Below are 112,852 nucleotides of genomic sequence, written 5' to 3'. Positions count from 1 at the left end.
CGGGGCCATCTCTTCGAACAGGCGCGCGGCCTCTTTCGGCTTCATGTTTTCATAGACGGATGTGAGCTTGGCAATGTCCTTTTCCGCCGCCTCCTCGGCCACCGAGATTGTGGCGCGAAGCTTCATTTCCGCCTGCTCAAGGACTGCAATGCGCTTTTCTACATCAGCTGCAATAAGATCCAGCGTGCGGGCGCGTTCATTCAAATCGGCCTCGCGCGCATCAAGGATCAATTCACGCGACTGCAAACGTTCCAACAGGGGCGCAACACCGTCTTCCAGTGTGCAGGCACCGGTGCGGTGAACCGTCTGAACCTTGGGTTGACCCACCAGGTCACCCAGCGCTTCAACCTCGCGTGCAAGGGCTTGGCCCGTCCCGTTGCCCAGCCGCATTCCGCCTGACAGAGCAAGCAACACAGCCACCGCAACCAATGCGCCACGGCTTCCTCGTTTTGTAAGCTTTGCGCGCTTTGTCATGGCTGCCCTCTTTCGCCGTTCCGAAGGATCAGGGGATCGGCTGCGCGCGAGCGCAAGAAGGCGGCGGGCGGGTCTTCCTTGGGCGGTTTACCCTTTGGCGTTTCCTTCTTTGCAGGTGTCTGAGGTTTTTCGATTGGCAGGTCGTGCAACGACGCCACCAACAATTCCAACCTTTGAGACACGCTCTCGGCTCGTTCGGTCATGGCAATCAATGACGAAGAGCTGTCCGACGCGGTGCTTCGGGCCCCCTCAAGCGCGCGGGTCATGTCGTCTACCTGCGCCGACAAAGTTGCGATGGCCCCACCCATTCCTTTTTCGAGGCTGTTGAATCGGCGCAATCGACGCGACAGGACCATGCAGTAGAACGCCGCGCCCAAGGCACCGGCAACCATCAGAATATCGGCGATCAATTCCATCTTTTGCCTCAGTTCAACACAAATTCAGTAATCAGAAGGTCCCGTACGTTACCGTGCCCGGCAACAACCTGAACGCGGCGCAACATCTGGGCCCGAAGGCGAATCAAGGCGCTGGGATTTTCCAGATCCGTTGCGTCCAAAGCGCGCAAATAACCGTTCAAAACGTCCAGGAATCGCGGGTTAAGCTTGGCCACCTTCGCCTCGTTTTCTGGCAAAACCTCAAGCTGCGCAGCAAACCGCAGATGCCGGTTTGCTCCATTGCTGCCCAGCGAGATGATCAGTGGATCCAAGGCAACAAAGGCCACGTCCTGCACCGGGCTGCTGACGTCATTTTTGGCCTGAACGGCATTGGATTGCCGATCCAGCAGACCGGAATACATCGCGTAGAATCCGCCACCCCCAAGCATGACAGCCAATGCAAGCCCAACAAGGATTGGCTTAACAAGCGACGACTTTTTCGCCGGTTTTTGCTCCGCTTCTTCTTCCGCCATTTTCACGTTCCGTTCTTTGAGCGCAATTCGGGTATATGCCGTTTCTGGCTAACCGATTGTTAATGCGCGGCGAGGATTGTGGCGGAACGGACAGAGGCAGAAGCCTTGGATACAGGAGAGATTCGTGCAGCAATTGCTTGCCGTGTGGAACCAGCTGGACGCCCGCAAAAGGGTGATCGTCGGAATCGCAACTTTGGCCATGTTTGCCTTGGTGTTGGCGATGTCCCGGATCGCAACAAAACCTCAGCTGTCCCTGTTGTATTCAGGGTTGGAATCTGCTGCCGCAGGTGAGGTTGTCACTGCCCTTGAACAGCGCGGAATCACCTATGAGGTGCGTGGCGCGTCCATATTCGTCGAAACCGCGCGGCGCGACCAATTGCGGATGATGCTGGCTGGCGAAGGTTTGCCCGCGAACGGCACAGCCGGTTATGAGTTGCTGGACGGGCTCTCCGGTTTCGGCACGACGTCGCAAATGTTTGATGCAGCCTATTGGCGTGCCCGCGAGGGAGAGCTGGCACGCACGATTTCCTCAAGCCCCAACATCCGATCGTCCCGTGTTCATATTGCAAGTCCAAGCAATCAGACCTTTCAGCAAGGTCAGGCGCTGACAGCGTCGGTAACCGTGTTCCCCGCGCGTGGTTCGTTGCCACAAACACACGCCAACGCGCTGCGCTATCTTGTGGCCTCTTCCGTGCAAAACCTGACGCCCGAGAATGTGTCCGTCATTAATGGCGACACCGGAACAGTACTGTCCGGTGACCTGCAGCAATCGGCCCTGGCTGGCGCGGCAAACGAACGTTCCGAGGCCTTGCGTGCCAATGTCGAACGGTTGCTGAATGCGCGCATGGGCCCCGGCAAGGCCGTTGTTGAGGTCACGGTTGAAACAGTCACGGACCGCGAATCGATCGTTGAACGCAGGTTTGATCCGGAAGGGCGTGTGGCCATCTCCACCGAAACTCAAGAGCGTAGCGTGGATGCCAATGACCAAGGCGCTCTGAACGTCACCGTGGCCAGCAACCTGCCCGATGGCGGTAACTCCAACAACCGCAGTTCGACCAGTTCGAATACCGAAACCCGAGAACGGATCAACTATGAGGTTTCGGAAACCCAGCGCGAAGTTGTTCGCGGACCCGGTGCAATTCGCCGGATCAGCGTCGCGGTACTGCTGGATGGCGTGCGCAGCATTGGGTCGGACGGCAGCGAGGTGTGGGAACCTCTGCCAGAGGAGGAAATCGAAGCACTGCGTGACCTTGTGGCGTCAGCGGTGGGGTTCAATGCGGAACGGGGCGATGTCATTACGCTGAAATCCATGCCATTTGAACCTTTGACCGCTTCATCGGCGCCAGAGCCACAAGGGGCTTTGGCAACATTGCCGTTCAGCCTCGCCACCATGGCACCACTCTTAGTGCTTGCCGTTGTTGCCCTGATCCTTGGGCTGTTCGTTGTCCGTCCTGTCTTGACCGCACGTGGCGCGCCGCAACCGTTGCCCGAGCCTGAACAGGCACCTTTGCTGCCCAACAGTTTGGACGGTGAAATAACCGACGATGCACCCGATCTGGCCGCCGTGAACCAGGATGCTGATGACGGCCAACTACCGGCACTCGCAGACACCCCGGCCGACCCGGTTTCGCGACTTCGCGTTCTGATCGACGACCGCCGTGCGGAAACCATCGAGATTCTGCGTGACTGGATGGAAGATGACACGGAGGAGCCTGCCTGATGGTCACACGCCTGAACCTTGAAGATTTCACGTCTCCTCAAGACGCGCCGATCGTCGAACCTGTTGATCCGGCAGCGGTGGAAGGGTCAGAGGTTTTCGAAAAAGGCTATAAGGCCGGCTGGGACGACGCGGTTAACGCGGAACACAATGTGCGTCTGCGCGTGGCTGCGGATTTGGAGAAATCTCTGCGTGACGCGATGTTCACCTTTCATGAAGCCCGGGCAGACATGCTGACATCGCTGGCGCCCCTTCTTGATGTGATGGTCGACAAACTGCTTCCAGAAAAAGCACAAGAGAGTTTTGCCCAGTTATTGCTCGAGGCGGTACGTCGCCGCGCGGATGGCCTGCAGGTGGAACTGCAGGTCAGCCCCGAAAACGTCAAAGCTGTGCAATCGCTGTTTGGTGACGAGGTTGACCCGCCGGATGCGGCCATCGTGGGACAGCGTCACCTCGCGCCGGGACAGGCCATTTTACGTGTTGGGCACAGCGAAGAGATGATTGATCAGGCCGCGATGCTGGCAGAGATCAAGGCGCTTTTTGCCGGCGCGCTCAACACCCATGCATCTCAAACCCAAGAGGAGAACGGCCATGCCGACCCATCACACCTTGCCGGCTGACACAGGTGCAACGCTGACCCGTGTGCCATTGGAAGTCACCGTTTCAGTCGGGAGGGCCCGGCCCCTGATCCGAGATCTTCTAAACATGGAGGACGGCGCAGTGTTGCCGTTGGACCGACGTTTTGACGACCCAGTGGAATTGTTCGTGGGTGACAAATTGATCGCGCGCGGCGAACTTGTGGAACTGGAAGGTGACAAAGCCGGGCAGATCGCAGTTCGCCTGACCGAAGTCCCTGATCTGGGCGAGCAAGTGTGAAACGCTTCGCGTTCGCTGTGGCGCTTGCTCTGCTGCCGACCGCTGTAGGAGCGCAGGAGTTGAGCCTTTCCTTTGGCGATGAGGGGTCTTTGACCGGTCGATCGGTGCAGCTTATTGCGCTGATCACGGTTCTTAGCATCGTACCGGGGCTGGCGGTGATGCTGACCTGCTTTCCCTTTATTGTGACGGTGTTGTCCATTCTCAGGCAAGCCATTGGCCTGCAGCAATCTCCGCCCAATATGCTGATCGTCAGTTTGGCACTGTTCTTGACGTATTTCGTGATGGAGCCGACGTTCACCGCAGCATGGCAACTGGGTGTCGCGCCTTTGGTTGAGAACCAAATCGAAATTGACGAAGCTTTTCGCCTGGGTCTTGATCCTTTCCGCAGTTTTATGGCCTCTCGCGTCGACCCCGATACTTTCGCCGCGTTGGCCGAATTGCGTCGCGAAGATCTGGGTCAGGAAACGCGGAATGCGCCTATGTCGCTGCTGATCCCTTCTTTTCTTTTGTCCGAGATTTCCCGGGCATTCGAAATCGGGTTTCTCATCTACCTGCCCTTCCTGATCATCGATCTTGTCGTGGCGGCGGTATTGATGTCGATGGGCATGATGATGGTGCCACCTGCAGTGGTCTCTATGCCGTTCAAACTGGCCTTTTTTGTCGTTGCCGATGGATGGACCCTGATTTCGGGCGCGTTGGTCCGTGGGTATTTTCCCACTTAGCGGACAACGAATTCCGCATGCAAGGCACCGGCAGCCTTGATGCTTTTGAGAATGTCGATCATGTCGCGCGGCGACACGCCCAGCGCGTTCAACCCGGCAATTACTTCGGATAGGGATGTCCCACCCGAAACCTCGGCCAGGCCCGTACCAATATCCTCGCGAATCTGAGCATCCGTTCGCGGCACCACTACGGTTTCACCACCAGCAAACGGGTTGGGTTGCACCACGGCGGGTGCTTCTGAGATCCGCAAAGTCAGGTTTCCTTGCGACACCGCAACGCGGGAAATACGGACATCCTCGCCCATGACGATGGTGCCTGAACGTTGATCCACCACCACGCGCGCTTTGCGCTGCGGCTCTACAAGGACATTTTCCAACCGTCCCAAGGCATGCGCGGGTGATCGCGCGCGCGTTGCTTCAATGTTCAGCTCGACGGTGCCCGCATCCAGCATCAGGGCAACCGGACGCCCAAATTCGGCGTTCACCGCTGCCTCGATCCGGCCAGCCGTTGTGAAATCAGGCGTGCGCAGAGCCAATCGCAGGCGCGAAAGACCACTGAAATCGAAAGCAATTTCACGCTCGACCCGAGCACCGGCCGGAATGACGCCTGCGGTTGGCACACCTTCAATCACGGTCTCGGCTTCTCCTTCGGCCGATGCTCCACCCGAGATCACCGATCCCTGGGCCACCGCGTAGATCTGCCCATCTGCGGCATTCATCGGCGTCATGATCAACGTGCCCCCCAGCAGGCTTTTGGCATCACCAATTGCCGAAACCGTCACGTCGATCTGCGACCCGGCGCGCGCGAATGGCGGCAGTTCGGCCGTGACAAAAACGGCGGCCACGTTCTTGGGCCGGAATTCCTCACCGGTCACGTTTACGCCCAGACGCTCAAGAAGATTGGCCAGTATCTCTTCGGTAAAAGGCGCATTGCGGATGCCATCGCCGGTGCCGTTCAGACCAACAACAAGGCCGTATCCGACCAGATCGTTGCCGCGGACACCGTCAAATTCAACGAGGTCCTTTATCCGAACCGGTCCGGCCTCAACCGAGGACCACAGGACAAGCGAGAAGATCGAGCTTAGAAAGGCAATCAGATATTTCATCTCAGGAAATCCGCTAGGTTAAGCCGCGAGACGCGGGAAGTGACAGTGTACAGCGTTTCAATCTGCGTCTGCAGCGCCTCAAGGCGTGTGGCTGCTTCGTAAGGGTCGACCCCGATCAGGTCAGCACGGGCGATTTCCAACGCTGTGACAGCGGTGGCATTCTGAACTTCGATGTCCTCGATCCGTTCCTGTTTCGCGCCCAGGTCGGCACGCAGGCTGGCAATGGTATCCTCTGCGCTCAGCAAAGCTTCGGCAGAATGTTTGGCCAGCGCTGAACGTTGGGTGGGATCCCCTTCCAACAAGTCGTCGTCGGCGAGAAGGGCGGCGGTTGCAAGGCCGGCCAGCACATCGCGAATACCACTGCTTTCGGCAGTAATGTCCAACGTAAGGATCTGATCGTCCGCCAGTCGCATTGGACCAGCTGCATGCGCCGCACCTTGGTAGGCAACGGTTTCAAATCCACCGCCCGCATCATGGAACCACGCGTTCACGGCATCCGCGACACCGTCGGCGGTGGCCTGTGCACCAATCAAGGCGCGCAGATGGGCAAGAATAGTCTCTGAATCTACCAACGCCGCGGTATCAGTGGCCGACCCTGCGAACAGGCTGCGACCCGCGACCGAGCTGTTCAATGTTGAAACCGCCTGCGCGAACTTTTGCTGCGCATCAATGCCCGCGGTGCGGATCAGCGTTGCCTGCGGCTCGGACCCCGCTAGCAAGAGCGGTTCTTGCAGGCCGCGCATATTGTCGGTGACGTTGCCAAGTGCAACTTGCATCGCATCGGCCGTCAGGCGCGCTTCGGTCGTGGCAACGCTGTAGGACTGGATCGTTGCAAGGCTGCGCTCCATTGCCGAAAGCGGGCCAAAATCGCCCGAAAGTCGCGCACCAAGATCGGCGCTGACCCCGGTGGTCAACTCTTGCGTTGATGTCTGTAAACCCTGTTTCAGCGTCGTGTTTTGCCGCGACAGGGCAAACTGGTAGGCCATATCGCCAAGGGAGACGAGGGCCATCGTCAGATCCGCAACAATGTGTCGAGCAATTCGTCCATGGTCTGAACGACGCGCGCGTTTGCGGCATAGGCACGCTCTACCTGTAAAAGCATCTGCATCTCCTGATCAATGTCCACGCCGCCTTCCAACTCGGCCTGGCGAAGGGTTGCGCCCTTGGCGTTGGCAAAGCTTTCCGCAGAGCGCGCCGATTGCAGTTCCGAGGCCGCAAAAGACAGCACCTCTGCACCCAAACCGGACATGGAACGTGTCCCGCCGGCAAACCGTCCAGATGCTGTAGAGCGCGTATCCGTGAGCGCATCCGACAAGGTCATCAATAGGGTGGAATCCCCCACAGAACCCGGCGCGGATGCCCCCAACCCGTCCCGTAGACGCCACAACGCGCCTCCTTGGTCGGGATCGATCAACGCGTTAACCTGCAACCGCGCTGCCAGCCCGACCTCGTTGACCGGATCGAAAACACCACCATTGTCGGTGATCAGCCCTGCATCGCCGACAATGCGCGTTGGATCAATCGCAGGATCCTGAAAACGCTCTATCAGGTCGCGGGCAACTGCATCCAATTCGCGCTGTGCCTCGACAGCCAAGCCATCGCGCAGGTCGAACAATGCAGCCAGCCCACCCCCGGCGAGCGGCGCATATTCACCGGAGGTTGAAAGGGGTTGCCCGTTCAATGTAAGCCCGCTGAGTGCACCTGATGTGAGGGTCATTTCCGGGACAATCTGCCCAACGGGGGTAAAGCCAAACTCGGCCGCTGTGCCGTTCACCAGACCTGCACCGTTGGTCGAGAATACGGCAACCTGGCCGAACTCTTGTTCGACCAGGCGAACCGGCACGATCTCGGCCACCTTGTCGATCAAAACCGCCCTTTGATCCATCAAACCGGATGCATCGCGACCGCTGGCTGCCAACAAACGGATTTGACCATTCAGATCTGCGATGTTTGCAAGGTTCGAATTCAGAGTTTCGACGTTTTGCGCGATCCTTTGATCCGCACGGCTGCGAGACAATTGAATGGCATCCGTGACCGATGCCAGCTTGCCCACCAGGTCTTTGGCGGCCGTCACAACCTCGGCCAATCGCATGTCGCTGTCAGGGCGGCTGGTTGCCTCAATCAGGCTCGATTCCAGCTTGGAAACGCGGCTGACAAAGGAATCACCAGCATCCGGCAATCCCATTGCGGCCTGAAGATCATTGTAAAAGTCTGCGGTCACCTGGGCCGCCGCAACACCGGAATCTGCCAGCCGCCGGTCAGCGACAATTTGTGGGTCGACGTCGCGGCGCACGCCGACAATCTCCACCCCCGCCCCGCGACCACCAACGGTGGCCGAGGATGTCTCCAAAACGCGGCGGCCATAGCCGTCGGTCGTGGCGTTCGACACGTTCGACGACACGATCTCGGCTGCGCGCGCGGCCGCCGTCAGCCCGGACAGGGCATTGGACAAGGAGTTGGAGATGGACATGTGCGAAGAGCCTCAGCGATCAGCGCTTGATATTGGTGGTTTCCTGCAACATCTCGTCCACGGTCTGAATGATCTTGGCGTTCGAGGAATACGCTCTTTGTGTCTGGATCAGTTCGGTCAGTTCCGCTGCGACGTCGGTGGCAGATTCCTCGCGCGCATATCCCAACAACGACCCTGTTGGCCCATCCCCGGCATCCCACAAAAAGAACGATCCGCTGTCGGGCGAGATTTGATAAGCTTGGTTGTCCAAAGGCGTCAGGCCGTTGGGATTGGGCACATCCACAAGCGGGATTTGGTAAATCGTGCGGGTAAAGCCAATATCGTAGACCGCGTGCACGAACCCGTCAGAGTCAATCTCGACCCCGACAAGGTTTCCGACCGGTGACCCATCCTTGGTAATGGCTGTTGGCGCAAAACTGTTGGACAATTGTGTAAGCCCCCCCGGGTCGCCGGGCGCCCCGATGGTGATGTCGATCGGACCGCCGGCTGTTGTCACGCTCAACGCACCCGTGGCCGGATCATAAGCGCCGCCAGATACCGTGGTTACGGCCTGCAACGTTCCACCATTTGCCCGGGAGTCGTCAAAGGTCAGGGTGTATTCGCCAACGACAGCCCCACCAGAAGCCGAGTCTGTCAGAACCATTGTCCACTCGTTGGACGAACCGGTCGCCGGAACGGTCGGTGTAAATGTCGCAGTCAGGGTTTCCGACGTACCAAGGTTACCGAAATATTCCACCGAAATATCCAGCGGGCCGCCGGTGCTGCCGGCCTCGGTCTCGGTCGCAGGCAGGTTCACACCAAGCTCCATCCGCGTTGTCGGGTCACCTTCAAACTGGTTGATGCCCACCTGAACAGGCTGCAAACCGGCAACCGTATCGCGCGGATATGGTGGAATAGTGCCATCCGGGTTCGCAGGCCATCCCATCAGGACCATACCGGTTTCCGTGGTCAAAACCCCGTTTTCATCTGGCCGGAAGGACCCGGTGGTCATCAGGAACATCGGCAGGTCGGCACCATTATCCAGCGCCACAGCCTCGGTCACGGGCACCATGCCGCGACCCGTCACCGCAATGTCCGTCGAGTTCCCGGTGGTCACCAGCGGCCCACGTTCGTCGATATAGCGCGTGGTTGTCGTGCGCACACCGCCGGCCGCGTATCCCGCTGATCCGTTGATAACCAGCGAATGAAACTCGGCGTCGGCGCGTTTGTAACCATAGGTCGACGAGTTCGAGATGTTGTCGGAAATGGTTGCCAGACGCGTTGCGTTCGCATTCAAACCGGCCACACCGGCATTGAGAGAGGAGGAAATCGTCATAATAGCGCCTTTCTGCTGCTTCGACTCCTGATCGTCGAACAGGGTTACAGGCGCCGCTTTAACGGCGGGCTAATAGATAAAATTCAACCTTCTTTCGCAGGTGGTTCTACTCATCGTCCCGCAACAGAATCAGCTCAAGTCGGTTGTTCCGTGCAGCCATTGGATTGCGCGCCGCAGGCTCGCGGTCTGCATGACCGGTCACACGCTGTATCCGTTTCGTTTGTATACCTGCGCTTTCCAGCAAGGTGCGCACCGCCTGTGCGCGCGCCGTTGACAGGGCCCAAGCCGGATCTTCGCGTAACACCATGGGATGTGCATGGGTGTGAGCCTCGACCGCCACTTCGTTCGTGACCAAACCAAACACTTCTGCAACCACGGGGATCAATGCGCGCAGCTGCGGCGAGGGTTCCTGCCCGTTTGTAGAAAACAGCGGAGCCCCCTCGCGGTCGAAGAGTTCGACAATCAGGCCCTCGTCGGTGACGCGGGTGACAATATGTTTCAGCAACTGGTCGGAGACCATGCTTTCGCCACCACGGGCCATCAGCAGGTCTTCGAGCTCCTGCATCTTGGCGGTCGATGCACCGTTGCCCTGTACCCCCTGCTCGGCCAGTCCGCTTTGTCCGCGGGCTTGGTTCTGTTTGGTTGCATGCTTGTTTGATGCCCCCATTCCGGCCTGGGCCAGCGTCTGTTCGGAAAACACACTGGTCCCGCCAAACGAACCTTCGCCACCGCCCGAGATCCGGTTCACCGGGATCGTCGGGTTAAAATAGTCCGCAATACCTTTGCGCTGTTTCTCTGTCGTCGCATTCAGCAGCCACATCAGCATGAAAAAGGCCATCATCGCGGTCACGAAGTCAGCATACGCCACCTTCCATGCACCGCCGTGGTGGCCCCCACCAGCCACGACCTTTTTACGCTTGATGATGACTGGCGCCACATTCGTGCCGCTCATTTCACCACCTCTCATTCACCCACTGGCAAGGGTTACCCACAGGCTGTGAACATCGGCTTAACTGCTAAAATGCGACATATAGATGTATTGTGCGTATACGAACCAAATCGGTTGGAATTCTATGAATTACCAAATCTACGCACAATTCGTAGGTTGGCTGCAACACGTAATCAACGGAGCGAACCATGACCAATCACATCCAAGGCTTGCATCACGTCACCTCGTTGGCCAGTGGCGCCGTCGCCAATAACGACTTTTTCACCAAAGTGCTGGGACTGCGCCGCGTGAAGAAAACCGTGAACTTTGATGCCCCACATGTGTACCACCTGTACTACGGAAACGAGCGGGGCGACCAGGGCTCGGTCATGACGTATTTCCCATTCGAGGGATCCAAGCGTGGCAGCCACGGAACAGGCGAAGTCGGCCAGACCAACTTTTCTGTCCCCGTTGGCACTTTGGACGCCTGGGCAGAGAGGTTGGCGACGCACAAGGTTGCAGATGTAGAGCGCGACGAGTTGTTTGGCGCGAAAAGGCTTAGCTTCTCCGGCCCAGACGGCGACGGTTTCGCCTTGATCGAAGCCGAGGATTCGCGCCCGCATTGGGGTGGTGCCGATGTGTCTGACCAGATGGCGATCCGGGGATTCCACGGCGCCTCGATCCGGCTGAACGACACCGGCGCCATGTCTGAGCTGTTGCAATTCATGGGGTATGAAACGGTGGAAACCCGCGACGGCATCACGCGGCTGGCGGTTGAAAACGGCAATGGCGCAAATGTGATCGACCTGCAAAACGTCGCCGCGGACCCGGCACAGCAAGGCGCGGGTTCGGTGCACCACATCGCCTTCTCCGTAAAAGACCGCGCGGCGCAGCTGAATATCCGACAGGCCTTGGTGGAAACGGGTTATAACGTCACGCCCGTGATTGACCGCAACTATTTCTGGGCCATCTATTTCCGCACGCCGGGGGGTGTTCTGTTCGAGATTGCAACCGACGAGCCGGGCTTTGACCACGACGAAAGTCTAACCGAGCTTGGCAAGGCCTTGAAACTGCCGCCACAGCACGCACATCTGAGAGAGGAATTAGAGGCGAAGTACCTTGCTCCAATCTCTGACTGACTTGATGATGGTTGACTATATCAGCCGAAAAACACTCGGGCCGGCAACCGGCCCGCTTGTTTTCACGTTTCATGGCACCGGCGGTGACGAGAACCAGTTTCACGGTTTCACCGAACAGGTTCTGCCTCAGGCCACGATTGTCTCACCCCGCGGCGACGTGTCGGAAAACGGCGCAGCGCGCTATTTTCGGCGCACCGGCGAGGGGGTATATGACATGGCCGATCTGGGCATGCGGACCGAACAGATGGCCACGTTTCTGGCCGACACGAAAGCGCGATATGCGCGCCCAAGAACGATCGGGCTGGGCTATTCAAACGGGGCGAATATCCTTGCCTCGGTGATGACCCGCTATCCTGACATTTTTGATGCCGTTGTGCTGTTGCACCCCCTGATCCCGTGGGAACCCGACCCCCACCCGGTTCTGGCCGGCAAGCGCGTGCTGATCACCGCCGGTCGCAAGGATCCGATTTGCCCGGCCCCAATGACCGATCGATTGCACAGGTATTTCGAGCGTCAGGATGCCCGGACACAGTTGCATTGGCACCCCGGCGGCCACGAGATTGACAATTCCGAGTTGATCGCCCTGCGGCATTTCCTGACAGAATAGTCTCGGTTTCTGCTCAATTCGACGGTTCGAACGGGGTCTCTAGCCACGTTTTGGCCATATCGCTCCAGCCGCGTGGCAGCCCGTGGCCGCCATCGTGGATGCACAGCCGGGCCGCGCCCCCGCCGCACGAGGCCGACCAGTCGCGGCAACGGAACCGGTCACCGATGGTGATCTCGTCGGGGTTGGTGCGGCATTGATTGGTGTTTCGCAGCAGGTTCATCGATTCGAACACGTCGCCTTGGTGCCAATTGCCAATGGCGCGCCCTTCGATCGGCACCTGGCCATCGGCAAAACCGTGGATCTGCAACAGGCGTACCGGGCCCGCCGGGCAGGTTTCAGCCGGCACCGGGCGGCGCAGGGCCCCGGCAACCGAGACAAACCCGGCGTAATTTGCCCCGTCGTAACACGCCACCATCCACGCCATCGACCCGCCGGCCGAAAACCCGGTGACAAAGACGCGGTCACGCTGTACCGGCAGACGTGCGGCGACATCGTCCACCACCGCGCGGGTAAAGGCCACGTCGTCGCGGAACCCCTCGTTATTGGGGCGCGCCGGCCAGAACCGCGTGTTACTGCCCGGTCGCAGCGACCCGTTGGGGCCGACTACAATGTAGCCATTGTTCAAAAACGTCGATTTCAGGCTGCCAGCGTTAAAAATCGTGCGGCCCGACGAGCCAAAGCCGTGAAAGAAGACCAATACCGGCAAAGGTGTCTGCCCGTCCCAGTCAGGTGGAGCCATCAGATGATAGCTGCCTTCGTCAATTTTACATGCGTCGTCGGCCGAACACGGTCCCGTCTGTGCCACTGCGCCGCCGACAAATCCCATCATGAACAAAACCGCCAACCATACTCGTGCCATGCTGTTCCTCGTATCCAAGCCCTAGCAACGCCTTACCATATCCAAAGCTGCCTTTGTGCAGCTCCACGGCAATGTGAAGACGGTGCCCCGGCTTGTGAAGGCGCGGCAATGGGGTTACCTAGTCTGCACCCCACGCCGCGGTTCGGAGACATTAATGGCGCACAAAGTTTACAAGGGCGACCTGCCCGATGGTCTGGACCTTGGCCCGGTTGTGGCCATCGATTGCGAGACCATGGGCCTGAACCCGCATCGCGACCGTTTATGCGTGGTGCAACTGTCAGGGGGCGACGGCAAGGCGCATCTGGTGCAGGTGGCAAAAGGCCAGACCGCCGCGCCGAACCTTTGCGCGCTGCTGGAAAACCCCGATGTGCTGAAACTGTTCCATTTCGGCCGCTTTGACATTGCCGCGATGTATCACGCCTTTGGCGCGCTGACCGCGCCGGTTTACTGCACCAAGATCGCGTCGAAACTGATCCGCACCTATACCGACCGGCACGGGCTGAAGAACCTGCTGCAAGAGCTGCTGGAGGTCGACATCTCGAAACAGCAGCAAAGCAGCGACTGGGGCGCCGAAACGCTGACCGATGCGCAAGTGGCTTATGCCGCGTCCGACGTGCTGTACCTGCACCGGCTGCGCGACGAACTGAACAAACGCCTGACCCGCGAGGGCCGCGCCGAGATGGCGCAGGCCTGTTTTGACTTTCTGCCCACCCGCGCCAAGCTGGACCTTGCCGGGTGGCCCGAATTCGACATCTTTGCGCATTAACCGCATGGCGAACGCATTTGTCTCCACCGCCCAGCGGGTTTTGCGGCAAGAGGCCGAGGCGCTGCAACTGTTGTCGGACACGCTGGATGGCGGGTTCACGCAGGCCATCGACCTGATCCTGGCGACCAAGGGCCGGGTGATCGTATCGGGCATGGGCAAATCGGGCCATGTGGGCCGCAAGATCGCCGCCACCCTGGCCAGCACCGGCACGCCGGCCTATTTCGTGCACCCGGCCGAAGCCAGCCACGGCGATCTGGGCATGCTGACACCAGGCGACGTGGCGCTGGTCCTGTCGAACTCGGGCGAAACGGCCGAACTGGCCGATATCATCGCCTATACGCGTCGCTTTTCGATCCCGATGATCGGCGTGGCCAGCAAAGCCGACAGCACCCTGATCCGCCAGTCCGACGTGGCGCTGATCCTGCCGCCCGCGCCCGAGGCCTGTACCATCGGCATGGCGCCCACCACGTCGACCACGATGACCATCGCACTGGGCGACGCACTGGCCGTGGCACTGATGGAGCATCGGCAGTTCTCGACCGACCGCTATCGCGACTATCACCCCGGCGGCAAGCTGGGCGCGCGGCTGACGCGCGTGCGCGACATTATGCATACTGGCGACGAGATGCCCCTGATCAGTGCAGGCACCCCCATGACCGAGGCCCTGCCTGCTATGAGCGAAAAAGGGTTTGGCGTAGTTGGCGTCACCGACAGCAGAGGCGCGTTGATTGGCATTATCACCGACGGCGACCTGCGCCGCAAAATGGGCACGTTGCTGAAAGAAACTGCGCAAGCCGTGATGACACAAAGCCCGCGCACCATTGCACCCGGCGCTTTGGCGGAAGAAGCGCTGGCACAGATGACGGGGCAGTCGCCCAAAATCACCTGCCTGTTTGTTGTTGACGATGACGCCAACGCGCCGGTCGGCATTCTGAATATCCACGACTGTCTGCGCGCCGGAGTGGCCTGAGCCGATGGTGGCCGACAACGCCTATTCCCGCTTTGTCGCGATTTTGCGCATTGTTTTGCCTTTGGTGGCAATTGGCCTGCTTTCAACACTTTTCCTATTCTCGCGTAAAGTCGACCCAGAGCGGGCGATCCCATTCGCCGAAGTAGATGTAGAGGCCATTTTGCGGGAAGAACGGGTCAACCAACCCACCTACACCTCGGTCACACAGAAAGGCACGGCTGTCTCGGTTTCCGCCAAATCCGTGCTGACGGACGTTGGCAACGCGGACAACGCAAACGCGGACGAGATCGTGGCGCGCTTGGACTTTCCATCGGGAACGCGCGCACTGATCAGCTCGGCCAAAGGGAATTTGGACAGCCCGTCATCCATTCTGAACCTCGAGGGCGGCGTTGTCATTTTGACGTCAGATGGGCTGCGCATCGAGACTGCCGCACTTACAACCAGCTTGGTCAATACCGATATAAGGACCCAAGGTACGGTTACCGCAGAGGGCTCTCTTGGCACCCTGACAGCCGGTCAGATGCACCTGACCGAAACAGGCGGTGAAAATGGCAGCTACGTGGCTGTTTTCAACAAGGGGGTTAAGCTGGTATATCGACCAGGCGATACGGGGGATGAACGGTGATCCGAGTTCTATTTTGCATACTTCTTGCTTTGTCCGGGCTGACAGCGGGCGCAGCGCTTGCGCAAGGCGCTCAGGTGGCGTTTGGAGGTCTAAAACAGGATGCGTCGCTTCCGGTTGAAGTCACCGCAGATTCTTTGGAAGTGAACCAGGCCGACGGGTCGGCAGTTTTTACTGGCAACGTTTTGATTGGCCAGGGCGAGATGCGTCTGTCTGCGGACAAGGTACGGGTCGAGTACAACACGTCCGGCGGAATCGACAAGATGCACGCCATGGGCAAGGTCCTCTTGGTCAGTGGTGGTGAAGCCGCCGAAGCGAACGAAGCGGTTTACACGATCGAAACAGCCTCCATCGTTATGACGGGCAGCGTGATCCTGACCCAGGGTGACAATGCGTTGTCTGGCCAGACCCTTACGGTTGATCTTGCGTCGGGCACGGGCCGAATGGAAGGCCGCGTTTCAACGGTCTTTAATCCAAGCAGCGCCAAGGAATGAGCGCAGACCTGAAAATTGCCGAAGGCGATGGCGGCCTGGTGGTCACTGGGCTGCGCAAAAGCTATCGCCGCCGCCCGGTGATCCGGGATGTCAGCCTGAAATTGGAACGGGGCGAGGTTGTGGCCCTGCTGGGCCCAAACGGGTCAGGCAAAACCACCTGCTTTTACAATATCGCCGGGCTTATCACACCCGAAGGCGGGTCCATTGTCATCGACGGTCGCGATGTGACCAACCTGCCGATGTATCGCCGCGCCAAGATGGGTATCGGCTATTTGCCGCAAGAGGTCTCGATCTTTCGCGGGCTCAGTGTCGAAGACAACATCCTGTCGATCCTCGAAATCTCGGAAACAGACCCGCACCGCCGCCGTGAGCGTCTTGAGGAATTGCTGACCGAGTTTTCGATCAGCCACCTGCGCCGCGCCCCGGCGCTGTCGTTGTCGGGCGGTGAACGTCGCCGGGTCGAGATTGCCCGTTGCCTGGCGGCCAATCCGAAATACCTTCTGTTGGACGAACCCTTTGCCGGTGTTGATCCCATCGCCGTTGGAGATATTCGTACCCTTGTTGCGCAGCTGAAAGACCGGGGAATCGGCGTTCTGATCACCGATCACAACGTGCGCGAAACACTGGAAATCGTAGACCGGGCCTATATCCTGCACGATGGAACCGTTTTGATGAGCGGCACAACAGAGGAAGTGGTGCGCGACGAGAATGTGCGCCGTGTCTATTTGGGGCAGAACTTCCGGATCAGCTGACGAGAGGCCATGGCGCTTAAGCCCGGACTTCAGCCAAAACTGACACAACGCCTGGCGCTGACGCCGGGCATAGCCACGTCGCTGCGCGTGTTACGCTTGTCGTCAGTAGAGCTGGCGGAAGAAACACGCAGACTGACAGAAGAAAACCCGTTTCTCACACGAATAGATTTGCCGAATGCCAACGTCTTTGATGCGCAGACGGTCAGCTATGAAGAAACGTTGGTGCAAAGCCTTATACGCCAAATTGGAATGATGTCCCTGCCGCCGGACGTCCGCTTGGTGGCCGAGTTCCTGACAGGGGATTTGGATGACCGGGGGTATCTGACCAGCAGCGTGGGCGAACTGTGCGCATTGCTTGGCATTTCGAACACTTTGCTTACGGCGGCAATTGATGCGCTTCAGTCTTGCGAACCTACCGGAATTGGTGCGCGAAACATGGCTGAATGCCTTCGTCTGCAACTTGAAGAACGCAGCGTGCCGCCAGACGAAGCTGCCGCGTTTTGTGGCGTTCTGGATGCCGTGTTCGACGATCGTTGGACCGAAGCGCTGCAGCAATCTGGATTGACCCGATCCCGACTGGACGCATTGGCCGCCACCACTCGGAACCTGTCTGCTTACCCTGCCAATCACTTCGCCAGGTCGACCGAACCTTTGATCCCCGAAGTGGAAATTGTCGAAGACCCCTCTGGAGCCTTAACGGCCATTCGCCATGCGCGCCGCCCGGGGCAAGTGCAATTCGATAACGCCTTGGCAGAAGGTATCGGCAAAGGGCAGTCGCTATTGCATCAACACCGCCAGCACGCGGAAACATGGATGAATGCATTGGCGTTCCGTGGCACAACCTTACAGAGAATCTCGCAATATCTTGCCGATGCTCAGACGCGGTTTTTCCGCGGTGGGATGGCCGAAATGCGCCCTCTGACGCAACGTCACATCGCAGAAAGCCTCTCGTTGCATCCGTCAACCATCAGCCGCGCCATTTCCGGTAAAGCCGTCGAGCACGCCGGCACCGTTTTTCCAATCGCCGCGTTTTTCAGTTCCGCAATCACTACAAAATCCGGCGAACCCCTGTCTTCATTGGCGATTCAACACCGAATCCGTGCGCTGATTGCCGCCGAAGACCCGCAGAATCCGCTGTCAGACGCGGAAATCGTGGGCCAACTTTCGCGCGAAGGCGTTGACATAGCCCGCCGAACTGTCGCCAAATACAGGGGATGCTTACACCTTCCTGCGTCGTTCAAACGAAAGCGCCGACCGTCCATTGGTTAAGGACATGCGGCCTCCTGGCAGCGATCTCGCGCCCGGCTGCATGCACGCGATCTTCAACTTTTGGTGGAAGTGTAGAGCGTCCTAATATGCAATAACGGAGGAAAGAGAATGCGCTATCAGATCAGCGGCAGGCAAATTGATATCGGTGCGGCTCTTCAATCTCATGTTAAGGACGAACTTAACGATGTGGTTGAAAAATATGCTGAACGTCCCACCGAAGCTGTCGTGATCTTCTCGCGAAGTGGGCACGAATATGCCTGCGAAACGACTGTGCATCTTTCCACCGGCCTTACAGCCCAAGCGCGAGCTCATGCAACCGAGATTTATGCCTCGTTCGACGGCTGCCGCGAAAAGATGGAGAAGCAGCTGCGCCGGTATAAGCGCCGGTTGAAGGACCATCACCGCGACCGATCGCAGCCTGTTGAACTTGCCGAAGCTTCCTCGTATATCCTCGCAGCCAACGGTGATGCGGTAGATTCGGAGCCTGAATCGCTTCAGCCCATCATCATTGCCGAGATGGAAACGGCCATTCAGTCGTTGTCGGTCGGCGAAGCGGTTATGCAGATGGAGCTTAAGGGCGAGCCGCTTTTGGTGTTCAGAAATGAAAAGACGGGTGGGATAAACGTCGTTCACCGGCGCGATGATGGAAATGTCGGCTGGATCGATCCGTAAGTAAGTAACCCCGCCCTGCGGCAAAGAAATACAGGACCTATGGAAATTTCGAGTATCCTCAAACCTGAGGCCGTTAAACTTTTTGGATCGCAGTCGTCGAAAAAGCGGCTGTTTCAGGATCTGGGCGAAATCGCGGCCAGCCACTATGGCTTGAATTCTGCGAGTGTCGTTGACGCGCTTCTGGAACGTGAAAGCCTTGGACCCACCGGCGTGGGCCAGGGTGTTGCCCTGCCGCATGCGCGGTTGGACGGGCTGGACAATGTCGTGGGCGCGTTTCTGCGCCTGGAACGTCCGTTGGAGTTCGACGCGGTGGACCGCAAACCGGTCGACCTGATCTTTGCACTGTTTGCTCCGCGCGAGTCGGGCGTTGATCACCTTAAGGCGCTGGCCTCGGTTTCTCGCGTTCTGCGCGACCCGACAATCTGTACCAAACTGCGCGCCAACGATGACGCGGGAACCATGTTCGCCATCCTGACCGAACCGCCCTCGTCCAAGGCAGCCTGATCAGGCGACAAAAGCCCGATAGCCGAATGTCATAAAGTCGCGCTGGTATACATCCCGCGCGGCTTTTTCGATTGCACCGTCGTAGATCTGAATCAGTTGAAACGGCTGCTCGTAGACGGGATCGGACATTGCCGGAATGTCGTCCAAACCGGTCTGGCGCGCGAGAAATGGCAGCGCGTCGGCCATGTCTTCCTCGCGAATTACCATGTCTGGGAAAGTGAACCCAGACATCCCTTCCAGCACCACGTGCTGACTGGCCCATGCTGCATCCACCCGAATCGAGGTCCGGCCGGCAAGATTGTCGCCCAGGAACTTCAGGAACGCCAAGAATGCCTTTCGGTGGTCACGCACCGAATAGCCAGTACCGGGTCCGTCATCCGGCAGTGGCAGGTCATAGACGCGGCGAAGGGTATTGCGTATCTCGGGAAAGTTACCGGGTCCGGTGGGCAGGATCTTCGTACAGAACACCCGATGCGCCCGAAGCAATGGATGCGTGACAACGGCAAAGCTGCGATGCGATGGATTCTGCCGCTTCCACTGGCGCAGGGCTTTCTGATTGAATCCCCGCCGCAAAGGTTCTTCACCCAGCATCGACAGAAAACTTTCCACCTGTTCAACAGGTCCGCCCGGAACCGGCATGTACAATAGCGGAGCGCCTGTCGCGGCCACATAACTTGGCACCATGGCGTGACGCTTTGGCTCCAACTGCGGGACCTCCGACAGGCCCATCAGGTCCATCTCGGCGATGGCGGCGCGCATCTCGGCGAAATTCGCAACCTTGTCTTCCAACGCGGCGGGGTTTTGCTTTTTCAATTTTCCCGACAACGATTCCAGCCGTGTCGAAACCCCCAGATATGTCGCCAACCCGTTCAGTACGTCCAGGTTTCCGATGTCGTCATAGCGCACAAAAAACGCGGCCTGACCGGTGGCTTGCAGCCGCGCCATCGTTTCGCGATGCGTAGTTTGAACCTGATGCAGGTAGGTGGCGAAATCGACGGGATCAAAGGTGATTTTTGCTGCCTTTTTGTGTCGCGCGTCTGTCAGCATCCATTGCCCGGTCTGCCGGGCGATCTGCAGCGACACATAGCTGTCCAACGGGTTGCGGGTCAGAATGATCTTGGCGCAGGTCGGGTCGCTCAGAACCGCTTCTCGGACCCGCGCATCGTGATCAAAGAACAGGCGAAACCCGGATATCCCCTCGGTCTGACCTTTCATAGCCCCCAACAATCGCTCGGGCGCGTCGTTGCGTTCCTTGCGGGTAACACCCAACAAGCGTTCTTTACCTTTGTGGCCAATGAAAAACGGATTGAACGCCTCGCCGTAGCAAGTGATCCCATCAAATGCGTTCAGATTGCTTTCCAAATAGTTTGACCCGGTCCGCATTTCGGCCAGAACAACAAAGCTTTCAAACATCGGTCGATTTCACCAGATATGGCCGCCGGCCAGGTTTCGGACGGCTGCGCGGGTCATCACCCACCGGGAAATCGCCCATCAGATACGGATGCATTCCCTGATTCTTGAGATCCTGCAAAAACTGCCCAAAGCCGGTCAGATCTGCCATTTTTGGGGCCTCGGTCAGCCGATGACGACCGCGCGGCGCAATCTCGTCGATGATGATCTGCAACGGCTCCATCGGGTTCAGGATAAAATCTGCCATGGTCCAGATACGGACACGCGCGTTGGTGTATTGCGACCTTAGAATGTCCAGATGCTGCGCCTCGATCTTTTGCAGGGCTGCAGCTTCGCGCCGGATAAACGAGAAATTGTTCGAAGATTTGAACAACGGCACCGCCCAAGCGCCAGAAATAACCGAGATCTGCGCGTTGCTGTCTGTGGCCATAAACCAACTGACACCCTGTTCGTCGCCCGGCCCAAACTGGAAACACTGCCGTTCGCCTCGTGTGGACCAGACCAGATTGGTCAGGAACGAACTGGGCGCCGCATCGCGCAAGGCGGCACTGTCACTGAGCGCGCCGTTATAGAAGGCTTCCTTGCCCGAAAACTGCACGCCCTTGGGGTGAAACAGATGGCCATGCACGCGCCCCCCGGCAACTTTGAACAGCCATGTCTCGAAATCTTCGAAGAGTTCGGTAAAGCCTTCGAACACCGAATAACCCGCACAGGTTTTGCCGTTCTCGAACCCGTCACGCGGAAAGCGGCTTTGCATATACAGCCCCGACCGACCGCGTACCCGGCGATCAACCGCCTTTGAGAACAGCCGGTCAATCTTGCCCGGATTCGGCTCGGCATTCTTGGTGACCGAAGGATCGTTGGACAGGAAGGAGGAATAAAGCTTGTCCGCTTTGGGCCAGATCTTGCGCGCAACGAAACAGTCCGAGCGCCGCAAAAGCTGCAAGTGGTCGTCATAAAAGATATGCGGTTTACCCTGGAAATCGAACTTGGACAGGGTCAGTGACCGGCTTTCCACGTTTTGGCTGTGCAAACGCGCCAGCGACTGGAAATAGCTTTCATCCGGAATCCAGACCCGTCGGAAATACCGGTCATACATCTGGCGTTCCGGATCTTCGAGAATCGCCTGCAATGTCTCACGTGTCAGGCACCACCACTGCGATCCCAGATGCGGCACCATCCCCGGTGGAACGCGCCGTTTATAGCCAAGGCGACGCTGAAACCGGACGTACCAGTCAAACAGCTTGCGCCGCTTTTTCCACGAAAACGGAAAACGTAGTGTAAACCGTTCCTGATCAAACCCACCGATGGTCCAAGGCACGTCATTTGTCGTAGCCGACTCGATGAAATCCGTTCGTGGACGGCTGGCCAGATAGTCCTGCAATTCGTTCACCGGGCGCAACGGCAGGCACGAGCCCGAGGCAAGATAGACATGCCTGACCAGAGGAAACTCTTTCAACATCATCTCGGCCGCGCTTTGTGTTGCAGCAACCAAGGACCACGTGCCCCATTCCACCTTGTGCCGCTTGCAGAACTTGATGTTCTGGTGGTCTACCAAAGCCTCTTTCAGTTTTTTGACCTGCGCGCGCTTCACCGACTTGTCGATGTGAATCACCACCGGACAACCGCTGGAGGCCCAATGCCTGGCAACTGACGCCGCACGGTCCATCGCTGTGTGAACCAGCATGATGAAACCGACGCCGCTCAAGCCCAGTTGCCTTTCGACATCAAGCCCAGGATCTCCATCTGGCGCCAGTTGATGTATTTCTCGGACCACTTGCACCACAGCGACGTGTCGGCCTGCAACCCATCCCGATACGCCTTGTACTCAAAGCTGTCAGCATAATGCTGACCGCGGTCCATTTCTTCTTCGGACTTGTCAGCAAAGGTGTTCAGGAACTTGGTATGCAGCAAACAACCAGACGCCTTTTCCCCACCCCATTCGTCGTAAACAAGGTTCAGACCACGAGGCACAAGCATGTGGGTAGAACTGGCATAGGCATAGCCGCGCTGCCACTTGACCAAGGGAACCTTGTTCAGCGCCGGGGCCTTGTCGGGCTCGTCATAGAAATACGCACGTGCACGTGGCCCGCCCTGTATCCAGAGGTTCAGGAACTTGTGGTTCTTTCGGATCGTATAATTGCCGCTGTCAAACCACGAGGTGATTTCCAGCGGGTCCTGACCCGAGCGATAGAGCTGTTCTTCAATCGGGCCACGCGGGTACATATCGATCAACATCGCACCAAAGGACCGCACGTCCGAGGAATCCAACCAGTCGGTCAGCGCACCAATAGGTCGTGTGTCACAGAACGGATAGATGAACAGTTCGTCCACATCGACAACAAGGCACCAATGTTCGTGCCCATACCTGCGTTGAAGCCCGTTCAGCCAATCCACTCCAAACCGCGACTTCTTGTAGCTGTGCGTGGTGGTCCACAATGAAACGTCGGGCTGATCAGCAAGGTATTCGCGCGATCCGTCATCCGAACCGTTGTCGACCATGATAAAATGGACGACACCCATTTGACGATAGTACTGCAGGAAATAAGGCAGGCGCACGACTTCGTTCCGAAGCGTGGTAAAGGCCAGAACGTCGCCCTTTTTGATCGCTTTGGTACGGTTCACCACCTCAGTCAGCTCAAACCGCTTGCGGGCCGCACGAATCTGCAGCCGCTTGCGTTCGAGCCGCATGCGATATGAAGAAAGAGCGCCCAACAGTCCCCTCGATATTCCTTGGCTCGACCGCGTGGCTGGCAGTTTAGAAAGGACGCGTAAACCGACCTTTAATCATCCACCTATTGTACCAATGCCGCCTGCACCGCCATTATTGTATCGTTTCCAAAAACAATACGCAGGCTCAAGAATCAAGTAAATCAGTGTTTTCCGGAAGCCAGTGGCCGGAAGACATCAAACTATGGGCTTGCAGCTCGTGCCAGCTGCCCAGTTTTGCCGAACCTTCGAACCACAAAACCGGGTCCGCGGACACGGCATCATAATAGGTGTTGTACAGCTCGGAATTCGCAAAGTGCTCTTTACGCATTTTTTCCTCGCTGGACTTTTCGACAACAACGTTCAGGAACTTCGTGTGCAGCAAGATGCCAGAAGGTATTTTCCCATCCTTCGGGTCGCGGACATTGTTCAGACGACGGGGCAAGACAGAGTGGGTGGAGCTGACATAGGCAAATCGGCGATTCCATTTCACCAACGGCGCCTTCGACAATGTCGGTGCACGTTCAGGCTCGGACGCAAAAAACACCCGCCCGCGCGCGCCACCGCGGATCAGCATGTTGCGCAAAGGGGGCTGATACTTGGTTGGGTAACCGGTGGGATCGTACCATTCCAATTGCTGTGTCGGATCTTCACCAGGCACATAGGGCGCGTCGGACAGCCGGCCCTTGGGATAAAGGTCCAGCATCAGGGCACCAAAAGACCGTTTGCCGTCGCGATCCAGGCGGCGGGTCAGGGCATGCAGGTCTTCGGTCTCGTGATACGGATAGATTAGCAACTCGTCGGCATCGACAGTTAAACACCAATGTCCGTGGCCATGTTTAATCTGTAACCAAGTCACCCAATCCATTCCAAACCGGGACAACCGATAGCTTTGGTCCGTCGTCCAGACCGAGATATCGGCCGCATCCAAAATGTCAGATGTCGCGTCATTGCTGCCGTTGTCGACAAACAGGAAGTGACCAACACCCATCTTGCGGTAATAGTCCAGGAAATAAGGTAAACGCGCCTCTTCATTGCGCACGCAGGCGAACAACAAGATGTCGTTTTTGGCAATTGCCTTGGTGTGATCGCGAAACGTTTTAAGTTGTCTCCGTTTCCGAAGCGCACGAAACAACAGACGCCGGCGCGTCCAGCGCATTCGGTAAGCATCCCAAAGCTCGGATAGTGTTGGCACCCTGCCCTCGCGTCACGGTTTTGGTCTTTATACCGCGCAACGACAAAGAAAAAACCCGCCCGGAAATCCGCGCGGGTTCAAACATGGGGAAGCGTTGGTTATTGCGCGGCGTTACGCACCGAAACCATTTCTTCCAGATAGGTGCCGAATTCGTCGCGGAGATCTTCGCGCGCCAGACCGAAGGCAACAGTCGCCTGCAGGAAGCCAGCCTTGGACCCACAGTCAAAACGCTGACCGCGGAAACGCAGGCCGTATACACCGCCGTCTTCCTTACCGATTTCATCCGCAATTGCGTCGGTCAGCTGAATCTCGCCACCGGCACCCTTTTTCATCGCAGAGATGTTGCGCAGAACTTGGGGTGTCAGGATATAGCGACCGATCACAGCCAGGTTGGACGGAGCCTCTTCCGGGGCGGGCTTTTCAACCATACCTTTGACAGACACCATGTTGCCCATGTCTTCGCTGACATCGAGCACACCGTAAGCCTTTGTTTTTTCAGGGGCCACTTCCATGGCAGCAACCATGTTGCCACCGGTTTCCTGGTAGGCCTCAACCATCTGCTGCAAGCAGGGTGTTTCGGCTGCGATAACGTCATCAGGCAGAATAACGGCAAAAGGCTCGTCCGCGATCAGGCGGCGTGCGCACCAAACAGCATGACCCAGACCCAGCGCCTTCTGCTGACGGATGTATGCGATTGCGCCGCTTTCCATATCCGTGGACTTCAGAACTTCCAGAAGTTCCGTCTTGCCCTTCTTTTGCAGCTCATTCTCCAAAATCGGCGAATGGTCAAAATAGTCTTCCAGCGCACTTTTGCCGCGTGCGGTGACGAAAATGAATTCCTTAATCCCGGCCGCACGTGCTTCGTCGATTGCGTATTGAATCAGCGGGCGATCCACCAGGGTCATAATCTCTTTCGGCACCGACTTGGTGGCCGGCAGAAATCGCGTACCCAGCCCCGCAACAGGGAAGATCGCCTTCGTAACTTTACGCTGCATATTTCACCTCAAATGTCCCTTCGAACAGCACCCGCAAATAGCGCGGGGCATACCTTCGTGTTAGTGCACCAGTAAGCTTAAACTTTTGTTGCAACCGTGAACAAAAATACAATGAACACCGTGAAACATGAACGCTTTCACCAAGATTTCGCGGGTGTGCGTCCTAATGAACTCAGTTTGGCCATTTTGGTACGTGTTTCAATGACAGTCGCCTAAGCAAGCGACATATCGCGCATCATTGCCTCGATTCGCGGCACGTCCTCCGGGTTGTTTAGTTCCCAGAATTGTCGCCCGCGGGCCTCGACCTCGACACACAGTACGGGCCGTTCCCGCTCCATGAAGCGCAATTGCTCTAATCCTTCCAACTGCTCAAGCTGCCCGGTTGGCCACGTAGGGTAGGCCAACAGGGCGCCGGGGCGATAGGCATAAACGCCAACATGGTGAAAGACCGGGGTCGGGTCTTCGTTATCAAACTGTTTGCCCGTAAAAGGAATGACTTCTTTCGAGAAATACATCGCCTTGCTGCCAGCACCGAAAACCGCCGTCGTTCCACCAACGCGGCCTGCGCGTCGGTCGGCAAGAAAGGCGTTCAGCGTCGCACCGTCACAGCGCAAAACCGGCGTGGCAACTTCGGCCGTCGGATCAGCGCGCAGGCCTGCCACCAGATCTTCGACAAACCACGCCGGTGTCAGCGGCGCATCGCCTTGCAAGTTCACGATGACGTCAAAGTCTCGGCCCAACTTCTCGAACGCTTCCGAACAACGCTCTGTTCCGTTCGCACAGTTTTCCGAAGTCATCACAACCTCGGCCCCAAATGCTTCGGACGCCTCGCGAATGCGATCGTCATCCGTCGCGACCACAACGTGATCCACGCCTGAAACGGCCATTGCGGCCTCCCACGAACGTTGGATCAGCGTTTTGGATTCACCACCGGCACCTGTCAAAGGCACCAATGGTTTTCCGGGGTAACGCGTTGACGCATAACGCGCCGGGATAGCAATCAGGACGCTCAATTAGGCCTCTTTCAGAACCACATCAGGCGACGCGACAATAAAGAACGGGTTCTCGTAGATCGGCTTACCGTATGTCAGTGGCGTGTGATCGTCAAAACGCAGAACCTTGCCGCCTGCACCCAGAACCACAGCGTGGCCTGCGGCGGTGTCCCATTCCATCGTGCGACCAAGGCGCGGATAGATGTCAGCTTCGCCTGTTGCGATCAGGCAGAACTTCAGCGACGAACCGGCGCTGGTCATGTCTCTGACGCTGTATTTGGCGATATAATCGTCGGTGGCCTGATCGCGGTGCGATTTCGAAGCCACGACCATCAGCGCGTCATTGTCGGGGTTCGAAACGCTCAGAGCTTTCTGATTACCGACAACGTCCAAAGCCAGATCGCCGGTTTCTTCGACCGAGGCACCATCAGCCTTGGTGTAGAACAGCCGGTCTTTGGCAGGGGCATATACCACACCACGTACAGGTGTTCCGTTCTCGACATACGCGATGTTCACCGTGAACTCGCCACGGCGTTTCACGAATTCTTTCGTGCCGTCCAATGGATCGACAATCAAAAAGCTGTCGGCGGTCTGCGCGTGGCTGTCGGCCTGCTCTTCGGTTACGATCAGAGTATCTGGGAACGCTTCGGCCAGGATTTCACTGATCATGGCGTCCGCGGCTTCGTCAGCCTCGGTCACCGGGCTTTCGTCCGACTTCGATTTTACCTCGAAATCATCGGAGTTGTAGATCTCCATGATCTTCGCACCGGCCAAAAGCGCCGCCTTGCGGCTGATTTGTTCAAATTTTTCAAAATCCAATTTGATCTCCATTGCAGCGTCAATTGCCGCCATCGTTGTAAGATTTCGTCAACGCCCTTATGATCCTGTCAAAACAGATCGGCAAGGCGCCTTTGCGCCGCAATGCGTGACCAAGCAGGCAGGACACTCGATGTTTGTGCAAAAGAAGTACAAATCGCCCGCTAACAGTGCATTTGCACTGATGACGCTGATTTATCATGCGTCCGTCCGGCACGTGCGCCGAACCCACGGCAACCCGCTGCTTGGTTTGATCTCGAACGTTATGCAAACCGTGCTTTTTGTTGCGGTCTTCTATGTGATGTTTGAAATCCTTGGCCTGCGTGGCATGGCGATACGCGGCGACTTTTTGCTGTACTTGATGACGGGGATCTTTCTGTTCATCACGCACAACAAGTCCTTGGGGGCAATTGTCGGGTCCGAAGGACCGACATCGCCAATGATGCAGCACGCTCCGATGAACACGATCGTGGCGATTTCAGCGGCGGCCATCAGCACGCTGTATATTCAGATCCTTTCGGTCTTTGTTATCCTGCTGGTCTATCACGTGGCGTTCACTCCAATCACGATTGAAGAGCCGGTCGGCGCCATGGGCATGGTCATTCTGGCGTGGTTTTCCGGTGTGGCCATTGGCCTGCTCCTTTTGGCGCTCAAGCCCTGGGCGCCCGGTCTCGTCGGAATGATCTCTACCGTGTATCAGCGCGCGAACATGATTTCGTCAGGAAAGATGTTTTTGGCCAACACGCTGCCGGGGTCGATGCTGGCGCTGTTTGACTGGAACCCGCTGTTTCACGCAATCGATCAAGCGCGCGGATTCACGTTCATCAACTATAATCCGCATTTCAGCTCGATCACTTACCCGCTTTACCTGTCCTTGGCGTTGATCATCATCGGGTTGATGGGCGAGTTCTATACGCGGAAACACGCCTCTGCCAGCTGGTTCGCCGGCAAGTGACATTGGATAACATCCAATAGCCACCCAGATTGCATGACCTGAACGGGGCGATTCCGCCCTTCAAGGAGTGCATTATGAAACCTCTCATCCTTTCCGCAGCGATCCTGACCATGTTGGCGGGTTGCGACACGACGGAACAAAGCGCCGCAACCGGCGCGTTGCTGGGTGCTGCTGTGGGGGCAGCCACAGCCGGCCAAAACGAAGGTAAAGGTGCGGCGCTGGGTGCTGCCTTAGGCGCGGTTGCCGGTGTTGCCGCCCATGGCGCCGCGCAAGGACCTGAATGCCGTTATACCTATCCCGATGGCCGGGTTACCTATGCCCCTTGCCCGCAATGATCAGGTCACAACGCGCAAAGTCAGGTTGATCCGCCCACCTTTGGGCAACAAAGTTGACGATCCGGCGCGGATGCGGTCGACCCCGTGATAGGTCAGCCGCGCCGCGCCGCCCATCACCACCACGTCACCCGAGTTCAGCCATATACTTTCGGTTTTGCCACCGCGGGTTTCGTTGCCAATGCGAAAAAGGGCCGAATCACCCAACGAGATCGAGACCACGGGATAACTGAAATCCGCTTCGTCCCGGTCCTGATGCATCCCCATCCGTGCGTTGGAGTCATAGAAGTTCAGCAGACAACAATCCGGTGTGCGTTCAAGTTCGGTCAGATCCCGCCACAGGGTCAAGACCAGTTCGGGAATCGGCGGCCAATCCACACCACTGGGGTGCTTGCCCTCGTATCGATAGCCAGAACGGTCTGAAAACCAGCCAAATTTGCCCATTGAGGTCATCCGGACACGCATCGGTTTGCCGTAAGGTGTCACCGGCGAAAACAACGGCGCGGCCTTGGTAACGCCCCTCAGTTCCTCAACCAAAGCTGCTTGCGCGTCGGCGTTCAGCAAACCGGGATGTATATCAAAGCCACGCAGCCGGATCGCCTCTGCACCACCTGTGGCGAAAACCCCCGATTTGACTCGATTTTCTTGCATATCAGCCCTCTTTTGCTTGGCTTCCGCGACTTGTAGCGCTATGTGGCCGTCCCTATATACGCCCAGTAGCGTGGTGCAGGCAGAGGCTTGGCCACAATGGGATCGGAGGGTGGAGGCCTCGAAGAGGCTCCGCAATCCATAACATCGCCGAAGGAAGAGGTAGAGTAAAATGGCTAAAGTCATCGGGATCGATCTCGGGACAACAAACTCGTGCGTCGCCATCATGGATGGTGCCCAACCCCGCGTTATCGAAAACGCCGAGGGTGCACGGACCACCCCCTCAATTGTAGCATTCACGGATGACGAGCGCCTTGTGGGCCAGCCGGCAAAACGCCAGGCCGTCACCAACCCAGACAATACGATCTTTGCCGTAAAACGCCTGATCGGCCGCCGCGTGGACGACCCGGCAGTTGAAAAGGATAAGGGGCTTGTGCCCTATGCCATCGTGGATGGCGGCAATGGCGACGCCTGGGTCGAAGTGAAGGGTGAAAAATACTCGCCCAGCCAGATCTCGGCCTTCACCCTGCAGAAGATGAAAGAGACCGCTGAAAGCTATCTGGGCGAAGACGTCACCCAGGCCGTGATCACGGTTCCTGCCTATTTCAATGACGCACAGCGCCAAGCCACCAAAGACGCCGGCAAGATCGCCGGTCTGGAAGTGCTGCGTATCATCAACGAGCCGACCGCCGCCGCACTGGCCTATGGTCTGGACAAGAAAGAAACCAAAACCATCGCCGTTTATGACCTTGGCGGTGGTACGTTCGACGTGACGATCCTGGAAATCGATGACGGCTTGTTCGAAGTGAAGTCGACCAACGGCGACACGTTCCTGGGCGGCGAAGATTTCGACATGCGCATCGTGCAGTACCTGTCGGACGAGTTCAAAAAGGAAAACGGTGTCGATCTGTCGAAGGACAAGATGGCCCTGCAGCGCCTGAAAGAGGCCGCAGAGAAAGCCAAGATCGAACTGTCCAGCTCGCAACAGACCGAGATCAACCAACCCTTCATCAGCATGGACCCCAATGGCGGTCAGCCGCTACACATGGTGATGAAGCTGACCCGCGCCAAGCTGGAAAGCCTGGTGGGTGACCTGATCAAAGGCTCGCTGAAGCCTTGTCAGGCTGCGTTGAAAGACGCAGGTCTGTCGACCAGCGACATTGACGAGGTGGTTCTGGTCGGCGGTATGACCCGCATGCCCAAGGTTGTGGACGAAGTGTCCAAGTTCTTTGGCAAAGAGCCGAACAAAGGTGTGAACCCGGACGAGGTTGTGGCCATGGGCGCCGCCATTCAGGCCGGCGTGTTGCAGGGCGACGTGAAGGACGTTGTGCTGCTGGACGTGACACCGCTGTCGCTGGGTATCGAAACGCTGGGTGGCGTGTTCACCCGCCTGATCGACCGCAACACTACGATCCCGACCAAAAAGTCGCAGATCTTCTCGACCGCCGAAGACAACCAGAACGCCGTGACCCTGCGCGTGTTCCAGGGCGAGCGCGAGATGGCGGCCGACAACAAGATGCTGGGCCAGTTCAATCTGGAAGAGATCCCGCCCGCTCCGCGCGGCCTGCCGCAGATCGAAGTGACCTTCGACATTGACGCCAATGGCATCGTGACCGTGAACGCCAAGGACAAAGGCACCGGCAAAGAGCAGGCGATCACGATCCAGGCCTCGGGCGGTCTGTCGGATGACGACATCGAACAGATGGTCAAGGACGCCGAAGCCAACGCAGAGGCCGACAAAGAGCGCAAGGAACTGGTTGAGGCCCGCAACCAGGCCGAAAGCCTGATCCATTCGACCGAGAAGTCGATGGAAGAGCATAACGACAAGGTCGACCCGACCACCATCGAGGCGATCGAACTGGCCATTGCTGCGCTCAAGGATCAGCTGGAAGACGAAGGCGCCAGCGCCGAGAAGATCAAGAGCGGCATCCAGAACGTCACCGAATCGGCCATGAAACTGGGCGAAGCCATCTATAAGGCTCAGCAGGAAGCAGCCGGCGGCGACGACGCCGAGCCCGCCGACATGGACGAGCCCAGCGCCGTTGACGACGATATCGTTGATGCCGATTTCGAGGATCTCGACGACAGCGACAAACGCTGATCGCGGACCGGAACGCTTGTGGCCGGTCCCGAAAGGGGCCGGCCCGCGCACTTCTCGAGCAAGGGAAAGCTAGATGGCAAAGCGCGACTATTACGACGTTCTGGGCGTAGGCAAAGGCGCCTCGGGCGACGAACTGAAGAAAGCCTACCGTCGCAAGGCCAAAGAACTGCACCCCGACCGCAACGCGGACAATCCAGATGCCGAGGCGCAGTTCAAAGAGGTCAACGAGGCCTACGACGCGCTGAAAGACCCCGACAAGAAAGCAGCCTACGATCGGTATGGCCACGCGGCCTTCGAAGGCGGTATGGGTGGCGGACGCGCACAGGGCTTTGGTGGTCAAGGCGACTTTGCAAGCGCGTTCTCGGACGTGTTTGACGACCTGTTTGGCGACATGATGGGTGGCCGCGGCGGAGGCGGCGGACGGCAGCGTGCCGTGCGTGGTTCGGACCTGCGTTATAACCTGCGGATCAGCCTGGAAGAGGCCTATACCGGCCTGCAAAAAGCAATCAACGTGCCGACCTCGGTAACCTGCAGTGCCTGCGACGGCACCGGTGCTGAAGGCGGAGCCGAGCCAACCACCTGCCCCACCTGTTCGGGCATGGGCAAGGTCCGCGCGCAGCAGGGTTTCTTTACGGTTGAGCGCACCTGCCCCACCTGCAACGGCACCGGCCAGATTATCCAGAACCCCTGCAAGGTTTGCCACGGCCACGGACGCGTCGAAAAAGACCGCGCGCTGAACGTGAACATCCCCGCCGGTGTGGATACCGGCACCCGGATCCGCCTGTCGGGCGAGGGCGAGGCCGGCATGCGCGGTGGCCCGCCGGGCGATCTGTATATCTTCATCGAGATCCGCGAACACCAGATCTTTCAGCGCGAAGGGCAGCATTTGTCGTGCCTTGTTCCTGTGTCGATGGCCACGGCCGCGCTGGGTGGCGATATCGAGGTGCCCACCATCGACGGTGGCCGCAGCCGGGTGAAAATCCCCGCCGGCAGCCAGACCGGCAAACAGATGCGCCTGCGTGCCAAGGGGATGCCCGCGCTGCGCGGCGGCCCGTCGGGCGATATGTTCATCGAGATCGCGGTGGAAACTCCGGTCAAGCTGACATCCAAGCAGAAAGAGCTACTGCGCGAGTTCGACCGGCTGAGCGAAGAGAACAATCCCGAAAGCTCGGACTTCTTTGGTCGCGTGAAGAATTTCTGGGACGGGATGAAGAGCTAATCGCGCGTTAACCGTTCATTTAGCTAAAATTGTCACAGTCGGCCCATGACCCGGGCCGACTCGTTCTCTGAACCGCCTCTGCCGCTTTTTGATGAAAGCGCCGCCAGCCCGGTTTTGCCCAAGGGCGGGCGCCTGCCCTCGTATATCAAAGATCACCGCAAACGCCTGCGCAGCCGCTTTATGGAAGGGGGGGCGGGGGCGATGCCCGATTATGAGCTGCTGGAACTTGTCCTGTTCCGCGCCATTCCCCGGCAGGATGTCAAACCGCTGGCCCGTCGCTTGCTGGATCATTTCGGTGACTTCAACCGGGTGCTGTCGGCCCCTATTGCGCGTTTGCAGGATGTCGACGGCGTTGGGCCATCGGTGGTGCAAGAGTTGAAGATTGTCGAGGCCGCCGCCCACCGCCTGGCCCGCGCCCGTGTGATTGACCGGCATGTGCTTTCGGGCTGGGACGCGGTTTTGGACTATTGCCACACCACCATGGCCCACCGCGAGACCGAGCAGTTTCGCGTGCTGTTCCTGGACCGCAAGAACGTGCTGATTGCAGATGAGGAACAGGCCCGCGGCACCGTCGACCACGTGCCGGTTTACCCGCGCGAGGTGGTTAAACGCGCGCTGGAATTAAACGCCAGTGCGTTGATTTTGGTGCATAATCACCCCTCGGGCGACCCCACGCCGTCAGACGCCGATATCGCCATGACCGCTCAGATCGAAACCGCCGCTGCGGCGCTGAACCTGACATTGCATGACCATATCATCGTCGGCAAATCGCGCGAGCTGAGCTTTCGGTCAGCCGGGTATCTTTAACGCACCCAAACCTCGACCCGCCGGTTCACGCGGCGGCCCCATTCGGCATCGTCGCACGCCATCGGCATCACCTCACCAAACCCCAGAACCTGCATCCGGACCTGCGCGAAATCGGCCGAAAACGCCGATTTGACTACCGCGTCGCGCACCGTGCGGGCGCGTTGGGCCGACAAGCGCTGGTTCACCTGCCAGTCGCCCTCGCCATCCGAAAAGCCGACAAACAGCAGCTCGCGCCCGTCAAAGGCACCACTTTCGATGGCCTTGGCCAGATCGGCAACATTGCCGGCCGATTGCGGCTCTAACGCGCTGGCCCCCCCGCGAAACCGGAACGTCGTCGTAAGCCGCCGCGCGCCGGTCAGTGCATCGGTCATGCGTTTCAATTCGGACAAAGGAATGTCGGCTTCGGCCACGCGCGCTGCGTTCAGCAGACGCGTGCCTTGCGCGGCCCATGGGATCTCTTCCCGGCCCTGATCCACAAACCCGGCGCGGCGGATGGTGGGCTGTGCCTGCGGACTTCGGAGAAAGGCCAGAAACTCTCGCGTAAACAGCGGCAGGCGTTTCTGTGGCATATAGAGGAACAGAGGAAGCGTCAGCGGGTAGTCCCCCGATTTCAGCCGCTGCCGATCCGCCAGAACCGGCATGCCGCAATCTCCTGCCACGGCCAAAGGCACCGCGTTGCCAATTTCGGACAACCGCACCATGCCCAACGCCAGAGGATCGCGCGCAATTGCATCGCTCAGCGCGGCCTCGTCCGGGTGTCGGTTCATTTCCGCGGGCGCTTCGAAGCCAGCAGGCATCAGAACCTGTGACCGGATCACCTGTGCCGGGCCGCTGCGCGACGACCGCCCTTGCAGCAACACAGGACCCCCTGTTGCGGGCCATTCCGGCACAGCCCCCGCCAGCATCGAGGCCAGCATCGTGACCGTGATTTGGTTGGTTGAGTTGCCGCGCGCCACTGCCGGCACCAACGCATCGAGGCCCAGGATGCGGTTCTGCCCGGGGGCAGAGATGTCGCCCAGCCCCGCAGCCCTTGCTGCCTGTATCTCGGCCTCGCTGGCTTCGCGCAGGGTCATGGCGATATCTGCTTCGCCCAGCAACAGCCGCGCCATGCCACCGTCGCTGTCGGACAAGCGAAACCCCACGCGCGCCACATCAAAACCGGTGCCGGGATCCGCCAGTTCGATGTCGAAATCTGAGTCAGAACGCACAACCCGCCTTACCGAAAGCCCACGCCGTGCCGCATAGGTTTCCAACAAAGCAGGCAGCAACGTGTCGCCAATGGCATGACTACCTGCAACGGTGAACTCGGCCACGTAGTCTTCGAGATTTGGGCAACCAACACCGCGGCACAATACCCCTTGCCCGTCGAGCACCAGTTCGCCGAACTCGGTTTGCAGCCGGTAAAACTCACCATCAAAGGTCAAAAGAGTCCCTGAAAGCGCAATTTCGCCGTCCCGCGAGGTCAGCGTTACATCTTGCGCATGCAAGGGGGTCCACAACATGGAAAGCGCGGCGAAAATCGCCGCGCACAAAAAACGTCGGATCATCCGGTGTGCCGCCCTCGCGTCAGTTGGCGGCGATCTTCAGGTCTCGGACAACATTTTTCAACACCAGAAATTCACCGATCCCATCGCAACCGGGTGCTGCCAGCGTAAGGTCGATGGCTTGCATGGATCCGTCAGGCCCAGGTTGCAACGCCTCGGCGTTCAGATCGTTTGAGCAATTGCCTTCGGTAATCGGCACTTCGATACTGACACGCACGACGTCGCTGTTTAGTGCCTGACCCTTCGGGTGGCTATAGACTTGCGCGACCATAGGCGACGCCAACGTGCCATCGCCAAGCACGGACATGAAGCCGCCTTTGCCCTGCAGGGCCTGATCTGCCCCGCGCGGTGCCTGAGCCCAGACATGGCCGTCTTCGCCATAGCCTGCACCAAATTCGTAGGCGTGCAGTTCCATCAGTCCGCTGCCATCAGATTGCAACACGACACGTTCAAAATCCGCCGCATCCGGCACCTCGACAAAGCCGCGCAGAATGTCGCCATCGCTCAGGCGCACAAGAAAAGTCGCGCTGCCATCCAGTGCGGGAACATCCAACGTTGCCGTTCCAGTGTTTGAAAGGCGGGCCGCGAAGGCGAGGCGTCCGTGCAATATTTCGATCCGGTCATTTGTCGCGCAGGTGGCCGAGACGTGCAGTTGCACCATTGCCGCTTTGCCCGCAGTTGCTGTCAGAGCTGTTTCGCACTCCATGCCGAACTGGTTCAGTTGTTGCGCGGCGGTCCGATCGGTAACCGATGCTTGCCCGGCATCAAGACCCTCCATACGCTCGGAAATCGCAGCGTTTTCCGGCGTAGAAAGAGCAGCAGGCGCCAAGGGCGCAACCGGCAGCTTCGGCAGTTCGGGACCAGCGTCCGTGCTTGCAGAAAGTGTAGCGACATTTTCAAGCTCGAAACGTTCGGCCGTCGCGGGAGGGGTCACAAACTCGGCCACCGGCGTTACGCTTTGCGCGTTGCCAGTATTCTGCACCAGGTGTCCAGCACCGGCGGCGATTAAGACGGTTGCCCCGATCATCAGCTTCTTGCGGTCAAACTTCACGGCCTACCCTTTCCTGCTACCCGTGTGCAGGCTAGGGGTCAATCGTGGCGGCAGGTGGGCCGAAAATGGGATTGTTGCGGCTATGGTGACAGTTTTCAGACCTCAATATATGGGCCAAAACACTGAAATCGGTGCGCATTTAGTAGAACGCGCCGGGAACCTCGCCCAGCGCGCCACGATCATGCCAGAATTTGGTCAGATCAGGTCAATCGACCGTGGCAATGTTTGAACTTCTTGCCCGAACCGCAAGGACACAGATCGTTCCGGCCTGGATTGCCCCATGTGGTGGGATCGTTTTCGTCAAAGCCGTCGATCAGGGGGGTGAACCCGCCTGCAGGTCCTTCCGCCGCAGCCGCAGCCGCCTGTTGCTGCGCCACCAGTTGCGCCATCATCGCCTCTTGCTCTTCCGGTGTGATCGGACGCACCTGACCCAGCTTTTGGGTCACCTCTTCACGCAGAGCGTTCAGCAGGTTTTCGAACAGGGCAAAGCCTTCGGTCTTGTATTCGCTCAGCGGGTCTCGCTGTGCATATCCACGGAACCCAACGACCGAGCGCAGATGCTCCAATGTCAGCAGATGCTCGCGCCATTTGCCGTCGATGGTTTGCAACAGCAGCTGCTTCTCGACATTGCGCATGGTCTCGGGGCCGAACTGTACGGCCTTCGACGCCATCGCCTCGTCCGCCGCTTTGGCGATACGTTCGCGGATGACATCATCGTCGACGCCTTCCTCTTCCGCCCAGGCAATGACCGGTACGTCGATGTTCAGCTTTTCGATGACCGCCGCATACAGACCTTCGGCATCCCACTGATCGGCATATGACCGTTCGGGAATGTAGTGATCCACCAGATCGTCGATCACGTGGTGACGCATGTCTTGCACAACATCGGCCAGATCCTGCGATTCCATGATTTCGCGCCGCTGGCTGAAGATGACCTTTCGCTGGTCATTCATCACGTCGTCGAACTTCAGCAGTTGCTTGCGGATATCAAAGTTGCGGCCTTCGACCTTGGCCTGCGCGCGCTCCAGCGACTTGTTCACCCATGGGTGCACGATCGCTTCGCCCTCTTTCATACCAAGGCCCGACAGAACCTTGTCCAGGCGTTCCGAGCCAAAGATCCGCATCAAATCGTCATCCAGCGACAGGAAGAAGGACGACCGCCCCGGGTCCCCCTGACGGCCCGAACGGCCACGCAGCTGATTGTCGATCCGGCGAGATTCGTGACGTTCGGTGGCCAAAACAAACAGGCCGCCGGCTTGTTTCACGGCCTCTTCGTCGGCTTCATGCTGTTTCTCGATCTCGGCCCGCAGCGCCTCGGGGTCGGCCTCGGGGTCGGCGGCGATGGCTTCCATCACCTTGAACTCGACATTGCCACCCAGCTTGATGTCGGTGCCGCGGCCGGCCATGTTCGTCGCGATGGTGATCGCGCCGAGCTTGCCGGCATCGGCGACGATCTGCGCCTCTTGCTCGTGCTGGCGCGCGTTCAGCACGTTGTGCTTCAACCCGGCCTTTGTCAGCAGTTGCGACAACAGTTCCGACTTTTCAATCGACGTGGTGCCCACAAGGATCGGCTGACCCTTTTCGTTTGCCTTCCGGATCGTTTCAACAATCGCGTCATACTTCTCTTGCGCCGTGCGATACACTTGGTCGTGTTCGTCGTCACGCGCGATGGGACGGTTGGTCGGCACCTCGACAACGCCCAGGCTGTAGATTTCGGCAAATTCCTCGGCCTCGGTGGCCGCGGTGCCGGTCATTCCGCCCAGCTTGTCGTAAAGGCGGAAGTAGTTCTGGAAGGTGACGCTGGCCAGCGTCACGTTCTCGGGCTGAATGTTACAGCCTTCCTTGGCCTCGATGGCCTGGTGCAGGCCGTCCGACAGGCGTCGCCCGGCCATCATCCTGCCGGTGAATTCGTCGATCAGAACCACCTCGCCGTCGCGAACGATATAGTCCTTGTCGCGGGTAAACAGCTTGTGCGCCTTCAGCGCCTGCGTGGCGTGGTGCACGATGGTGGTCGATTCGGGGTCATACAGCGTCTGCTCTTCGGGCAGGATGCCGGCCTTGTGCAGCGCCTGTTCCATGAACTCGTTGCCTTCGTCGGTGAAGGTCACGTTCCGGGTTTTTTCGTCCATGGTGAAGTGATCTTCGGTCACTTCCGGAACCAGCTTGTCAATGGTGACATACAGCTCGGACCGGTCCTGGCTGGGGCCAGAGATGATCAGCGGCGTCCGCGCTTCGTCGATCAGGATCGAATCCACCTCGTCCACAATGGCGAAATAGTGATCGCGTTGGGCCAACTGGGTCAGTTCTGACTTCATATTGTCGCGCAGATAGTCAAAGCCCAACTCGTTGTTGGTGGCATAGGTCACGTCACAGGCATAAGCCGCCTGTTTCTCGTCCTCAGGCTGCTGCGGATAGATCACGCCCGTGGTCAGGCCCAGCGCGCCATAGACCTTGGACATCCATTCGGCATCACGTTTGGCCAGATAGTCGTTCACCGTCACAATGTGCACGCCACGCCCAGTCAACGCGTTCAGATAGGCCGGGAAGGTCGCCACCAGCGTTTTACCCTCACCCGTCTTCATTTCGGCGATGTTGCCCTGGTGCAGAAAGATCCCGCCCATCAACTGCGTATCAAAGGCCCGCAGACCCAGCGCGCGCTTTGCGGCTTCGCGGCAATTGGCAAAGGCTTCGGGCAGCAGATCGTCCAGCGCCTCGCCATTGGCGACGCGTTCCTTGAAGGCGGCGGTCTTTTCGATCAGGCCTTCGTCCGACAGCGCTTCGAACTCGGCCTCAAGCGCGTTGATCTTGGCCACAAGCGGCCGGGTCGATTTGATCTTGCGATCATTCGGCGTGCCAAAAACCTTCTTGGCGATTGTTCCGATACCCAGCATGTGTTCTCCGCGTGGTGGCGCAATTAAAAAGCGATCGTGAAAGGGGGTGCCTTGCCCCCCCGCCTCAGGCCGCCTAGGAATGGCTTTGAAACGGGGCAGTTTGGCGCTTTCGGACCACAAGCGATGTAAGCGCCTGCCCCAGCAGTGTCAACGTTGCCTTACCCACCGGCACCAACGGAGTTGCCCAGATGCATTTTACCTTCAAATCCACGCTTGCCGCGCTTGCGATCACCGGTTTCGGCATTGCCGCCCTGGCACAGGACGCAAACACCGTCGTGGCCACCGTTGGCGGTCAGGACATCACGTTGGGACAGATGATTGTGATGACCACACAATTGCCTGAACAATACCGACAATTGCCCGACGACGTGCTGTTTCAGGCCGTACTGGATCAGTTGGTACGCCAAACCGCCATGGCGCAGACAATTGACGGCAAGTTGAGCCTCGAAGCGCAGCTGGCGTTCGAAAATCAGCGCATGTCGTTTCTGGCCAACGAAGCCCTTGCCATCGCCGCAGGTGGCGCTGTCACGGACGAAACCGTGCAAGCCGAGTATCAGAAGCTTTATGTCGATGCCCCAACCGAGGAAGAGTTTAACGCCTCGCACATTCTGGTAGAGACCGAAGAAGAAGCCATCGCCATAAAGGAAGAGCTGGACGGCGGTGCCGATTTCGCCGGTTTGGCCCGTGAAAAATCGACCGGCCCGTCCGGCCCGAATGGTGGATCGCTGGGTTGGTTTGGCACCGGCATGATGGTGAAACCCTTCGAAGACGCCGTTCTGTCGCTGAGTGTTGGCCAGGTATCCGATCCGGTGGAAACACAATTCGGCTGGCATGTGATTATCTTGATCGACAAACGTGCAAAACCCGCGCCGGAATTGGCTCAGGTTCGCGGCGAAATCGAGAATCAGCTGCGCCAGTCAGCCGTAGAAGCCGAGATCGAGCGTGTTTTGGCGGCGACAACCGTGGACAAGCCGGAAACAGAGATTGACCCCGCGCTGCTACGGGACCAAGCTCTCGTTCTGAATAAATAAAACACGGCGGAGAGGACAGATGGCCAAGGGCGACAAGGACAAGAAAGAAAAGAAAAAGGCCAAACTGAAGGTCGAGGAAAAGAAGAAGAAGGCCAAAAAGGCCAAGCCCGTCAAATCTGTCAAAGCCAAGTCAAAACCAGCGAAGAAAGCCAAGGCCGCCGCCAAGCCGGCCGGGCTGCCCGTTTCGCCGCTGGCGCCCAAGATCATACCTGAAATGCCGGTCATTGACGGTGTGGAATTTGCCACTGCCGCGACCGGGACCAAGTACAAGGGCCGCGATGACGTGATGCTGGCCAAGTTGGCGGCAGGTACGTCCGTGGCGGGCGTCTTTACCCGATCCGCAACGCGGGCCGCTCCGGTGCTGGATTGCGAAGCCAAGCTGGGTCAGGCCGCCGGGCGTAAAACCGCCGCCATCTTTGTGAACGCAGGAAATGCCAACGCCTTTACCGGAACCAATGGCACCGATGCGGTGGCAGCAATCACCAAGGCCGTGGCCACGGCCACCAAGGTACCGCAAGCGCGTGTTTTCACGGCCTCGACCGGAGTGATTGGGGAACCGTTGCCCACCGACGGCATTACGGCCGCATTGGACAAGATGGTGGCAGACCTGTCGCCCGAAGATATGGCCAAGGCCGCCGCGGCGATTCGCACCACCGATACTTTCACCAAGGTCGCAACCACGACGGTGGATTTGGACGGCACCCCGATAAATATTGCAGGTATCGCCAAAGGCTCGGGCATGATCGCGCCCGATATGGCCACGATGCTGGTTTATATCTTCACCGACGCTGCCGTTGCACAGGCCCCGTTGCAACGATTGGTTGGCCGTCTGACCGACAAAACGTTCAACGCAATCACTGTGGATGGGGATACATCCACCTCTGATACGTTGCTGGTTGCAGCCACCGGTAAATCTGGCGCGCCCGCGATCAACGACCTGCGCGGACGCAACGCCAAGACCTTTGGCGATGGTCTGCATGCGGTGATGCTGGATCTTGCCCATCAAGTTGTGCGCGACGGCGAGGGGGCCACAAAATTTGTCGAGGTGGCCGTAACCGGTGCAGCCAGCCCTTCGGACGCCAAAAGGGCGGCCATGGCGATTGCCAATTCGCCGCTGGTGAAAACGGCCATCGCCGGCGAGGACCCGAACTGGGGTCGAGTTGTCATGGCTGTTGGGAAATCTGGTGCCAAGGCGGACCGTGATCAATTGACGATTCACTTCGGTGACACGCTGGTGGCCGAAAAGGGCTGGGTCTCGCCGGACTACACCGAGGCCGCCGGTGCCGCCTATATGAAGCTGGACAACCTGAAGATCACGGTCGATCTGGGCATGGGCAATGGTGTGTTCACCGCGTGGACCTGCGACTTCACCCATGGCTATATCTCCATCAACGCGGATTACCGCTCATGAAAACCGTCCTCGTTTCGGCCGTAGCGCTGATCGACACCGACGGCCGTGTTCTGTTGGCGCAACGCCCCGAGGGCAAGTCGATGGCTGGATTGTGGGAGTTTCCGGGCGGCAAGGTTGAACCCGGCGAAACACCCGAGGCCGCGTTGATCCGCGAGCTGCAGGAAGAGCTGGGTATCAACACATGGCGCAGCTGCCTTGCCCCGCTGACTTTTGCCAGCCACAGCTATGAAAACTTTCATTTGCTGATGCCGCTTTTTGCCTGTCGCAAGTGGGAAGGCATCCCGGCCCCGCGCGAAGGGCAGACGTTGGCGTGGGCGCAAAAAGACGAATTGATTCGCTATGACATGCCACCGGCGGACATCCCCATTGTGCCAATCTTGCGGGACTGGCTGTAAGCTCCTTCTATTTGTTACAAAAAACTTAATGTTTCGCCCGCAAAACAGGCAAAATGCTAATATTTCCGCGTGAAAAATTTGCGGATATGAATTACGTTTTAAGAACCAATTGAGGAGTTGGGGGGAGATTATGCTTCGCACAATAACGGTCGGGACTTGCGTTTCCGTCCAGGGCGCGTTTGTTCGCAATATGCCCAACGGCAATATTCAAGTTCGCGTTGGTGATCGCGTTTTTGAAGGCCGCCCTGTGAGCACGCAGCGCGCTGCTTGATCACATATCGCCAGAAATAGAAAAAGGGGTGGTCTGGGGCCACCCCTTTTTATTTGTCTTGGTGTTCCGGGACCCGCGCGCGGATCAGTCCAGCGTACGCTGAACTTCCTCGCGCTCGAAGATCTCGATAACGTCCGCCGGGCGAATATCGTCGTAATTCTCAAAGGCCATACCGCATTCCTGCCCGGACTGAACTTCGGCAACTTCGTCTTTGAAGCGCTTCAGCGTTTTCAGCGTACCTTCGTGGATCACCACGTTGTCGCGCAGCAGGCGCACACCGGCAGAACGCCGCGCCACACCTTCGGTCACCAGACAACCAGCAACCTTGCCAACACCGGTAACCTTGAACACTTCTTTGATCTCGGCATAACCGATGAAGTTTTCGCGCACCTCGGCCGACAACAGGCCCGAAGCCGCCGCTTTCACATCATCCACAAGGTCGTAGATGACCGAGTAATACCGAATCTCGACACCCTTCTGGTTGGCAGCGTTCCGCGCCGGCGCATTCGCCCGCACGTTAAAGCCAAAGACCGGCGCACCCGACGCTTCGGCAAGACCCACATCGGTTTCGGTGATCGCACCAACGCCAGCATGCAGCACACGCACGCGCACTTCGTTGTTGCCGATCTTTTCCATCGCCTGAACGATGGCCTCGGCCGAACCCTGCACGTCTGCTTTCACAAGAATCGGCAGCTCGGCGACGTTTTCGTCTTCCTTCGCCTTGGCCATCAGCTGTTCCAGCGTGGTGGCAGCCCCGGCAGCGGCACGTTTCTCTTTCGCTGCATCGGCGCGGTATTCGGCGATCTCGCGAGCCTGAGCCTCGGCCTCGACCACGTTCAGAACGTCGCCGGCCTCGGGCGTGCCGTTTAGGCCCAGAACCTCCACCGGAACGGACGGCCCGGCCTCTTTCACCCGATCACCCTTGTCATTGATCAGCGCGCGGACCTTACCCCACTGCTCACCCACGACGAAGATATCACCCTGGCGCAGCGTGCCGTTCTGAACCAGAACCGTGGCAACAGGGCCCCGACCCACGTCCAGCTTGGCTTCGATAACGGCGCCGGATGCGGCGCGTGTCGGGTTGGCTTTCAGTTCCAGAATTTCGGCTTGCAGAGCAATCGATTCCAGCAATTCGTCCAGACCTTTGCCGGTGATGGCCGAAACTTCGACATCCTGCACTTCGCCCGACATCTTTTCGACGATCACCTCATGCTGCAGCAGATCGGTGCGCACCTTGTCGGGGTTGGCTTCAGGCTTGTCGCATTTGTTGATGGCCACGATCATCGGAACCTCGGCCGCCTTGGCGTGCGCAATGGCTTCGATGGTCTGCGGCATCACGGCGTCATCGGCGGCAACAACCAGAACAACAATATCCGTCACCTGCGCACCACGGGCCCGCATCGACGTAAACGCGGCGTGGCCGGGTGTGTCGAGGAAGCTGAGCGTTGTGCCGCTGTCGGTGGTAACCTGGTAGGCGCCGATATGCTGTGTAATGCCGCCAGCTTCGCCCGCCACAACCTTTGCGTTGCGGATTGCGTCCAGCAGCGAGGTCTTACCATGGTCAACGTGGCCCATGATCGTGACAACGGGCGGACGACCAGTCAGGTCTTCTGCTTTGTCTTCCACCGAATCGATCACGTCTTCAACGTCTGCGTCCGAAACGCGGACGATCTTGTGACCAAACTCTTCGACGATCAGTTCCGCCGTATCCTGGTCGATGGACTGGTTCTGCGTAACCATCATGCCCATTTTCATGAGCTCTTTGACAACGTCAGCCACACGTTCGGCCATACGGTTCGCCAGTTCCGACACCACGATGGTCTCTGGCACCTGCACATCGCGCACAATCTTTTCGCGCGATTCGGCACCACCCATCGCCTTTTGGCGGATGCGTTCCTGCTTGCGCTTCATGGCCGCCATCGAGCGCTGACGCCCGCCTTCGCCGCCGGTCAGCGCCTGGTTGACTGTCAGCTTGCCCGAGCGACGGTTGTCGTTCCGGCCACCGCGGTTGTTGCGGTTGTTGCGGTCATCGTCGCGTTCGCGGTCGGTCTTGCGCGGGGTCGGCTTGCCACCACCACGCACAGGCTGGTCGGCAGCAGGCTGCGCTGCGGCAGCGGCTGGGGCCGCTTTCGGAGCGGCCTTTTCAGCGGCGGCGTGCTTCTTGGCCTCTTCGGCTTCCTTGCGCTTACGCTCTTCGGCCTCGGCCTTGGCTTTGGCGGCCTCTTCGCGTTCACGCTGTTCGCGCTCTTTCGCTTCAATCTCTTCGCGGCGGCGGCGGCGCGTTTCTTCGCGCTGCTTTTCTTCGTCTGCACGACGCTGGGCTTCCGCGGCCTCGTTGGCCTTGGCTGCCTTCAGCGCCCGCATACGGCGCTCCATCTCGGTGTCAGAAATCCCGCCCGGACGGCGCGACGGATCACCCGCGTGGCCACCTGACCCGGACTTTCCAGTCCCGGGTTTGGGCACAACCACCCGTTTCCGTTTCGTTTCGACCACGACATTCTTGGTGCGCCCGTGGCTGAAGCTCTGCTTCACCTGGCCGGGACGTCCCCCGCCGCTGCGCACACCCAGAGTTTTTTTGCCGTCACTATCGCTCATATGGTCTTCGTACCTTCTTTTGGGGCCCCTGCCCCATCTGTCATGCGGACGCCGGTAAGCTTGGCTGCATCCTCTACAACACGTTTTGCGAGTCCGCCAGCCGCAAGCGCGCCATGTATCACATGTTCGCGCCCAAATGCCAAACCCATTTCCCCGGCGTTAAGACAGCCGATAAAGGATCCCGGTCCATCCGGTGGGCTGAGCTTTGATTTGCCCCGCCCTGATCCATCACTCGCCTGCAACAGATAGGCCGCCTCGCCGGTCAGCAGCCAACCTTTTACCTTTTCATACCCGCACACGGCCTGACCCGCTTTGCGTGCCAATGATACGCCGTCGATCACACGGCGGGTCAGCGCCGCCTCGATCAGGTCAATCAACCCGTCCGGCACCGAAACCTGTGCCTTGGCCCCACGCGCGAACAATCGCTTCGTGATCGCCTTGTCCAAGGCAGACCGATCCGCCGACACCCAGATGCCGCGCCCCGGAAGCTTGGCGGCCAAATCCGGCACGATCATGCCGTCAGGCGACACCACGAACCGGATCAGCCCAGCCTTGGGCTGCACCTTGCCGGTAGCCAAGCACCGGCGTTCCGGTTCACCCGGTTTTGTTTTCCGTGCGGCGCGCCCCATGGCTGCGGCCTCGGCCCGATCAGGCCTCGGCCTCCTCCGTGCTGGCTTCGCCGTCGTCTTCTGCGCCGTCTTCCAGATCTTCCTCGGCTTCTTCGGTGACCAGATCAGCCGGGTCAACCCAGCCAAGTTCGATCCGCGCGGTCATTACAAGGTTCTGCGCTTCTTCCAGGCTGACATCGAAGGGTTCCAGAACACCGTCATCCTTCACACGCTCGCCATCGACCGATGTCCAGCCACCGGCCAGCTCCCAGTCGGCGCAGGTGGCGAAATCTTCCAGCGTCAGAACGCTGTCTTTCGCCAGTGCCTCGATCATTTGGGGTGTCAGCCCCTCGAAATCAACCAGGCTGTCCTCGACGCCCAGCGCGCGCGCGGCTTCCAGAGCGGCGCGGTTGGCCTCTTCCAGCACATCGCGGGCCCGCGCCTGCAGTTCTTCGGCGGTGCTTTCGTCAACGCCGTCAATCACCAACAGCTCGTCCATCTCGACATAGGCCACTTCTTCAAGCGAGGTGAACCCCTCGGACACCAGAAGCTGCGCAAAGAATTCGTCCAGGTCCAGCTTGTCCATAAACAGATTGGTGCGCTCGGCGAACTCGGCCTGACGGCGCTTGGATTCCTCGGCATCGGTCATGATGTCGATATCCAGGCCCGTCAGCTGGCTGGCCAGACGCACGTTCTGACCACGGCGACCAATCGCCAGGCTCAGCTGCTCGTCAGGCACCACAACCTCGATCCGCTCAGCCTCTTCGTCCAGAACAACTTTCGACACTTCGGCCGGTTGCAGCGCGTTCACAAGGAAGGTCGGCTGATCTTCGTTCCACGGGATGATGTCGATCTTTTCACCCTGCAGCTCGTTCACAACAGCCTGCACACGGCTGCCGCGCATGCCCACGCAGGCACCCACCGGGTCGATCGAGCCATCATAGCTGATCACGGCAATCTTGGCGCGGCTGCCGGGGTCGCGGGCCACGGCCTTGATCTCGATGATGCCGTCATAGATCTCGGGCACTTCCATCTTGAACAGTTCGGCCATGAACTGCGGGTCGGTTCGGCTGAGGAAGATCTGCGGGCCGCGCGCTTCGCGGCGCACATCCTTGATATAGCACCGGATGCGATCGTTCGGGCGATAGCTTTCGCGGCCGATCTTTTCGTTGCGGCGCAGGATGCCCTCGCCACGGCCGATATCGACGATGACGTTGCCATATTCCTCGCGCTTTACAACGCCATTGATGATGGTGCCGGCGCGGTCTTTGAACTCGTCATACTGACGATCCCGCTCGGCCTCGCGCACTTTCTGCAGGATCACCTGCTTGGCGCTCTGCGCGGCAATCCGGCCCATTTCAACCGGCGGAACCTCGTCGCGCAGCTCGTCCCCAACGGCGGGGTTTTCCATATATTGCTTGGCTTGCTCAACCGTCAGCTCGGCCTGATAATTCTCAAGCTCTTCGTCTTCGACCACGGTGCGCACGCGGGTAAAGGTTGCCTTGCCGGTCTTGCGGTCGATGGACACGCGAATATCCATCTCGGCGCCGTAGCGCGACTTGGCCGCACGGGCCAGGCTTTCTTCCATCGCTTCGACGACCAGCTCGGGGTCGATCATCTTTTCGCGGGCCACGGCCTCGGCGGTTTGCAACAGCTCCAGCTGGTTTGCAGAGGTAATTGCCATCTCACTCCTCCTCGGGGGCGGTTTCTTCTGTTTCTATTTCGTCAAACGCGTCTTCGTTCACAACGCCGGCGGCCTTGCGGGCCCGCAGCACGTCGCGGATCAGATCATCCGTCAGCACCAGTTTGGCGTCCGACAGCCATTCGAATTTCAACCCGATGGTGCCCTCAGATATTTCGATCAGCACTTCATCGTCTTCGATTCCGGCCAACTGGCCTTTGAACCGGCGGCGCCCGTCGATCAGCTCGGCCGTTTCCAGCTTGGCCTCGTACCCGTCCCACGCCTCAAAATCTTTCAAGCGGGTCAGCGGGCGGTCGATGCCGGGGCTGGAAACCTCCAGCGTGTAATTCTCTTCGATCGGGTCCTCGACATCCATGATGGCGCTGACCGCGGTCGAGATATCGGCGCAATCGTCCACCTCGATCCCGCCATCGGGCTTGTCGGCCATGATTTGCAGGATCGGCGTGTTGCCGCCCTGCAAACGAATGCGCACAAGTTCGTACCCCATGTCTTCGATCACGGGTTGCACGATCTCGGCCAATCGCCGGTCGATCATCGTTTTGGCTATCAGGTCGCTCATATCATCCAAGCACAAAAAAACGGGCGCGCGGCCCGTTGTTCATTCCGGTGGAGCGTCGGGCAGAACCCGAAACGCGCCGCTGTTGTCAAGCGATATACGCCCGTTGGGTTGAGTCTGCAAGGGGCATCGTTGAACAGGCCGTAAGGCGCGGTTTTGGACCACGCCGCACGGGGTTTCTCAGTCTTCGCTCTTCCACCCCTTGTCGCGGTGGGACCCGTCGCAATAGGGCTTGTTGCCCGACAGCCCACAGCGGCACAGGATGTACTTATCCTCTGACAGGCCGGTGGCGGTGGTGTCGGTCTCAACCTCGCAGCCCGTGACCCAATAGGGGCCGTTTTCCTGGATCTGGATCGTGGCACCTTCGGGCACGATGGTTTCCGACACGCCGTCGCGGATGATCTGCAAGGCGCTCGAGGGGCAGGCAGCCACCACGGCCTCGACCTGCTCAACCGTGCCCTTGTCGGGCTGAACCCAGGGTTTCTGACTGACATCAAAGATGTTTGACGCGATCCGCCCGCATTCCGCCGCGTGCCCGCACAGGCGCGGGATAAAGCCAACGGTGACCTCGGCCCCTTCATAGGTGAACAGCCGGTCCGGCCCCTCGGGCTTGCCACCGCGCGACTGGAACCCGGCCGCGTTATGCGAGCCATCGCAGAACGGTTTGTTCTGCGACGCGCCGCAACGGCACAGCGCCATCACCTCTTTGCCCTCGACGGGCGTGCCGTCGGTGCCGCGCAGGTCCGGCATACCGGTGACCACCAAGGGGCCGTTTTCGCGTTCAACGATCTTGGGTCGGTCCGTCATGGAAAATCCTCACAGGTTCAGCGCCACGGCGCGGCGAATGATGGCATCGGTGGTGCGGATCAGCTCGGCCGTGATGCCGGGTTCCGACAAGGCGTGGCCCGCATGGCTGATCAGTTTCAACTCGGCCCGGCCCCAATTGCGCGACAAGGCCCAGGCCGAAGCGGGCGGGCAGATCATATCGTAGCGCCCCTGCACAATCGTGGCGGGGATATGCGCGATCAGCGGCACATCGCGCAGGATCTGGCCGTCTTCCTCCAGCCAGCCGTGATGCTGAAAATAGTGGTTTTCCAGCCGCGCAAAGGCGCGCGCGTAATCAGCCGGCGCGTGGCCACCCGCGCCGTCATTGGCGATCGAGGCCAGCGCGTTTTCCCACGATGTCCAGGCCTGCGCATGGCGCACCTCTTGCATGCGGTCACCCGAAAACAGGCGCTTGTGATAGGCCCCGATCAGGTCGTCGCGCTCATCCTCGGGGATCAGCTCGACAAAACGCGCCCAGACATCCGGCCAGAACTTGCCGGCCCCGCCGCCATAGAACCAATCCAGCTCGGCCTGCGTCATCAAGAACACACCGCGCAGCACCAGATACGCCACCGGGTCGGGGTGTTTCTGCGCATAAAGCAGCGACAATGTTGCGCCCCAGCTGCCGCCAAACACCACCCATCGGTCGATGCCCAGCGCGGTGCGAATGGTCTCGATATCGCGCACCAGGTGCCATGTGGTGTTCTCGGTCACCGCAGCATGCGGGCGCGACCGGCCACAGCCGCGCTGATCAAAGAGGATGATCCGGTAATGCTCGGGATCGAAATACCGCCGCATCGCCGGGCTGCACCCGCCGCCAGGGCCGCCATGCAGAACCACCACCGGAATCCCGTCCGGATTACCGCATTGCTCTACGTAAAGGCTGTGCCCCTCGCCCACGTCCAGCATGCGTTGATCAAACGGTGTGGTGGGCGGGTAAAGAAGCTGTGCTGCGCTCTTTTGGCCTGCGGCTTTGTCCATGAACGTCCTATATAGCGTAGTACGGCGCCGTTCACAGGCGCCCCTCTAAAAGACCGGATCGGAGAAGATGATGCAAGCAGCGGATCACACTGTCGACGCGGCCGAGGTGGCCAAGTTCGAGGCGATGGCCGCCGAATGGTGGGATTTGAACGGCAAGTTCAAGCCGCTGCACATGCTGAACCCGACCCGGCTGGACTATATCACCACGCAGATCGAGGACGAGTTTGACCGCGATTTGCGGGACGAGACCCCGTTTTCCGGTTTGCGGCTGCTTGATATCGGTTGCGGGGGCGGGTTGCTGTCGGAACCCATGGCGCGGTTGGGCGCCACCGTGGTGGGCGCCGATGCGGCGGCCGGTAACATTCCCGTGGCCCGCGTGCATGCCGAACAATCGGGCCTGCAGATCGACTATCGCCACACCACCGCCGAAGCCATGGCCGAAGCGGGCGAGCAGTTCGACGTGGTGCTGAACATGGAGGTGGTCGAACACGTGGCCGACCCGTTGGCCTATCTGACCGCATGCCAGCAATTGCTGAAACCCGGCGGGCTGATGATCTGTTCCACCATCAACCGCAATCCCAAAAGCTTTGCCATGGCGATTGTCGGGGCCGAGGTCATCATGCGCTGGCTGCCCCGCGGCACCCATGAATGGAACAAGTTCATCACACCTGACGAGCTGTTTGACCTGATCCGCAAGGCCGGACTGGACCCGGTGGACCGCAAGGGGTTCGTGTTCAACCCGCTCAGCTGGCAATGGTCGATCTCGGACCGCGATCTGAGTGTGAATTACACCACGGCCAGCGTCAAACCGGCTTAAGCAACCTCTGCCGCAATGCGCGCAGCACCGGCAGCGCCGCGCGCACGTCGCCAACACCCACATCGTTCACCACATCACTGATCAGCGGCGTCAAACCGGCAATCGCCGCATCGCGCGCCGACCGGCCAGAGGGGCTGAGAGACACCATCTTGCGCCGCGCATCGTCCCAGTCGGGGCGGATATGCACATAGCCGGCGGTTTCCAGCTTGCGCAGGGTGTTCGTCATCGCGCCGCGAGTGACGTGGAACGACTGCGCCAGCTGCGCCGGCGTGCGCTCATCTGTTGTGCGGGCCAGATGGTTGAGAACCGAGAACTGGTTCAACTCCATACCCTTGGGCAGCGCCTGGCCCAACAGCCCACGCGCCAGCTGATCCGCCATCAGCAGCTCTCCGAATAATGCGGTGGCCAAAGCCTCGATATCTTCGCTCAATTTGGGCTTTCGTAATCTCGATCATGCAATAGCGCCGGAATGCGCCGGCGCGAGGTTTCCACCTCTGCCAGCTTCAGGTCAAGCGAGAGTATACCTGGTTCGGTGCCCTGATCGCCCAAAATCTCGCCCCATGGCGAAATAATCAAAGAATGTCCGTAGGATGTGCGCGCTTTGCCGGCACGCGCCGCATGGGTGCCCGTCTGCGCGGGCGCCACGATAAACGCCCCGGTTTCAATTGCGCGGGCCCGCAGCAACACGTGCCAATGCGCCGCCCCCGTCACCGGGTGAAACGCCGAAGGGACAAAAATCACCTGCGCCCCGGCGCGCGCCAGATCGCGAAACAGGTGCGGAAAGCGCAGATCGTAACAGATGGTCAGGCCCAGCCGGCCCAGCGCCGTGTCGGCCAGAACCGCGCGGTCACCGGGGCGGTAGCCATCCGACTCGCGGATCTGGCTGCCGTTCAGGTCCACATCGAACATGTGGATCTTGTCATACCGCGCCACGATCGCGCCGTCGGGGCCAATCAGAAACGACCGGTTGGCAAACCGCCCATCGGCGTCATCGGTGGCCAGCGCCAGAGAGCCGATCAGCAGATGCACGCCCAGCGCCGCTGCGGTATCGCGCAGCCCGGCCAGCGTCGGGTCATCGCCCTCGCGCTGCAAAACGGCGCGCTGATGGTCGCGGCTGGCCGACAGGCAGTTCGTCACCTCGGGCGTGGCAATCACCTGCGCACCATCGTCGACCGCACGCCGCATCATGTGGCGTACGGTCTCCAAGTTTTCGGCCGGATCATCCGACGAGGTGATTTGCAGTGCCGCAACCCGCACGGATCAGGCTGCCAGCAACTTGTCCAGCTTGCCTGCACGTTCCAGCGCCACCAGATCGTCGCAACCGCCAATATGCTGGCCGTCGATAAAGATCTGGGGAACGGTGTGGCGGCCATTGGCACGGTCCATCATCGTACGGCGCTGCGAGGGGTCGCGCGACACGTCGGTCTCGGCGAAACCCGCGCCTTTCTGGTTCAGCAGGCGCTTGGCCATCATGCAATAGCCACAGGTGGGTGTGGTGTAGATCTCGATATTTGCCATGTTCCGTTCCTTTGGGTCAGCGGCAAATATAGGCACTTACGGTTCTTTCGCAACGCGCGCGAAAACCAGGACGGACACGTTTCTGGCACCGGCTGCGCGCAGAATATGTGTGGCTTCGCTCAACGTCGCACCGGAAGTCATGACATCATCCACAATCAAAACGTGCCGCCCATGGGCGCGATCTCTGTGGCGTGGATGCAGTTTCAACGCGCCTGAAACGGTTTCCTCGCGCGCAGCGGCATCCTTGCCATCCAATTTCGGCGTGGCGCGTGGGCGCAGCATCAGGTCCGGGCAGTAGTCCAGCCCGGCATCCTGTGCGATTCTCTGCGCCAGCAGGGCAGACTGGTTATAGCGGCGTTTCAACAAGCGCCATCGGTTCAAGGGTACCGATGTGACCAACATATCCTTCTGCAAAATTGGTCGTGCCGCCCGTGCCATCCATTCTGACATTGGCCGTGCCAAGTCCTGCCGGTCGCCGTGTTTCAGGCCCAGAACCATGCTGCGCGCGTTGTCGCTGTACAGAACTGCCGCACGTCCCCGGGACCAAGGTGGGGGTTTGCGCAGGCAATCGTCGCATCGCAGGTCTTCGTCTGCCTCATCCCCTTGCGGAACCGGCGTGCCGCACTGGTCGCAAACCGCGCCCACGATGAACGGCGTGTCGCGCCAGCAATCGCCGCAAAGGGCGAACTCTGTATCCACCGGGGCGCGACAACTCACACATTCCGGGGGAAAGATCATCCGTACCGCGCTTTGCAACCGATGGCTTCCGCCGTAAAAGGCCACCATGACCGAGACACCCCGCCTGACAGACCGCATCGCCCTGCGCCGAAACCGCCACCGCGCGTTAAACGCGCCCGCGCTTTTCCTGCAGGATGACGCCATTGATGAGGTTAAGGAAAGACTCATAGTGGTTAACAGGACGTTTACCAAAACCGCGATTGTCACCGGTTTTCCCGATCATTGGTCAACTGGCTTTCCCGAGGCGCAAGTGGTTACCGATGAACCTTTGCTGGATCTGGCGGAAGGCACACATGATCTGGTGATTCACGGGCTGGCCTTGCATTGGGCCGATGACCCGGTTGGCCAATTGGTGCAATGCCGCCGCGCGCTGCAGCCGGACGGGCTGTTCATTGCGGTGATGTTTGGCGGCCAGACGCTGGCAGAACTGCGCGCTGTTCTTGCCGAGGCCGAGGCGCGGCTGACAGGTGGACTGTCCCCCAGGGTTTTACCCATGGCCGAGATCCGGGATGCCGGCGCCTTGTTGCAACGTGCCGGTTTTGCCCTGCCTGTCGCCGATGGCTATGGGCGGCAAGTGCATTATCGCAACGCCCGTCACCTGATGCATGATCTGCGGGCGATGGGCGAAGGTAACGCACTGGCCGCGCGGCACAAAACACCGGCACGGCGCGCCTTGTTCGACATGGTGGATGAGGTCTATGCCACGAGCTTTCCCGCCCCCGGAGGCCGGATAACCGCAAGTTTCGAATTTGTGGTTCTGACCGGCTGGGCGCCGGATGCGTCACAACAGAAACCCCTGCGGCCGGGTTCCGCCGCATCGCGCCTTGCCGATGCGTTGAACACCGCCGAGATGCCGCTTTCTGACGCAGAACCCAAAACAAAGATTTGACCCGTCGACAAATTGCGCCACACCGTTTTAGAACGTTTGTAATCTGGCCTCAGGAAAATCTTGCATGACCCAATCGCCGCTGCCCGCCAACCACCCCGCCGTTCCACCTCGGAAAGTGGGGGTTTTGCTGGCCAATCTGGGCACGCCGGATGCGACCGACTATTGGTCAATGCGGCGATACCTGAACGAGTTTCTCTCGGACAAGCGGGTGATCGACTATCCGTCGTGGAAATGGCAACCCCTGTTGCAGCTTATCATATTGACAAAGCGCCCCTTTTCCTCGGGTGCGGCCTATAAGTCGATCTGGAACACCGAGCGGGACGAAAGCCCGCTGATGACCATCACGCGGGACCAGACCGCCGCGATTGCTGCGCGGATGAAAGACACCTATGGCGATCAGGTCGAGGTGGAGTTTTGCATGCGCTACGGCAACCCATCGACGGAAAGCAAGGTGCAGGCGCTGGTCGAAAAAGGCTGCCATAAGATCTTGTTTTTCCCGCTTTATCCCCATTATGCCGGGGCCACCTCGGCCACCGCGAATGACCAGTTTTTCCGCGCCCTGATGAAACAGACGTGGCAACCAACGGCCCGCGTGGTGGACCCGTATTTCGACAACCCCTTGTATATCGAAGCCCTGGCGCAATCGGTCGAGAAAGCCTATGCCGAGGCCGCTAACACCCCGGAATTGCTGATTGTTTCCTATCACGGCATGCCGAAACGATACCTGATGCAGGGCGACCCGTATCACTGCCAATGCCAGAAAAACACGCGCCTGCTGCGCGAACGTCTGGGCTGGGACGAAAGCCGTATCCGCACCACGTTCCAGTCGGTTTTTGGACCCGAGGAGTGGCTAAAACCCTATACAGTTGAAGAGGTTGCGCGGGTGGCCAAGGAAGAGGGCAAGAAACGCATCGCGGTGATTGCCCCGGCCTTTTCGGCGGATTGCATTGAAACGCTGGAAGAGATCAACGAAGAGATCGCGGAAAGCTTTGAGCATGCAGGCGGCGAGGCGTTTACCTATATCCCCTGCCTCAATGACAGCCCGGCGCATGTGGATGCCTTGAGTCAGATCATTCAGGACAACCTGGCAGGGTGGGTCTGACGGCCCTGTTTAACGGGGTTTTTAAAGTTTCACCCGACCCCGCACCCCAAAAATGAAAAAGGCGGCTGCGCGAACAGCCGCCTTTTTAAACTTTTGATCCGTCAGGTCTTACGACGCAGCGGCTGCAACCAGTACCAGGAACAGCAGCGGGATCAGGATGCCGCCATCCGACGAAGAAGTTTCTTCGACGATGATTTCCGGCTCAACAACGGGATCCGAAACAGCGCCGGCAAAAGCGGTCGAAGCAGCTACGGACAGAGCGGCAGCAAGAGCGAGTTTTTTCATAGTATCCTCCAGGATAATGCGCGCGGACAAAATTCGCCCGAACGCACTCAAGACTGTTTGTGCACTTACCCTCTAAGCATCGCCTAGAATTTTTTGCAACAATGCAATAGGCAAAAAACTGTTTTCCGGCCCTTTGTTGGTCAAATGAGCAACACTTGGGTACCAACTTTGGTCAGTGCGAACAGTTCCTGGATGTGTTCGTTGAACAGCCCAATGCACCCATTTGACGATCTGCGGCCAATTTTGCGCGTGTCATGCGTGCCGTGGATACGGTAATACGTCCAGCTGAGATAAAGCGCATGCGTACCCAAGGGGTTGTCAGGACCCGGGCCGATATAGTCCGGCCATTCGGGGTTGCGGATTTTCATCGATGGCGTCGGGCGCCAGCTGGGGCCTTCGACCTTGCGCACGATTGACGTGCGGCCGCGGCGTGTCAGCTCTTCGGACACCGGAACGCTGGAGGGGTACAGTTTGTACAGGCTCTCGTCTTCGGACCAGTAATGCAGCGCGCGCGAGGTGGTATCGACCAGAACGGCACCCTTGTTCAGGTTGGCGAAATAGGGGCGCCAATCCAGCGAGCGAAAGCCCGAGATGTTACGGCGGGCATATTCCACCGGCTCTTCGATCAGGGTCGAATTGGCGTTGGGGTCGGCTGCTTCGCCGCCCTCTTGCGCCCAGCTGCGTGTCGCGACGTTGTAAAGCGCGGCTGCAGATCCCGCCAGGAACACACGGCGCAGGGCAATATCTGATGGTCGTTTGGTCACAGCAAACTCCTGTGTTCATCGGTCTGGTGCACCATAGGGGGGCTGTTGCAATGGTGCAAATCAACTTGCGCCGGGAATCGCCGAACTTTGCCGAAGCGTTTGAAACGTACAACGGGACCGGATAGAGAAAAGCGAACGATCCAAAAGAGCGGTACCTTTCGAATGCGCAAACTGTTGTTTCTTTTTTCGGCAATCTTTGCCCTCGCCGCGTGTGAACCGCCGATCGAGCTTGAACTGGGTCCCGATGGCCGCCCGAAACAACGGGTTTATCGGATCAACAATGCGCAAGCCGGGAAAATCCAGTTCCGTATGCTGGATTCGGTCAACAACGTTCGGGCGGCCGCCGCTGCGGCGCCGCTGGAGCTGAACGCACAACTGACAGCGGCCGCCGCGACCCACGCGCGCGACATGTCGGTGCAGAACCGCCCTTGGCACTTTGGCTCGGACGGGTCTTCGCCTTTGGATCGGACCTTGCGGTCGGGCTATCCGGGGATGTTTCTGGGCGAACTGATTTCGGAAACCTTCGAGACCGAGATCGAAACACTGGCGGCCTGGATGGAAGATCCGGCAACCCGCGCCGTAATACTGGAACCGCGGGCGACCGAGATGGGGTTTGCCTTTTTCCAAGAGCAAAACGGCAAGATCTGGTGGACATTGGTCACTGGCGGCCCCGGTGCCCCGCAAACGCCCGCCGCCAACCCGTTCGCGGATCAGGGGCTGGAGATCGAGCAGGAAAGCTAGGCCAGAATGTCGATCGGCGTGCCGATCCGCACCATGGCATAGATGTCTTCCATCTCGCGGTTTTCGACCGAGATACAGCCGGCTGTCCAATCATCGCCCTTTGCGCGGAACAGGTTGGGCTGTCCGTGGATAAAAATGTCGCCGCCCGGGCTTTGGCCCAGCGCGGCGGCCTCGGCGCGGTCCTGTGCGTTGGGGTACGAGATCCCTAACGACAGATAGAAGCTGCTGCGCGGATTGCGGCGATCGATGAAATACCGGCCCTCGGGTGTTTTCCCGTCGCCTTCGACCTTCTTGTCGCCAGCGGGGGCAAAGCCCAGCTCGATCTCGTAGGCCTCCAGCACTTTGGAATGGTGCAACAGGTACATGCGGCGGTCGCCTTTCTGAACCTGAATACGTGTCACCTCGGGGCCGTTATAGCGCCGAATGCGCGGTCCGGAACTGCACCCGAAGCCAACACCACCTGTCTGCGAGAAACCATCGATACTGCCCATATTTATTTTGGCGGCAATCTACGCGATTTTGGTCCGTTTGGCACGATCAAACCCGCGTTACCCCTGCGTAAATTGCGCGGCCAGTTCGATATGCGGCGACCAGCGGAACTGATCGACGACCTGCACCCAGTTCAACGTATAACCCCCTGCAATCAGCGCGGCGGCATCGCGGGCAAAGGTGGCGGGGTTGCACGACACGGCGCCGATCACCGGCACGTCGCTGGCGGCAAGGCGCGCGGTCTGCGCCTCGGCCCCGGCGCGGGGCGGGTCGATTGTAACGGCGTCGAAGGCGTTCAGTTCGTCGGGTTCCAACGGGCGGCGGAACAGGTCGCGTGCCTCGGTTGTGACGGTTTTCAGACCCTGCGCATGGCGCCAACCGGCATCAAGCGCGTCGGTCATGGCTGCGTCGCCTTCCACCGCATGTACCTCGGCGTTTTCGGCCAGCGGCAAAGCGAACGTGCCACATCCGGCGAACAGGTCGGCCACTTTCTTCGCATTGCCAACGGCGTCGCGCATCGCAGCGACCAGCGCGCCCTCGCCCTGGGCGGTGGCTTGCAGGAACGCGCCAGGCGGCGGGACCACCTGCGCGCGACCAAAGGACTGCGCGGGCGGCCGGCGTTCCACCACACGCTCGCCGTTCCACGACAAGCGCGCCAGGTCCAGACGATCGGCAAACGCGGCCAGCTCTGCAAATGCGGCACCTTCAAACGGTTTGGCATTGCTGACGGCAAGATCGATGCCACCGTCCGAGCCCGTTATTTGCAGAGCGATCTCGCCTTTGCGCGACGCACCATGTGTCACTATTTCACCCAAACGCGGCACAATCTGCATCAGATCGGGATGCAACAAATGGCATTCGGCAATCGCGACGATGTTGGCCGAGCCGCGCGCGTGAAATCCGACGATCGGCGCAGACTTGCCGCGCCGACCGGCCAATGTTGCGCGGCGGCGGCTGGCGGCGGGGGAGGTCTGAATGGTGCGAAACGGTGCCTCGATCCCATGGGCCTGCAGCGCCTGCCGCACCACCTGTTGCTTCCAGTCCGCAACAAAATCGTCATGGGCGTGCTGCAAGGCGCAGCCGCCGCAGGTTTTGAAATGCTTGCAGGGCGGGCGCACGCGGTTGGCCGAAGGCGTGACAATACGCGGCTGCGCAATGCGGCCATCCACGACCGCGCCGTCGATCTCTTCGCCCGGCAGGGTCAGCATGGCATAGACCGGGCCGTCGGCAATACCGTCGCCCTTGTGCCCCAATCGGCGGATTGTATGCGTCATTCAGCGGCGTCCTTTACCCCAATGAACCCGCCGGATTGGCGGGCCCAGAACTTGGCGTAAAGTCCTCCGGCCTGCAACAGCTGATCGTGACTGCCTTCTTCGGCAATGCGGCCGGATTCCAGCACGATAATCCGGTCCATCTGCGCGATGGTCGACAGGCGGTGGGCGATGGCCAGCACCGTCTTGCCCTCCATCACCCGGCCCAGCGCGGATTGAATCGCGGCCTCAACCTCGCTGTCCAGCGCGCTGGTGGCCTCGTCCAGCACCAGGATCGGCGCATCCTTGAGGAACGCGCGCGCCAGCGCGATCCGCTGTCGTTGGCCGCCCGACAGTTTCACGCCGCGTTCACCCAGATACGCATCATAGCCTTTGCGGCCCTGAAAATCGGTCAGGTCGGGGATGAAATCATGCGCCTCAGCCCGTTTTGCGGCGGCGATCACGTCATCCTCGGACGCGTCAGGCTGTCCGTAGAGGATATTGTCACGGGCCGAGCGGTTAAACATCGCGGTTTCCTGCGTGACCATGCCGATCTGGCGGCGCAGGCTTTCCTGCGTGACCCCGGCCACATCGTGCCCGTCGATCAAAACGCGGCCTTTTTCGGTGTCATAGAGCCGTAACAGCGTGGACACCAACGTCGATTTCCCCGCGCCCGAGGCGCCGACGATGCCCACCTTTTCACCCGGAGCGATGTCCAGTGACAGGTCAAAAACCCCGCCCGTGTCGCGGCCGTAGGAGAACGTCACATTGTCGAAATGAATATGTCCGGTCACTTCTGGCATCTGCGCGGCGTCCGGCGCGTCCACCAGATCATGCGGCACGTTCAGGGTGCGCATGCCGTCCTCGATCTCGCCAATTTTGGAGTAGATGCCCATCAACGTGAACGACACCCAGCCGGTCATCTGGCTGAGCCGCAGCGACATTGCGCCAATGGCGGCGATCTGACCGGCCGTGGCCGACCCTTGGGTCCAGAAATAGATCGACATACCCACCAGCAGCACCGGCAGAAACCCGGCCAGCACCATCAGAAGCGTGCGGAACGAGACCGAGATGACGCCATAGCGGATGGCGGCCTGACGGTAAGTCTGGATGGCATCGATGGCGGCGCGGTCTTCATGGGCGGAATGGGCGAACAGCTTGACGGTGCGCATATTGGTGATCGTATCGACGATCTGCCCCGTCACCCCGGCACGCGCGCCGGCGCGGCCTTTGGCCTGCACGCGGATGCGCGGCATGAAATAGGCGATGAAACGCAGGTAAAGCACGATCCAGACCAGCAGGATGATCGCCACGCGCCAATCCACCGCCATCAGGATCACCGCCGCCGAGATGACCGAGACCAGCGCGAAGACAATCGTATTGATCACCTCGACCGCGGTTTCCGTCAGCGCCGCCGAGGTCTGCATTTCCTTCTGCGCAATCCGCCCGGCAAAGTCGTTGTCAAAGAACGAAACCGACTGACCCAGCGTCCAGCGATGCAACCGCGCCTGCACCTGCGCCGAGGCACCGGGCCCCAATAACAGGTTCTGCACCACCGCGTTGGCGGCAAAAATCACTGGCCGCAGAAACAAAACGAAGACTGTGATGCCGAAAAAGAGCCAGAAATGGCTGGCCAGCAGCCCGTCAGGCCCATGCGCCAGCGCCGTATCGATCACAAGGCCCAAAAGGAAGGCGGCGATGATATCCAGCGTGCCGCCCAGCCCCGAGGCCAGCGTGCCGGCGGCCAGAATCGGATAGGTGCCGCGCAGCCCCCAGACCATGAAAGGCAGCAGTTTCTGCGGCGGCGGCGTATCGATTTTGACAAACGGATCGTGCCGGTCGACCAGCCGCATCAGGCCGATACGGTGAAAGATCCGCTCCCAAATCATTCGGCTGCCTCCGTTCCGATGAAGCCGCCAGACTGCCGCGCCCAGAACCCGGCGTAAAGCCCGCCCTTGGCCAGCAATTCGTCATGGCTGCCATCTTCGACAATACGGCCGCCATCCATGACTACAATGCGATCCATATGCGCAATGGTGGACAAGCGGTGTGCGATGGCAATCACCGTCTTGCCCTGCATCACGCCATACAGCGTCTGTTGAATCGCGGCCTCAACCTCGCTGTCCAGGGCGCTGGTGGCCTCGTCCAGCACGAGGATCGGCGCATCTTTGAGGATGACGCGGGCCAGGGTGATCCGCTGACGCTGCCCGCCTGACAGTTTCACCCCGCGCTCGCCCACTTCGGCGGCGTATCCGGTATTGCCCTTGGGATCGGTCAGATCGGCGATAAACCCGTCAGCTTCGGCCCGCTGTGCGGCCTCGATCACCTCGGCCTCAGAGGCATTGGGATTGCCGTACAGAATGTTGTCGCGAATCGACCGGTGCAACAGCGCGCTGTCCTGGCTGACCATGCCGATGGTCTGACGCAGGCTGTCCTGGGTCACCTGCGCGATGTCCTGACCGTCGATCAGGATGCGGCCCTGTTCGATGTCGTAAAACCGCAGCAGCAGCTTGACCAGGGTCGATTTGCCAGCACCCGACCGGCCCACGATGCCCACTTTTTCGCCCGGCTTGATCGTCAGCGACACGCCATCCAACCCACCGGTTTTGCGGCCGTAATGGTGGCTGAGAGACTGAACCTGCACCTCGCCCTGCGTCAGCTGCAGCGGCTTGGCGTCCGGTGCGTCCTTCAGGGTGATCGGCTGCGCAATCGTCTCCATTCCTTCGGACACCACGCCGAGGTTTTGGAAGAACGAGGTCATCGCCCACATGATCCAACCGGTCATCGCGTTCAACCGCAGCACCAGCGCCGAGGCCGCGGCGATAATGCCCACCTCGGCCAGCCCGCCCGACCACAGCACGATGGCCCAGCCGATCACGCCCACGATCAGGAACCCATTGATCACCGTCAGGCCCAGATCCATGTTGGTATAGATCCGCATTTCCGCCTGAAACGTTTTGCGTGTGTTTTCGATCGCTTCCTTGGCATAGGTCAGCTCTTGCCCCTGCTGGGCGAACATCTTGACCGAATGGATGTTGGTATAGCTGTCCACGACACGGCCCGTCACCTCGGACCGGGCGTTCGACGCGGCCTCGGACGCGGGCACCACACGCCGGATCGTCCAGCGCAACAGCAGAATATACAGCACAAACCAGACCAAAAGCGGCACCGCCAGCCGCGCGTCGGCCTGACCCAGAACCACAATCGCACCGATCATATAGGCCAGCGCATAGGTGATCGCGTCAAAGACCTGAAACACCGCCTCGCCGGCGGCGGGCGGGGTTTGCATGATGCGGTTGGCGATACGGCCGGCAAAGTCATCCTCGAACCAGCCGACCGATTGGCGCAGCACGTGGTTATGCGACCGCCAGCGGATCAGCGTGCCGAAATTTGGCAGGATCGCGTTGTTCAGCAGCAGCGAGCCAAGCACCTGAATGGCCGGTCGCACAATCAGCAAGAACGCCGCCATCGCCAGAAACTCGGCCCCGTGCGTGTCCCAGACCGCGGCCGGGCTGGTGGTGGTCAGCAGCGTAACCAGCCGACCCATGTAAAAGATCAGCCACAGCTCGACCATGGCGATGACAATCGACATCGCGGCGGTGACGACATAGACCCGTTTGAACGGCTGCGAATACCCCCACAGGAACCCCCGCAAAGTGCGGGGCGGATTATCCTGCGGCTGAAAAGGCGTATAGGGATCTACGAGGTTCTCGAAGAAACGAAACATGGCAATACCTGAAATGTGACCAGCCAGATATAGGCCCCGCCGAGACGCGCGTCGAGTGAAGCTTGTGCAACAGCTAGCGCAAGGTTTGCAACAAGGCCGCCCGGTTTGGTTTCAGATCCGCGGCCAGCCAAGCCTCTTTCGCGCGATTCAGGGCCTGACCCAGCGCTTTGCCCTGCAGTTCGGGCATCAGATCGGCAGGTTTCAGCGGAAACTCGGTTGCAACGCCGCGCTCTACTTCGGTCCGCCAGTTCGGCGGCAGCGGCTGTTCGGTCAACGCAGCGCGCAACAGGATCGCGTCGCGTGCTTTGTCCTTGCCAAGCGTGTGGCCCATGGCAGCCGGCGAGCCGCTGGCGTTTTGTATCTCGTCCAGGTGCCGCGCCTCGACCCGGCTGAGCCGCAGATGTGCAGCCACGTCCGTTCCGCCCAGCGCGCCAAGGCGGCGCACGGGATCAGGTGCGCAGCCATCTTCCAAATGAATTAGGATCGGCAGAAACCGGGCGTCTGATCCGGGCAGAATCTGCGCCAGAACACCAGACTGTGCCATCGCCGCAACCGCGCGCTCCGGGTCTGGTGCGGCCAGCAACTTTTTCATCTCTGTCCCGATCCGTTCGCGCGAAAGCGTCTCTATTCCAGCCGAATTTGCCGCACAAGCCGCCAGTCCGTCCGGGTCAAATCCGGCCTCAGGATCGGCATACCAGGCATGAAACCGAAAGAACCGCAGGATGCGCAGGTAGTCCTCGCGGATACGCAGATCGGCGTCATCAATGAACCGCAACCGCCGCGCGTTCAGGTCGGCGATTCCCTGGCCAACCGGGTCCAACACCACGCCATCGCGCGCGGCATAAAGCGCATTCATGGTGAAGTCGCGCCGGTGCGCGTCGTCTTCGACATTGTCTGCAAAGGCCACCACGGCCCGGCGGCCATCGGTTTCCACATCGCGGCGAAAGGTTGTGACCTCGAACGGGGTATGGCCCACCACCAGCGTCACGGTCCCGTGGTCGATCCCGGTGGGTACAGCGCGAATGCCCGCCGCGGCGGCCAGTTCCAGCACCCGCCGCGGGCGGGCGTCGGTGCTGATATCCAGATCCGAGACCGGCGCACCCAAAAGCGCATTGCGCACGCAGCCGCCGACGAAATAGGCGACGTGGCCGGCATCTTCCAACATTGCGCAGACGGTCTGCGATGCGCGATCGCCCAGCCAGTCTGCGTCGATCCGGGTCATGCTTGCAGCCGGTCGCTGAGCCCGCGCAGAATACGCGCGGTGGCACCCCAGATGTAATAGGGTCCGTAGGGCACGGTATAGTAATGCCGCTGTTGCCCCCGCCAGCGGCGCGACTGCACCTGAAACTGCGCGGGGTTGGCAATATGGGTGTATGGTACGCGGAACACCTCATCCACCTCACCGGGCTCGGGAACAGGCACAAACGTGCCGGAAAACAGGCCCACAACCGGCGTCACGTCAAATCCAGTGACGGTTTCGTGGGCGCCAAGCTCGCCCAGAATCTCGACGCCTTCCGACGGCAGGCCGATCTCTTCGCGGGCTTCGCGCAGGGCCGTGGCGGCCAGATCGACGTCGCCCTCGTCTTGTTTGCCACCGGGAAAGGCAACCTGGCCGGGGTGGTGTTTCAGCCGCGACGAGCGCTTGGTCAGGATCAGATCCCACCCCGTTTCCGCTTGCGCAAAGGCCACCAGAACGGCCGCCGGGCGCAGCTCGCGCGCGGGGCGAACGCCCGGGTTCAGGTCAAAGTCCGACGATCCCGGCCCTTCGGCCGAGATCGCAGTTTTCAGGATCTGGCGCAGCTCATTCGCCGTCACTTGGGACACTTTCGGCCTCGAACCCAACGGTCTTGGGGTCCAGGCTGTAATGCGCGCCGCAGAACTGGCAATCGGCGGTCACGCGGCCCTCGGGCGTGGTCATCTTTTCGATGTCCTTGGCCGAATAGATCGACAGGCTGTTGCGCACGCGCGCCTCGGAACAGGTACAGCCAAACTGTGCCGGTTGCGGGTCGTAGACGCGCGGGCTTTCCTCGTGGAACAGGCGCAACAACAGCTCGGTCGGTTGCACGGTGGGTCCGATCAATTCCAGATCTTCAACCGTGTCCAACAAGGTATTGGCCCGTACCCAGTTTTCCTCGTCATCGCCTTCCAGTAGGTCAGCGGCGGCCAACAATTGCGGTTCGCCCTCTTTCTGCTCCAGCAATGGCGAGGCTTTGGGCATATGTTGCAACATCACGCCACCCGCACGCCAGCCTTCGGCCTGACCCGGCAAGATCGATTTGCCGAAACTGAGCGAGAACCGCGTGGGCAGCTGCTCGGACTGCGCGAAATAGGTTTCGGCACAGGCGGCAAGCGAGCCTGCCTCGGCATTCAGCGGGGTAATACCCTGATAGGGAACAGTCCCCTCGCCCTGATCGATCAAGATCGCGAAGAAGCCTTTACCAACCTGGCTGAAAGGATCGGCCTTTTCGTCAAGACGTTGGGCATCGAAACTGGCATAGGCGCGCAGCCGCGCGGGCTCGCCGGCGGCGGATGGACCAAAATAGTCGGTCGCGATCAGACGCGCCGGCCCGTCACCGCGAATTTGCAGCGACAGTTTCCAGCGCAGGTCGATGGTTTGCCCGATCAACGCGGTCAACAACGCGGCCTCGGCCACGAGGGCCTCGATCACGGGGGGATAGTCGTGCTGACCAAGAATGGTGTCCAACGCGCCATCCAAACGTGCCACGCGGCCACGAATATCGCTTCGGTCTAGCTGAAACGGCAGAATGGTGTCGTCCCAGGCGATTTGAGATCCAATTGACATGGGGTTTCCTTGAGAGCCTGAAGTTGGCATACCGCGACTAGATAGGGCGTTCAACCGGGACAAAAAGGGGCAAGGTGATGATCAGGCGATTTGGGCCCGCGGTTAAACGCGATCAGCGGTACACGTTGCGCCACGGCGTTTACAGTGTGTTGAAGCGCGAAAACCAGGTGCTTTTGACCCATCAGGCCGCGCCCGAACCCGAGTTTCAGTTGCCTGGCGGCGGCATTGATCCCGGTGAACAGCCCATCGCCGCGCTGCATCGCGAAGTGTTCGAGGAAACCGGCTGGCGCATCGATGTGATCCGACGGTTGGGCGCATTTCGCCGGTTTGTCTATATGCCCGAGTACGACATGTGGGCAGAGAAGCTGTGCCATATTTACCTTTCCCGGCCAGTGCGTCGCCATGGCCCCCCGTCCGAAGCTGGCCACACCGCGGTTTGGATGCCGCGTGATCAGGCGCTGGCGGCGCTGGCCAATGACGGCGACCGGCATTTTGCAAGCCGGGCCTAATTCCGAAATTACACGCCTTCGTATTCGAACAGCACCGCTGACACGTCGTCTTCCAAAGGTTCGGCGCCGCGTTGCTCGGTCAGCATCCAGAACAGATCGTCCAGCATTTCGTGCCCCCGCAATTTGGCGGCGCGGTTCAGCATCTTTTCCAAACCTTCCTGTTCCAGCATTTCGCCATCCGTGCAGACGCTTTCGGTAAACCCGTCGGAATAAAAAAGAATGCGATCGCCTGGCTGCAGCTGTACCTCGAAATTTTCGAACTCTACATCCGGCAGCAGGCCCACCGGCATTCCGCCGTCGCCCACAAACTCGACCCGCCCATCGGCGCGCTGAATGACGGGATGCGTATGCCCGGCCTGGGTGACCGACAAATGCCCGGTGGTCAGGTCAACAATGGCGTAGGCCATTGTGAAATACTCCCCCACACCATTATCGCCCAACAGCCGCTGATTCAGCGATTCGGCAACATGGGCTGGCTTGTGCAGCGCATAGAAATCTTCAAACCGCTTCTCGACCGCAAGATTGTGGTCCAGAAACTCTCCACTAAGATAACCGGCAAGACGTGCCGTCATCAGGGCCGAGGTGATGCCATGCCCAGAGACATCGATGTTGTAAAACGCAAGCCGGTTATAGTTGGGGTCAAATGCGCCAACCAAATCGCCGCCCACGTGGCCACAAGGCTTGATGAACAACGAAACCGTGTTCCTGCCAACCGACAGGGTGTTTCTTGGCACCAGGGATTCCTGAATCTTGCGTGCCTGTAAAAGGTCACGATCAATGGCGTCATAAAGCCCCTGAAGCTCTGTCAACGCGTCGGTAATGATCTGGTTCTTTTCGTTCAGCTGCGATTCCATTTTCAGAACCCGCTCGCCCGAGGTCAGGCGCGCCTTGAGTTCGGCGGCATTTACCGGCTTGGTTAGGAAATCATCCGCGCCCACTTCCAGCCCGTGCACCATTTCCTCGGTCTCGGACTTGGAGGTCAGCAGGATGAAATAGCCATAACCCTCGCGATCCAGCTTGCGAAAGCGGCTGCAAAACTCCAACCCGTTCATGCCCGGCATCATCCAGTCGCTGATGATGATATCCACGGGATGGGTGGCGCAAATGTCTAATGCTTCGGCACCGGTGGCAGCTTCGATCACCTCGTAACCCCAGCGCGCCAAGAGGGCGCGCACGATACGGCGTTGGACCCGACTGTCGTCGACCAGCAAAACGGTGTGCTTCTGCGGTGATTCTATCGCAGGTTCCGCGTGCGTTTTCAGCGTTTTAGTCGAAATGGGACTCACCATGGAAAACTCTTGGATCGCCCCGTTTTGCACAGGGGTGATTTAACGCCGAGTGAAGCGTCGAATTTTATCTATCCCCGGTTGGATGGTCATGTCTTGTTAAGGGCTTTTGGTTAAGCCTTTGGTCATGGGTGGTGGCGAAATCAGACCATGAGGAACGAATGCTGGACTGGGATCGCGTATTAGAGCTGAAAGACGAAGTGGGGGAGGAAGCTTTTGCCGAAGTGGTGGAGCTTTTTCTTGAAGAAGTGGAAGAGGTGCTGACACGCTTCCGCGCCGATGGCGTAACCGAAACCATCGCCGAGGATCTTCACTTTCTGCGCGGCTCGGCGATGAATCTGGGGTTTTCCGACGTGGCCGAGATTTGCGGCGCGGGGGAAAAATCAGCCAAGTCGCTGGGGATCGAAATGGTGTCCTTGCAGCCGCTTTTCGAAAGCTACGACAAGTCCAAGACGATGCTTTTGAGCGGAATTGACAGCAGCTTTGCCGCCTAGGCTCAGATCACCAGACGCGACAGCAACTCGTCATCGGTGATGTCCTGATAGACAAAGCCGGTTTGTTCAAGCTTCTCAAACAACACGCCAAAGTTCTCGGCCCGCGAGGTTTCGATCCCGATCAGGACGGACCCAAAATTGCGGGCGGATTTCTTGAGGTATTCAAACCGGGCGATGTCGTCGTCCGGGCCCAGCATATCCAGAAAATCCCGCAAAGCGCCGGGGCGTTGTGGCATCCGCAGGATAAAGTACTTCTTGCGGCCAAGGCTTCGCTGGGCGCGTTCTTTCACCTCGGGCAGGCGTTCGAAGTCGAAATTGCCGCCCGACACGATGCATACCACGGTTTTGCCTGCAACCTGGCCGCGCAGATCCTTAAGTGCATCGATCGACAACGCGCCGGCGGGTTCCAGAACCACGCCCTCGGTGTTCAGCATGTCGATGATCGTCTCGCAAATCCGGTCCTCGGGCGGGGTCAGGATCTTGCCTTTGGCCACCGGTTTCAGAACCTCGAACGGCAGAGCGCCGATCCGCGCAACGGCAGCGCCATCAACGAAACTGTCGACTTGCATCAACGTCTGCGGCGCGCCGATCTGAACCGCGGCCTGCAACGAAGCGCCGCCCGCGGGTTCAACAAAGCGGAAATCGGTTTCCGGGGCGGCCGCACCAAAAACCTGCACCATGCCCGCCGACAAGCCACCACCACCCACCGGCAGAACCATAAGATCCGGCGCGCCGCCCAGTTGTTCAAGGATTTCCAGCCCAACCGAGGCCTGGCCTTCGATCACATCGGCATCGTCGAACGGGGCAAGGAAGTGCCCGCCGGTTTCAGAACAATAGCTTTGCGCGGCCGCCAGCGTATCGTCGAAATAATCGCCAATCAGGCGAATCTCGATCTGATCGCCGCCAAAACTGCGGGTTTTGTCGATCTTCTGTTGCGGGGTGGTGACGGGCATGAAAATTGCGCCACGGACGCCGAAGTGACGACAGGCATAGGCCACACCCTGCGCGTGGTTGCCGGCGCTGGCACAGACAAAGGTGCGAGTCTCGGGCGCAGCCGCCAACGCCTTGCGCATCGCGTTGAAAGCGCCGCGGATCTTGTAGCTGCGCACGGGCGAGACATCTTCGCGCTTCAACCAGATATCTGCCTCGTAAAGGTCCGACAGGTAGTCGTTGCGCAGCAGGGGCGTTGCCTCGAAAACATTGCGCATGGCGTCGGTGGCCGCGCGGGCTTTGGTCAGAAAATCTGTCATCTGGTACATTTCGCGCGTTGGCCCACATTCCGCAAGCAGCTTGCACGCGTTTCCGGCGAATTGGCCCCGCAATCCCTTGCCCTTATGGTCAAAACCCGGTATCGCCCGCGCGATACTCGAACGTTGTGGAGAACGGCATGTCTGCGCCTAAAAAAGTTGTGCTGGCCTATTCGGGCGGTCTGGATACCTCGATCATCCTGAAATGGCTGCAAACGGAATATGGCTGCGAGGTTGTCACCTTTACCGCTGACCTTGGTCAGGGCGAAGAGCTGGAACCGGCACGCGCCAAGGCCGAGATGATGGGCGCCACGGGCATCTATATCGAAGACCTGCGCGAAGAGTTCGTGCGCGATTTCGTATTCCCGATGTTCCGCGCCAACGCGCTGTACGAGGGGCTGTACCTGCTGGGCACCTCGATCGCGCGGCCGCTGATCTCGAAACGTCTGGTGGAAATTGCTGCCGAGACCGGCGCCGATGCGGTGGCCCATGGTGCCACCGGCAAAGGCAATGACCAGGTGCGGTTTGAGCTGGCGGCTTATGCGCTGAACCCTGATATCAAGGTGATTGCGCCGTGGCGCGACTGGGACCTGTCCAGCCGCACCAAGCTGATCGAATTTGCCGAGATGCACCAGATCCCGATTGCCAAGGATAAACGCGGCGAGGCGCCGTTCAGCGTGGATGCAAACCTGCTGCACACCTCGTCCGAGGGCAAGGTTCTGGAGAATCCCGCCGACGAAGCGCCCGATTACGTCTATCAGCGCACCGTGCATCCCGAAGACGCCCCCGATACGCCCGAGTTCATCGAGGTGGGTTTCGAAAAAGGGGACGCGGTCAGCATCAATGGCGAGGCGATGAGCCCGGCAACGGTCCTGACCAAGCTGAACGAGCTGGGCGGCAAGCACGGCATTGGCCGTCTGGATCTGGTCGAGGGCCGGTTTGTCGGCATGAAATCGCGCGGGATCTACGAAACCCCCGGCGGCACCATCCTGCTGGAAGCGCATCGCGGGATCGAGCAGATCACACTGGACCGGGGTGCGGCGCATCTGAAGGACGAGCTGATGCCGAAATATGCCGAGCTGGTCTATAACGGCTTCTGGTTCAGCCCCGAGCGCGAGATGCTGCAGGCGCTGATCGACAAATCGCAGGAACACGTGACCGGCACCGTGCGGCTGAAGCTGTACAAAGGTTTGGCCCGTACGGTGGGCCGGTGGTCGGATCATTCGCTTTATTCCGAAGCGCATGTGACCTTTGAGGATGACGCGGGCGCCTATGATCAGAAAGACGCCGCCGGGTTCATTCAGCTGAACGCGCTGCGTCTGAAACTGCTGGCCGCGCGGGATCGTCGCCTTAAGAAGTAAGCGCGTGTTCGCGCAGGCGCTCGTACACGGGTAGGGCCTGCGCACACAGATCAGCCAAGGGGCCGGTCAGCGACGGCAATGGCCCCTCGGGCGCGGCAAAGCCCGTGCTTTGATGCACGGCGCCGTACCATACCGGCGCCCAGACCCCGTCGTCGGGGTGACCACCCGCCGGCCAGGACAGCATACTTGGCACAAACGCGATGCCCAGCTTGTCGCAAAGACGCTGTATAATCCCGGCCGGATTGGCACGAATATCAACCGAATCCAGAACCAGCGGGTTCTGACCGGTCAGGTGCGTCACGTGGTCAAAAAGCTCTCCCTGCAGGGCAAAGCCAATATCCTGAAGCGTCGGGTTTTCGTATTTCTGGGCGAAACTGGCGATCACGCGGGCGGGGTGGCGGATCAGGAAGACGTTTTGACATTCGGCCATCCAGTCACGTGGAACGTTCGGCAGCATGTGCTGGCACATGTGTTTTTGATAAAACAGCGGCTTTCCACCCGGAACCGGGCCAAGGCAGGTGGCCGCGACACGGCTGGGGTCACATTCGCCATCGTCGATGATCTCTTGGTGCATCGGGTGGTGCAACCCGGTTTCGGTCAGGTACGCGGCATAGAACGGCTCGTCCCACACGGCGCTGTCCCCGCGCGCGGCAAAGGCGTACATCATGGCGGTCGAGATATTGCGGGGGCCGGACCACATGGCGATGCGCATCAGGGGTTCCTTTGTTTTGTTTGCCCAAGGCTTAGCGCGTCAGGCAATTCGGGGAAAGCGGTTCCTCACGCGGGTTCTCACGGCAATTTTGGTTACAGGTGATCAAGCTTGGCGATAGCCTGAGATCAACCCAGATGCAGGAGGCCCGCATGCCGATGACATTGCAAGCATTCAAATCGATCACCCTGATGGCGGCGATGGCCTGTGGCCTGTCGCTCAGCTGTGCCCGCGCGGATCAGCTGACCGTTGCCGGAGGCTGTTTCTGGTGCGTGGAAAGCGACTTTGAGTCCGTGCAGGGCGTGGGCGATGTGGTCTCGGGGTTTACCGGCGGCACCGTGGCCAACCCAACCTATAAGCAGGTTGTGCGTGGCGGCACGGGGCATTTGGAAGCGGTGCAAATCAATTTCGACGAAAGCCAGATCAGCACCGATCAGATCCTGCACCTGTTTTTCCGTTCAATCGATGCCACCGATGCCGGGGGTCAATTCTGCGACCGCGGCCACAGCTACAGCACCGCGGTTTTTGTTGCCAATGACGCCCAGCGCGCGGCCGCCGAACGCGCCAAGGCCGAGGCCGAGGCCGAATTGGGCCAGAAGATCGTGACCCCGATCCTGCCCGCCGGCGCGTTCTACGCGGTCGATGAATACCACCAGGATTATTACAAACAGTCCAAGAAGATCCTGACGCGGTTTGGCCTGATCTCGAAGAAAGACGCCTATAAACGGTATCGCACAGCCTGCGGCCGCGATGCCCGTGTGCAAGAGCTGTGGGGCAACGCGGCGCCGTTTGCAGGCTCGTGATCAGCGCGTCTTGGACGCGGCCACCAAGGCCATGTTCAGGATGTCGTTCACCGTCGACACCGTCGAACAGACCTGAATAGGTTTGCCAACGCCCGACAGGATCGGCCCGATCACCGTGGCCCCGGCCATTTCCTGCATCAACTTGACCGAGATCGAGGCCGAGTGCCGTGCCGGCACAACCAGAACATTGGCCGGGCCGGTCAGGCGCGAGAACGGATATTTCTGCGCCGCATCGTGGTTCAGGGCCACATCGACGGTCATCTCGCCCTCGTACTCGAAATCAACCCCGCGCGCGTCCAGAACCTTGGGCGCCATCAGCATCTTCTCGGCCCGTTCGGATACCGGGTAGCCAAAGGTTGAGAAACTGACAAATGCAACGCACGGTTCCAGACCCATATCGCGGGCCACTTCGGCGGCACGTTCCGCGATATTGGCCAAGTCGGTCTCGTCGGGCCATTCATGCACCAGTGTATCCGTAATCAGCACGATCTTGCCCTGATGCAGCACCGCCGTCACACCCACGGCGCCATCTTCGGCGCTGGCATCAAAGACGTGGTTGATCAGCTCCATGATATGGGCTGATTTCCGCGTTGCGCCTGTCACCATGCCATCGGCGTGACCATGCGCCAGCATCAGCGATGAAAAGACATGCCGGTCGCGCGACGCAAGGCGGTGGCAATCCTGCATGTCAAAGCCTTTGCGTTGCAGGCGTTGGTACAGGAAATCGCGATAGGCATCCAAATGCTGGGTCTTGGCGGCGTTCATGACGCGCAGTTCCCGGTAGGCATCGCCAAGGCCGGCCTCTTCCAGGCGCTGCTTCACATCCGCCTCGCGGCCCACAACAATCGCGCGGCCATAGCCGGAACGCTGATATTGCACCGCGGCGCGCAGCACGCGGTCATCGTCACCCTCGGCAAAGATCATTTGCGCCTGTTTTACCCGTGCGCGGGCCGAAATGCCGCGCAGGATAGACGCGGTCGGGTCCATCCGCGCCTTCAACGATTCCTCGTACCCGTCGAAATCCACAATGGGGCGGCGGGCCACACCGGTCGAGATACCAGCCTTGGCCACGGCGGGCGGGATCACGTAGATCAGGCGCGGGTCAAAGGGGGTGGGAATGATATAGTCGCGACCAAAGCTGAGCTTGCGGCCATAGGCCATCGCCACTTCGTCGGGCACATCCTCGCGCGCCAGTTCGGCCAACGCCTCGGCGCAGGCGATCTTCATCTCGTCATTGATGGCGCGGGCGTGGATGTCCAGCGCGCCACGGAACAGGTAGGGAAAGCCCAACACGTTGTTCACCTGGTTCGGGTAGTCCGACCGGCCGGTGGCCACGATGGCATCCACGCGCACCTCGTGCGCCTCTTCGGGCGTGATCTCGGGGTCGGGGTTCGCCATGGCAAAGATCACCGGATTGTCGGCCATCGATTTCACCATGTCCTGCGTCACCGCGCCCTTGGCAGAAACACCAAGGAACACATCCGCCCCTTCCATCGCGTCCTCGAGCGTGCGCAGATCGGTCTTGGCGGCATGGGCGGTTTTCCACTGGTTCATGCCTTCGGTGCGGCCCTGATAGATCACGCCTTTGGTGTCACACATGATGCAATTGTCGTGCTTGGCACCCATCGCCTTGACCAGTTCCAGACAGGCGATGCCCGCCGCGCCGGCACCGTTCAGCACAATCTTGCAGTCTTCGATCTTCTTGCCTGACAGGTGCAGCGCATTGATCAGACCGGCGGCACAGATCACCGCGGTGCCGTGCTGATCGTCGTGAAAGACGGGGATATCCATCTCTTCTTTCAAGCGCTGCTCGATGATGAAACACTCGGGCGCTTTGATATCTTCGAGATTGATGCCGCCAAAGGTGGGGCCCATCATGCGGACGGCCTTGATGATCTCGTCGGCATCTTCGCTGTCCAGCTCGATATCAATGGCGTTGACATCAGCGAAACGCTTGAACAGGACCGCCTTGCCTTCCATCACCGGCTTTGACGCCAAGCCGCCCAGATTGCCCATGCCCAAAATGGCCGAACCGTTCGAAATAACAGCGACCAGATTGCCCTTGGTGGTATAGTCATACGCCGTTTCAGGCGCATCTGCGATCGCCTGAACCGGCACGGCCACGCCCGGAGAATAAGCCAGCGACAGGTCGCGCTGTGTGGTCATCGGGGTCGACGGGACCACCTCGAATTTGCCGGGGGTTGGTTCAAGGTGATAAGCCAGCGCCTCGGCATCGGTGATCTTTGTTTTGTCGGCCATGTCGGCTCCTCCTGCCAAGCTCTCGAACATCCTTTTAGGCCGGGCGGCGACGGAGGGTAAAGCAATTCCTCGGAAAACCCACTTCCCCCTTACCGGGCCGGGCGATATGGTCGCGCAAACAGGCAAGTGCGGGGGACACGTGGCGGGCGCAAATGCGGGTGTAACGCCCATGATGGCGCAATATCTGGAGCTGAAAGCAGGCTATAGCTCGGCCTTGCTGTTCTACCGGATGGGCGATTTCTACGAGATGTTTTTTGACGACGCAGTTGCGGCGGCAGAAGCTTTGGACATCGCCCTGACCAAGCGTGGCAAGCATCAGGGCCAGGATATCCCGATGTGCGGTGTGCCCGTGCACGCTGCCGAGAACTATCTTCAACAACTGATCCGCAAGGGCTTCCGCGTCGCCGTCTGCGAACAGATGGAGGACCCGGCCGAGGCGAAAAAGCGCGGCTACAAGGCCGTGGTGCGTCGCGACGTTGTGCGGCTGGTTACCCCCGGCACCCTGACCGAAGACAGCCTTTTGGATGCGCGCAACAACAACTTTCTGGCCGCTTTTGGCCGGGTCAGAGACGAAACCGCGCTGGCGTGGGTCGATATCTCGACCGGGGCGGTGCGCGTGGCGCCCTGCCCGCAGGTGCGTCTGGGCCCCGAATTGGCCCGCCTGTCGGTTAGCGAACTGATCGTGGCCGACAGCGACGAGGCCGCTTTGGCACCGCTGGCCGAAGATGCCAACGCGGCTTTGACCACGCTGGGCCGTGCCAGTTTCGACAGCGCATCAGCCGTGAAACGATTATGCGCACTATACGACGTGCAGGATCTGGACGCGTTTGGCACGTTTGGCCGCGCCGAACTGTCGGCGCTGGGGGCCATCGTCGACTATCTGGAGTTGACGCAAAAGGGCAAACTGCCGCTGCTGCGACCGCCCACCCGCGAAAGCGCCAGCCAGAACGTGCAGATCGACGCCGCGACGCGCCGGAACCTTGAACTGACCAGCAGTTTGTCGGGCGGCCGCGACGGTTCGCTTCTGCAGGTGATCGACCGAACGCTGACTGCACCGGGTGCGCGGCTGTTGTCGCGGCGACTGTCCGGGCCGTCGCGCGAGCTGTCCGAGATTACCGCGCGGCAAGAGGCGGTGACTTTTTTCGTGGAAAAATCCGGGCCACGCGACGCGCTGCGAGAGTTGCTGCGCAAGGTGCCCGATATGGACCGCGCCTTGTCGCGCCTCAGCCTTGAACGCGGCGGGCCGCGCGACATGGCGGCCATCCGCAACGGTCTGACGCAAGCGGGGTTTGTGGCGGGTTGTCTGGGCGACGAGCTGCCGCCGCGTATCACTGCGTTGCTGGACGAATTGCGGGGCGACGACGCGCTCTTGGACCTGCTGGACGCTGCATTGGTGGCCGAGCCGCCGCTTTTGGCGCGCGATGGCGGGTTCATCGCGCCGGGTTACGACGAGGATCTGGACCAGCTGCGCCAGTTGCGCGACGAAGGGCGCGGCGTGATCGCGGGCATGCAGGCGCAATACGCCGAACTTGCCGGGGTGACGGCGCTGAAGGTCAAACACAACAACGTGCTGGGCTATTTCATCGAAACGCCCGCCACACATGCCGACAAAATGATGTCGGCACCGCTGTCGGAAACCTTCATTCACCGCCAGACCACCGCCAACGCGGTGCGGTTCACCACCGTGGAACTGTCCGAGCTGGAGACCAAGATCCTGAACGCGGGCGGGCAGGCGCTGGAGGCGGAGAAACGGCACTATTCCACCCTAAGTGATGCAATTCTGGCCCAGGCCGCGATGGTGAATTCGGTTGCCGGCGCGCTGGCCGAGCTGGACGTGGCATCGGCCTTGGCAGAGCTGGCCGTGCAGGAAAACTGGTGCCGGCCGGTGGTGGATGACAGCCGGGCGTTCGCCGTGGAACAGGGCCGCCACCCAGTGGTGGAACACGCGCTGCGCAAGGCCGATGGCAGCCCGTTTATCGCCAATGACTGCGACCTGTCGGCGCGCGACGGCGACGCCGCGGCATGGCTTTTGACCGGGCCCAACATGGCGGGTAAATCAACCTTTCTGCGGCAAAACGCGTTGATCGCCCTGCTGGCGCAGATAGGCGCCTATGTCCCGGCGCGGGCGGCACGGATCGGGCTGGTCAGCCAGATTTTCAGCCGCGTCGGCGCTTCGGACGATCTGGCGCGGGGCCGGTCCACCTTTATGGTCGAGATGGTCGAAACCGCCGCGATCCTGAACCAGGCCGATGACCGCGCGCTGGTCATCCTGGACGAGATCGGGCGCGGCACCGCCACGTATGACGGCTTGTCGATTGCCTGGGCCACGTTGGAGCATCTGCACGATGTGAACCGTTGCCGCGCGCTGTTTGCCACACATTACCACGAGATGACGCGGCTGGCGGATCGGCTGGAAGGTGTGTCAAACGCCACGGTGGCGGTGAAGGAATGGGAGGGCGACGTGATCTTCCTGCACGAGGTGCGCAAAGGTGCGGCCGACCGATCCTATGGTGTGCAGGTGGCCAAGCTGGCCGGGTTGCCGCAAGCGGTGGTGGACCGCGCCCGCGTGGTGCTGGAGGCGTTGGAAAAGGGCGAGCGCGAAGGCGACCAGAAGGCGGTGATCGATGATCTGCCGCTGTTCGCGGTGGCCCCTGCCCCGGTCAGCGTCAGCCCTGCCGCCCCGTCCGAGGTGGAAAAAAAGCTCGCCGGAATTCATCCCGACGAGCTGAAACCGATTGAGGCGTTGAACCTGCTGTATCAACTCAAAGAGTTGATTGCCGACGACGGTTAGGCCGGGGTCGACGACACGCCCACCTGCGCCGGGCGCAGCAGACGGTCGTGCAGCATGAAACCGCTGGTCATCACCTGGATGATGTCGCCGGCTTTGGTGTCGGGCACGGGGGCCTCGAACATCGCCTGATGCTGCTGCGGGTCGAACTTGTCGCCGATTTCGGGTGTGATCTGCGAGATACCGTGTTTGCCAAAAACATTCACCAGTTCGCGCAGGGTCAGTTCCACCCCTTCGATCAGCGCGGCGTTGGTCTCGCGCGCTTCTTCGGGCACCGCCTCGAGAGCGCGGTGCAGGTTGTCGAACACCGGCAGCATGTCTTTGGCCAGTTTTGAACCGCCATATTGCTCGGCTTCACGACGGTCCCGCTCACCTCGTTTCCGGGCGTTTTCCGCATCAGCCAGCGCGCGCATGAACCGGTCGCGCATATCGTCGCGTTCCTGCCGCAGCGCATCCAGCTCGGCGTCGTCTGCTAACGCGTCGATCCCCTCGAACGGCTCGCCATCTTCGGCGAATGCCTCGTCGTTCAGGTCAATCTCGGGCTCTTTTTTTGCTTCTGCCATCTTCTATCCCTTACCCCGGTCGGCAATCACCTTGCCCACCAGCTGTGCCGTGTAGTCCACGATCGGAACCACCCGGCCATAGTTCAACCGCGTCGGACCGATGACGCCCACGGCACCAATGATCTTACGGTCTGCGTTCATATATGGAGACACCACCAAAGAGGAACCCGAAAGTGAAAAAAGCTTGTTCTCGGAACCGATAAAAATGCGCACGCCTTCGCCGGATTCCGCCAGATCGAGGAAATTTGCAATGTCCTGCTTGCGCTCGAGGTCGTCAAAGAGGGTGCGAATGCGTTCCAGCTCGGCCATTTCGGCGGAATCGCCCAAAAGATTCGCCCGGCCGCGCACGATCAGCCGCTCGTCCTGCCCGCCCTGATCCTGCCAGATCACATGGCCGGCTTCGACCAATTCGCGGGCCAATACGTTCAGGGCTTGCCGATGTGTATCGATCTGCTCGCGAATGGCGCGCCCCAGTTCGCTAAGGGTTTTGCCCTCGGCCACGGCGTTCAGAAAATTTGCCGCCTCGCGCATCGATGACGGGGTCTGCCCGGCGGGCGGCGTAAATAGACGGTTTTCCACGTGGCCATCGGCAAAAACCAGAACCACAAGCGCCCGGTCGGCGGCCAGGCTTACAAATTCGATATGGCGGATCGGCGCCTCGTGCTTGGGGGTCAGCACCAAGCTGGCCCCATGGGTTGCCCCCGAAAGGGCCGATCCGATCCGGTCCAACATATGGCCCACATCGTCGTCGCCGGAATTGACCGTAGCATCGATGTTTTCGCGATCCGTCTGGTTGAGGTCGCGCACTTCCAGCAAGCCGTCGACGAACATCCGCAGCCCCTGCTGTGTCGGCACGCGGCCGGCAGAGATATGCGGGCTGTCCAGAAGGCCCAGAAACTCCAGATCCTGCATCACGTTGCGAATCGTTGCCGCGCTGACCTTTTCGGTCATTGAACGGGTCAGGGTACGCGAGCCCACCGGGTCACCCGTTTCCAGGTACCCCTCGACCACAAGACGAAACACCTCGCGTGAGCGTTCGTCCATCTGGCTGAGTGTTGATGATGTGTCGGTCAAATCCGTCGTCCCGCAGAAGCCAGAAATCATTAAAGGCCGTTCAGCGGCCGCGTCAATCGGCCTTGAATTATTTGGCTTCACATGTGAGCAAGGCGCAAGCTGCAAGAGGAGCCAAAACATGCGCCCATCCGGTCGTTCCGTCAACGAAATGCGCCCTATTTCGATCGAAACCAACGTCACCAAACATGCCGAGGGTTCGTGCCTGATCAAGGTGGGTGACACGCATGTGCTGTGTACCGCGTCGCTTGAAGCCCGCGTACCGCCCTTTCTGAAGAACACCGGGCTGGGCTGGGTCACGGCGGAATACGGGATGTTGCCCCGTTCGACCGGTTCGCGCATGCGGCGCGAGGCCACAACCGGCAAGCAAGGTGGACGCACCGTTGAGATTCAGCGCCTGATTGGCCGCAGCCTGCGCGCCGGTGTTGATCGCGTCGCCTTGGGCGAACGCCAGATCACCGTTGATTGCGACGTGATCCAGGCCGATGGCGGCACGCGCTGCGCATCGATCACCGGTGGTTGGGTGGCTTTGCGGCTGGCGGTCAATCAGCTGATGAAGGCAGGCGACATTATCTCTGACCCGCTGGTTGATCCGGTTGCTGCCGTTTCCTGCGGGATCTATGCCGGGCAGCCGGTTCTGGATCTGGACTACCCCGAAGACAGCGAGGCCGGCGTGGATGGCAACTTTGTCATGACCGGCACGGGCAAGCTGATCGAGGTGCAGATGTCGGCCGAAGGCTCGACCTTTACGCGTGATCAGATGAACGCCCTGATGGATCTGGCCGACAAGGGCGTGGGCGAGCTGGTTGCCGCGCAAAACACGGCTGTTGGGGGATAAGTTGCGGAAATTTAAGGATAAAACAATCCTCATCGCAACCCATAACGCGGGCAAGCTTGAGGAAATGCGCCACCTTCTGGCGCCTTATGGTATCACCGCCACGTCCGCCGCCGAGCATAATCTGCCGGAGCCAGATGAAACCGAAGACAATTTCATCGGCAATGCCCGGATCAAGGCCCATGCCGCCGTCAAGGCGACGGGTCTGCCAGCCCTTGCCGACGACAGCGGGATCGAGGTGGACGGCTTGGGTGGTGCGCCCGGAGTTTACACCGCCGACTGGGCGGAAACGCCCAACGGCCGCGACTTCAAGATGGCGATGGAAAAAACCTGGACCAAGCTGGAAGAGGTCAGCGCCCCCTACCCCCGAACCGCACGGTTCCGCGCGACCTTTGTGCTGGCCTGGCCCGACGGCCATGACGAGGTGTTCGAGGGCAAGGTTGAAGGCGAATGTGTCTGGCCCATGCGCGGTGAGAACGGCCATGGCTATGACCCGATGTTTCAGCCCGCCGGGTATGACATCACATTTGGCGAGATGGATTGGGACGAAAAGAACCGCATCAGCCACCGTGCCGATGCCTTTGCGAAACTGAAAACGGTGTTTGGTGACTGAGGATTGGCAACACGGGGGCTTTGGCCTCTATATCCATTGGCCCTTTTGCCAGGCCAAGTGCCCGTATTGCGATTTTAACTCTCACGTTGCGGCCAAAATTGACCAATCCCGCTGGAAGAGTGCCTATTTGGCTGAAATTCAGCGTGTTGCCGCCGAATTGCCAAACCGCGTTCTGAACACGATCTATTTCGGCGGCGGTACGCCCAGCCTGATGGACCCGGACCTTGTCGGCGACATGATCGCAGCCATTCGCGGTGCCTGGCCCACGGCAAATGACATCGAAATCACGCTGGAAGCCAACCCAGGTTCGGTTGAGACGGGCCGCTTTGCGGCCTTTCGTGATGCCGGGATAAACCGTGTTTCCGTTGGTATTCAGGCCCTGAACGATGCCGATCTGCGCGCGCTTGGCCGCATTCATTCCGTTGCCGAGGCCCGGAAAGCCATAGAGATCGCCCAAAGCACCTTTGACCGCAGCAGTTTCGACCTGATTTATGCAAGGCAAAACCAGTCCCTGGCCGATTGGCAGGCCGAGCTGCGCGAAGCCTTGGCCATGGCCGCCGATCATCTGTCGCTTTATCAGCTGACCATCGAAGACGGCACCGCTTTTGGCGACCGCCTGTCGCGTGGTGGGTTGCGTGGATTGCCGGATGAAGATCTGGCCGGCGACATGTATTTTGCGACGCAAGAGATTTGCGACACAGCGGGCTATCCGGCCTACGAAGTGTCTAATCATGCCGCTTTAGGCTCTGAATCCAGACATAACCTGATCTATTGGCGCTATGGAGATTATGCCGGCATAGGACCGGGCGCGCATGGGCGCGTGACGGTTGGCGGGCAGAAATTTGCCACAGAAACGCATTTGGCGCCGGGCAAGTGGCTGAACGCTGTTGAAGAAACCGGTAACGGGGAAAACCTCAGAGACGCCGTATCGGGCTTTGACCAGGCTGGCGAATACCTGATGTTTGGCCTGCGTATTCTGGATGGCGTCGATCTGAAGCGTCTGAACGGCCTTTACCGTGACTATATTGCGCCTCAGAAACTGCTGGAACTGCTGGAACTGGGCCTTGTCGCCCGCTCCGGTGATACCCTGCGAACCACCGCCAAGGGGCGGCCCGTTCTTAACGCTGTTATCCGCAACCTATTGCCAGAGGTCTGAATGCGTATCCTGTGGGCTTTCTTGGGGATAGTTTCGGTTGGCTTGGCCATGCTTGGCATTCCCCTGCCCGGCCTGCCGACGGTCCCATTTCTGCTGTTGGCAGCTTTCTGTTTTTCGCGATCGTCCGAGCGACTGCACAACTGGTTGATTTCGCACCCAACATTCGGCCCGCCAATTGACGACTGGCGCGAGCATGGCGCAATTCGCCGGCGTGTGAAGTGGCTGGCCAGCGGCTCTATCCTTGCCGCATTTGTGATTTCGATCCTGTTGAGTATTCCACCAATCGGCCTGATTGCACAGGCTGTTATCCTCAGCTTGGTGGCGCTGTTTATCTGGACTCGTCCCGAGGCATAGCGGTCAGAATCCGGCACAGCTCGTCCAAGTCTTCCAGGGTCTTGTAGGTAATCACCAGCTTCCCGCCGCCGGTTTCGCCCTTGTGCTCGATCGCCACTGCCATGTCGATATTGGCAGACAGATCCTGCTCCAACGCCCGCGTGTCGGCATCTTTATCCACCGGCTTCGGCGCTGCGGCTTTCGGGGCCGACGGCTTTTTGGTCAGCTTTTCCGTATCGCGTACAGACAAGCCCTTGGCGATCACCTCGTTCGCAAGGCGCACCGGGTCATCGCTGGTGATCAGCGCTCGGGCGTGGCCAGCAGACAATCGCCCCTCGCGCAGATGGTCCTGCACCTCTTCCGGCAGTTGCAGCAGACGCATAAGGTTGGCGATATGGCTGCGGCTTTTGCTGAGCGCCTCGGCCAGCTTTTCCTGCGTGTGGCCGAACCGGTCCATCAACTGGCGATAACCCAGCGCTTCCTCCACCGGGTTCAGGTCGGCGCGCTGAATATTCTCGATGATCGCGATTTCCAGAACTTCGGTATCGTCGAACTCGCGAATGATCACAGGCACGTCGTGCAATTGCGCCATTTGGGACGCGCGCCACCGGCGCTCACCCGCAACGATCTCGTATTTTCCCTTGTCGTTGTCGACCGGTCGCACGATCAGGGGCTGAATCACTCCCTTTTCACGGATCGACGCGGCCAACTCTTCCAAGGCTTCCGGAGCGAAACGGCGACGAGGCTGGTCAGGATTGGGGATCAGATGTTCAACCGGGACAACGCTGTCTGGCGTTGCGGGTGTTTCTGTCGTTTCCGGCTCGTTCAATGATACGTCGGCCATCAACGCCGACAAACCGCGACCCAACCCTCGTTTTTCACCCTTTTTCGCCACGCGTGCCTCCTGTTTTTATTCTGTTGCGCCGCCCTGCGCGATGATCTCTGTAGCCAGTTTACGATACGCAACCGCACCCGTCGACGCCGCGTCGTAATCCAGCACAGGTTGCGCAAAAGATGGCGCTTCGGAAACGCGGACATTTCGTGGAATGACGGTTTCAAATACCAGATCACCCAGATACTCACGCGCGTCCGATTCCACTTGCAGCGACAGGTTGTTGCGCTTGTCATACATGGTCAGAACAACGCCTTCTATCCGCAGGTTCGGATTGGCCGTCTGCCGCAGCTCGCGGATGGTCAGCATCAGCTGAGACAGGCCTTCTAGCGCGAAGAACTCGCTTTGCAGCGGCACCAAGACCGAGTGCGCGGCGACCATGGCGTTCACCGTCAGCAGGCTGAGCGATGGCGGACAATCGATCAGGATAAAGTCGAACCCATAGCCATCCATAACCGGCTGACGCAGCGCATCGTGCAAAAGGAAGCTGCGTTTCTCGTTCGCGACCATTTCAATGTCGGCCGAACTGAGATCAGTTGTTGCAGGCGCGATCAGAACACCATCAACATCCGTTGCCCGGATGATATCGGTCAGCGGCGCCTCTTCCAACAGCATGTCATAGGTGGTTTTGACGCGATCCGCCTTTTCCACCCCCAGCCCGGTCGAGGCATTGCCCTGCGGGTCCAGATCGACGATCAGAACCGTCTTTCCTTCTTCGGCAAGCCCGGCTGCCAGGTTGATGGTTGTTGTGGTTTTCCCGACGCCACCTTTTTGGTTGGCAATCGCAATGATTTTGGGGCCGTTAGGCCGGGTCGGATCAGACACGCCGAATTTCTCCAATCAGCAGAATCACGGCGCCGTCGCTGGTCTGGCTGGGCACCTCTTCGACTTTGAAATGCCAGTTTTTTCTGGCCTCTTCAATCTCTGCCTGATGCCGTTCGCCTTTTAAGAACAGGGCGCGTCCTTCTGGTCGCAGATGGCGTTCGCAAAAGCCCAATAGCTGATCAATACTTGCCAATGCACGGGCGGAAACAAGATCGGCTTCGGCCGGGTTCAGCGCCTCGATCCGCTTATTCTCTACCTGCGTGCGAATCCCCGTCTCGCGGATCACAGTGCGCAGAAAAGCTGATTTCCGTGCGTCGCTTTCAACAAGTGTCACGTCGCATCCCGGCGCCAGCTCGGCTGCTATGATTGCCGCGACCAACCCGGGGAAGCCACCGCCGGTGCCAAGATCCAGCCAGCGGTCGGGAAACGCCGACAGCACCTGAACCACCTGCGCGGAATCCACGAAATGCCGGTTCCAGGCGTCGGCTAACGTGGATTTCGCCACCAGGTTAATGCGGGGGTTCCATTTATACAGAAGCGATTCATAGCGTTTCAGCCGCTCGAATGTTTCACGTGAAACATCGAGGCTGCCAATCTTGTGCTGACTCATGCAGATTTCCGCGATTGTTGCCGCAGCTTGGCCAGAATCAACGTCAGCGCCGCCGGCGTCATCCCTTCGACCCGCCCTGCCTGGCCCAAAGTTTCCGGACGCGCACGGTGAAGCTTTTGCTTCAGCTCATTGGACAGCCCTTCGAGCACGAGGAAATCAAACCCCGCCGGAATCTCATGCGCTTCGTCCCGCTGCATCACGGCCACGTCCTGTGCCTGGCGACGAATGTAGTTCGCATAAAGCGCGTCCTTGGCGACCTGATCCCGATCCTCGGGCAGGATATCATTCAGCGCAGGCTCGAAACCCAGCAAGTGGTCAAACGTCACGTCCGGGAAGGCCAAAAGATCCATCCCGTTCCGGCGCTTGCCATCTTCCTTAACCTGAAGTCCCGCCGCTTTGAGCGCGGTTGGCGAAAGAGCCATGCCTTCAAGCGTCGAGCGCGCCGCGCGGAGGCGCTCCATCTTGTCGATGAATTGCATTTGCCGCGTGTCACCCACACAGCCCGCCTGCAATCCAAGCGGGGTTAGCCGCTGATCTGCGTTGTCCGCCCTCAATGACAGACGGAATTCAGCGCGCGAAGTGAACATGCGATAAGGCTCGGACACGCCGCGCGTGATCAGGTCGTCGATCATGACCCCGATATAGCTCTCGTTGCGAGTGAATTTCACCGGCTCCAAGTCACAGGCCTCGCCCGCTGCGTTCAGACCGGCGACAAGCCCTTGGGCCGCGGCTTCCTCATACCCCGTGGTGCCGTTGATCTGCCCCGCAAGATACAAACCCTCAACCGCGCGCAGCCGCAACTGCGCGTTCAGCGCCAGCGGATCGACATAGTCATACTCGATGGCATAGCCCGGCTGCTGGATCACGACATCCCGCAGCCCCTTGATCGATCTGACATAGGCCTCTTGCACATCTACCGGCAGTGAGGTCGAGATGCCGTTGGGGTAGATTGTCGAAGTGGTCAGCCCCTCTGGTTCAAGAAAAATCTGGTGCGAGGTTTTGTCGGCAAACCGCACGATCTTGTCCTCGATCGACGGGCAATATCGCGGCCCCACTCCTTCGATATGACCACCATACATCGCTGACCGGTCAAGGTTACTGCGAATGATCGCGTGAGTTTCTTCGTTCGTATGGGTGATCCCGCAAGAGATCTGCCGCGCCTGCACTTCTTTCGACAGGAACGAAAACATCACCGGGTCGTCGTCGCCGGGCTGCATGTCCAGACCGGACCAATCGATGGTATCCCCATCCAGACGCGGGGGCGTGCCGGTTTTCAAACGGCCAAGGGGCAGGCCAAAATCGTCGATCCGCTCTGCCAGACGCACCGAGGGTTTGTCGCCCATGCGTCCACCGGCCCGTTGTTCGTCGCCAATATGGATGACCCCACGCAAAAAGGTGCCGGTGGTCAGTACAACCGCCCCGGCGCGCAGTTCGTCGTCGCCGACAACCACACCACAGACACGGACGCCTTCGATGATCAGGTCCGTCACTTCGCCTTCAACCACGGTCAGGTTGGGCTGTGCCGCTGTCAATGACTGCACGGCTGCTCGGTAAAGCGCGCGGTCTGCTTGCGTGCGGGGGCCTTGCACGGCGGGGCCTTTGCGGCGGTTCAGCAGGCGAAACTGTATCCCGGCGGCGTCAGCAGCACGGCCCATGATGCCGTCCATCGCATCCACCTCGCGCACCAGGTGGCCCTTGCCCAGCCCCCCGATGGCCGGGTTGCAGGACATCACGCCCAGATCGGTCGCCTTCAACGTCACCAGCGCCGTGTTGGCACCACGGCGCGCAGCCGCATGCGCAGCCTCGGCGCCGGCATGGCCGCCACCGATCACAACAACATCAAAGGCGCGATGTTTCACGTGAAACACTCCTCACTTGCCCAGGCAGAAGCTGGCAAAGATTTCGTCCAGAAGGTCTTCTACATCGACACGTCCGACCAATGAGTCAAGGGCCCGGATGGTTGTGCGCAGCTCTTCGGCCGCCAGTTCGGATTGTTCCTCACCCGCCTGCACGCGCCGATGCGCCATGTCCAGCGCGTCCAGCGCGCGGGCCATGGCCACCCGGTGCCGCTCACGGATCAAGGTGCCCGCACCCGAGGCACGTGTTTCCAGCACCTGCGTTATCTGCGCGATCAGCGCATCCACCCCCTGCCCCGTCACGCCAGAGATCTGTCCGGCCGGATCCGTATCGGCCTTGCCACGCAGGGTGATGTCGCCGGGCATCGTTTCCACATCGGGCACCGTGTCACCGTCAAGAAGAACCACACGCAGGTCGGCGGCCGAGGCACGGCGGCGGGCCAGATCAACCCCCGCCTGTTCAACCTCATCCACCGTTTCGCGCAGCCCGGCGGTGTCCAGCAGCGTCACCGGCAGCCCGGCAAGGTCCATCCGAACCTCGATCACATCGCGGGTGGTGCCGGCATGGCGCGAGGTGATGGCCGCCTCGCGCCCGGCAAGACGGTTCAGCAAGGTGGACTTGCCCGCATTCGGCGGGCCAATAATCGCCACCTCGAACCCTTCGCGGATACGTTCAGCCACCGCGACACCGGCCAATTCGCCGGCCATCTCATCCTGGCAGGCTTCGATCAGCGACAGAACCTCGGGCGAAACATCGGTGGGCACCTCTTCGTCGGCGAAGTCGATCACCGCCTCTAACAGCGCGGCGGCGCGGATCAGCTTGCTGCGCCAGCCCTCGGCGCGCGTACCGATGGCCCCGGACAGCACACGATGCGCCTGCTTGCGCTGCGCCTCGGTTTCAGCCTCGACCAGATCGGCCAGGCCTTCAATCTGCGCCAAGTCCAGCTTGCCGTTTTCCAAAGCGCGGCGGGTGAACTCTCCGGGCTCGGCCAGGCGCAGACCGTCCACATCGGACAACGCGCGCAGCAGGGCCTGCGTGGTGGCCAGGCTGCCGTGGCAATGCAGCTCCACCACCTCGTCGCCGGTAAAGCTTTGCCCGGCGGGGAAATAGAGCACCAACGCCGAATCCAATACGTCGTCGCCCGACCGCAAGTTCCGCAGCGCCGCCATACGCGGCTGGGGAACCGACGCGCCAAAAGCAGACAAGGCCGCACATGCGTGCGGCCCCGAGATGCGGATGACAGCAACGCCCGCCTTGCCGCGGGCCGTTGCCAAAGCAAAGATCGTATCCATTACGCGTTCATTGAATCGAAGAATTCGCCGTTCGTCTTGGTTTGTTTCAGTTTCGAGATCAGGAACTCGATCGCATCGGTGGTGCCCATCGGGTTCAGGATGCGGCGCAGAACAAAGGTTTTCTGCAGGTCTTTTGCATCGACCAGCAGGTCCTCTTTCCGGGTGCCGGATTTAAGGATGTCCATCGCCGGGAACACACGCTTGTCGGCCACCTTGCGGTCCAGCACAATCTCGGAGTTGCCGGTGCCTTTGAATTCTTCAAAGATCACCTCGTCCATGCGGCTGCCGGTGTCGATCAGCGCGGTGGCGATAATGGTCAGGCTGCCGCCTTCCTCGATATTCCGGGCGGCACCGAAAAAGCGCTTGGGCCGTTGCAGGGCGTTGGCGTCCACACCGCCGGTCAGCACTTTGCCCGACGAGGGCACAACCGTGTTGAACGCGCGGCCCAGGCGGGTGATCGAATCCAACAGGATGACAACGTCGCGCTTGTGCTCCACCAGACGTTTGGCTTTTTCGATGACCATCTCGCTGACGGCAACGTGGCGCGTGGCGGGTTCGTCGAAGGTGGACGAGATCACCTCGCCCTTCACGCTGCGCTGCATGTCGGTCACCTCTTCCGGGCGCTCGTCGATCAGCAGGACGATCAGGTAACATTCGGGATGGTTCGCCTCGATGCTGTGGGCGATGTTTTGCAGCAGAACGGTTTTACCGGTACGCGGAGGGGCCACGATCAGCGAACGCTGACCCTTACCAATCGGCGCCACCAGGTCAATGATCCGGGCGCTGCGGTCCTTGATGGTGGGATCTTCGATCTCCATCTTCAGGCGCTCGTCGGGGTAAAGTGGCGTCAGGTTGTCGAAGTTGATCTTGTGGCGCGCACGCTCGGGGTCTTCAAAGTTGATCTTGGTGACGCTCGTGATGGCGAAATACCGCTCGTTCTCGCGCGGGGCCTGCATCACGCCCTCGACCGTGTCGCCGGTGCGCAGGCTGTATTGGCGGATCATCTCGGGCGAGACGTAAATGTCATCGGGGCCTGGCAAATAGTTGGCCTCGGGGTTGCGCAGGAATCCAAACCCGTCTTGCAAAACCTCCAGCACGCCGTCGCCAGAGATCTTCCAACCGTCCTCGGCGCGCTCTTTGAGGATCGAGAACATCATCTCGCCCTTGCGCATTGTCGAGGCGTTCTCGATCTCCAGCTCTTCGGCCATGGCCAAAAGAACCTTGGCGGTTTTAGATTTCAATTCGGAAAGATATAGGTGCTCGTCGCTCATGTAGGGGAACCATTGGGGATCGGCGGCGGAATGGCCGCAGGATCACATTTGTAGCTGGAAAATGCATGGGCCGGACGGCCCGCTTAAGCCCAGATAGGCCGAACCGTGTTCCGAGTCAAGCTGATCAGAACCGCACGACCACTGACAATACGATGACAACCATCAGCAACGTCGGCAGCTCGTTCATCATTCGATACCGCCTGCCGGGCAATTGGTTTTCGCCGCGTACGAAATCCTTGCGTCGCAATCCCAGCCAATGATGAAACCACGTCATCACCAGCACTGCAGCAGCCTTGGTATAGGGCCAAATCGCGCCCCAATCGACAATACCGGGAGTTAAGGCCAGACACAGACCAAAGATCCACGTTGCGATCATTGCCGGGTTCATGATGACACGCAGCAGCTTCATTTCCATCATCTGGAACAGATCATCGGTATCACTGCCCGTCTGCACTTTCTCAGCATGATGTACGAACAGGCGTGGCAGATAAAACAGACCAGCCATCCACGCGATAACGGACATGATATGCAGCGCTTTGGTCCACGGGTAGAGCCAGGCCAGAATTTCAAACACGCGAAGATCTCCACAATCGCTGTCAGGTCCCCTCTTTCTAATAAAATATATAATTTAGAAAAGATGATGATGATGTAGGGGCTGTGGATATTGTGGATTAACGGCTTTTCCCGAGATTCTTTCACAGTTCTATGACAATGTGGGAAAGCGTCTACAACTTGGTAAATACTTTTGTAACTTCTGAGAAAGTATATATATTTCATATATTTATACTGAAAATAGTACCGTACGGTCTGTGGATAAACTTCTTAAAACTTTTTCTTGGCACCGGATTTCCACGGCCAACATGCGGCATTTGTGCCATGTGTGTTAAAGTTTCGTAACAGTTGGATGACAGTCCGGATACCGGCACGTGTCCCCAAACTGACCGCTTTACCCCCAACCCATTGCGGATATGTTACGCCAGATATTAACAGAGATAACCACATGCCCTCATCCGTTATTCTGGCCTCGGCGTCCGAAATCCGGGCGCAGCTGTTGCGCAATGCCGGCGTTGATTTTGATGTCATCCCGGCCCGCGTCGACGAAGACGCGATCAAAGCCGCGTTGGACGCCGAAGGCGCTCGTCCGCGCGACGTCGCCGACACTTTGGCCGAGTTCAAGGCGCGCAAGCTCTCGGAAAAGAACCCCGGTGCCATTGTAATGGGCTGTGACCAGGTCCTGAAACTAAAAGGTGCGGTTCTCAGCAAGGCAGAGAACCCGGACCAAGCCCGCGAACAGCTGCGCGCGCTGCGCGGTGAACGGCATTCGCTTTTGTCTGCGGTTGTCAGCTATCGCGACGGCGAACCGTTGTGGCGGTTTGTGGGCGAGGCGCGTTTGACGATGCATGACTTTTCGGACGCATTCCTTGAAAACTATCTTTCGCGGAACTGGGACAGTGTGAGATACAGTGTTGGGTGCTATAAACTAGAAGAAGAGGGTGTGCGGCTGTTCCAGCGGGTTGAGGGGGATTATTTCACGATTCTCGGTCTGCCTTTGCTGGAGGTTCTGGCACATCTCTCGGCGCAGGGGGTCTTGCAGGAATGACATCGCCACGGGTGCCGTTGGCCGGCGTGATCGGAACGTCGGTGGGCCATTCGAAATCGCCACGGTTGCAGAATTACTGGCTGAAACGTTACGGGATTCCCGGCCACTATGTGCCGATGGACATCGCACCGGACGACTTGGGTGCGGCTTTGAACATGTTGCCGAAACTGGGCTTTGTCGGTGTGAATGTGACCATACCGCATAAAGAAGCGGTGATCGGTATGGCCGATCTGGTGACCGATCGGGCGGCGTTGATGGGCGCGGCCAACACGCTGATTTTCCGAAAAGACGGAAAAATACACGCCGATAACACAGATGGTTATGGCTTTGTCGAAAACCTGCGCAGTGGTGCACCAAACTGGAAAGCTTCGGTTGGCCCGGCGGCGGTGTTCGGCGCAGGAGGCGCTGCGCGGGCGGTGGTTGCCTCGTTGATCGAAGTTGGTGTGCCCGAAGTGCGCCTGTCGAACCGCACCCGCGCCAGGGCCGAGGCATTGCGGACCGAGTTCGGTGGCAAAGTCACCGTATATGACTGGGTGCAGGCCGGAAACATGGTCGACGGCGCGGCGACCGTGGTGAATACGACGTCGCTGGGCATGGTGGGCAAATCGGAGTTTCGGGTGCCGCTTGACGCGCTGACCCCGGAAATGACCGTAACCGATATTGTCTATACTCCATTGCGCACGCGGCTGTTGCAAACCGCCGAGGATCGCGGATGCGTCACGGTCGACGGATTGGGCATGTTGCTGCATCAGGCTGTGCCGGGGTTCGAACGCTGGTTTGGCCAACGGCCCGAGGTCGACGACAAAACCCGCGCTGTTCTTTTGGGCGCATGAAGGGGCCGTTCCTATTGGGCCTGACCGGGTCTATCGGGATGGGAAAATCCACCACGGCGCAAATGTTCGCGGGCAACGGCGTGCCGGTTTGGGACGCAGATGCCGCCGTTCATCAGCTTTACGCCAAGGGCGGCGCCGGTGTCGCGGCAATCGCCGGGTTGCATCCGCCCGCCGTTGTCACAGGTTCCGTTGATCGCACGGTTCTTAAAGACTGGATTGGCGGCGACCCCGACGCACTGAAAAGGATCGAGGACGCGATCCACCCGTTGGTCACCGAACATCGCGCCATTTTCATCGCCGAAAATGACGACGCAATGGTATTGCTATTCGACATTCCGTTGCTGTTTGAAACGGGCGCCGAACGCTGGCTGGATGCGGTGGTTGTTGTCTCTGTTCCGCCGGAAATTCAGCGTGAACGGGTGTTGGCGCGCCCCGGCATGACGGCCGAAATGCTGAATACCATCCTTGCCAAGCAGATGCCCGATGCGCAAAAACGACAAAAGGCGGATTACGTGATCGAAACGACCACCATCGACGCGGCACAAGATAGCGTGACAAAGGTTCTGGCCGATATTCGCGAAAGGATGCGCGATGCGTGAGATTGTTCTGGATACCGAGACCACCGGGTTTGAACCCGAGCAGGGCGACCGCATTGTCGAGATCGGCGCGGTCGAGCTGTGGAACCATCTGCCCACCGGCAAAACCTATCACGTCTACATCAACCCCGAACGGTCAATGCCCGCCGACGCTTTCGGCGTGCATGGCATCGGCCCCGATTTGTTGGAGCCGCCGCAAGAACCGGAAAAAGGTCAGGTCACACTGAAGGACAAACCGGTTTTCGCAAAAATTGGGCAAGGTTTTCTGGATTTTGTCGGAGACGCCCGTTTGGTCATTCACAATGCCAGCTTTGACATGAAGTTTCTGAACGCCGAGCTGCGCTGGATGAACCTGCCGCAGCTGCCCAACGAACAGGCGCTGGATACGCTGGCGATTGCGCGCAAGAAATTCCCGGGCTCGCCCGCCTCGCTGGATGCGCTTTGCCGCCGGTTTGGTATCGACAATTCGAACCGAACATTGCACGGGGCGCTCTTGGACTCGGAAATCCTGGCCGAAGTTTACCTTGAGCTGATCGGGGGTCGTCAGCCCGGGATGGAGCTGAATACCATGCCGCAACAGTCGGTGGGTCAGTCATCAGATGACGATTGGCGACCGCGTCCGCGATCCACGCCCCTGCCCTCGCGTCTTAAAGACAGCGAAGCCGCCGCCCATGCCGAATTTGTGGCAAAGCTGGGCGACGGCGCATTGTGGAATAGTTAATTCGAAGGTGCTTCGGCGGCCTGCGCTTGGGCGCGGCGCGCAATTTCCTGACGGTACAGCGCCACGAAATCAACCTGTTCAAGGTTCAGCGGCGGGAATCCACCGTCGCGGGTCACATCCGACACGATGCGGCGCACAAACGGGAAGATCATGCGCGGGCATTCGATCAGCAGGAACGGGTGCAGTTGCTCTTCGGGCACGTTTTCGATGTGGAACACGCCGGTATAGTCCAGCTCGATCATGAACAGTGGGGCTTTGTCGGATTTATTCACCGATTTCACGGTGTATTTCGACATCACCTCGTACTGATGATCGGTCGGGCGCTTTTTGGCGTCCAGGGCAACTTGCACCTGAATCTCGGGCGACACATCGCCTTTGACACCTTTCTGCATCAGCAGGTTTTCAAAGGACAGATCACGGACAAACTGCCCCAGGATCTGCATTTTGGGTGCTTGTGCCTGGCCTTGGGCCTGTGGCGCTTCGGGCTGCGGGGTTGCGGTTTCGTCGGTCATGTCCGGCCTTGTCCTGGTAAAACGTTTCGAGGGTCCTTAGCACCAAGGCCTAGGTGTCTCAATCCCGAGTCCAGCCCGAGGGCGGGTTTTGGCCAGATTTCGGTGAAATGTCCTCGAATTCACCGTCAATCACGTCGTCTTGGCGCGGGCGTTGTTGCGCAGGACCGGTGGCAAAGGTGGTGACGTTTACACGCGATTTCACGAACCGAAACGCAGCAGACCGAAACGCGGGTACCAATAGCGCGAAGCCGACGGCGTCTGTGAAGAAACCCGGCGTCAGCAACAACGCACCGGAAAACAGGATCATCGCGCCATGGGCCAAGGGTTCGGAAGGATCCGAAAGCGAGTTGAACGCACCGCGGATATTTGCCATCGCCTGTGCACCCTGACGGCGCATCAACGACGTTCCGATCACGGCTGTCAGAACGACAATCGCAAGCGTGCTCCACAAACCAATTGCGCCACCAACCTGGATGAAAAGCGCAATCTCAATCAGGGGAACGCCAATGAATAGGGCCAAAAGCCACATGTTATCCTCATTTATCGCGGTGTCGGGGCAGTGGACTTGCCCCCGTTGACGTCCTACATAAGGTCTGAACCGCAAAGAAACCAATTTTTCGTCTATTCTGAGGTCTGAATGAGCAACATTGTCCAACTTCTCGTGCTTGCTGCGATCGCCGTGTTTCTGATCCTACGGCTGCGCAGCGTGTTGGGCACCCGCGAAGGTTATGAAAAGCCGCGCGTTCAGGCGCCACAGCCAGATGCCGCGTCGCGCAATGCGCGCCACGGGTTCGAGGTGATCGAAGGCGGCCCGGATACCGACATCACCGATCACGTCCCCGAGGACAGCCCCGCCGCCCAAGCGATGACCGAAATGAAACGGGTCGAGCCAAGCTTTGGCGTGGGCGAGTTCATTGGCGGTGCTCGTGGCGCGTATGAAATGATTCTGATGGCGTATGAAAACGGGGAAATCGACGATATCGCGGCGTTTCTGTCCGAAGATGTACGCGAAAGCTTCGAAGGCGGCATTGCCGCCCGCAAGGAACGCGGCCTGACGATCGAGGCCAACTTCATTGGCGTGCGCGAAATCGCCGTGCAGGACGCAACGTTCGACAAAGACACCAACGAGGCAGAGCTGACCGTGCGCTTTGTAGGCGAGCTGACGTCGATTGTGCGGGACGCCGGTGGCGATATCGTCGAAGGGTCCGAATCCGAAATCAAACGCCAGCGCGACGTCTGGACCTTTGCCCGTGTCATGGGCAGCGACAACCCGAACTGGCAGCTGGTCGCAACAGGTCAATGATTGCAACACTGCGGCGGATTATCTGTGCCGCCGCGGTGGCCTTAGGAACGGGGGCGCCGGCCATGGCCACGCCAACCGAATTACTGAGCTTTGCCGATCTTGACGGTTGGGGTGACGACGATCATCAAGCTGCCCTGACGGCGTTTCTTGAAACTTGCGGCGATCTGAATGGCGACGACTGGGCGGCCCTATGTGCCTTTGCGCGCAAAGAACCCAACGCCCGCACGTTTTTCGAGCTGTTCTTTCGCCCGGTGCTGATCGGTGGCGACAGCCCGGCGTTGTTCACCGGATATTTCGAGCCCGAGCTTGATGGCGCGCGTCGGCCCGGCGGCCCTTACCGTTACCCCGTCTATCGCAAACCACCCGAAGTACGCCAAGGCACGCGCTGGGCCACGCGGGAACAAATCGAAGATCAAAATATCCTTGCCGGGCGCGGACTGGAACTGGCTTGGGTTGATGATCCGGTCGAACTGTTCTTTTTGCAAATTCAGGGTTCGGGCCGAATCCGGTTGAGCGATGGCAGCATGTTGCGCGTGGGCTATGGTGGGTTCAACGGGCACGAATACCGTTCCGTTGGCGAAGAACTGGTGCGCCGAGGTGTGTACAGCCGCCACCAGGTCTCGGCCCAGGTGATCAAGAACTGGGTGCGCCGCAATCCCGGTGCCGGACGGCAGCTGTTGCAGCATAATCCGTCCTACGTTTTTTTCCGCGAGGTCAGCAGGGTTCCGGCCGAAAAAGGACCGCTGGGCGCAATGAACCGGTCGATCACGCCGATGCGCAGCGTTGCGGTTGACCCGGCCTTTACGCCACTGGGCGCCCCGGTCTGGGTTGAAAAAGGCGGGCGCGGGCCGATAAAGCAGTTGTTTGTGGCCCAGGATACCGGCTCGGCCATCAAGGGCGCGCAGCGGGCCGACATATTCTTTGGAACCGGTGACGTTGCTGGCCGAAACGCCGGACGCGTACGCGATCCGGGTCGGATGGTGGTTCTATTGCCGATCGACCGGGCGTTTGCCTTGGTGCCGGGGGGATAAAATGGCACGGCGCCGGCGGGGTCAGCTGTCTGACGAAGACAAGACATTGTGGAAAAAAGTCACGGATACGGCCACACCGCTGTCCAAACCGGGGCCCGTGATCACAACCCCGAAGGAAAAAGTGCCGGCACCCAAACCGTCGCAGCGCATGCCAAAGCCAGCGCCCGTGGTTCTTCGACCCCCTGCCACGCCGGCACCCAAACCGTCGACCGCCATCAGCCGCGCGCCGGATATCGCCGAGCATCTGCGCAGCGCCCCAGTTAAGATGGACCGCAACCGATACGGCAAACTAACCCGAGGCAAGCTGTCGCCCGAGGCGCGGATCGACCTGCATGGCATGACGCTGGCGCAGGCGCATCCGGCGCTGAACGGGTTCATCCTGAACGCCGCCGCGCAGGGCAAGCGGCTGGTGCTGGTGATCACCGGCAAGGGCGTTGCGGCTGAACATCCCTGGCCCGATTTCGAACGCCGCGGCGTGCTGCGCCAGCAAGTGCCGCACTGGCTGCATTCAGCGCCTTTGGCCGCGCATGTGCTGCAGGTTACGCCGGCCCATGTGAAACATGGCGGCACGGGCGCCTATTACGTCTATCTGAAACGCGGGCGTTAATTTCCCAGAACGGTGACCGGCGACAGGATTACCGCCGTGGCCTCCTGCGCGGTTAAAACCACCCGCTGGCCAAACCCGGCGCGCCCTGACGGATCGTTGGACAGCAGCGAGTTGATGCTGTCGACATTGCGAAACAGCTCGATCAATGCCGGGGACGAGACCACCGTCTGATGGCCCAGCCCCACCGGGTTGGCAAATTCGCTGACATCCACGATGACAATATCCAGATCCGCCACCTGGTCGATGGATCGCACATTGCCTAGCTTGTTCCGCTCGCCGCTGAGGCGCGCCGACAGCGCCAGCGCCCGGTCGCGTTTCGACACGAACACGGCGAAATCGCGCGGCATGGCGTCGATGCGGGTCAGTTGGCTGCGGAACAGGTCGATATCAATATCGGGCGCCATCAGGGCGGTTGCGTCCACCGACCGGGCCGGTTCGCGCGGATCGGCGATGGCCATCTGTCTAAATGTCTCCATCGTCAGATGCGCGCCCATCGAATGGGCCAGAACGAACACACCGCTGGCACCAGCGGCGCGAAGGTCTGCGATCAGCGCCTCGAGCCCGTCGCGGGCAAACAGCACGCTGTCGCGGTCATAGGCGTAAGCCAAGGGCGCCCCGCGCGAGGGCCAGGAATACGACACCGCTACACCCGAAATCTCAAAATCCGCCATGATCTGCGCATGACGGAACAGCCCCTCGGTGAAATTGGTGTTGAACCCGTGCACAAAGACGATCGCTTGTCTGTCGCCCTGCGGCATCGCCGCAAACTGCCGACGCAAGGTTGCGCGAAACGCGGCGCGGTCGGGGATCGGGGTGTTATCGGTCAGGACAAAATGGCGGTTTGGGTCGGCGTTAAAGGCGGCCTCGACCTTGCCCACGGTGTGGACCGGCGGGATAGAGACCGACGCAGCGCCATATTCGGTCTGCCGGTCCCGCGCGATGCCGTTCTGGGGGCCGTCGTCAGCGCCGCGGGTCGAGGCGAAATAGATCGGCACCCCCTGCCCGACCCCGGCCGCCAGCGGCATCACGGTTTCGCCGGGACGACCCGAACAGGCGGCAAGCAGAACACAAAGGATCAGGGCAATCGTACGCATGCGTCCTCGTTACATCACCAAGCGATGCCTGTCAGCGGGTCTCAGCCGGTCAACAGCGCCGCGGGCGCCCACTCGGCGGACCTCATATTTGTGCAGCAACGGAGGTTACAAAACGTAGCGGCTCATATCCGTCGATTTTGTCAGCTCGCCCAGGTTGGTTTCGACGAAACCGGCATCCACCACAACCTCGTCGCCGCCGCGGTCGGGCGCGGTAAAGCTGAGCTCTTCGAAGACCCGTTCCATCACGGTGTAAAGCCGCCGCGCGCCGATGTTTTCGACGCTTTGGTTCACCTCGGCCGCGATGCGCGCCAGCGCGGCAATGCCGTCTTCGGTGAAGGTTACGGTCACCTCTTCGGTGCCCATCAGCGCGGTGTATTGGCGGGTCAGCGCGTTGTCGGTTTCGGTCAGGATGCGGACAAAATCACCCTCGGTCAGCGGGCGCAGCTCCACCCGGATGGGCAGGCGCCCCTGCAGTTCCGGCAGCAGGTCCGAGGGTTTGGCGATGTGAAACGCCCCCGAGGCGATGAACAGGATGTGGTCGGTTTTCACGGGGCCGTATTTGGTTGACACCGTCGTACCCTCGATCAGCGGCAGCAGGTCGCGCTGCACGCCTTCGCGGCTGACATCGGCCCCACGCGCATCGGTTCGCGCGCAAACCTTGTCGATCTCGTCCAGAAAGACGATGCCGTTTTGCTGCACCGCCTCAAGCGCCTGGGTGTTGACCGTTTCGTCATCGAGGATCTTGTCAGCCTCTTCGCTGATCAGCACCTCATAGCTTTCGGCCACAGTCAGTTTGCGCGTCACGGTGCGCCCGCCAAAGGCTTTGCCGAACATGTCACCCAGGTTCATCATACCCATGTTCTGGCCCGGCTGACCGGGCATTTCGAACATCGACATCGGGTTCGAGGTATCGGCCAGCTGCAATTCGATCACGGTGTCGTCCAGCTCGCCGCGTTTCAGCTTGCCGCGGAACATCTCGCGCGTTTGCTCGCGGGCGCCTTCGCCGGCGATGGCTTCGATCACGCGATCCTCGGCAGCCTGGCGCGCGGCGGCGATGACATCCTCGCGCATGTATTCGCGGGTTTCGACAATGGCGGCGTCGACCAGATCGCGGATGATCTGTTCCACGTCGCGCCCGACATAGCCGACCTCGGTAAACTTCGTGGCCTCGACCTTGATGAACGGCGCGCGCGCCAGCTTGGCCAGGCGGCGGCTGATCTCGGTCTTGCCGACGCCGGTGGGGCCGATCATCAGGATGTTCTTGGGATAAACCTCGTCGCGCAGATCATCAGCCAGCTGTTTGCGCCGCCACCGGTTGCGCAGCGCCACGGCCACGGCACGCTTGGCGTCCTTTTGGCCGATGATGAAACGGTCAAGCTCGGATACAATCTCACGCGGGGTCAGGTCGGTCACGTCGGTTCTCTTTCTTCTCTGTCGGCCCGACAGGTAAGCCGATTTGCGAAAAACACAAGCCCGAACACAAGCCATCACGTCCCGGCGAGGCCGGTATCATTTCATAAAATTACCCATATTCTGCGCGGCGTGCAGTCAGTTACAGGGAGCACCCTTATGAATACCCGCCGCAATTTCTTGAAAACCGGTCTGGCGCTGGGCGCCGCCACTTTCGCCGCCCCCGCCTTTGCCGGTGGCCATGGCCGCTTGGGCACGTTCGAAGGAAAATCGAACCACATCACCACCGGTACGGCCGAGATCGCCGGAAACCAGATCAATCTGCTGGACGATTTCACCTTTGACGGTGCGCCCGATCCCAAAGTGTCGCTGGGCAAAGACGGTCACCGCAAGGAATGGATCCTGGAGCCGCTGCGGTCGAACACAGGCGCGCAATCCTATGCCGTTCCCGCCAATATCGATCTGGACGAGGTGAACGAGGTCTGGATTTGGTGCGAGAAGTTCAACGTGCCGCTGGGCGTTGCAAAAATCAACTAATCCGGCTTGATCCAATGACGGGGCTGCGCGATGGTTCGCGCAGCCCTTTTTCGTGGATCGACCTCAATGAAACTTGAAACCTATGGCTCCACCCGCGTTCTGTTCGTGATGGCGGCCGAGCCGGAATACGGCGACCATTTGCGCGCACGGTTCACGCCGCTGATCACCGGGATCGGCCCGGTTGAAGGCGCGATTGCCTTGACCCGAACCTTGGCCGAGGGCGCGGCGCCCGACCTTGTGGTTTCCATAGGATCGGCAGGCTCGGCCAAACTTCGCAAGACCGATATTTATCAGGTCGCGCACGTGTCTTACCGCGATATGGATGCCTCGCCGCTGGGGTTTGAAAAAGGGGTGACGCCCTTGCTGGACCTGCCTGCCACCCTGCCCTTGCCCGTCGCCCTGCCCGCCCTGCCATCGGTCAGCTTGTCGACCGGCGGCAACATCATCTCGGGCGAGATGTACCAAAGCATCGATGCCGATATGGTGGATATGGAAACCTTCGCGCTGCTGCGCGTCTGCCACGGGTTTAACTTGCCTTTGCTGGCCTTGCGGGGCGTGTCGGACGGTGATGCGGAGTTGGGCGAGGTATCCGATTGGACCGAATACCTGCATATCATCGACGAAAAGATGGCGGCGATCGTGGACCAGATCAAAATGGCGCTTGAGGCCAAACCGCTAAGCTTTGCCGGTTACGATTCCGAACTGCCGGTGGTGCTGGGTTGACCCTCCCACGGGGGCAGGCGATCTCTGCCGGGGAACGAGGGCAAGCTGCGCATCAGACCGCGTCGCAGTGTCTCCCATTTCGCACCAAGGATTACCATACCAAGACCCAAGAGCAGGATGATGACAAAGCCGTTATCGTTGACCACGGCAAATGCCAAAGCGACGGCGTAACCTACGCCTGACACAAGGAACGACCGGCGGTCGATCACAATGGCCAGCAGCGCCATCAGGACAAGGAACAGGAACAGCCAAAGCTCTGCCAACGAGGTGCGCGACTCAAACAGCGTCAGAGCCACGGTGTTTATGATGGCGGGCGCTGCGATGATATGCAGCCAGAACCCGTTCTGCGACCGGCGAGTCACGCGGTGAGGGTCAGACATGTCAAACCGCAGCGCGATAATCAGCCCCAGAATGCCCAGCGCGAATGTCAGATAGGCAAAGGGTCCGTCTGCCGACAGCAGGAACAGGTTCATCGGGCTGTCCAGATCTGCCTGGCCCAGAGACGCCACGGCGATGGCAGACACAAATACGCCCAGCCCGATCAGGAACATGGCGAATGGCACGTGGAAAACCATCCAGTAGATCAGCAAGAACACGGTCGTCAGACCGGCCATGATCAGCACGCGCATCGCATCATCCCCGTCCGAAGTCAGCGCCGCCGTCAACTGCACCGAAGACAGGCCAAACATGATCACCAAAGCGATCGAGGGCGCCACCATGCGACGGGTGAGCGTGAAGTATCGCGCCAAAAAGGCGATCACGCCCATACCGATGGCCCCGTAAAAGGCAAATGCCGTCGACCCGTCACTGAAAATAGCGTTCAGCCCGGTTAAACCAGACCATCCCGCGTACAGAATTATCAAACCAACGACGATGAAGATCTCGTTGAAACCGCGAAACAGCTCAAACGGCTCGTCCAGCCCGTCCATGTTCTCGCGGACACCGCGGCGCGTTTCGGCAAGGGCCGAGATGGCGGCCGCCTGTTTTTCGGAAATGGTGCCGGTCTGAACGGCGGCGCGCAGGTCGTCGGCGGTGATGGACATCGGTTTACTCGCTAATTGTTTCGACGGTCAGATTGCCATTTGTGTAAACACAGATATCGGCCGCAATTGCCATGGCTTTGCGTGCAACCTCTTCGGCGCTTTTGTCTGTCGCCATCAGGCCGCGCGCCGCGGCCAGCGCGTAGTTTCCGCCCGAACCGATGGCGGCAACGTCATGTTCGGGCTCCAACACGTCCCCGGCGCCGGTGATCACATAGATCGCCGCGCCGTCCGACACGATCAGCATCGCCTCGAGCTTTTGCAGGTATTTGTCGGTGCGCCAATCCTTGGCCAGTTCTACCGCGGCGCGCTGCAATTGGCCCGGCGTTGCCTCCAGCTTGGCCTCGAGCCGCTCCAACAACGTGAATGCGTCCGCCGTGCTGCCCGCGAAACCGGCGACAACATCGTGCCCGCCGGGGCTCAGCCGCCGCACCTTGCGCGCGGTGCCTTTGATCACTGTCTGACCCAGGCTCACCTGCCCGTCACCGGCAATCACCACCTCGCCGCCACGCTTGACCCCGATGATCGTGGTCCCGTGCCAGCCGGGAAACTCGTTCTGCGCCATCCGTGATCTCCTTCTTCGGTCCGAGGTTATATGGACACATCCCGGCCCCGCAACAACTGTTAAGACTTGCCCGTCGTCGCGCGGTTCGTAGGATGCCCCCATGAGCGCGCCGAGACACCTGACAATACACCTTCACGAACAGCTGCGGCGCCAGGTTCAGGCGGGGCGGCACAAGTTTCTTGGCCAATTGACCGACGTGGTAACCGCCGCCGGTTTCACCGTGGAATATGCCAAGGACAACACATCCCGGCGTGAAGAAACGCAGCTTGCGCCCGGATATGCCCTGTTTCACATGAAACCACCGCTGAATGACCGCACATTGAGTTTTCGCAAAACCTATCTGGACCCGTTCTGGTCCATCCAGAAAACCGATGCGCGCTGGGCGTTTACCTCGGCCAGAATGCGGTTTGATTCGACCAAGGTTGATGCGGGGCAAGCCACGCGCTTTGCCGACAAGCTGCGCGCCCGGCACTTTGCCACCTTTGACGCGGTAGAAGACGAAAACTTTGTCTATGTACCCCTTCAAGGTAAGCTGACGACGCACCGGAATTTCCAGACTGACAGCCCGCTGAACATGCTGGAGGCCACAGCCAATCAATTTCGGTCCAAGGCCGTTGTCGCCACCCTGCACCCGCGCGAAGATTATTCGCCGTCTGAACGTGCGGCGTTGGACGATCTGATCGCACGCCACCAGAACGTTTTTCTGACCGACAAACCCGCGGAACAGATCCTGCCGCGCTGCAGTCTTGTCGTCACACAGAACTCGTCGCTGGCGTTCCTTGGCTATTTCCTGGCAAAACCCGCGGTTCTGTTTGCCGCCGTTGATTTTCACCACATCGCGGCGAATGCCGGACAGCTGGGCGTAGGCGCTGCGTTTCAGGCCGCAATCGAGGTGCAACCCGACTTTGACGCCTACCTCTTTTGGTTCCTGCAACGCCTATCCATCAACGTTGCACGCCAAAACGGCCCCGAACGCATCCACGCGACATTGCAGAAAAACGGCTGGCCTGTTTGAACGCATGCCGCGCGCCACGAGGCGATGGATCAGATCCGCAGGCCATACCTTTATGCTATGCGGGCCGCAGTCATTTGATCGAGCCGTTCGGCAAATACATGTTCGTCCAACCTTTCGGATAACGCACGTTCAAAAAAGGCGGCTTGGGTTTCAGGTGCCAATCCATCTGTTGGCGGATCCCGATCGAGGTTCGTGGGGAAGGAATAGCCTTCGGCCGTTGCGGCAATTGCAGCGGAAAGATCGGCAGCCCCCAACCGGTTTTCCATCTTGGCACGAAGGGCGTGTGGATAAACAAGCTTGCACATTCTGTCCCGATCAACGGTTTCCATAGCGCGCCCAAAGGCCGATGAGACCTGCAGAAGATTGGCGAAACGGTGAATGTCCTTGCTCGTGTTGGCTCCGGCGGCGTGAAACAGTGCCGGGTTAAAGAACACCGCATCGCCTTTGGTCAAAGGTAACTGCACATGACGGTCTTCGAACAGCGCGCGGAAATCATCCCGCCGCCATGCCGCATAGCCAGGCCGATAGGCTTGCGAAAACGGCAGCAGCTTGGTCGGACCGCTTTGCAATGGCATGTCACAATGCGCAACTGCACCCTGCAGGGTCAGAATCGGTGAAACGTCGTGGACATGGGCTGGATAGGATGCGCTGACACCGGCGGTTTGAAAACCCAGATGATAGTCGCGATGCGCTTGCTGCGCTGCGCCGCCGGGATGTACAAGATTAACCTGGGCCGTCATTTGATAGTTCGGCCCCAGCCACGCTTCGCAGACAGCAGCGATAGAGGGGTTGGCGAAATAACTCAAAAACACCTCGGGCGAGGCTTCGCAGAGCTTTTGCAGCGCGTTCCATACGCGGTCATTTGCGCCCGAAGCAGCGAAATGATCGCCGCCACTGCCGGACCCGGCCTTTTCCTGTGCGATGATGCGTTCGTAGATACGGGTTGCGTCATCCAATACCGCTGTATCCGCGTAGGCACCTTGAAGAGCCACAACACCCGCACCGGTGCGCAGGACCGTTGCCCATTCCGCCATGATCGCGCGACGGGACCGCTCATCCCCAAGCTCGGAACGCAGGTTCGCCATATCGTAAACCGGAATGTTTTTTTCGATCGCGGTGGCATGGGGAACCTGCGCGGGCTGTGTTGTTTGTTCAATCAGTGACCTGAACGCCCCCAAATCACAGGTATCAGGGTCGTAGTAGCCAACGGTGCTTTTGCCGATGTCATGCATTGTGAATCCTCCCTTTTGCCAAAAGGATATCCGGTGTGGGTATTGCGTTGGGTTCAAAAAGACATCAAAAACACATCAAATGACGCACCGCTTTCCAATCAAGGAGATCGCCCGGCAGGCAGGTCTTGGCACCGCCACGGTCGACAGGGTTCTGAACAACCGTGGCAATGTCAGCCTGCAAACCCAGTTGCGCGTGTCGGCCGCAATCGAAGAATTACAGGCCCAAGAGGCGCAGCTTGCCGCCCGTGGCAGGCGCCTTTTCTTTGATTTCGTTGTCGAAGCACCGACGCGTTTCAGCCACGAGGTCAAAGCAGCGGCAGAGGCTGTCCTTCCTCAGATTGGAACGGCGGTGTGCCGCCCCCGTTTTCTGTTGCAGGAAATCATGGACGAGGGCGAGGTCGTCGAAGCTTTGAAACGGGTTACCAGGCGTGGAAGCCACGGTGTGTGCCTGAAACTGCGCGATACGGCCAGAATCAGGGATGCCGTCGCAATGATGACTGCTGCGAAGATCCCCGTGATCACACTTGTCACTGATATCGGCGACACCGATCGCCTTGCTTATGTCGGGCTGGACAATGCAGGGGCCGGACGCACCGCCGCTTATCTTATTGCCAGAACTCTTGGCGACATGAAGGGCACCATTCTGGCCACGCGCAGCCATGAACGATTCCTGGGAGAGGAAGAGCGCGAAAAGGCGTTTGTCAAAGCGTTGGCAGACCAGAACCCGAACCTGCAAATCATCGCCGTTCAGGGTGGCAGCGGCGTTGATTTTGAAACGTCCAGATTGTTGGAACAGTCAATTGACGACGTTCATGAACTCAGCGCCGTCTATTCGATGGGTGGTGGCAACCATTCGATCCTTAGAACCCTGGACCATTACGGGCTAAGCGCCAAGATCTTCGTCGCGCACGACCTGGATCGCGATAACCGGGAACTGCTCTTGCAGCGACGCATCGACTACGTTTTGCATCACGACCTGAAAATGGACATGCGAAACCTGTTTAACCGCTTCCTCGCATGGCATGGTCTGACAAATGGTGCCGAAAATACGCCGATCTCTACCGTTCAGGTGATGACGCCAGAGAACATTCCGACCACTGGCGGGCCGAGTCAGCGCGCGCCATTTCGGGGTCAGGAAACATAAAGTGACGTACGTGCCGGCAGGTATACCGCCAAACAAAAAGGGCGCCGCAATGGGCGCCCTTTCCAATTCCGTCCAGGGAACCGATCAGATCGATTCCTGAATCCAGCTTTGCAGCGCAGCCTTAGGTGCCGCGCCGGTTTTGTTCGACACAACCTGACCGTCCTTGAACAGGAACAGGGCCGGAATGCCGCGCACGCCCAGCTGACCGGGGCTGTTGGGGTTTTCGTCAACGTTTACTTTGACGATTTTGACCTGACCTTCCAGTTCGGCCGAAAGCTCTTCCAGAGCCGGGCCGATCTGTTTACACGGGCCACACCATTCCGCCCAGAAATCCACCACAACGGGCAGATCCGCCGATTTTACTTCGGCGTCGAACGTGTCGTCGGTTACAGCGATTGTCGCCATTGAAATTCTCCTGAGGAATTCGAGTTGGCAACGAACGTATGAAGCCCTTGCGCCGGGGTCAAGATGTCGCGGCACGTTCCAGTGCATCGACAACAAGTTGTGATGGCAGCGGCATCAGATTTCCCGGGCGAGTCCAAAGGATTGCGGTTTCGACGTCGCGGTCTGGAAATATCTTTCGCAATGCGACGGCATAAGCCCCCATCTGACGCAGGATCCCCTCGGGCACGGCCTTAGGGCTGTCGGGGGTGATCCGGTTGGATTTGAAATCCACCGCCGTAACCTTTTCCGGTGTTACGATCAGCCGGTCCACCGCCCCCATAATCTGCTCGCCAAGTTCCGACAGCATTGCGGTCAAAGGCACCTCGGCGCGACTGTCCGGGCCAAAGACCTGCGACAGTTTCGGGTTGTCCAGCAAGGCCACCGCATCGGCCAAGGCCGCGTCGGCCAGCTCGGGCGGCAGGTTGCTGTCGGCCAGCATCTGCCATGTGTCACGCGGTGCCTCTGGCAGGTACTCCAACAACAAATGAAGGGCCGAACCGTATTCTGTACCCCCCGGCGCCTCGGCTTCGGTCCCTGGCAGGGCCTTTGCCCCACCCAGATCCGACGGTGCCTTGGGTAAAGGTGGACGAGGCGGCGGCTCCACGCCGGTTTTGGCCCATTCCGGCAAGGTTAGTGCCGTTTCGGGAGTGGATGCCGGGCCCTCTCTGCTGGCGGCAACCCAGTCGCCGGTCTGGTACCTTTGTCCTTCGCCAAAGCCGAAATCATGACGGACGGCCCCTGCCCCTTCCATGCCAGCGGCAATCTGGGTATACCAAGCCGCCGGATCGTCATGGTCACCACCAACGCCAACGATCAGCCATTGCTCGGCCCGGGTCATGGCGACGTATAGCAAGCGCTGCCGCTCTTCGGCTTCTTTTGCCGCCAGGGCATTCCGCGCATCGGTGATCTGCGAGGCGGCCATGTCAGCGTTTGGTTTCCAAAGAGGAAGACCATCCGCACCTTTCAGAATCTCTTCGCGGATATTGGTGCGCCGCTTGCCGGTGTCGGGCAGGAAAACAATCGGTGCCTCGAGACCTTTCGACCCATGCACCGTCATCACCCGCACCCGGTTGCCGGCGGAATCCAGCTGTCGCTTGATCTCGGGATCGTCGCTGGCCATCCATTGAATAAATCCGGTCAGGCTGGGAACATCCTGCCGCTCATAGCTCAGCGCCATGGATAGAAGTGCATCGATGCCGTCAATCGCCTCGTCTCCCAACCGCGCGATCAGGCGCTTTCGGCCGCCGTGACGGGTCAGAATTCGTTCGATCAACTCGTAGGGCCGCAAGAAATCCGCTGCGCCCAGCAGGTCATCCAGAACATCGGTGGTTGCCGCATGCGTTGCGCGCTTGGCCCGCAAGGTGGGCCATAGATGAGCCTCACGCCGGGGCGCGGCCAGACGAAACAGCTGGTCTTCGTCCCAACCGAACAGGGGCGACTTCAGTGCGGAAGCCAGTGACAAGCTGTCCTCGGGCAAAGCCAGAAATGACAGCAGTGCCATGATATCCTTCACCGCCAGTTCACCGCCAATTTTCAGACGGTCCGCCCCGGCAATGGGCAGCCCCGCAGTCTTGCAGGCCCGGATGACCTCGTGGAACAACTGGCTGCGTCGCTGCATCAGGATCAGCACATCACCGGGTTGTACAGGCCGGGCCGTTTTGCCGTCAAAAAGGCTCTCTTCCTGCGTCAAGCGCAGAATTTCGGTGGCAATCTGGGTGGCAAGGCGGCGGGTGTGATGTTCGGGCGTTGGAAGGTCCACGGGGTCCGTCCAGTCGCCGGCCTCGTCGGCCTCGGCCTTTTCCACGGGCGGCCAAAGATCCACTCGGCCGGGCAACGTTTCCTTGAACGCGTGGTGGCTGACAAAATCGCCGACGCCTTGGCGCTCGGTCAGAAAGGTCTGATCGACCACGCGCAAGATCGCAGGTGCAGACCGGAAGGAATATTCCAGCTGCAACGGTGTCAGCCCCGCGCCCACCTGTATCAGCCGCTGTCCAAAGTGATCCTGCATACGGTCAAAACCGCCGGGATCGGCACCCTGGAAGGAATAGATCGACTGCTTCTTGTCACCCACCACAAAAATTGTGCGCTGCGTGTCGCCGCGTGCGCCCTGCCCCGCGGTGAACTCCTGCGCCAGCAAGTCGATAACTTGCCATTGCAGCGGACTGGTATCCTGCGCCTCGTCGACGAGAATATGGTCGATTCCGCCATCCAGACGATACAAAACCCATTCCGCCACGCCCGGCCGCACCAGAAGATCGCGTGTCTTGGTGATCAGGTCATCGAAATCCAACCAACCCCGCGCCTGTTTTGCACTGTCATAGGCGGTGATGAACGACGCGGCGAATTCGTGCAGGGCCAATGTCTTGTGCGCGGTGGTCAATGCCCTTAGCTGGGCGTTCGCGGCGGCAACCCGGTCCATCCACGCATGTATCTGCGGCAACCATGGCTCAAGCGCCTCGCGTACTTTCTTGTGGTTGGATTGCGGCCATCTGGACGATTTTGACTGCCCTTTTTCTGTGCCCGACTTTTGCAGGAACAAGTCGCATAGTTGGGCAAAACCATCATCGTTCAGAGGCGCAATCTGGACGGCGGCAAGCGCGGCACCGAATTTCGCGTACATCGCCGACTGGCTTGCCAAAACAGGCACAAATTCGGCCAAAAACGCCGATTCAGAGCCATTCAGCGCTGTGTCGATTATCGCCGCCTCGTCCACATCGCCTGACAAATTCAGCGCGCTAAAGACCCGCGCAGCGTCTGCGGGGTGTCGCAATTCATCCGCGTTTTTGGTGATCTCCGATGTCAGGCTGTGCAGGCTGTCGCCGGTGAACCACGTGGCGAACCGCGCAAACAGATCGGGTTGATCCTCGGCGATGTGCTCTACGATATCCGCGTGCAACTGTGCCGCGGTGCGGTCGTCCATCTCGGTGAATTGCGGCGAAACGCCAGCCTCAAGCGGAAACCGCCGCAGAAGCGACGCACAAAACGAGTGGATCGTTTGAATTTTCAACCCGCCGGGCGTTTCGATGGCGCGGGCAAAAAGACGCCGTGCCTCGGCGATGGTGGCGCTGTCGACGCGGTCATCCAGTCCCAATTGTTCCAAATTTGCACGCAGCGTGCCTTCGTCCAGCATCGCCCATTCACCCAACCGCTTGAACAGGCGGTTCTGCATCTCTGACGCTGCTGCCTTGGTATAGGTCAGACACAAGATGTGTTGCGGGCGTACGCCGCTGAGCAACAGGCGGGCCACACGGTCCGTCAGAACCCTTGTTTTGCCCGAGCCCGCATTGGCCGACAACCAGGTCGAGGCCATAGGGTCCGCTGCCTGCACTTGCCGTTCCGTGGCTGGATCACGCTTCATCGCCGACCTCGATGTGTTGCGCTTCGTCAGACAGCGCCCATTCGCCGTAGCGTGACAGGTGATCATAGTCTGACACAGCGTTTTGTTCTGCCATTGCACGACGCGGCGCGTAACCCTGGGCACGCAGTGCATAGCGATCGATCAGGTCCACAAGACCGGCACGCGTTCTGGCAACAAGCTCGTTTTCCAGTGCATTAGTGACTTCTTTGGGGCTGTTCCCCAATCCGATATAGGTTACATCCCGAACCTTCTGCCGCGCGACATCGGCAAAGCCACCTGCCTCGGCGATCACCGCTTCCAGAAGCAATTGCTTGTCGAAACTTTTGATCTGTTTCTCGGTGGGCGGGGTGCCGGTTTTGTAGTCATAAATCCTCAACGCGCCACCAAGATCAGCGTCGATCCGATCTGCTGTCGCGGTCAGGTCAAAACCATTGGGCAATGTGATCTGTCCCGACGTTTCCAGCGCAATCACGCGTCCCTCGGTCCGTCGCCGGGTTTCGTTTTCCAGGAACCAGTCGGCGACGCGGCCCAGCCGGCCCAGCCACAGATGCCGTGTTCCAGGCCATGGGACCTGATCGGCCAAAACGCGCTGGGCGGTGGCCATCAGGTCATCGGCGCTGCCGTCCGGATGGTTCTTCAAGAACGCCTCGAACACCTCGTGCAGAACTGTGCCGCGTAAAGGAGCGTCCGGCTCGGCCCGAAGAGGATCCAACGGCCTGAGTCGCAGAATGCGTTCGGCATAGATGGCGTAAGGGTCGCGGATCAGGGTGCGGATGCGCGTGACCGACAGTTTTTTCGGCCGCGATGAAACCGGCGGGGCCGGGGCAACACGTACCGCAGGCTGTATTGTCTCGGTTGGAACGTCCAGCAACGCAGCCATATTGCACAAAGCCTGCCCGCGTTGGCGCATTTGCTTTAGCGCATCGGGCCCGTTGCGTTCAGGCAGTCCGTTCAGAAGATTGCAAAGCCGGTTGATCCAGCGCGAAGGTACGGTTTCCGCCTCGGCATCTCGCACAGCACGCGACAAGACCACGGTGGGTGCAGCCGCTGCCTGTTGAAAATCATGCGCGGCCAAACCGACCCTGCGTTCCGGCAACAACAAGCCCACCCTGTGCCGCATTTCGCGGTTCAGCCAGGGGTCTGGATTTGGGGTGCCGGGCCAACTGCCCTCGTTCAGTCCGGCAAGAATGGTCAGGTCGGCACCCAGAACGCGCGCTTCGAGCGTGCCCCAGATCATGACACCTGCATGGGGCAAGACCGGGTCCAGCGCAGCCTCGGAAGACAGAACCGACCGCAATAATGACAGGAACTCGGCCCCCGATACCTGCTCGGCTATTGGCGCGGCGTCCTGCAGCCTCTGCATCACGTCCTGCGCGGTTTGACCGGCGGTCTTGTCCCACAACGCGCCGCTGTCGGGTTGATCAGGACCGGCACACAACAGCTCAGCGCTTTGAGACAGTTGGGTCAACATCTCTGTCAGCGGGTTCTGGGTCGGTTTTTCATGCGCGAAAAGGCACTGTTCCAGCCAAATTGCCCATTCCTTAGAACTTTCGCCGGCAGTTTCTGCCCATTGCCGGATTGTTCCAGCCAGCAAGTGCGCGGGCCCGTGGCGGCGTAACCAAAGTTCCAGTTCGCGCGTGTGCAAAAGGTGCGGGCCGCGCTTGTCGCCCGAGGTGGCAACAAGCGGATGTTTTAGCAAAGCCAACAACGTGTCGGGCGCAACCCCGTTCACCAACAACCCCGCAAGCTGCAGCAACAGACGGCCGGGTGGAGTCAGGTGCAGCGGATCGCCTGCGCTGTCGTCTGGCTCGATGCCCCAGCGGTCCAGCGCGGCAGTGACCTGACGGGTAAGCACGCGATCGGGCGTGATCAGAGCCGCGGTTTTCCCTTCCTCGATCGCTTGTCTCAGGCGCAACGCAATGGCCAACGCTTCGTCGCGGGGCGAGGCGGCCTCGATCAGCGTGACGTCAGCCATGGCGCCGGGCAAATCGGGCAATTGATTGCCTTCGCGCAGCCATTGATCCGTGATCGGGGCAGGGCGCAAAGCCATCGACAGAACGCGATTGCGGTCGCGCACCGGGTCAGCGGCCCCGGTCCAGTGGACGATATCCTGTGGCTGGACGTCCAGACGAGACATCAAGCTGCGAAAGCGAAACTGTGGATGATCTTCGCCCGTTTGTGGGTTGTCGAGCGCCGGCCACACGTCGGGCTGTTCAAAGTCGAACCCGGGCAGAATGACCGCTCCTTGCGGCAGTTTGGCAACGGCCTCCATCAACATGGCGGTTGTTCCACGTGACCCGGTAGAGCCCGCAACGATAATCGGGTGCCGGGGTGGCGTGTCTGCCCATCGGGCAATCAGCTGCTTGGCACCCATGCGCATACGCAGGGCCGGTGTGGCGTTGTCCTGATCGGCAATTTGCGTTGCGATCTGTAGAAAGGACTGGGCTGTCTGCCAGTGTTCCGACAAATGGCCGACATCCAGCTGTTGCAAAGCCGTTGGTGGCACGCCCTCGCTTTGCATTTCATCCAACAGCGACGACAAGCTGTCAGCCAGGTCAAACACGGCGCTGCGTGGGGCAAGGTCGGGTTGATGGTCCAGCAAGCTGCTGACCAGACGCGCCATCGTCATTTTCTGATGAAGCGGCGGCAGCTCTGTTGGCAATCCGATCATGTCACGGGGTGTCAGCACGTCGTCCAGAACCCCAATCCGGGGCAGCAAACCCGCCTGACCTTCCGCAAGAAGCGTCTGGAACCGGCGTTGCATGCGGCGCGTGTTCACGAAGATTTGGACATCGGCCATGGCTTCTGGCCCCGATACCCGGGCGCGCAGCCCTTCCAGAACCTCCCGTGCAAAATCTGCGCCGGGCGGCAAGGCAAACAGGCGGGGGCCAGGGTTGTCAAACACGCAGCATCTCCTCGGCCCGAAGAATACCTTCAGGCGAACCGACATCGCACCAATTGCCCGGATAGCTGACGCCAAAGGCCTGCCCGGATTCGATCAATTGATCCCAGATGACGTTGAACGAAAACACGGTCTCTGAATGCGCGATGACCGGTTGCAAAACCATGATCTGTGCACCCAGATAAATATAGGGCCCACCGCGATAGATGCGTCCGTCACCATCGATCCCAAAGTCGTTTTTGCCGCCATATCCCGGAATAAGGTCGCGGTGTTTTAGTAACAATAGGGCTTTCATCCGCTCTGGTTGCCAAGCGCCGGACAGTACGTCCAACGGGTTGGTGCCATGCCAAACGGCGTCACAGTTCAACGTCGCCACCGGGCCGGGCCCAAGGCGCGGCGCGGCGCGTTTCAAGCCACCCCCGGTTTCCAGAATCTGGTCCGCCTCGTGCTGAACAAGAACGCCGTCGCGGCCTGCCAGGTGCAGAGCGATTTGATCCGCCAAATAGTGGGTATTGACCAGAACAGTCTCTATTCCGGCTGAAAACGCCGTATCCAATGCATGATCCAACAAGGGTGTGCCGGCTACGTGGATCAAGGGCTTGGGCCGAGACTTCGTGAGCTGGCCCATGCGCGTACCGAACCCGGCCGCGAATATCATTACGGTGTTGGGTTTGAATGGCATTTTGCGCGCAGTCCTTCGATAACTTCGGCATTGGGTTCCGGCAGTACGGATTGCACTGTCTTGCGCAAGCCGCTCAGCCCCGGGTGGGACAGGTCCTGCATCATCAACCGCCAGACCCGCGGAATAAATTCCAGGTACCCCGGTTTACCGTCGCGCACGCAAAGGCGGGCAAAAACGCCAAGGATACGAAGGTTGCGTTGCGCGGACTGAACCGCGCATGCCTGACGGATGGCGTCGATGTCGCTGTCGGTTTGTGCCGAATAAAGGGCCATCATCGCCTCGGCCGTCTCGGGCGCAACGTCCCGGCGTGCGTCGTGAATCAGCGAGACCAGATCGTACACAGGATGGCCCAGCATCGCGTCCTGAAAGTCCAGCAAACCGACCCGCGCCAATCCGCTTCGCGACGGCATCCATAACAGGTTTTCGGAGTGGAAGTCGCGCAGAATGATCACCGGTTTGAACGCCGGCAGGGCGTTCAGGCTGTCTGCCATTTCCGCCTGAAGCGGCGCACGCAAGGTGATGTCATTGGCATACCACTCTGCCGCCAACCCAGCCAAAGGTGCCATCACGGGCGTATCGTAGGCCGCGAGGGCGGGCGGTGTTTCTTGGTGAAGTGCTGAAAGAACGTCAACTGCGGTGGAATAGAGACTGATCTCATCCGACCTCTGCGTTCGCAGGTGGCGGGCAAAAAGGTTGTCACCAAGATCTTCCAGCAGAAGAAAACCGTGTGTTTCATCCGCCGCGAAAATGGCAGGAGCGCTGAATCCAGCGTCTGTCAGGAACCTGGCAATTTCGATAAACGGGCGGATGTCCTCGCCACGTTCAGGCGGTGCGTCCATCAGAACAGCGCCGCGTCCCCCGGGACCGTTCCAAAGGCGAAGATATCGCCGGTTAGAGGCATCCCCCGCCAACGGCCCAATTTGCGCATCGGCCCAGCCTTCGGCCGACAGGAACGTTTTTATCAACGGCGAACGATCAGTCATGATTGATAACCCCCGTCAGCCGGGTCCGCCATTGGGTGGGACCTTGCAGCGTGATGATGCGATGGTCGTGCGTTTCGCCGGAATGCAAACCAACCCTCAGCGCGTCACGGGGCGCGTCGCTGCCCAGTCTGTCAGGCCATTCCACAAGGCAAATTGCGGCGTCAAACGCGGTGTCCAAGCCCAGTTCGAACAACTCGCTCGGATCGCTGAGGCGATAGAGGTCGGCATGCCACAGCTCCACATCGCCGGCCACATAGGTCTGAACCAGAGTGAAAGTGGGCGAGGGGACGTCTTCGAACCGGTTGAAGACCGCCAGCCGAGATTGGATCAGCGACCGGCAGAAATGGCTTTTGCCCGCGCCGACCGGACCGGACAAAAGAAGCGTGTCGCCCGGCAGCAGTACCGCACCTATGTTCCGCGCCAGATCGGCCGTTTCATCTGCCGAAGCAACGGCCAGCTCAACCTTGAACAAATCAGTGCCTTCACCCATGGCGCCAGTTTTAGCGCCCCGAGACTCTGGCGCAAGGCCGGATCAGGAATGGGCAGGCGACTTGTTGGATTTGGCGCGATCGGGCTGACGTGCAGGCGCAATTTCGCGGAACGTGACCATCATCGATCCACCTGCAATGGACCGAACCTCGCAATCCAGGTTCACCCCGTTGGTCAATGGCGCTGTGCCTGTCCAGTTAACCCGCCGCTGCAGGTGGTCTGCCAAATCGCCCAAAGCCTCCTGCGCATTGTAATCCTGGGTATGCGACAGCCAGTATTTCCGCATTTCAGCCACCGAGACCTCTCCCAGGGACGAAGACGGGTCGTGTTTCCACAGAGTGGAATAGGCTGCATTGCTGGTGGTCAGGATCCCCCCAGCCGAGAAGACCGCGATGGCGTCCGGCAGGCTGTCCAACACCGCTTGGCTGACCTCCAGCTCTTCACGGAAACGGCGTGTCAGGGACACCTCGCTGCTGATGTCTTCGAAAAGAAAGGCAACGGCGCCATCGGGATGGGGCCGCCCCGTCAGTCGAAAGGTCTGCCCGGTCGAAAGTGTCCAGTTTTCCTGATAGACGCCGCTGGCGGATTCACGCTCCAGCGTTGCCATTTTCTCGCGCCATTCTTTGAAGCTTTTTTGTTCAGGCACCATCTGCTTTTCGCGCAAACGATCCAAAAATGCCGCAAGCGACGGGCGTGAGATCAGGAATTGCGGCTCCAGTTGAAACAGGTCGGTCAGTGCCGGGTTGAACATCACAAGGTTGCGGTCACGGTTGAAAATGGCAAGACCCGTCGGGATTTGCGCAAAGGTCATCGTCAATGTCTGCCGGAAATGTCCCAAGGTGACCTCGGCATTGTTGGCGGCATCTGCCGGAACCGCGAACAGCATGCGCGACGGGCCTGCCTGCCCAACCGAGCAATCGAACCA

Annotated in this window: 112 protein-coding genes (2 of these 112 only partly in view); 46 read left to right on the top strand and 66 right to left on the bottom strand. The window is 59.7% G+C overall.

Annotated features, from left to right (window positions below):
• The 3 genes in view from ACMU_RS02175 to ACMU_RS02165 are tightly spaced (at most 8 nt apart) and all read right to left on the bottom strand, a layout consistent with a single transcriptional unit that may run on beyond the window.
• Nucleotides 1-474 carry the 5' portion of a MotE family protein gene (locus ACMU_RS02175; RefSeq protein ID WP_035255629.1) on the bottom strand. Its footprint begins 135 nt before the window's first position, so 474 of the gene's 609 nt are visible here — the first part of the coding sequence; its start codon is at nt 472-474; its stop codon lies beyond the left edge, outside the window.
• Nucleotides 471-890, bottom strand: a complete 420-nt coding sequence (locus ACMU_RS02170; RefSeq protein ID WP_051587812.1) for a DUF6468 domain-containing protein — start codon at nt 888-890, stop codon at nt 471-473. Before ACMU_RS02170 ends, ACMU_RS02175 begins: the two co-directional genes overlap by 4 nt.
• An 8-nt stretch (nt 891-898) precedes the next feature.
• Nucleotides 899-1,381: a flagellar basal body-associated FliL family protein gene (locus ACMU_RS02165; protein WP_035255627.1), complete on the bottom strand. Its 483-nt coding sequence runs from the start codon at nt 1,379-1,381 to the stop codon at nt 899-901.
• 124 nt (nt 1,382-1,505) lie between these two features.
• Between ACMU_RS02165 and fliF the strand changes: the two genes are divergently transcribed.
• Genes fliF through fliP form a run of 4 tightly spaced genes read left to right on the top strand, consistent with a single transcriptional unit; the run spans nt 1,506 to nt 4,696 of the window.
• Nucleotides 1,506-3,101, top strand: coding sequence for a flagellar basal-body MS-ring/collar protein FliF (gene fliF, locus ACMU_RS02160; RefSeq protein WP_081805354.1), 1,596 nt, complete (start codon nt 1,506-1,508; stop codon nt 3,099-3,101).
• Nucleotides 3,101-3,718, top strand: a complete 618-nt coding sequence (locus ACMU_RS02155; RefSeq protein ID WP_035255625.1) for a FliH/SctL family protein — start codon at nt 3,101-3,103, stop codon at nt 3,716-3,718. The genes fliF and ACMU_RS02155 overlap by 1 nt, the downstream gene beginning before the upstream one ends.
• Nucleotides 3,690-3,974: a FliM/FliN family flagellar motor switch protein gene (locus ACMU_RS02150; protein WP_051587810.1), complete on the top strand. Its 285-nt coding sequence runs from the start codon at nt 3,690-3,692 to the stop codon at nt 3,972-3,974. Before ACMU_RS02155 ends, ACMU_RS02150 begins: the two co-directional genes overlap by 29 nt.
• Entirely contained in the window at nt 3,971-4,696 is a 726-nt protein-coding gene (gene fliP, locus ACMU_RS02145; RefSeq protein WP_035255623.1) for a flagellar type III secretion system pore protein FliP, read from the top strand. Before ACMU_RS02150 ends, fliP begins: the two co-directional genes overlap by 4 nt.
• On the opposite strand, the gene ACMU_RS02140 is transcribed toward fliP, so the two are convergent.
• From ACMU_RS02140 to ACMU_RS02120, 5 genes are all read right to left on the bottom strand, one after another.
• Nucleotides 4,693-5,802, bottom strand: a complete 1,110-nt coding sequence (locus tag ACMU_RS02140; protein WP_035255621.1) for a flagellar basal body P-ring protein FlgI — start codon at nt 5,800-5,802, stop codon at nt 4,693-4,695. The two genes, fliP and ACMU_RS02140, sit on opposite strands and share 4 nt — an antisense overlap.
• Nucleotides 5,799-6,812: a flagellin gene (locus ACMU_RS02135; protein WP_035255620.1), complete on the bottom strand. Its 1,014-nt coding sequence runs from the start codon at nt 6,810-6,812 to the stop codon at nt 5,799-5,801. The genes ACMU_RS02140 and ACMU_RS02135 overlap by 4 nt, the downstream gene beginning before the upstream one ends.
• A gap of 2 nt (nt 6,813-6,814) precedes the next feature.
• On the bottom strand, nt 6,815-8,272 hold the full coding sequence (flgK, locus tag ACMU_RS02130) for a flagellar hook-associated protein FlgK (protein ID WP_035255618.1): 1,458 nt from the start codon (nt 8,270-8,272) through the stop codon (nt 6,815-6,817).
• Nucleotides 8,273-8,291: 19 nt separating this feature from the next.
• Nucleotides 8,292-9,587 (bottom strand): flagellar hook protein FlgE, encoded by a 1,296-nt coding sequence (locus ACMU_RS02125; RefSeq protein WP_035255617.1) that lies wholly within the window; start codon nt 9,585-9,587, stop codon nt 8,292-8,294.
• Nucleotides 9,588-9,693: 106 nt separating this feature from the next.
• Entirely contained in the window at nt 9,694-10,539 is an 846-nt protein-coding gene (locus tag ACMU_RS02120; RefSeq protein WP_035255616.1) for a flagellar motor protein MotB, read from the bottom strand.
• Nucleotides 10,540-10,724: 185 nt separating this feature from the next.
• Here ACMU_RS02120 and ACMU_RS02115 point away from each other — a divergent pair, with 185 nt between their 5' ends.
• On the top strand, nt 10,725-11,654 hold the full coding sequence (locus ACMU_RS02115) for a VOC family protein (protein ID WP_035255615.1): 930 nt from the start codon (nt 10,725-10,727) through the stop codon (nt 11,652-11,654).
• A gap of 4 nt (nt 11,655-11,658) precedes the next feature.
• A complete protein-coding gene (locus ACMU_RS02110; protein WP_035256076.1) occupies nt 11,659-12,261 on the top strand; it encodes an alpha/beta hydrolase in 603 nt (200 codons plus the stop codon).
• Nucleotides 12,262-12,274: 13 nt separating this feature from the next.
• Here ACMU_RS02110 and ACMU_RS02105 read toward each other — a convergent pair whose 3' ends face one another.
• The gene (locus ACMU_RS02105; protein ID WP_081805352.1) at nt 12,275-13,120 is read right to left on the bottom strand and encodes an alpha/beta hydrolase family esterase; all 846 of its coding nucleotides are present in this window, start codon (nt 13,118-13,120) and stop codon (nt 12,275-12,277) included.
• A 154-nt stretch (nt 13,121-13,274) separates the two neighbouring features.
• Here ACMU_RS02105 and ACMU_RS02100 point away from each other — a divergent pair, with 154 nt between their 5' ends.
• From ACMU_RS02100 to ACMU_RS02065, 8 genes are all read left to right on the top strand, one after another.
• A complete protein-coding gene (locus tag ACMU_RS02100; RefSeq protein WP_035255614.1) occupies nt 13,275-13,886 on the top strand; it encodes a ribonuclease D in 612 nt (203 codons plus the stop codon).
• 4 nt (nt 13,887-13,890) lie between these two features.
• Nucleotides 13,891-14,856, top strand: coding sequence for a KpsF/GutQ family sugar-phosphate isomerase (locus tag ACMU_RS02095; protein WP_035255612.1), 966 nt, complete (start codon nt 13,891-13,893; stop codon nt 14,854-14,856).
• 7 nt (nt 14,857-14,863) lie between these two features.
• On the top strand, nt 14,864-15,481 hold the full coding sequence (gene lptC, locus ACMU_RS02090; protein ID WP_161635610.1) for an LPS export ABC transporter periplasmic protein LptC: 618 nt from the start codon (nt 14,864-14,866) through the stop codon (nt 15,479-15,481).
• A 29-nt stretch (nt 15,482-15,510) separates the two neighbouring features.
• Nucleotides 15,511-15,972, top strand: a complete 462-nt coding sequence (lptA, locus tag ACMU_RS02085; protein WP_236626170.1) for a lipopolysaccharide transport periplasmic protein LptA — start codon at nt 15,511-15,513, stop codon at nt 15,970-15,972.
• A complete protein-coding gene (lptB, locus tag ACMU_RS02080) occupies nt 15,969-16,724 on the top strand; it encodes an LPS export ABC transporter ATP-binding protein (RefSeq protein ID WP_051587801.1) in 756 nt (251 codons plus the stop codon). Before lptA ends, lptB begins: the two co-directional genes overlap by 4 nt.
• Before the next feature lie 9 nt (nt 16,725-16,733).
• The gene (gene rpoN / locus ACMU_RS02075) at nt 16,734-17,993 is read left to right on the top strand and encodes an RNA polymerase factor sigma-54 (protein ID WP_035255608.1); all 1,260 of its coding nucleotides are present in this window, start codon (nt 16,734-16,736) and stop codon (nt 17,991-17,993) included.
• 108 nt (nt 17,994-18,101) lie between these two features.
• Nucleotides 18,102-18,665, top strand: coding sequence for a ribosome hibernation-promoting factor, HPF/YfiA family (gene hpf / locus ACMU_RS02070; RefSeq protein ID WP_035255607.1), 564 nt, complete (start codon nt 18,102-18,104; stop codon nt 18,663-18,665).
• A 39-nt stretch (nt 18,666-18,704) separates the two neighbouring features.
• Entirely contained in the window at nt 18,705-19,169 is a 465-nt protein-coding gene (locus ACMU_RS02065; RefSeq protein WP_035255606.1) for a PTS sugar transporter subunit IIA, read from the top strand.
• Here the strand turns inward: ACMU_RS02065 and ACMU_RS02060 are convergent, their stop codons facing one another.
• The 7 genes from ACMU_RS02060 to cysQ form a co-directional block, all read right to left on the bottom strand.
• On the bottom strand, nt 19,170-20,582 hold the full coding sequence (locus ACMU_RS02060) for a TraB/GumN family protein (protein ID WP_035255604.1): 1,413 nt from the start codon (nt 20,580-20,582) through the stop codon (nt 19,170-19,172).
• Nucleotides 20,575-22,266 carry a DUF5927 domain-containing protein gene (locus ACMU_RS02055; protein WP_035256070.1) on the bottom strand — a complete coding sequence of 564 codons (1,692 nt, stop codon included), beginning with the start codon at nt 22,264-22,266 and terminating at the stop codon, nt 20,575-20,577. The genes ACMU_RS02060 and ACMU_RS02055 overlap by 8 nt, the downstream gene beginning before the upstream one ends.
• Nucleotides 22,267-22,283: 17 nt before the next feature.
• Nucleotides 22,284-23,270: a glycosyltransferase family 2 protein gene (locus ACMU_RS02050; protein WP_035255602.1), complete on the bottom strand. Its 987-nt coding sequence runs from the start codon at nt 23,268-23,270 to the stop codon at nt 22,284-22,286.
• Between the two features lie 166 nt (nt 23,271-23,436).
• A complete protein-coding gene (locus ACMU_RS02045) occupies nt 23,437-24,345 on the bottom strand; it encodes a glycosyltransferase family 2 protein (protein ID WP_236626169.1) in 909 nt (302 codons plus the stop codon).
• Nucleotides 24,346-24,581: 236 nt separating this feature from the next.
• Nucleotides 24,582-25,478 carry a UTP--glucose-1-phosphate uridylyltransferase GalU gene (gene galU / locus ACMU_RS02040; RefSeq protein WP_035255600.1) on the bottom strand — a complete coding sequence of 299 codons (897 nt, stop codon included), beginning with the start codon at nt 25,476-25,478 and terminating at the stop codon, nt 24,582-24,584.
• A gap of 212 nt (nt 25,479-25,690) precedes the next feature.
• Complete coding sequence (locus ACMU_RS02035) at nt 25,691-26,491, bottom strand: 3-deoxy-manno-octulosonate cytidylyltransferase (protein WP_035255598.1); 801 nt, start codon at nt 26,489-26,491, stop codon at nt 25,691-25,693.
• Nucleotides 26,492-27,301: a 3'(2'),5'-bisphosphate nucleotidase CysQ gene (gene cysQ / locus ACMU_RS02030; protein WP_035255597.1), complete on the bottom strand. Its 810-nt coding sequence runs from the start codon at nt 27,299-27,301 to the stop codon at nt 26,492-26,494.
• A gap of 118 nt (nt 27,302-27,419) precedes the next feature.
• On the opposite strand from cysQ, the gene ACMU_RS02025 reads away from it, so the two are divergent.
• A complete protein-coding gene (locus ACMU_RS02025; protein ID WP_035256069.1) occupies nt 27,420-28,241 on the top strand; it encodes an ABC transporter permease in 822 nt (273 codons plus the stop codon).
• Between the two features lie 74 nt (nt 28,242-28,315).
• Nucleotides 28,316-28,576, top strand: a complete 261-nt coding sequence (locus ACMU_RS02020) for a hypothetical protein (protein ID WP_035255596.1) — start codon at nt 28,316-28,318, stop codon at nt 28,574-28,576.
• Here the strand turns inward: ACMU_RS02020 and ACMU_RS02015 are convergent, their stop codons facing one another.
• Entirely contained in the window at nt 28,577-29,224 is a 648-nt protein-coding gene (locus tag ACMU_RS02015; protein ID WP_051587797.1) for an alpha-ketoglutarate-dependent dioxygenase AlkB family protein, read from the bottom strand. It lies immediately after the preceding gene.
• Nucleotides 29,225-29,393: 169 nt separating this feature from the next.
• Between ACMU_RS02015 and dnaK the strand changes: the two genes are divergently transcribed.
• The 3 genes from dnaK (at nt 29,394) to radC (ending at nt 33,348) form a co-directional block, all read left to right on the top strand.
• Nucleotides 29,394-31,322, top strand: a complete 1,929-nt coding sequence (gene dnaK, locus ACMU_RS02010; RefSeq protein ID WP_035255594.1) for a molecular chaperone DnaK — start codon at nt 29,394-29,396, stop codon at nt 31,320-31,322.
• Nucleotides 31,323-31,395: 73 nt separating this feature from the next.
• Nucleotides 31,396-32,541, top strand: a complete 1,146-nt coding sequence (dnaJ, locus tag ACMU_RS02005; protein ID WP_035255592.1) for a molecular chaperone DnaJ — start codon at nt 31,396-31,398, stop codon at nt 32,539-32,541.
• A 45-nt stretch (nt 32,542-32,586) separates the two neighbouring features.
• Nucleotides 32,587-33,348: a RadC family protein gene (gene radC / locus ACMU_RS02000; protein ID WP_035255591.1), complete on the top strand. Its 762-nt coding sequence runs from the start codon at nt 32,587-32,589 to the stop codon at nt 33,346-33,348.
• Here the strand turns inward: radC and ACMU_RS01995 are convergent.
• From ACMU_RS01995 to secA, 3 genes are all read right to left on the bottom strand, one after another.
• On the bottom strand, nt 33,345-34,850 hold the full coding sequence (locus ACMU_RS01995; protein ID WP_236626168.1) for a phosphate ABC transporter substrate-binding/OmpA family protein: 1,506 nt from the start codon (nt 34,848-34,850) through the stop codon (nt 33,345-33,347). The genes radC and ACMU_RS01995 overlap by 4 nt on opposite strands.
• A 64-nt stretch (nt 34,851-34,914) precedes the next feature.
• Entirely contained in the window at nt 34,915-35,919 is a 1,005-nt protein-coding gene (locus tag ACMU_RS18570) for a hypothetical protein (protein WP_152544477.1), read from the bottom strand.
• Nucleotides 35,920-36,143: 224 nt separating this feature from the next.
• Complete coding sequence (gene secA, locus ACMU_RS01985) at nt 36,144-38,834, bottom strand: preprotein translocase subunit SecA (protein WP_035255588.1); 2,691 nt, start codon at nt 38,832-38,834, stop codon at nt 36,144-36,146.
• A gap of 188 nt (nt 38,835-39,022) precedes the next feature.
• On the opposite strand from secA, the gene ACMU_RS01980 reads away from it, so the two are divergent.
• Genes ACMU_RS01980 through mutT form a run of 3 tightly spaced genes read left to right on the top strand, consistent with a single transcriptional unit; the run spans nt 39,023 to nt 41,671 of the window.
• Nucleotides 39,023-39,865 (top strand): peptidylprolyl isomerase, encoded by an 843-nt coding sequence (locus ACMU_RS01980; RefSeq protein WP_035255586.1) that lies wholly within the window; start codon nt 39,023-39,025, stop codon nt 39,863-39,865.
• A gap of 19 nt (nt 39,866-39,884) precedes the next feature.
• Complete coding sequence (gene argJ / locus ACMU_RS01975) at nt 39,885-41,276, top strand: bifunctional glutamate N-acetyltransferase/amino-acid acetyltransferase ArgJ (protein ID WP_081805350.1); 1,392 nt, start codon at nt 39,885-39,887, stop codon at nt 41,274-41,276.
• Nucleotides 41,273-41,671, top strand: coding sequence for an 8-oxo-dGTP diphosphatase MutT (mutT, locus tag ACMU_RS01970; RefSeq protein WP_035255584.1), 399 nt, complete (start codon nt 41,273-41,275; stop codon nt 41,669-41,671). Before argJ ends, mutT begins: the two co-directional genes overlap by 4 nt.
• A 355-nt stretch (nt 41,672-42,026) precedes the next feature.
• On the opposite strand, the gene infB is transcribed toward mutT, so the two are convergent.
• From infB to pip, 6 genes are all read right to left on the bottom strand, one after another.
• Nucleotides 42,027-44,537: a translation initiation factor IF-2 gene (gene infB / locus ACMU_RS01965; RefSeq protein ID WP_035255583.1), complete on the bottom strand. Its 2,511-nt coding sequence runs from the start codon at nt 44,535-44,537 to the stop codon at nt 42,027-42,029.
• Nucleotides 44,534-45,166 carry an RNA-binding protein gene (locus tag ACMU_RS01960; RefSeq protein WP_035255582.1) on the bottom strand — a complete coding sequence of 211 codons (633 nt, stop codon included), beginning with the start codon at nt 45,164-45,166 and terminating at the stop codon, nt 44,534-44,536. Before ACMU_RS01960 ends, infB begins: the two co-directional genes overlap by 4 nt.
• Before the next feature lie 19 nt (nt 45,167-45,185).
• Nucleotides 45,186-46,829: a transcription termination factor NusA gene (gene nusA, locus ACMU_RS01955; protein WP_035255580.1), complete on the bottom strand. Its 1,644-nt coding sequence runs from the start codon at nt 46,827-46,829 to the stop codon at nt 45,186-45,188.
• Nucleotide 46,830: 1 nt separating this feature from the next.
• A complete protein-coding gene (rimP, locus tag ACMU_RS01950) occupies nt 46,831-47,406 on the bottom strand; it encodes a ribosome maturation factor RimP (protein ID WP_035255578.1) in 576 nt (191 codons plus the stop codon).
• A 177-nt stretch (nt 47,407-47,583) separates the two neighbouring features.
• Complete coding sequence (locus ACMU_RS01945) at nt 47,584-48,210, bottom strand: CDGSH iron-sulfur domain-containing protein (protein ID WP_035255577.1); 627 nt, start codon at nt 48,208-48,210, stop codon at nt 47,584-47,586.
• A 9-nt stretch (nt 48,211-48,219) separates the two neighbouring features.
• Nucleotides 48,220-49,209 (bottom strand): prolyl aminopeptidase, encoded by a 990-nt coding sequence (pip, locus tag ACMU_RS01940; protein WP_035255575.1) that lies wholly within the window; start codon nt 49,207-49,209, stop codon nt 48,220-48,222.
• A gap of 70 nt (nt 49,210-49,279) precedes the next feature.
• On the opposite strand from pip, the gene ubiG reads away from it, so the two are divergent.
• Nucleotides 49,280-50,026: a bifunctional 2-polyprenyl-6-hydroxyphenol methylase/3-demethylubiquinol 3-O-methyltransferase UbiG gene (gene ubiG / locus ACMU_RS01935; RefSeq protein WP_035256063.1), complete on the top strand. Its 747-nt coding sequence runs from the start codon at nt 49,280-49,282 to the stop codon at nt 50,024-50,026.
• Here the strand turns inward: ubiG and ACMU_RS01930 are convergent.
• From ACMU_RS01930 to ACMU_RS01915, 4 genes are read right to left on the bottom strand one after another with little or no spacing between them, the layout of a single operon-like run.
• Complete coding sequence (locus tag ACMU_RS01930) at nt 50,013-50,405, bottom strand: MarR family winged helix-turn-helix transcriptional regulator (RefSeq protein ID WP_051587870.1); 393 nt, start codon at nt 50,403-50,405, stop codon at nt 50,013-50,015. The genes ubiG and ACMU_RS01930 overlap by 14 nt on opposite strands.
• A 47-nt stretch (nt 50,406-50,452) precedes the next feature.
• Nucleotides 50,453-51,283, bottom strand: coding sequence for a carbon-nitrogen hydrolase family protein (locus ACMU_RS01925; RefSeq protein ID WP_035255573.1), 831 nt, complete (start codon nt 51,281-51,283; stop codon nt 50,453-50,455).
• A gap of 3 nt (nt 51,284-51,286) precedes the next feature.
• Nucleotides 51,287-51,544 carry a glutaredoxin 3 gene (grxC, locus tag ACMU_RS01920; RefSeq protein WP_035255571.1) on the bottom strand — a complete coding sequence of 86 codons (258 nt, stop codon included), beginning with the start codon at nt 51,542-51,544 and terminating at the stop codon, nt 51,287-51,289.
• A gap of 36 nt (nt 51,545-51,580) precedes the next feature.
• Nucleotides 51,581-52,330, bottom strand: a complete 750-nt coding sequence (locus ACMU_RS01915) for a ComF family protein (protein ID WP_035255569.1) — start codon at nt 52,328-52,330, stop codon at nt 51,581-51,583.
• On the opposite strand from ACMU_RS01915, the gene ACMU_RS01910 reads away from it, so the two are divergent.
• Both ACMU_RS01910 and hemH read left to right on the top strand, forming a co-directional pair.
• The gene (locus tag ACMU_RS01910; protein WP_035255567.1) at nt 52,329-53,171 is read left to right on the top strand and encodes a methyltransferase domain-containing protein; all 843 of its coding nucleotides are present in this window, start codon (nt 52,329-52,331) and stop codon (nt 53,169-53,171) included. The two genes, ACMU_RS01915 and ACMU_RS01910, sit on opposite strands and share 2 nt — an antisense overlap.
• A gap of 64 nt (nt 53,172-53,235) precedes the next feature.
• Nucleotides 53,236-54,273 (top strand): ferrochelatase, encoded by a 1,038-nt coding sequence (hemH, locus tag ACMU_RS01905; RefSeq protein ID WP_035255565.1) that lies wholly within the window; start codon nt 53,236-53,238, stop codon nt 54,271-54,273.
• Between the two features lie 108 nt (nt 54,274-54,381).
• On the opposite strand, the gene ACMU_RS19565 is transcribed toward hemH, so the two are convergent.
• The gene (locus ACMU_RS19565; protein ID WP_035255564.1) at nt 54,382-54,558 is read right to left on the bottom strand and encodes a hypothetical protein; all 177 of its coding nucleotides are present in this window, start codon (nt 54,556-54,558) and stop codon (nt 54,382-54,384) included.
• A gap of 140 nt (nt 54,559-54,698) precedes the next feature.
• Complete coding sequence (locus ACMU_RS01895) at nt 54,699-55,322, bottom strand: L,D-transpeptidase (RefSeq protein WP_035255563.1); 624 nt, start codon at nt 55,320-55,322, stop codon at nt 54,699-54,701.
• Between the two features lie 162 nt (nt 55,323-55,484).
• On the opposite strand from ACMU_RS01895, the gene dalA reads away from it, so the two are divergent.
• Nucleotides 55,485-56,063 carry a divisome-associated lipoprotein DalA gene (dalA, locus tag ACMU_RS01890; RefSeq protein ID WP_035255562.1) on the top strand — a complete coding sequence of 193 codons (579 nt, stop codon included), beginning with the start codon at nt 55,485-55,487 and terminating at the stop codon, nt 56,061-56,063.
• Here dalA and ACMU_RS01885 read toward each other — a convergent pair.
• The 7 genes from ACMU_RS01885 to hslO all read right to left on the bottom strand — a co-directional run bounded on the left by ACMU_RS01885 (nt 56,060) and on the right by hslO (nt 64,332).
• The gene (locus ACMU_RS01885; protein WP_051587793.1) at nt 56,060-56,554 is read right to left on the bottom strand and encodes a L,D-transpeptidase family protein; all 495 of its coding nucleotides are present in this window, start codon (nt 56,552-56,554) and stop codon (nt 56,060-56,062) included. The two genes, dalA and ACMU_RS01885, sit on opposite strands and share 4 nt — an antisense overlap.
• Nucleotides 56,555-56,611: 57 nt before the next feature.
• Nucleotides 56,612-57,826, bottom strand: a complete 1,215-nt coding sequence (locus tag ACMU_RS01880) for a class I SAM-dependent RNA methyltransferase (protein WP_035255559.1) — start codon at nt 57,824-57,826, stop codon at nt 56,612-56,614.
• Entirely contained in the window at nt 57,823-59,691 is a 1,869-nt protein-coding gene (locus ACMU_RS01875) for an ABC transporter ATP-binding protein (RefSeq protein WP_236626167.1), read from the bottom strand. Before ACMU_RS01875 ends, ACMU_RS01880 begins: the two co-directional genes overlap by 4 nt.
• The gene (locus ACMU_RS01870) at nt 59,688-61,529 is read right to left on the bottom strand and encodes an ABC transporter ATP-binding protein (RefSeq protein WP_035255558.1); all 1,842 of its coding nucleotides are present in this window, start codon (nt 61,527-61,529) and stop codon (nt 59,688-59,690) included. Before ACMU_RS01870 ends, ACMU_RS01875 begins: the two co-directional genes overlap by 4 nt.
• 73 nt (nt 61,530-61,602) lie before the next feature.
• Nucleotides 61,603-62,751, bottom strand: a complete 1,149-nt coding sequence (locus ACMU_RS01865; protein ID WP_035255556.1) for a CCA tRNA nucleotidyltransferase — start codon at nt 62,749-62,751, stop codon at nt 61,603-61,605.
• Nucleotides 62,748-63,344, bottom strand: a complete 597-nt coding sequence (locus tag ACMU_RS01860) for a CoA pyrophosphatase (RefSeq protein ID WP_035255554.1) — start codon at nt 63,342-63,344, stop codon at nt 62,748-62,750. Before ACMU_RS01860 ends, ACMU_RS01865 begins: the two co-directional genes overlap by 4 nt.
• Complete coding sequence (gene hslO / locus ACMU_RS01855; protein WP_035255552.1) at nt 63,331-64,332, bottom strand: Hsp33 family molecular chaperone HslO; 1,002 nt, start codon at nt 64,330-64,332, stop codon at nt 63,331-63,333. Before hslO ends, ACMU_RS01860 begins: the two co-directional genes overlap by 14 nt.
• Before the next feature lie 77 nt (nt 64,333-64,409).
• On the opposite strand from hslO, the gene ACMU_RS01850 reads away from it, so the two are divergent.
• Entirely contained in the window at nt 64,410-64,841 is a 432-nt protein-coding gene (locus tag ACMU_RS01850; RefSeq protein WP_035255550.1) for an NUDIX hydrolase, read from the top strand.
• An 8-nt stretch (nt 64,842-64,849) separates the two neighbouring features.
• Here ACMU_RS01850 and ACMU_RS01845 read toward each other — a convergent pair whose 3' ends face one another.
• Entirely contained in the window at nt 64,850-66,052 is a 1,203-nt protein-coding gene (locus ACMU_RS01845) for a PP2C family protein-serine/threonine phosphatase (RefSeq protein WP_407636979.1), read from the bottom strand.
• A gap of 236 nt (nt 66,053-66,288) precedes the next feature.
• Between ACMU_RS01845 and ACMU_RS01840 the strand changes: the two genes are divergently transcribed.
• Nucleotides 66,289-66,621, top strand: coding sequence for an Hpt domain-containing protein (locus ACMU_RS01840; protein ID WP_035256058.1), 333 nt, complete (start codon nt 66,289-66,291; stop codon nt 66,619-66,621).
• A 2-nt stretch (nt 66,622-66,623) separates the two neighbouring features.
• Here ACMU_RS01840 and ilvA read toward each other — a convergent pair whose 3' ends face one another.
• The gene (ilvA, locus tag ACMU_RS01835) at nt 66,624-67,871 is read right to left on the bottom strand and encodes a threonine ammonia-lyase IlvA (protein WP_035256057.1); all 1,248 of its coding nucleotides are present in this window, start codon (nt 67,869-67,871) and stop codon (nt 66,624-66,626) included.
• 137 nt (nt 67,872-68,008) lie between these two features.
• On the opposite strand from ilvA, the gene ACMU_RS01830 reads away from it, so the two are divergent.
• The gene (locus ACMU_RS01830; protein WP_035255548.1) at nt 68,009-69,229 is read left to right on the top strand and encodes an argininosuccinate synthase; all 1,221 of its coding nucleotides are present in this window, start codon (nt 68,009-68,011) and stop codon (nt 69,227-69,229) included.
• Here the strand turns inward: ACMU_RS01830 and ACMU_RS01825 are convergent.
• Nucleotides 69,219-69,941 (bottom strand): sulfotransferase-like domain-containing protein, encoded by a 723-nt coding sequence (locus tag ACMU_RS01825; protein WP_035255547.1) that lies wholly within the window; start codon nt 69,939-69,941, stop codon nt 69,219-69,221. The genes ACMU_RS01830 and ACMU_RS01825 overlap by 11 nt on opposite strands.
• 149 nt (nt 69,942-70,090) lie before the next feature.
• Between ACMU_RS01825 and msrA the strand changes: the two genes are divergently transcribed.
• The gene (msrA, locus tag ACMU_RS01820; protein WP_035256055.1) at nt 70,091-70,741 is read left to right on the top strand and encodes a peptide-methionine (S)-S-oxide reductase MsrA; all 651 of its coding nucleotides are present in this window, start codon (nt 70,091-70,093) and stop codon (nt 70,739-70,741) included.
• Here the strand turns inward: msrA and ACMU_RS01815 are convergent, their stop codons facing one another.
• A complete protein-coding gene (locus tag ACMU_RS01815; RefSeq protein WP_035255546.1) occupies nt 70,742-73,000 on the bottom strand; it encodes an NADP-dependent malic enzyme in 2,259 nt (752 codons plus the stop codon). It lies immediately after the preceding gene.
• A gap of 169 nt (nt 73,001-73,169) precedes the next feature.
• Between ACMU_RS01815 and mutS the strand changes: the two genes are divergently transcribed.
• Nucleotides 73,170-75,791, top strand: coding sequence for a DNA mismatch repair protein MutS (gene mutS, locus ACMU_RS01810; protein WP_035255545.1), 2,622 nt, complete (start codon nt 73,170-73,172; stop codon nt 75,789-75,791).
• Here mutS and ACMU_RS01805 read toward each other — a convergent pair.
• Both ACMU_RS01805 and hrcA read right to left on the bottom strand, forming a co-directional pair.
• Nucleotides 75,788-76,351, bottom strand: coding sequence for a nucleotide exchange factor GrpE (locus tag ACMU_RS01805; protein WP_035255543.1), 564 nt, complete (start codon nt 76,349-76,351; stop codon nt 75,788-75,790). The genes mutS and ACMU_RS01805 overlap by 4 nt on opposite strands.
• 3 nt (nt 76,352-76,354) lie before the next feature.
• Nucleotides 76,355-77,395, bottom strand: a complete 1,041-nt coding sequence (gene hrcA, locus ACMU_RS01800; protein ID WP_035255541.1) for a heat-inducible transcriptional repressor HrcA — start codon at nt 77,393-77,395, stop codon at nt 76,355-76,357.
• A 148-nt stretch (nt 77,396-77,543) separates the two neighbouring features.
• Between hrcA and rph the strand changes: the two genes are divergently transcribed.
• Genes rph through ACMU_RS01780 form a run of 4 tightly spaced genes read left to right on the top strand, consistent with a single transcriptional unit; the run spans nt 77,544 to nt 80,380 of the window.
• Nucleotides 77,544-78,260, top strand: coding sequence for a ribonuclease PH (gene rph / locus ACMU_RS01795; protein WP_035255539.1), 717 nt, complete (start codon nt 77,544-77,546; stop codon nt 78,258-78,260).
• A 1-nt stretch (nt 78,261) separates the two neighbouring features.
• Nucleotides 78,262-78,870, top strand: coding sequence for an RdgB/HAM1 family non-canonical purine NTP pyrophosphatase (rdgB, locus tag ACMU_RS01790; protein WP_035255537.1), 609 nt, complete (start codon nt 78,262-78,264; stop codon nt 78,868-78,870).
• Complete coding sequence (gene hemW, locus ACMU_RS01785; protein WP_035256053.1) at nt 78,863-80,026, top strand: radical SAM family heme chaperone HemW; 1,164 nt, start codon at nt 78,863-78,865, stop codon at nt 80,024-80,026. The genes rdgB and hemW overlap by 8 nt, the downstream gene beginning before the upstream one ends.
• The gene (locus ACMU_RS01780) at nt 80,027-80,380 is read left to right on the top strand and encodes a YbaN family protein (protein ID WP_035255535.1); all 354 of its coding nucleotides are present in this window, start codon (nt 80,027-80,029) and stop codon (nt 80,378-80,380) included.
• Here ACMU_RS01780 and ACMU_RS01775 read toward each other — a convergent pair.
• The 7 genes from ACMU_RS01775 to hemJ form a co-directional block, all read right to left on the bottom strand.
• Nucleotides 80,355-81,203: a ParB/RepB/Spo0J family partition protein gene (locus ACMU_RS01775; RefSeq protein ID WP_081805349.1), complete on the bottom strand. Its 849-nt coding sequence runs from the start codon at nt 81,201-81,203 to the stop codon at nt 80,355-80,357. The two genes, ACMU_RS01780 and ACMU_RS01775, sit on opposite strands and share 26 nt — an antisense overlap.
• 66 nt (nt 81,204-81,269) lie before the next feature.
• Nucleotides 81,270-82,076, bottom strand: coding sequence for a ParA family protein (locus tag ACMU_RS01770; protein WP_035255533.1), 807 nt, complete (start codon nt 82,074-82,076; stop codon nt 81,270-81,272).
• Nucleotides 82,069-82,686, bottom strand: coding sequence for a 16S rRNA (guanine(527)-N(7))-methyltransferase RsmG (gene rsmG, locus ACMU_RS01765; protein WP_035255531.1), 618 nt, complete (start codon nt 82,684-82,686; stop codon nt 82,069-82,071). The genes ACMU_RS01770 and rsmG overlap by 8 nt, the downstream gene beginning before the upstream one ends.
• A complete protein-coding gene (gene mnmG, locus ACMU_RS01760; RefSeq protein WP_035255529.1) occupies nt 82,683-84,554 on the bottom strand; it encodes a tRNA uridine-5-carboxymethylaminomethyl(34) synthesis enzyme MnmG in 1,872 nt (623 codons plus the stop codon). Before mnmG ends, rsmG begins: the two co-directional genes overlap by 4 nt.
• Before the next feature lie 3 nt (nt 84,555-84,557).
• Nucleotides 84,558-85,835 (bottom strand): tRNA uridine-5-carboxymethylaminomethyl(34) synthesis GTPase MnmE, encoded by a 1,278-nt coding sequence (mnmE, locus tag ACMU_RS01755; protein WP_035255527.1) that lies wholly within the window; start codon nt 85,833-85,835, stop codon nt 84,558-84,560.
• Nucleotides 85,835-87,106 carry a transcription termination factor Rho gene (gene rho, locus ACMU_RS01750; RefSeq protein WP_035255525.1) on the bottom strand — a complete coding sequence of 424 codons (1,272 nt, stop codon included), beginning with the start codon at nt 87,104-87,106 and terminating at the stop codon, nt 85,835-85,837. The genes mnmE and rho overlap by 1 nt, the downstream gene beginning before the upstream one ends.
• A 124-nt stretch (nt 87,107-87,230) precedes the next feature.
• Complete coding sequence (hemJ, locus tag ACMU_RS01745) at nt 87,231-87,680, bottom strand: protoporphyrinogen oxidase HemJ (protein ID WP_035255524.1); 450 nt, start codon at nt 87,678-87,680, stop codon at nt 87,231-87,233.
• 426 nt (nt 87,681-88,106) lie between these two features.
• Between hemJ and ACMU_RS01740 the strand changes: the two genes are divergently transcribed.
• Genes ACMU_RS01740 through dnaQ form a run of 4 tightly spaced genes read left to right on the top strand, consistent with a single transcriptional unit; the run spans nt 88,107 to nt 90,856 of the window.
• Nucleotides 88,107-88,706 carry a Maf family protein gene (locus tag ACMU_RS01740; RefSeq protein ID WP_035255523.1) on the top strand — a complete coding sequence of 200 codons (600 nt, stop codon included), beginning with the start codon at nt 88,107-88,109 and terminating at the stop codon, nt 88,704-88,706.
• Nucleotides 88,703-89,539 (top strand): shikimate dehydrogenase, encoded by an 837-nt coding sequence (locus tag ACMU_RS01735; RefSeq protein ID WP_035255522.1) that lies wholly within the window; start codon nt 88,703-88,705, stop codon nt 89,537-89,539. Before ACMU_RS01740 ends, ACMU_RS01735 begins: the two co-directional genes overlap by 4 nt.
• The gene (gene coaE / locus ACMU_RS01730; protein WP_035255520.1) at nt 89,536-90,138 is read left to right on the top strand and encodes a dephospho-CoA kinase; all 603 of its coding nucleotides are present in this window, start codon (nt 89,536-89,538) and stop codon (nt 90,136-90,138) included. Before ACMU_RS01735 ends, coaE begins: the two co-directional genes overlap by 4 nt.
• Nucleotides 90,131-90,856 (top strand): DNA polymerase III subunit epsilon, encoded by a 726-nt coding sequence (gene dnaQ / locus ACMU_RS01725; RefSeq protein ID WP_035255517.1) that lies wholly within the window; start codon nt 90,131-90,133, stop codon nt 90,854-90,856. Before coaE ends, dnaQ begins: the two co-directional genes overlap by 8 nt.
• Here the strand turns inward: dnaQ and secB are convergent.
• Nucleotides 90,853-91,368 carry a protein-export chaperone SecB gene (gene secB / locus ACMU_RS01720; RefSeq protein ID WP_035255516.1) on the bottom strand — a complete coding sequence of 172 codons (516 nt, stop codon included), beginning with the start codon at nt 91,366-91,368 and terminating at the stop codon, nt 90,853-90,855. The two genes, dnaQ and secB, sit on opposite strands and share 4 nt — an antisense overlap.
• Nucleotides 91,369-91,426: 58 nt before the next feature.
• Nucleotides 91,427-91,897 (bottom strand): FxsA family protein, encoded by a 471-nt coding sequence (locus ACMU_RS01715; protein WP_035255515.1) that lies wholly within the window; start codon nt 91,895-91,897, stop codon nt 91,427-91,429.
• A 108-nt stretch (nt 91,898-92,005) separates the two neighbouring features.
• Between ACMU_RS01715 and ACMU_RS01710 the strand changes: the two genes are divergently transcribed.
• The 3 genes from ACMU_RS01710 to ACMU_RS01700 are packed head-to-tail and all read left to right on the top strand — an operon-like array spanning nt 92,006 to nt 94,309.
• Complete coding sequence (locus ACMU_RS01710) at nt 92,006-92,671, top strand: Tim44/TimA family putative adaptor protein (RefSeq protein WP_035255513.1); 666 nt, start codon at nt 92,006-92,008, stop codon at nt 92,669-92,671.
• Nucleotides 92,668-93,702 (top strand): murein transglycosylase A, encoded by a 1,035-nt coding sequence (mltA, locus tag ACMU_RS01705; RefSeq protein WP_035255512.1) that lies wholly within the window; start codon nt 92,668-92,670, stop codon nt 93,700-93,702. Before ACMU_RS01710 ends, mltA begins: the two co-directional genes overlap by 4 nt.
• A gap of 1 nt (nt 93,703) precedes the next feature.
• Nucleotides 93,704-94,309: a Smr/MutS family protein gene (locus ACMU_RS01700; protein WP_035255510.1), complete on the top strand. Its 606-nt coding sequence runs from the start codon at nt 93,704-93,706 to the stop codon at nt 94,307-94,309.
• Here the strand turns inward: ACMU_RS01700 and ACMU_RS01695 are convergent.
• Entirely contained in the window at nt 94,306-95,403 is a 1,098-nt protein-coding gene (locus ACMU_RS01695) for an alpha/beta hydrolase (RefSeq protein WP_035255509.1), read from the bottom strand. The two genes, ACMU_RS01700 and ACMU_RS01695, sit on opposite strands and share 4 nt — an antisense overlap.
• A gap of 105 nt (nt 95,404-95,508) precedes the next feature.
• Nucleotides 95,509-96,816, bottom strand: a complete 1,308-nt coding sequence (hslU, locus tag ACMU_RS01690) for an ATP-dependent protease ATPase subunit HslU (protein WP_035255508.1) — start codon at nt 96,814-96,816, stop codon at nt 95,509-95,511.
• Nucleotides 96,817-96,972: 156 nt separating this feature from the next.
• On the opposite strand from hslU, the gene ACMU_RS01685 reads away from it, so the two are divergent.
• Both ACMU_RS01685 and ACMU_RS01680 read left to right on the top strand, forming a co-directional pair.
• A complete protein-coding gene (locus tag ACMU_RS01685) occupies nt 96,973-97,350 on the top strand; it encodes a DM13 domain-containing protein (protein ID WP_035255506.1) in 378 nt (125 codons plus the stop codon).
• 66 nt (nt 97,351-97,416) lie between these two features.
• Nucleotides 97,417-98,073, top strand: coding sequence for a 5'-methylthioadenosine/S-adenosylhomocysteine nucleosidase (locus ACMU_RS01680; RefSeq protein WP_051587786.1), 657 nt, complete (start codon nt 97,417-97,419; stop codon nt 98,071-98,073).
• Here ACMU_RS01680 and ACMU_RS01675 read toward each other — a convergent pair.
• Together ACMU_RS01675 and hslV are read right to left on the bottom strand one after the other, a co-directional pair.
• On the bottom strand, nt 98,040-99,116 hold the full coding sequence (locus tag ACMU_RS01675; protein WP_035255505.1) for a hypothetical protein: 1,077 nt from the start codon (nt 99,114-99,116) through the stop codon (nt 98,040-98,042). The genes ACMU_RS01680 and ACMU_RS01675 overlap by 34 nt on opposite strands.
• Nucleotides 99,117-99,120: 4 nt before the next feature.
• Nucleotides 99,121-99,678, bottom strand: a complete 558-nt coding sequence (gene hslV, locus ACMU_RS01670) for an ATP-dependent protease subunit HslV (protein WP_035255503.1) — start codon at nt 99,676-99,678, stop codon at nt 99,121-99,123.
• A 100-nt stretch (nt 99,679-99,778) separates the two neighbouring features.
• Between hslV and ACMU_RS01665 the strand changes: the two genes are divergently transcribed.
• A complete protein-coding gene (locus ACMU_RS01665; RefSeq protein ID WP_035255502.1) occupies nt 99,779-100,693 on the top strand; it encodes a hypothetical protein in 915 nt (304 codons plus the stop codon).
• 50 nt (nt 100,694-100,743) lie between these two features.
• On the opposite strand, the gene ACMU_RS01660 is transcribed toward ACMU_RS01665, so the two are convergent.
• A complete protein-coding gene (locus ACMU_RS01660) occupies nt 100,744-101,925 on the bottom strand; it encodes a phytanoyl-CoA dioxygenase family protein (protein ID WP_035255500.1) in 1,182 nt (393 codons plus the stop codon).
• A gap of 79 nt (nt 101,926-102,004) precedes the next feature.
• On the opposite strand from ACMU_RS01660, the gene ACMU_RS01655 reads away from it, so the two are divergent.
• Nucleotides 102,005-103,069: a LacI family DNA-binding transcriptional regulator gene (locus ACMU_RS01655; protein WP_051587784.1), complete on the top strand. Its 1,065-nt coding sequence runs from the start codon at nt 102,005-102,007 to the stop codon at nt 103,067-103,069.
• A gap of 84 nt (nt 103,070-103,153) precedes the next feature.
• On the opposite strand, the gene trxA is transcribed toward ACMU_RS01655, so the two are convergent.
• The 7 genes in view from trxA to ACMU_RS01620 are tightly spaced (at most 58 nt apart) and all read right to left on the bottom strand, a layout consistent with a single transcriptional unit that may run on beyond the window.
• The gene (trxA, locus tag ACMU_RS01650; protein ID WP_035255497.1) at nt 103,154-103,474 is read right to left on the bottom strand and encodes a thioredoxin; all 321 of its coding nucleotides are present in this window, start codon (nt 103,472-103,474) and stop codon (nt 103,154-103,156) included.
• A gap of 58 nt (nt 103,475-103,532) precedes the next feature.
• A complete protein-coding gene (gene addA / locus ACMU_RS01645) occupies nt 103,533-106,871 on the bottom strand; it encodes a double-strand break repair helicase AddA (RefSeq protein ID WP_035255496.1) in 3,339 nt (1,112 codons plus the stop codon).
• The gene (addB, locus tag ACMU_RS01640; protein ID WP_035255495.1) at nt 106,861-109,776 is read right to left on the bottom strand and encodes a double-strand break repair protein AddB; all 2,916 of its coding nucleotides are present in this window, start codon (nt 109,774-109,776) and stop codon (nt 106,861-106,863) included. Before addB ends, addA begins: the two co-directional genes overlap by 11 nt.
• Nucleotides 109,769-110,455, bottom strand: coding sequence for a nucleotidyltransferase family protein (locus tag ACMU_RS01635; RefSeq protein WP_035255493.1), 687 nt, complete (start codon nt 110,453-110,455; stop codon nt 109,769-109,771). Before ACMU_RS01635 ends, addB begins: the two co-directional genes overlap by 8 nt.
• Nucleotides 110,431-111,438, bottom strand: a complete 1,008-nt coding sequence (locus tag ACMU_RS01630; RefSeq protein ID WP_035255491.1) for an aminoglycoside phosphotransferase family protein — start codon at nt 111,436-111,438, stop codon at nt 110,431-110,433. Before ACMU_RS01630 ends, ACMU_RS01635 begins: the two co-directional genes overlap by 25 nt.
• Nucleotides 111,431-111,928, bottom strand: coding sequence for a tRNA (adenosine(37)-N6)-threonylcarbamoyltransferase complex ATPase subunit type 1 TsaE (gene tsaE, locus ACMU_RS01625; protein ID WP_035255490.1), 498 nt, complete (start codon nt 111,926-111,928; stop codon nt 111,431-111,433). The genes ACMU_RS01630 and tsaE overlap by 8 nt, the downstream gene beginning before the upstream one ends.
• A 42-nt stretch (nt 111,929-111,970) precedes the next feature.
• A protein-coding gene (locus ACMU_RS01620; protein WP_035255489.1) for a PAS-domain containing protein crosses the window boundary here: on the bottom strand, nt 111,971-112,852 show its 3' portion. The gene runs 693 nt beyond the window's last position; 882 of the gene's 1,575 nt are visible here — the last part of the coding sequence; its start codon lies off the right edge, out of view; the stop codon is at nt 111,971-111,973.

The sequence above is a fragment of the Actibacterium mucosum KCTC 23349 genome (genome assembly GCF_000647975.1).
In the GTDB taxonomy this organism is placed as follows: Bacteria; Pseudomonadota; Alphaproteobacteria; order Rhodobacterales; family Rhodobacteraceae; genus Actibacterium; species Actibacterium mucosum.
Note: the sequence above shows the minus strand (reverse complement) of the source record. Positions and strands in the feature narration are given on the sequence as shown.

Excerpts from the sequence above, each read along its gene's own strand:
- ACMU_RS02170 (WP_051587812.1), bottom strand. The coding sequence starts at position 890 with ATGGAATTGATCGCCGATATTCTGATGGTTGCCGGTGCCTTGGGCGCG.
- ACMU_RS02165 (WP_035255627.1), bottom strand. The coding sequence starts at position 1,381 with ATGGCGGAAGAAGAAGCGGAGCAAAAACCGGCGAAAAAGTCGTCGCTT.
- ACMU_RS02155 (WP_035255625.1), top strand. The coding sequence starts at position 3,101 with ATGGTCACACGCCTGAACCTTGAAGATTTCACGTCTCCTCAAGACGCG.
- ACMU_RS02150 (WP_051587810.1), top strand. The coding sequence starts at position 3,690 with ATGCCGACCCATCACACCTTGCCGGCTGACACAGGTGCAACGCTGACC.
- ACMU_RS02140 (WP_035255621.1), bottom strand. The coding sequence starts at position 5,802 with ATGAAATATCTGATTGCCTTTCTAAGCTCGATCTTCTCGCTTGTCCTG.
- ACMU_RS02135 (WP_035255620.1), bottom strand. The coding sequence starts at position 6,812 with ATGGCCCTCGTCTCCCTTGGCGATATGGCCTACCAGTTTGCCCTGTCG.
- flgK (WP_035255618.1), bottom strand. The coding sequence starts at position 8,272 with ATGTCCATCTCCAACTCCTTGTCCAATGCCCTGTCCGGGCTGACGGCG.
- ACMU_RS02125 (WP_035255617.1), bottom strand. The coding sequence starts at position 9,587 with ATGACGATTTCCTCCTCTCTCAATGCCGGTGTGGCCGGTTTGAATGCG.
- ACMU_RS02120 (WP_035255616.1), bottom strand. The coding sequence starts at position 10,539 with ATGAGCGGCACGAATGTGGCGCCAGTCATCATCAAGCGTAAAAAGGTC.
- ACMU_RS02115 (WP_035255615.1), top strand. The coding sequence starts at position 10,725 with ATGACCAATCACATCCAAGGCTTGCATCACGTCACCTCGTTGGCCAGT.
- ACMU_RS02110 (WP_035256076.1), top strand. The coding sequence starts at position 11,659 with ATGATGGTTGACTATATCAGCCGAAAAACACTCGGGCCGGCAACCGGC.
- ACMU_RS02105 (WP_081805352.1), bottom strand. The coding sequence starts at position 13,120 with ATGGCACGAGTATGGTTGGCGGTTTTGTTCATGATGGGATTTGTCGGC.
- ACMU_RS02100 (WP_035255614.1), top strand. The coding sequence starts at position 13,275 with ATGGCGCACAAAGTTTACAAGGGCGACCTGCCCGATGGTCTGGACCTT.
- ACMU_RS02095 (WP_035255612.1), top strand. The coding sequence starts at position 13,891 with ATGGCGAACGCATTTGTCTCCACCGCCCAGCGGGTTTTGCGGCAAGAG.
- lptB (WP_051587801.1), top strand. The coding sequence starts at position 15,969 with ATGAGCGCAGACCTGAAAATTGCCGAAGGCGATGGCGGCCTGGTGGTC.
- rpoN (WP_035255608.1), top strand. The coding sequence starts at position 16,734 with ATGGCGCTTAAGCCCGGACTTCAGCCAAAACTGACACAACGCCTGGCG.
- hpf (WP_035255607.1), top strand. The coding sequence starts at position 18,102 with ATGCGCTATCAGATCAGCGGCAGGCAAATTGATATCGGTGCGGCTCTT.
- ACMU_RS02065 (WP_035255606.1), top strand. The coding sequence starts at position 18,705 with ATGGAAATTTCGAGTATCCTCAAACCTGAGGCCGTTAAACTTTTTGGA.
- ACMU_RS02060 (WP_035255604.1), bottom strand. The coding sequence starts at position 20,582 with ATGTTTGAAAGCTTTGTTGTTCTGGCCGAAATGCGGACCGGGTCAAAC.
- ACMU_RS02055 (WP_035256070.1), bottom strand. The coding sequence starts at position 22,266 with ATGCTGGTTCACACAGCGATGGACCGTGCGGCGTCAGTTGCCAGGCAT.
- ACMU_RS02050 (WP_035255602.1), bottom strand. The coding sequence starts at position 23,270 with ATGCGGCTCGAACGCAAGCGGCTGCAGATTCGTGCGGCCCGCAAGCGG.
- galU (WP_035255600.1), bottom strand. The coding sequence starts at position 25,478 with ATGCAGCGTAAAGTTACGAAGGCGATCTTCCCTGTTGCGGGGCTGGGT.
- cysQ (WP_035255597.1), bottom strand. The coding sequence starts at position 27,301 with ATGGAGATCAAATTGGATTTTGAAAAATTTGAACAAATCAGCCGCAAG.
- ACMU_RS02025 (WP_035256069.1), top strand. The coding sequence starts at position 27,420 with ATGTTTGTGCAAAAGAAGTACAAATCGCCCGCTAACAGTGCATTTGCA.
- ACMU_RS02020 (WP_035255596.1), top strand. The coding sequence starts at position 28,316 with ATGAAACCTCTCATCCTTTCCGCAGCGATCCTGACCATGTTGGCGGGT.
- ACMU_RS02015 (WP_051587797.1), bottom strand. The coding sequence starts at position 29,224 with ATGCAAGAAAATCGAGTCAAATCGGGGGTTTTCGCCACAGGTGGTGCA.
- dnaK (WP_035255594.1), top strand. The coding sequence starts at position 29,394 with ATGGCTAAAGTCATCGGGATCGATCTCGGGACAACAAACTCGTGCGTC.
- dnaJ (WP_035255592.1), top strand. The coding sequence starts at position 31,396 with ATGGCAAAGCGCGACTATTACGACGTTCTGGGCGTAGGCAAAGGCGCC.
- radC (WP_035255591.1), top strand. The coding sequence starts at position 32,587 with ATGACCCGGGCCGACTCGTTCTCTGAACCGCCTCTGCCGCTTTTTGAT.
- ACMU_RS01995 (WP_236626168.1), bottom strand. The coding sequence starts at position 34,850 with ATGTTGTGGACCCCCTTGCATGCGCAAGATGTAACGCTGACCTCGCGG.
- ACMU_RS18570 (WP_152544477.1), bottom strand. The coding sequence starts at position 35,919 with ATGATCGGGGCAACCGTCTTAATCGCCGCCGGTGCTGGACACCTGGTG.
- secA (WP_035255588.1), bottom strand. The coding sequence starts at position 38,834 with ATGCTGGGTATCGGAACAATCGCCAAGAAGGTTTTTGGCACGCCGAAT.
- ACMU_RS01980 (WP_035255586.1), top strand. The coding sequence starts at position 39,023 with ATGCATTTTACCTTCAAATCCACGCTTGCCGCGCTTGCGATCACCGGT.
- argJ (WP_081805350.1), top strand. The coding sequence starts at position 39,885 with ATGGCCAAGGGCGACAAGGACAAGAAAGAAAAGAAAAAGGCCAAACTG.
- mutT (WP_035255584.1), top strand. The coding sequence starts at position 41,273 with ATGAAAACCGTCCTCGTTTCGGCCGTAGCGCTGATCGACACCGACGGC.
- infB (WP_035255583.1), bottom strand. The coding sequence starts at position 44,537 with ATGAGCGATAGTGACGGCAAAAAAACTCTGGGTGTGCGCAGCGGCGGG.
- ACMU_RS01960 (WP_035255582.1), bottom strand. The coding sequence starts at position 45,166 with ATGGGGCGCGCCGCACGGAAAACAAAACCGGGTGAACCGGAACGCCGG.
- nusA (WP_035255580.1), bottom strand. The coding sequence starts at position 46,829 with ATGGCAATTACCTCTGCAAACCAGCTGGAGCTGTTGCAAACCGCCGAG.
- rimP (WP_035255578.1), bottom strand. The coding sequence starts at position 47,406 with ATGAGCGACCTGATAGCCAAAACGATGATCGACCGGCGATTGGCCGAG.
- ACMU_RS01945 (WP_035255577.1), bottom strand. The coding sequence starts at position 48,210 with ATGACGGACCGACCCAAGATCGTTGAACGCGAAAACGGCCCCTTGGTG.
- pip (WP_035255575.1), bottom strand. The coding sequence starts at position 49,209 with ATGGACAAAGCCGCAGGCCAAAAGAGCGCAGCACAGCTTCTTTACCCG.
- ubiG (WP_035256063.1), top strand. The coding sequence starts at position 49,280 with ATGCAAGCAGCGGATCACACTGTCGACGCGGCCGAGGTGGCCAAGTTC.
- ACMU_RS01930 (WP_051587870.1), bottom strand. The coding sequence starts at position 50,405 with ATGGCGGATCAGCTGGCGCGTGGGCTGTTGGGCCAGGCGCTGCCCAAG.
- grxC (WP_035255571.1), bottom strand. The coding sequence starts at position 51,544 with ATGGCAAATATCGAGATCTACACCACACCCACCTGTGGCTATTGCATG.
- ACMU_RS01910 (WP_035255567.1), top strand. The coding sequence starts at position 52,329 with ATGACCGAGACACCCCGCCTGACAGACCGCATCGCCCTGCGCCGAAAC.
- ACMU_RS01915 (WP_035255569.1), bottom strand. The coding sequence starts at position 52,330 with ATGGTGGCCTTTTACGGCGGAAGCCATCGGTTGCAAAGCGCGGTACGG.
- hemH (WP_035255565.1), top strand. The coding sequence starts at position 53,236 with ATGACCCAATCGCCGCTGCCCGCCAACCACCCCGCCGTTCCACCTCGG.
- ACMU_RS19565 (WP_035255564.1), bottom strand. The coding sequence starts at position 54,558 with ATGAAAAAACTCGCTCTTGCTGCCGCTCTGTCCGTAGCTGCTTCGACC.
- dalA (WP_035255562.1), top strand. The coding sequence starts at position 55,485 with ATGCGCAAACTGTTGTTTCTTTTTTCGGCAATCTTTGCCCTCGCCGCG.
- ACMU_RS01885 (WP_051587793.1), bottom strand. The coding sequence starts at position 56,554 with ATGGGCAGTATCGATGGTTTCTCGCAGACAGGTGGTGTTGGCTTCGGG.
- ACMU_RS01880 (WP_035255559.1), bottom strand. The coding sequence starts at position 57,826 with ATGACGCATACAATCCGCCGATTGGGGCACAAGGGCGACGGTATTGCC.
- ACMU_RS01875 (WP_236626167.1), bottom strand. The coding sequence starts at position 59,691 with ATGATTTGGGAGCGGATCTTTCACCGTATCGGCCTGATGCGGCTGGTC.
- ACMU_RS01870 (WP_035255558.1), bottom strand. The coding sequence starts at position 61,529 with ATGTTTCGTTTCTTCGAGAACCTCGTAGATCCCTATACGCCTTTTCAG.
- ACMU_RS01865 (WP_035255556.1), bottom strand. The coding sequence starts at position 62,751 with ATGACCCGGATCGACGCAGACTGGCTGGGCGATCGCGCATCGCAGACC.
- hslO (WP_035255552.1), bottom strand. The coding sequence starts at position 64,332 with ATGTCAATTGGATCTCAAATCGCCTGGGACGACACCATTCTGCCGTTT.
- ACMU_RS01850 (WP_035255550.1), top strand. The coding sequence starts at position 64,410 with ATGATCAGGCGATTTGGGCCCGCGGTTAAACGCGATCAGCGGTACACG.
- ACMU_RS01840 (WP_035256058.1), top strand. The coding sequence starts at position 66,289 with ATGCTGGACTGGGATCGCGTATTAGAGCTGAAAGACGAAGTGGGGGAG.
- ilvA (WP_035256057.1), bottom strand. The coding sequence starts at position 67,871 with ATGACAGATTTTCTGACCAAAGCCCGCGCGGCCACCGACGCCATGCGC.
- ACMU_RS01830 (WP_035255548.1), top strand. The coding sequence starts at position 68,009 with ATGTCTGCGCCTAAAAAAGTTGTGCTGGCCTATTCGGGCGGTCTGGAT.
- ACMU_RS01825 (WP_035255547.1), bottom strand. The coding sequence starts at position 69,941 with ATGCGCATCGCCATGTGGTCCGGCCCCCGCAATATCTCGACCGCCATG.
- msrA (WP_035256055.1), top strand. The coding sequence starts at position 70,091 with ATGCCGATGACATTGCAAGCATTCAAATCGATCACCCTGATGGCGGCG.
- ACMU_RS01815 (WP_035255546.1), bottom strand. The coding sequence starts at position 73,000 with ATGGCCGACAAAACAAAGATCACCGATGCCGAGGCGCTGGCTTATCAC.
- mutS (WP_035255545.1), top strand. The coding sequence starts at position 73,170 with ATGATGGCGCAATATCTGGAGCTGAAAGCAGGCTATAGCTCGGCCTTG.
- ACMU_RS01805 (WP_035255543.1), bottom strand. The coding sequence starts at position 76,351 with ATGGCAGAAGCAAAAAAAGAGCCCGAGATTGACCTGAACGACGAGGCA.
- hrcA (WP_035255541.1), bottom strand. The coding sequence starts at position 77,395 with ATGGACGAACGCTCACGCGAGGTGTTTCGTCTTGTGGTCGAGGGGTAC.
- rph (WP_035255539.1), top strand. The coding sequence starts at position 77,544 with ATGCGCCCATCCGGTCGTTCCGTCAACGAAATGCGCCCTATTTCGATC.
- ACMU_RS01780 (WP_035255535.1), top strand. The coding sequence starts at position 80,027 with ATGCGTATCCTGTGGGCTTTCTTGGGGATAGTTTCGGTTGGCTTGGCC.
- ACMU_RS01775 (WP_081805349.1), bottom strand. The coding sequence starts at position 81,203 with ATGGCCGACGTATCATTGAACGAGCCGGAAACGACAGAAACACCCGCA.
- rsmG (WP_035255531.1), bottom strand. The coding sequence starts at position 82,686 with ATGAGTCAGCACAAGATTGGCAGCCTCGATGTTTCACGTGAAACATTC.
- mnmE (WP_035255527.1), bottom strand. The coding sequence starts at position 85,835 with ATGGATACGATCTTTGCTTTGGCAACGGCCCGCGGCAAGGCGGGCGTT.
- rho (WP_035255525.1), bottom strand. The coding sequence starts at position 87,106 with ATGAGCGACGAGCACCTATATCTTTCCGAATTGAAATCTAAAACCGCC.
- ACMU_RS01740 (WP_035255523.1), top strand. The coding sequence starts at position 88,107 with ATGCCCTCATCCGTTATTCTGGCCTCGGCGTCCGAAATCCGGGCGCAG.
- ACMU_RS01735 (WP_035255522.1), top strand. The coding sequence starts at position 88,703 with ATGACATCGCCACGGGTGCCGTTGGCCGGCGTGATCGGAACGTCGGTG.
- coaE (WP_035255520.1), top strand. The coding sequence starts at position 89,536 with ATGAAGGGGCCGTTCCTATTGGGCCTGACCGGGTCTATCGGGATGGGA.
- dnaQ (WP_035255517.1), top strand. The coding sequence starts at position 90,131 with ATGCGTGAGATTGTTCTGGATACCGAGACCACCGGGTTTGAACCCGAG.
- secB (WP_035255516.1), bottom strand. The coding sequence starts at position 91,368 with ATGACCGACGAAACCGCAACCCCGCAGCCCGAAGCGCCACAGGCCCAA.
- ACMU_RS01715 (WP_035255515.1), bottom strand. The coding sequence starts at position 91,897 with ATGTGGCTTTTGGCCCTATTCATTGGCGTTCCCCTGATTGAGATTGCG.
- ACMU_RS01710 (WP_035255513.1), top strand. The coding sequence starts at position 92,006 with ATGAGCAACATTGTCCAACTTCTCGTGCTTGCTGCGATCGCCGTGTTT.
- mltA (WP_035255512.1), top strand. The coding sequence starts at position 92,668 with ATGATTGCAACACTGCGGCGGATTATCTGTGCCGCCGCGGTGGCCTTA.
- ACMU_RS01700 (WP_035255510.1), top strand. The coding sequence starts at position 93,704 with ATGGCACGGCGCCGGCGGGGTCAGCTGTCTGACGAAGACAAGACATTG.
- ACMU_RS01695 (WP_035255509.1), bottom strand. The coding sequence starts at position 95,403 with ATGCGTACGATTGCCCTGATCCTTTGTGTTCTGCTTGCCGCCTGTTCG.
- ACMU_RS01685 (WP_035255506.1), top strand. The coding sequence starts at position 96,973 with ATGAATACCCGCCGCAATTTCTTGAAAACCGGTCTGGCGCTGGGCGCC.
- ACMU_RS01680 (WP_051587786.1), top strand. The coding sequence starts at position 97,417 with ATGAAACTTGAAACCTATGGCTCCACCCGCGTTCTGTTCGTGATGGCG.
- ACMU_RS01675 (WP_035255505.1), bottom strand. The coding sequence starts at position 99,116 with ATGTCCATCACCGCCGACGACCTGCGCGCCGCCGTTCAGACCGGCACC.
- hslV (WP_035255503.1), bottom strand. The coding sequence starts at position 99,678 with ATGGCGCAGAACGAGTTTCCCGGCTGGCACGGGACCACGATCATCGGG.
- ACMU_RS01665 (WP_035255502.1), top strand. The coding sequence starts at position 99,779 with ATGAGCGCGCCGAGACACCTGACAATACACCTTCACGAACAGCTGCGG.
- ACMU_RS01660 (WP_035255500.1), bottom strand. The coding sequence starts at position 101,925 with ATGCATGACATCGGCAAAAGCACCGTTGGCTACTACGACCCTGATACC.
- ACMU_RS01655 (WP_051587784.1), top strand. The coding sequence starts at position 102,005 with ATGACGCACCGCTTTCCAATCAAGGAGATCGCCCGGCAGGCAGGTCTT.
- trxA (WP_035255497.1), bottom strand. The coding sequence starts at position 103,474 with ATGGCGACAATCGCTGTAACCGACGACACGTTCGACGCCGAAGTAAAA.
- addA (WP_035255496.1), bottom strand. The coding sequence starts at position 106,871 with ATGAAGCGTGATCCAGCCACGGAACGGCAAGTGCAGGCAGCGGACCCT.
- ACMU_RS01635 (WP_035255493.1), bottom strand. The coding sequence starts at position 110,455 with ATGCCATTCAAACCCAACACCGTAATGATATTCGCGGCCGGGTTCGGT.
- ACMU_RS01630 (WP_035255491.1), bottom strand. The coding sequence starts at position 111,438 with ATGACTGATCGTTCGCCGTTGATAAAAACGTTCCTGTCGGCCGAAGGC.
- tsaE (WP_035255490.1), bottom strand. The coding sequence starts at position 111,928 with ATGGGTGAAGGCACTGATTTGTTCAAGGTTGAGCTGGCCGTTGCTTCG.